The 112687-nt window shown below is 66.4% G+C and carries 114 protein-coding genes, 1 tRNA gene and 1 pseudogene (1 of these 116 running past the window's edge); 44 read left to right on the top strand and 72 right to left on the bottom strand.

The window, feature by feature from the left end; all coding sequences use genetic code 11:
- From AB0M74_RS19200 to infC, 4 genes are all read right to left on the bottom strand, one after another.
- On the bottom strand, nt 1–463 hold the 5' portion of the coding sequence (locus AB0M74_RS19200; RefSeq protein ID WP_366527595.1) for an RNA methyltransferase. The gene continues 335 nt to the left of window position 1, outside the view; only the first 463 of its 798 coding nucleotides appear in the window; its start codon is at nt 461–463; its stop codon lies off the left edge, out of view.
- Nucleotides 464–501: 38 nt separating this feature from the next.
- Nucleotides 502–882: a 50S ribosomal protein L20 gene (gene rplT / locus AB0M74_RS19195; protein ID WP_014983432.1), complete on the bottom strand. Its 381-nt coding sequence runs from the start codon at nt 880–882 to the stop codon at nt 502–504.
- 95 nt (nt 883–977) lie between these two features.
- Nucleotides 978–1172 carry a 50S ribosomal protein L35 gene (gene rpmI, locus AB0M74_RS19190; protein WP_328411703.1) on the bottom strand — a complete coding sequence of 65 codons (195 nt, stop codon included), beginning with the start codon at nt 1170–1172 and terminating at the stop codon, nt 978–980.
- Between the two features lie 59 nt (nt 1173–1231).
- Entirely contained in the window at nt 1232–1930 is a 699-nt protein-coding gene (infC, locus tag AB0M74_RS19185) for a translation initiation factor IF-3 (RefSeq protein WP_366527608.1), read from the bottom strand.
- A gap of 714 nt (nt 1931–2644) precedes the next feature.
- Between infC and AB0M74_RS19180 the strand changes: the two genes are divergently transcribed.
- The 5 genes from AB0M74_RS19180 to AB0M74_RS19160 all read left to right on the top strand — a co-directional run bounded on the left by AB0M74_RS19180 (nt 2645) and on the right by AB0M74_RS19160 (nt 6718).
- Nucleotides 2645–2986: a recombinase RecA gene (locus AB0M74_RS19180; RefSeq protein WP_328411700.1), complete on the top strand. Its 342-nt coding sequence runs from the start codon at nt 2645–2647 to the stop codon at nt 2984–2986.
- A 70-nt stretch (nt 2987–3056) separates the two neighbouring features.
- On the top strand, nt 3057–3677 hold the full coding sequence (locus AB0M74_RS19175; protein WP_366527594.1) for a TetR/AcrR family transcriptional regulator: 621 nt from the start codon (nt 3057–3059) through the stop codon (nt 3675–3677).
- Between the two features lie 59 nt (nt 3678–3736).
- Nucleotides 3737–5281 (top strand): FAD-dependent monooxygenase, encoded by a 1545-nt coding sequence (locus tag AB0M74_RS19170; RefSeq protein WP_366527593.1) that lies wholly within the window; start codon nt 3737–3739, stop codon nt 5279–5281.
- Nucleotides 5282–5766: 485 nt separating this feature from the next.
- On the top strand, nt 5767–5904 hold the full coding sequence (locus AB0M74_RS19165; protein ID WP_366527592.1) for a hypothetical protein: 138 nt from the start codon (nt 5767–5769) through the stop codon (nt 5902–5904).
- Between the two features lie 106 nt (nt 5905–6010).
- The gene (locus AB0M74_RS19160) at nt 6011–6718 is read left to right on the top strand and encodes an alpha/beta hydrolase (protein ID WP_366527591.1); all 708 of its coding nucleotides are present in this window, start codon (nt 6011–6013) and stop codon (nt 6716–6718) included.
- An 89-nt stretch (nt 6719–6807) separates the two neighbouring features.
- On the opposite strand, the gene uvrA is transcribed toward AB0M74_RS19160, so the two are convergent.
- Nucleotides 6808–9864, bottom strand: coding sequence for an excinuclease ABC subunit UvrA (gene uvrA, locus AB0M74_RS19155; RefSeq protein WP_366527590.1), 3057 nt, complete (start codon nt 9862–9864; stop codon nt 6808–6810).
- A 123-nt stretch (nt 9865–9987) separates the two neighbouring features.
- The gene (locus AB0M74_RS19150) at nt 9988–12105 is read right to left on the bottom strand and encodes a glycogen debranching N-terminal domain-containing protein (protein ID WP_366527589.1); all 2118 of its coding nucleotides are present in this window, start codon (nt 12103–12105) and stop codon (nt 9988–9990) included.
- Between the two features lie 240 nt (nt 12106–12345).
- Here AB0M74_RS19150 and AB0M74_RS19145 point away from each other — a divergent pair, with 240 nt between their 5' ends.
- Complete coding sequence (locus AB0M74_RS19145; protein ID WP_366527588.1) at nt 12346–12978, top strand: response regulator transcription factor; 633 nt, start codon at nt 12346–12348, stop codon at nt 12976–12978.
- 15 nt (nt 12979–12993) lie between these two features.
- Here AB0M74_RS19145 and AB0M74_RS19140 read toward each other — a convergent pair whose 3' ends face one another.
- A complete protein-coding gene (locus tag AB0M74_RS19140) occupies nt 12994–13860 on the bottom strand; it encodes a sigma 54 modulation/S30EA ribosomal C-terminal domain-containing protein (RefSeq protein WP_366527587.1) in 867 nt (288 codons plus the stop codon).
- Between the two features lie 172 nt (nt 13861–14032).
- Here AB0M74_RS19140 and AB0M74_RS19135 point away from each other — a divergent pair, with 172 nt between their 5' ends.
- Nucleotides 14033–15772, top strand: coding sequence for a GAF domain-containing sensor histidine kinase (locus AB0M74_RS19135; protein WP_366527586.1), 1740 nt, complete (start codon nt 14033–14035; stop codon nt 15770–15772).
- A 7-nt stretch (nt 15773–15779) separates the two neighbouring features.
- Here the strand turns inward: AB0M74_RS19135 and AB0M74_RS19130 are convergent, their stop codons facing one another.
- Complete coding sequence (locus AB0M74_RS19130) at nt 15780–16967, bottom strand: beta-ketoacyl synthase N-terminal-like domain-containing protein (protein ID WP_366527585.1); 1188 nt, start codon at nt 16965–16967, stop codon at nt 15780–15782.
- A 214-nt stretch (nt 16968–17181) separates the two neighbouring features.
- Here AB0M74_RS19130 and AB0M74_RS19125 point away from each other — a divergent pair, with 214 nt between their 5' ends.
- The 3 genes from AB0M74_RS19125 to AB0M74_RS19115 all read left to right on the top strand — a co-directional run bounded on the left by AB0M74_RS19125 (nt 17182) and on the right by AB0M74_RS19115 (nt 21273).
- Entirely contained in the window at nt 17182–18525 is a 1344-nt protein-coding gene (locus AB0M74_RS19125; RefSeq protein ID WP_366527584.1) for a diguanylate cyclase, read from the top strand.
- 10 nt (nt 18526–18535) lie between these two features.
- Nucleotides 18536–18883 (top strand): antibiotic biosynthesis monooxygenase, encoded by a 348-nt coding sequence (locus AB0M74_RS19120; protein WP_366527583.1) that lies wholly within the window; start codon nt 18536–18538, stop codon nt 18881–18883.
- An 86-nt stretch (nt 18884–18969) separates the two neighbouring features.
- A complete protein-coding gene (locus AB0M74_RS19115; protein ID WP_366527582.1) occupies nt 18970–21273 on the top strand; it encodes a 3'-5' exonuclease in 2304 nt (767 codons plus the stop codon).
- 108 nt (nt 21274–21381) lie between these two features.
- Here AB0M74_RS19115 and AB0M74_RS19110 read toward each other — a convergent pair whose 3' ends face one another.
- From AB0M74_RS19110 to AB0M74_RS19100, 3 genes are all read right to left on the bottom strand, one after another.
- On the bottom strand, nt 21382–21834 hold the full coding sequence (locus AB0M74_RS19110) for a universal stress protein (protein ID WP_366527581.1): 453 nt from the start codon (nt 21832–21834) through the stop codon (nt 21382–21384).
- Between the two features lie 280 nt (nt 21835–22114).
- Nucleotides 22115–22531, bottom strand: a complete 417-nt coding sequence (locus tag AB0M74_RS19105) for a DoxX family protein (protein WP_366527580.1) — start codon at nt 22529–22531, stop codon at nt 22115–22117.
- Nucleotides 22532–22590: 59 nt separating this feature from the next.
- Nucleotides 22591–23490: a helix-turn-helix domain-containing protein gene (locus tag AB0M74_RS19100; protein ID WP_366527579.1), complete on the bottom strand. Its 900-nt coding sequence runs from the start codon at nt 23488–23490 to the stop codon at nt 22591–22593.
- A 52-nt stretch (nt 23491–23542) separates the two neighbouring features.
- On the opposite strand from AB0M74_RS19100, the gene AB0M74_RS19095 reads away from it, so the two are divergent.
- A complete protein-coding gene (locus AB0M74_RS19095) occupies nt 23543–24013 on the top strand; it encodes a VOC family protein (RefSeq protein WP_366527578.1) in 471 nt (156 codons plus the stop codon).
- 41 nt (nt 24014–24054) lie between these two features.
- On the opposite strand, the gene uvrB is transcribed toward AB0M74_RS19095, so the two are convergent.
- Both uvrB and AB0M74_RS19085 read right to left on the bottom strand, forming a co-directional pair.
- Entirely contained in the window at nt 24055–26244 is a 2190-nt protein-coding gene (gene uvrB, locus AB0M74_RS19090) for an excinuclease ABC subunit UvrB (RefSeq protein ID WP_366527577.1), read from the bottom strand.
- A gap of 329 nt (nt 26245–26573) precedes the next feature.
- Nucleotides 26574–27161, bottom strand: a complete 588-nt coding sequence (locus AB0M74_RS19085; RefSeq protein ID WP_366527576.1) for a TetR/AcrR family transcriptional regulator — start codon at nt 27159–27161, stop codon at nt 26574–26576.
- 69 nt (nt 27162–27230) lie between these two features.
- Between AB0M74_RS19085 and AB0M74_RS19080 the strand changes: the two genes are divergently transcribed.
- From AB0M74_RS19080 to AB0M74_RS19055, 6 genes are all read left to right on the top strand, one after another.
- Nucleotides 27231–28082, top strand: coding sequence for a class I SAM-dependent methyltransferase (locus AB0M74_RS19080; RefSeq protein ID WP_366527575.1), 852 nt, complete (start codon nt 27231–27233; stop codon nt 28080–28082).
- A gap of 234 nt (nt 28083–28316) precedes the next feature.
- A complete protein-coding gene (locus AB0M74_RS19075) occupies nt 28317–28967 on the top strand; it encodes a DUF402 domain-containing protein (RefSeq protein WP_366527574.1) in 651 nt (216 codons plus the stop codon).
- A 56-nt stretch (nt 28968–29023) separates the two neighbouring features.
- The gene (locus AB0M74_RS19070; protein WP_366527573.1) at nt 29024–29548 is read left to right on the top strand and encodes a DUF402 domain-containing protein; all 525 of its coding nucleotides are present in this window, start codon (nt 29024–29026) and stop codon (nt 29546–29548) included.
- A 90-nt stretch (nt 29549–29638) separates the two neighbouring features.
- Nucleotides 29639–29977 (top strand): metalloregulator ArsR/SmtB family transcription factor, encoded by a 339-nt coding sequence (locus AB0M74_RS19065; RefSeq protein WP_366527572.1) that lies wholly within the window; start codon nt 29639–29641, stop codon nt 29975–29977.
- Nucleotides 29974–30489, top strand: a complete 516-nt coding sequence (locus tag AB0M74_RS19060) for a pyridoxamine 5'-phosphate oxidase family protein (protein ID WP_366527571.1) — start codon at nt 29974–29976, stop codon at nt 30487–30489. The genes AB0M74_RS19065 and AB0M74_RS19060 overlap by 4 nt, the downstream gene beginning before the upstream one ends.
- Nucleotides 30490–30523: 34 nt before the next feature.
- Complete coding sequence (locus AB0M74_RS19055) at nt 30524–30985, top strand: SRPBCC domain-containing protein (protein WP_366527570.1); 462 nt, start codon at nt 30524–30526, stop codon at nt 30983–30985.
- Between the two features lie 130 nt (nt 30986–31115).
- Here the strand turns inward: AB0M74_RS19055 and coaE are convergent, their stop codons facing one another.
- Complete coding sequence (gene coaE / locus AB0M74_RS19050; protein ID WP_366527569.1) at nt 31116–32324, bottom strand: dephospho-CoA kinase; 1209 nt, start codon at nt 32322–32324, stop codon at nt 31116–31118.
- A gap of 307 nt (nt 32325–32631) precedes the next feature.
- Here coaE and AB0M74_RS19045 point away from each other — a divergent pair, with 307 nt between their 5' ends.
- Nucleotides 32632–32844 carry a hypothetical protein gene (locus AB0M74_RS19045; RefSeq protein WP_366527610.1) on the top strand — a complete coding sequence of 71 codons (213 nt, stop codon included), beginning with the start codon at nt 32632–32634 and terminating at the stop codon, nt 32842–32844.
- A gap of 54 nt (nt 32845–32898) precedes the next feature.
- Here the strand turns inward: AB0M74_RS19045 and AB0M74_RS19040 are convergent, their stop codons facing one another.
- Entirely contained in the window at nt 32899–34437 is a 1539-nt protein-coding gene (locus AB0M74_RS19040; protein WP_366527568.1) for an alkaline phosphatase family protein, read from the bottom strand.
- Between the two features lie 276 nt (nt 34438–34713).
- Between AB0M74_RS19040 and AB0M74_RS19035 the strand changes: the two genes are divergently transcribed.
- The gene (locus tag AB0M74_RS19035; RefSeq protein WP_366527567.1) at nt 34714–37002 is read left to right on the top strand and encodes an MMPL family transporter; all 2289 of its coding nucleotides are present in this window, start codon (nt 34714–34716) and stop codon (nt 37000–37002) included.
- On the opposite strand, the gene AB0M74_RS19030 is transcribed toward AB0M74_RS19035, so the two are convergent.
- From AB0M74_RS19030 to AB0M74_RS19015, 4 genes are all read right to left on the bottom strand, one after another.
- Entirely contained in the window at nt 36948–37580 is a 633-nt protein-coding gene (locus AB0M74_RS19030; protein WP_366527566.1) for a helix-turn-helix domain-containing protein, read from the bottom strand. The two genes, AB0M74_RS19035 and AB0M74_RS19030, sit on opposite strands and share 55 nt — an antisense overlap.
- A 31-nt stretch (nt 37581–37611) precedes the next feature.
- Nucleotides 37612–39015: an SPFH domain-containing protein gene (locus AB0M74_RS19025; protein ID WP_366527565.1), complete on the bottom strand. Its 1404-nt coding sequence runs from the start codon at nt 39013–39015 to the stop codon at nt 37612–37614.
- A 243-nt stretch (nt 39016–39258) separates the two neighbouring features.
- Nucleotides 39259–40716 carry an MFS transporter gene (locus AB0M74_RS19020; RefSeq protein ID WP_366527564.1) on the bottom strand — a complete coding sequence of 486 codons (1458 nt, stop codon included), beginning with the start codon at nt 40714–40716 and terminating at the stop codon, nt 39259–39261.
- 3 nt (nt 40717–40719) lie between these two features.
- Nucleotides 40720–41664, bottom strand: coding sequence for an NAD(P)/FAD-dependent oxidoreductase (locus AB0M74_RS19015; RefSeq protein WP_366527563.1), 945 nt, complete (start codon nt 41662–41664; stop codon nt 40720–40722).
- 62 nt (nt 41665–41726) lie between these two features.
- On the opposite strand from AB0M74_RS19015, the gene AB0M74_RS19010 reads away from it, so the two are divergent.
- On the top strand, nt 41727–42185 hold the full coding sequence (locus tag AB0M74_RS19010; RefSeq protein ID WP_366527562.1) for a MerR family transcriptional regulator: 459 nt from the start codon (nt 41727–41729) through the stop codon (nt 42183–42185).
- A 63-nt stretch (nt 42186–42248) separates the two neighbouring features.
- Here AB0M74_RS19010 and AB0M74_RS19005 read toward each other — a convergent pair whose 3' ends face one another.
- On the bottom strand, nt 42249–42452 hold the full coding sequence (locus tag AB0M74_RS19005) for a cold-shock protein (protein WP_327114982.1): 204 nt from the start codon (nt 42450–42452) through the stop codon (nt 42249–42251).
- 294 nt (nt 42453–42746) lie between these two features.
- On the opposite strand from AB0M74_RS19005, the gene AB0M74_RS19000 reads away from it, so the two are divergent.
- The gene (locus tag AB0M74_RS19000) at nt 42747–43154 is read left to right on the top strand and encodes a hypothetical protein (protein ID WP_366527561.1); all 408 of its coding nucleotides are present in this window, start codon (nt 42747–42749) and stop codon (nt 43152–43154) included.
- Here the strand turns inward: AB0M74_RS19000 and AB0M74_RS18995 are convergent.
- Both AB0M74_RS18995 and rpsA read right to left on the bottom strand, forming a co-directional pair.
- The gene (locus AB0M74_RS18995) at nt 43141–44157 is read right to left on the bottom strand and encodes an AEC family transporter (protein ID WP_366527560.1); all 1017 of its coding nucleotides are present in this window, start codon (nt 44155–44157) and stop codon (nt 43141–43143) included. The genes AB0M74_RS19000 and AB0M74_RS18995 overlap by 14 nt on opposite strands.
- Nucleotides 44158–44347: 190 nt before the next feature.
- Nucleotides 44348–45817, bottom strand: a complete 1470-nt coding sequence (gene rpsA / locus AB0M74_RS18990) for a 30S ribosomal protein S1 (protein ID WP_366527559.1) — start codon at nt 45815–45817, stop codon at nt 44348–44350.
- A 281-nt stretch (nt 45818–46098) separates the two neighbouring features.
- On the opposite strand from rpsA, the gene AB0M74_RS18985 reads away from it, so the two are divergent.
- A complete protein-coding gene (locus AB0M74_RS18985; RefSeq protein ID WP_366527558.1) occupies nt 46099–46953 on the top strand; it encodes a class I SAM-dependent methyltransferase in 855 nt (284 codons plus the stop codon).
- A 67-nt stretch (nt 46954–47020) separates the two neighbouring features.
- On the opposite strand, the gene AB0M74_RS18980 is transcribed toward AB0M74_RS18985, so the two are convergent.
- A complete protein-coding gene (locus tag AB0M74_RS18980) occupies nt 47021–47194 on the bottom strand; it encodes a hypothetical protein (protein ID WP_366527557.1) in 174 nt (57 codons plus the stop codon).
- Between the two features lie 77 nt (nt 47195–47271).
- Here AB0M74_RS18980 and AB0M74_RS18975 point away from each other — a divergent pair, with 77 nt between their 5' ends.
- On the top strand, nt 47272–48276 hold the full coding sequence (locus tag AB0M74_RS18975; protein ID WP_366527556.1) for a helix-turn-helix transcriptional regulator: 1005 nt from the start codon (nt 47272–47274) through the stop codon (nt 48274–48276).
- 84 nt (nt 48277–48360) lie between these two features.
- On the opposite strand, the gene AB0M74_RS18970 is transcribed toward AB0M74_RS18975, so the two are convergent.
- Together AB0M74_RS18970 and AB0M74_RS18965 are read right to left on the bottom strand one after the other, a co-directional pair.
- Nucleotides 48361–48564, bottom strand: a complete 204-nt coding sequence (locus AB0M74_RS18970) for a cold-shock protein (protein WP_366527555.1) — start codon at nt 48562–48564, stop codon at nt 48361–48363.
- A gap of 18 nt (nt 48565–48582) precedes the next feature.
- Nucleotides 48583–48894, bottom strand: a complete 312-nt coding sequence (locus tag AB0M74_RS18965) for a hypothetical protein (RefSeq protein ID WP_366527609.1) — start codon at nt 48892–48894, stop codon at nt 48583–48585.
- A 5-nt stretch (nt 48895–48899) separates the two neighbouring features.
- Here AB0M74_RS18965 and AB0M74_RS18960 point away from each other — a divergent pair.
- Nucleotides 48900–49013: pseudogene (locus AB0M74_RS18960) on the top strand (alanine-phosphoribitol ligase); the annotation flags it as partial.
- Nucleotides 49014–49481: 468 nt separating this feature from the next.
- Here the strand turns inward: AB0M74_RS18960 and AB0M74_RS18955 are convergent.
- From AB0M74_RS18955 to AB0M74_RS18945, 3 genes are all read right to left on the bottom strand, one after another.
- Nucleotides 49482–49634, bottom strand: a complete 153-nt coding sequence (locus AB0M74_RS18955; RefSeq protein ID WP_366527554.1) for a toxin-antitoxin system HicB family antitoxin — start codon at nt 49632–49634, stop codon at nt 49482–49484.
- A 9-nt stretch (nt 49635–49643) separates the two neighbouring features.
- Nucleotides 49644–50528, bottom strand: coding sequence for an SPFH domain-containing protein (locus tag AB0M74_RS18950; protein WP_366527553.1), 885 nt, complete (start codon nt 50526–50528; stop codon nt 49644–49646).
- 65 nt (nt 50529–50593) lie between these two features.
- The gene (locus AB0M74_RS18945) at nt 50594–51967 is read right to left on the bottom strand and encodes an FAD-binding oxidoreductase (RefSeq protein WP_366527552.1); all 1374 of its coding nucleotides are present in this window, start codon (nt 51965–51967) and stop codon (nt 50594–50596) included.
- A 71-nt stretch (nt 51968–52038) separates the two neighbouring features.
- Here AB0M74_RS18945 and AB0M74_RS18940 point away from each other — a divergent pair, with 71 nt between their 5' ends.
- Nucleotides 52039–52941, top strand: coding sequence for a LysR family transcriptional regulator (locus AB0M74_RS18940; protein WP_366527551.1), 903 nt, complete (start codon nt 52039–52041; stop codon nt 52939–52941).
- 17 nt (nt 52942–52958) lie between these two features.
- Here AB0M74_RS18940 and AB0M74_RS18935 read toward each other — a convergent pair whose 3' ends face one another.
- The 5 genes from AB0M74_RS18935 to AB0M74_RS18915 form a co-directional block, all read right to left on the bottom strand.
- Nucleotides 52959–53765: an amino acid ABC transporter ATP-binding protein gene (locus tag AB0M74_RS18935; protein ID WP_366527550.1), complete on the bottom strand. Its 807-nt coding sequence runs from the start codon at nt 53763–53765 to the stop codon at nt 52959–52961.
- Nucleotides 53762–54724 (bottom strand): amino acid ABC transporter permease, encoded by a 963-nt coding sequence (locus AB0M74_RS18930; RefSeq protein WP_366527549.1) that lies wholly within the window; start codon nt 54722–54724, stop codon nt 53762–53764. The genes AB0M74_RS18935 and AB0M74_RS18930 overlap by 4 nt, the downstream gene beginning before the upstream one ends.
- Nucleotides 54725–54727: 3 nt before the next feature.
- Nucleotides 54728–55591, bottom strand: a complete 864-nt coding sequence (locus tag AB0M74_RS18925) for an ABC transporter substrate-binding protein (RefSeq protein ID WP_366527607.1) — start codon at nt 55589–55591, stop codon at nt 54728–54730.
- A 477-nt stretch (nt 55592–56068) separates the two neighbouring features.
- Nucleotides 56069–57658 (bottom strand): carboxylesterase family protein, encoded by a 1590-nt coding sequence (locus AB0M74_RS18920; protein WP_366527548.1) that lies wholly within the window; start codon nt 57656–57658, stop codon nt 56069–56071.
- A gap of 639 nt (nt 57659–58297) precedes the next feature.
- Nucleotides 58298–59395 carry an isocitrate/isopropylmalate family dehydrogenase gene (locus AB0M74_RS18915; protein WP_366527547.1) on the bottom strand — a complete coding sequence of 366 codons (1098 nt, stop codon included), beginning with the start codon at nt 59393–59395 and terminating at the stop codon, nt 58298–58300.
- A 77-nt stretch (nt 59396–59472) separates the two neighbouring features.
- On the opposite strand from AB0M74_RS18915, the gene AB0M74_RS18910 reads away from it, so the two are divergent.
- Together AB0M74_RS18910 and trxA are read left to right on the top strand one after the other, a co-directional pair.
- Nucleotides 59473–59994, top strand: coding sequence for a 2'-5' RNA ligase family protein (locus AB0M74_RS18910; RefSeq protein WP_366527546.1), 522 nt, complete (start codon nt 59473–59475; stop codon nt 59992–59994).
- Nucleotides 59995–60044: 50 nt separating this feature from the next.
- A complete protein-coding gene (gene trxA / locus AB0M74_RS18905; RefSeq protein WP_328411628.1) occupies nt 60045–60419 on the top strand; it encodes a thioredoxin in 375 nt (124 codons plus the stop codon).
- A gap of 91 nt (nt 60420–60510) precedes the next feature.
- Here the strand turns inward: trxA and AB0M74_RS18900 are convergent, their stop codons facing one another.
- Complete coding sequence (locus AB0M74_RS18900) at nt 60511–60945, bottom strand: alpha-isopropylmalate synthase regulatory domain-containing protein (RefSeq protein WP_366527545.1); 435 nt, start codon at nt 60943–60945, stop codon at nt 60511–60513.
- 408 nt (nt 60946–61353) lie between these two features.
- On the opposite strand from AB0M74_RS18900, the gene AB0M74_RS18895 reads away from it, so the two are divergent.
- Nucleotides 61354–61665 carry a DUF6191 domain-containing protein gene (locus AB0M74_RS18895; RefSeq protein ID WP_366527544.1) on the top strand — a complete coding sequence of 104 codons (312 nt, stop codon included), beginning with the start codon at nt 61354–61356 and terminating at the stop codon, nt 61663–61665.
- A 331-nt stretch (nt 61666–61996) separates the two neighbouring features.
- Here the strand turns inward: AB0M74_RS18895 and polA are convergent, their stop codons facing one another.
- A complete protein-coding gene (polA, locus tag AB0M74_RS18890) occupies nt 61997–64741 on the bottom strand; it encodes a DNA polymerase I (protein WP_366527543.1) in 2745 nt (914 codons plus the stop codon).
- A 122-nt stretch (nt 64742–64863) separates the two neighbouring features.
- Between polA and AB0M74_RS18885 the strand changes: the two genes are divergently transcribed.
- Both AB0M74_RS18885 and AB0M74_RS18880 read left to right on the top strand, forming a co-directional pair.
- Complete coding sequence (locus AB0M74_RS18885) at nt 64864–65331, top strand: nuclear transport factor 2 family protein (RefSeq protein WP_366527542.1); 468 nt, start codon at nt 64864–64866, stop codon at nt 65329–65331.
- A 64-nt stretch (nt 65332–65395) separates the two neighbouring features.
- Nucleotides 65396–65518: a hypothetical protein gene (locus AB0M74_RS18880; protein WP_366527541.1), complete on the top strand. Its 123-nt coding sequence runs from the start codon at nt 65396–65398 to the stop codon at nt 65516–65518.
- Nucleotides 65519–65597: 79 nt separating this feature from the next.
- On the opposite strand, the gene AB0M74_RS18875 is transcribed toward AB0M74_RS18880, so the two are convergent.
- The 6 genes from AB0M74_RS18875 to AB0M74_RS18850 all read right to left on the bottom strand — a co-directional run bounded on the left by AB0M74_RS18875 (nt 65598) and on the right by AB0M74_RS18850 (nt 71999).
- On the bottom strand, nt 65598–66359 hold the full coding sequence (locus tag AB0M74_RS18875) for an ABC transporter ATP-binding protein (RefSeq protein WP_366527540.1): 762 nt from the start codon (nt 66357–66359) through the stop codon (nt 65598–65600).
- Nucleotides 66360–66367: 8 nt separating this feature from the next.
- A complete protein-coding gene (locus tag AB0M74_RS18870; protein WP_366527539.1) occupies nt 66368–67387 on the bottom strand; it encodes an ABC transporter ATP-binding protein in 1020 nt (339 codons plus the stop codon).
- Nucleotides 67384–68814, bottom strand: coding sequence for a branched-chain amino acid ABC transporter permease (locus AB0M74_RS18865; RefSeq protein WP_366527538.1), 1431 nt, complete (start codon nt 68812–68814; stop codon nt 67384–67386). The genes AB0M74_RS18870 and AB0M74_RS18865 overlap by 4 nt, the downstream gene beginning before the upstream one ends.
- Nucleotides 68811–69848: a branched-chain amino acid ABC transporter permease gene (locus tag AB0M74_RS18860; RefSeq protein ID WP_366527537.1), complete on the bottom strand. Its 1038-nt coding sequence runs from the start codon at nt 69846–69848 to the stop codon at nt 68811–68813. The genes AB0M74_RS18865 and AB0M74_RS18860 overlap by 4 nt, the downstream gene beginning before the upstream one ends.
- Before the next feature lie 96 nt (nt 69849–69944).
- The gene (locus AB0M74_RS18855) at nt 69945–71141 is read right to left on the bottom strand and encodes a branched-chain amino acid ABC transporter substrate-binding protein (RefSeq protein WP_366527606.1); all 1197 of its coding nucleotides are present in this window, start codon (nt 71139–71141) and stop codon (nt 69945–69947) included.
- Nucleotides 71142–71381: 240 nt separating this feature from the next.
- Nucleotides 71382–71999, bottom strand: a complete 618-nt coding sequence (locus AB0M74_RS18850; protein ID WP_366527536.1) for an ANTAR domain-containing response regulator — start codon at nt 71997–71999, stop codon at nt 71382–71384.
- A gap of 222 nt (nt 72000–72221) precedes the next feature.
- Here AB0M74_RS18850 and AB0M74_RS18845 point away from each other — a divergent pair.
- From AB0M74_RS18845 to AB0M74_RS18830, 4 genes are all read left to right on the top strand, one after another.
- A tRNA-Leu gene (locus AB0M74_RS18845) sits at nt 72222–72305 on the top strand.
- A 147-nt stretch (nt 72306–72452) separates the two neighbouring features.
- Nucleotides 72453–72965 carry a phenylacetaldoxime dehydratase family protein gene (locus AB0M74_RS18840; protein ID WP_366527535.1) on the top strand — a complete coding sequence of 171 codons (513 nt, stop codon included), beginning with the start codon at nt 72453–72455 and terminating at the stop codon, nt 72963–72965.
- Nucleotides 72966–73240: 275 nt separating this feature from the next.
- Complete coding sequence (locus tag AB0M74_RS18835; RefSeq protein ID WP_366527534.1) at nt 73241–73861, top strand: low molecular weight phosphatase family protein; 621 nt, start codon at nt 73241–73243, stop codon at nt 73859–73861.
- Nucleotides 73862–73989: 128 nt separating this feature from the next.
- Nucleotides 73990–74400, top strand: coding sequence for a hypothetical protein (locus AB0M74_RS18830; protein ID WP_366527533.1), 411 nt, complete (start codon nt 73990–73992; stop codon nt 74398–74400).
- A 1-nt stretch (nt 74401) separates the two neighbouring features.
- Here AB0M74_RS18830 and AB0M74_RS18825 read toward each other — a convergent pair whose 3' ends face one another.
- The 12 genes from AB0M74_RS18825 to AB0M74_RS18770 form a co-directional block, all read right to left on the bottom strand.
- Nucleotides 74402–75310 (bottom strand): acyl-CoA thioesterase II, encoded by a 909-nt coding sequence (locus AB0M74_RS18825; protein ID WP_366527532.1) that lies wholly within the window; start codon nt 75308–75310, stop codon nt 74402–74404.
- Between the two features lies 1 nt (nt 75311).
- On the bottom strand, nt 75312–76730 hold the full coding sequence (pyk, locus tag AB0M74_RS18820; RefSeq protein WP_328411602.1) for a pyruvate kinase: 1419 nt from the start codon (nt 76728–76730) through the stop codon (nt 75312–75314).
- A gap of 102 nt (nt 76731–76832) precedes the next feature.
- The gene (locus AB0M74_RS18815; protein WP_366527531.1) at nt 76833–77501 is read right to left on the bottom strand and encodes an amino acid ABC transporter permease; all 669 of its coding nucleotides are present in this window, start codon (nt 77499–77501) and stop codon (nt 76833–76835) included.
- A 13-nt stretch (nt 77502–77514) separates the two neighbouring features.
- Entirely contained in the window at nt 77515–78240 is a 726-nt protein-coding gene (locus tag AB0M74_RS18810; protein WP_366527605.1) for an amino acid ABC transporter substrate-binding protein, read from the bottom strand.
- Nucleotides 78241–78783: 543 nt separating this feature from the next.
- Complete coding sequence (locus tag AB0M74_RS18805; RefSeq protein ID WP_366527530.1) at nt 78784–79329, bottom strand: NINE protein; 546 nt, start codon at nt 79327–79329, stop codon at nt 78784–78786.
- 213 nt (nt 79330–79542) lie between these two features.
- Entirely contained in the window at nt 79543–80841 is a 1299-nt protein-coding gene (gene lgt, locus AB0M74_RS18800; protein ID WP_366527529.1) for a prolipoprotein diacylglyceryl transferase, read from the bottom strand.
- A 21-nt stretch (nt 80842–80862) separates the two neighbouring features.
- Nucleotides 80863–81057 (bottom strand): hypothetical protein, encoded by a 195-nt coding sequence (locus AB0M74_RS18795; RefSeq protein WP_366527528.1) that lies wholly within the window; start codon nt 81055–81057, stop codon nt 80863–80865.
- Nucleotides 81058–81225: 168 nt separating this feature from the next.
- Entirely contained in the window at nt 81226–82026 is an 801-nt protein-coding gene (gene trpA / locus AB0M74_RS18790; protein ID WP_366527527.1) for a tryptophan synthase subunit alpha, read from the bottom strand.
- Entirely contained in the window at nt 82023–83297 is a 1275-nt protein-coding gene (trpB, locus tag AB0M74_RS18785) for a tryptophan synthase subunit beta (protein ID WP_366527526.1), read from the bottom strand. Before trpB ends, trpA begins: the two co-directional genes overlap by 4 nt.
- Nucleotides 83294–84112 carry an indole-3-glycerol phosphate synthase TrpC gene (trpC, locus tag AB0M74_RS18780; protein ID WP_328411591.1) on the bottom strand — a complete coding sequence of 273 codons (819 nt, stop codon included), beginning with the start codon at nt 84110–84112 and terminating at the stop codon, nt 83294–83296. Before trpC ends, trpB begins: the two co-directional genes overlap by 4 nt.
- A gap of 139 nt (nt 84113–84251) precedes the next feature.
- A complete protein-coding gene (locus tag AB0M74_RS18775) occupies nt 84252–84995 on the bottom strand; it encodes a TIGR02234 family membrane protein (RefSeq protein WP_366527525.1) in 744 nt (247 codons plus the stop codon).
- The gene (locus tag AB0M74_RS18770) at nt 84992–86551 is read right to left on the bottom strand and encodes an anthranilate synthase component I (protein WP_366527524.1); all 1560 of its coding nucleotides are present in this window, start codon (nt 86549–86551) and stop codon (nt 84992–84994) included. The genes AB0M74_RS18775 and AB0M74_RS18770 overlap by 4 nt, the downstream gene beginning before the upstream one ends.
- Nucleotides 86552–86573: 22 nt before the next feature.
- Between AB0M74_RS18770 and AB0M74_RS18765 the strand changes: the two genes are divergently transcribed.
- The 4 genes from AB0M74_RS18765 (at nt 86574) to AB0M74_RS18750 (ending at nt 88781) form a co-directional block, all read left to right on the top strand.
- On the top strand, nt 86574–86786 hold the full coding sequence (locus AB0M74_RS18765) for a hypothetical protein (protein WP_366527523.1): 213 nt from the start codon (nt 86574–86576) through the stop codon (nt 86784–86786).
- 177 nt (nt 86787–86963) lie between these two features.
- Nucleotides 86964–87425 carry a peroxiredoxin gene (locus AB0M74_RS18760; protein ID WP_366527522.1) on the top strand — a complete coding sequence of 154 codons (462 nt, stop codon included), beginning with the start codon at nt 86964–86966 and terminating at the stop codon, nt 87423–87425.
- A gap of 89 nt (nt 87426–87514) precedes the next feature.
- Nucleotides 87515–88126, top strand: coding sequence for a permease (locus AB0M74_RS18755; protein WP_366527521.1), 612 nt, complete (start codon nt 87515–87517; stop codon nt 88124–88126).
- Nucleotides 88127–88271: 145 nt separating this feature from the next.
- Nucleotides 88272–88781 (top strand): MarR family winged helix-turn-helix transcriptional regulator, encoded by a 510-nt coding sequence (locus AB0M74_RS18750; RefSeq protein WP_366527520.1) that lies wholly within the window; start codon nt 88272–88274, stop codon nt 88779–88781.
- Between the two features lie 63 nt (nt 88782–88844).
- Here AB0M74_RS18750 and hisI read toward each other — a convergent pair whose 3' ends face one another.
- From hisI to priA, 6 genes are all read right to left on the bottom strand, one after another.
- Nucleotides 88845–89192: a phosphoribosyl-AMP cyclohydrolase gene (gene hisI, locus AB0M74_RS18745; RefSeq protein ID WP_366527519.1), complete on the bottom strand. Its 348-nt coding sequence runs from the start codon at nt 89190–89192 to the stop codon at nt 88845–88847.
- A 134-nt stretch (nt 89193–89326) separates the two neighbouring features.
- Complete coding sequence (locus AB0M74_RS18740; protein WP_366527518.1) at nt 89327–89467, bottom strand: hypothetical protein; 141 nt, start codon at nt 89465–89467, stop codon at nt 89327–89329.
- A gap of 118 nt (nt 89468–89585) precedes the next feature.
- On the bottom strand, nt 89586–90941 hold the full coding sequence (locus AB0M74_RS18735; RefSeq protein WP_366527517.1) for a protein kinase: 1356 nt from the start codon (nt 90939–90941) through the stop codon (nt 89586–89588).
- Between the two features lie 80 nt (nt 90942–91021).
- Nucleotides 91022–91795, bottom strand: coding sequence for an imidazole glycerol phosphate synthase subunit HisF (gene hisF, locus AB0M74_RS18730; protein WP_366527516.1), 774 nt, complete (start codon nt 91793–91795; stop codon nt 91022–91024).
- 40 nt (nt 91796–91835) lie between these two features.
- The gene (locus tag AB0M74_RS18725) at nt 91836–92651 is read right to left on the bottom strand and encodes an inositol monophosphatase family protein (protein ID WP_366527515.1); all 816 of its coding nucleotides are present in this window, start codon (nt 92649–92651) and stop codon (nt 91836–91838) included.
- A 12-nt stretch (nt 92652–92663) separates the two neighbouring features.
- Nucleotides 92664–93395, bottom strand: coding sequence for a bifunctional 1-(5-phosphoribosyl)-5-((5-phosphoribosylamino)methylideneamino)imidazole-4-carboxamide isomerase/phosphoribosylanthranilate isomerase PriA (gene priA, locus AB0M74_RS18720; RefSeq protein ID WP_328411571.1), 732 nt, complete (start codon nt 93393–93395; stop codon nt 92664–92666).
- 215 nt (nt 93396–93610) lie between these two features.
- Here priA and AB0M74_RS18715 point away from each other — a divergent pair, with 215 nt between their 5' ends.
- Nucleotides 93611–94894, top strand: a complete 1284-nt coding sequence (locus tag AB0M74_RS18715) for a DUF2786 domain-containing protein (protein ID WP_366527514.1) — start codon at nt 93611–93613, stop codon at nt 94892–94894.
- 33 nt (nt 94895–94927) lie between these two features.
- Here the strand turns inward: AB0M74_RS18715 and AB0M74_RS18710 are convergent, their stop codons facing one another.
- Nucleotides 94928–95458 (bottom strand): MarR family transcriptional regulator, encoded by a 531-nt coding sequence (locus tag AB0M74_RS18710; RefSeq protein ID WP_366527513.1) that lies wholly within the window; start codon nt 95456–95458, stop codon nt 94928–94930.
- 159 nt (nt 95459–95617) lie between these two features.
- Between AB0M74_RS18710 and AB0M74_RS18705 the strand changes: the two genes are divergently transcribed.
- Entirely contained in the window at nt 95618–96073 is a 456-nt protein-coding gene (locus tag AB0M74_RS18705; protein ID WP_366527512.1) for a nuclear transport factor 2 family protein, read from the top strand.
- A gap of 205 nt (nt 96074–96278) precedes the next feature.
- On the top strand, nt 96279–96662 hold the full coding sequence (locus AB0M74_RS18700) for a hypothetical protein (protein ID WP_366527511.1): 384 nt from the start codon (nt 96279–96281) through the stop codon (nt 96660–96662).
- Between the two features lie 117 nt (nt 96663–96779).
- Here the strand turns inward: AB0M74_RS18700 and hisH are convergent, their stop codons facing one another.
- The 6 genes from hisH to AB0M74_RS18670 form a co-directional block, all read right to left on the bottom strand.
- Entirely contained in the window at nt 96780–97415 is a 636-nt protein-coding gene (hisH, locus tag AB0M74_RS18695; protein WP_366527510.1) for an imidazole glycerol phosphate synthase subunit HisH, read from the bottom strand.
- Entirely contained in the window at nt 97412–98044 is a 633-nt protein-coding gene (hisB, locus tag AB0M74_RS18690; protein WP_366527509.1) for an imidazoleglycerol-phosphate dehydratase HisB, read from the bottom strand. The genes hisH and hisB overlap by 4 nt, the downstream gene beginning before the upstream one ends.
- A gap of 27 nt (nt 98045–98071) precedes the next feature.
- Nucleotides 98072–99205 carry a histidinol-phosphate transaminase gene (locus AB0M74_RS18685; protein ID WP_366527508.1) on the bottom strand — a complete coding sequence of 378 codons (1134 nt, stop codon included), beginning with the start codon at nt 99203–99205 and terminating at the stop codon, nt 98072–98074.
- The gene (gene hisD / locus AB0M74_RS18680) at nt 99202–100539 is read right to left on the bottom strand and encodes a histidinol dehydrogenase (protein ID WP_366527507.1); all 1338 of its coding nucleotides are present in this window, start codon (nt 100537–100539) and stop codon (nt 99202–99204) included. The genes AB0M74_RS18685 and hisD overlap by 4 nt, the downstream gene beginning before the upstream one ends.
- A gap of 294 nt (nt 100540–100833) precedes the next feature.
- The gene (locus AB0M74_RS18675; RefSeq protein ID WP_366527506.1) at nt 100834–101121 is read right to left on the bottom strand and encodes a putative quinol monooxygenase; all 288 of its coding nucleotides are present in this window, start codon (nt 101119–101121) and stop codon (nt 100834–100836) included.
- A gap of 39 nt (nt 101122–101160) precedes the next feature.
- Complete coding sequence (locus tag AB0M74_RS18670; protein WP_366527505.1) at nt 101161–102201, bottom strand: aldo/keto reductase; 1041 nt, start codon at nt 102199–102201, stop codon at nt 101161–101163.
- Nucleotides 102202–102342: 141 nt separating this feature from the next.
- Between AB0M74_RS18670 and AB0M74_RS18665 the strand changes: the two genes are divergently transcribed.
- Nucleotides 102343–103197, top strand: coding sequence for a helix-turn-helix transcriptional regulator (locus AB0M74_RS18665; RefSeq protein WP_366527504.1), 855 nt, complete (start codon nt 102343–102345; stop codon nt 103195–103197).
- Between the two features lie 5 nt (nt 103198–103202).
- Here the strand turns inward: AB0M74_RS18665 and AB0M74_RS18660 are convergent, their stop codons facing one another.
- The 5 genes from AB0M74_RS18660 to AB0M74_RS18640 all read right to left on the bottom strand — a co-directional run bounded on the left by AB0M74_RS18660 (nt 103203) and on the right by AB0M74_RS18640 (nt 109962).
- Nucleotides 103203–104861, bottom strand: coding sequence for a serine/threonine-protein kinase (locus AB0M74_RS18660; RefSeq protein ID WP_366527503.1), 1659 nt, complete (start codon nt 104859–104861; stop codon nt 103203–103205).
- Between the two features lie 87 nt (nt 104862–104948).
- Nucleotides 104949–106703, bottom strand: a complete 1755-nt coding sequence (locus tag AB0M74_RS18655; RefSeq protein ID WP_366527502.1) for a penicillin-binding transpeptidase domain-containing protein — start codon at nt 106701–106703, stop codon at nt 104949–104951.
- Between the two features lie 72 nt (nt 106704–106775).
- Nucleotides 106776–107642 (bottom strand): arylamine N-acetyltransferase, encoded by an 867-nt coding sequence (locus AB0M74_RS18650; RefSeq protein ID WP_366527501.1) that lies wholly within the window; start codon nt 107640–107642, stop codon nt 106776–106778.
- 83 nt (nt 107643–107725) lie between these two features.
- The gene (locus tag AB0M74_RS18645; protein ID WP_366527500.1) at nt 107726–108727 is read right to left on the bottom strand and encodes a prolyl oligopeptidase family serine peptidase; all 1002 of its coding nucleotides are present in this window, start codon (nt 108725–108727) and stop codon (nt 107726–107728) included.
- Complete coding sequence (locus tag AB0M74_RS18640) at nt 108724–109962, bottom strand: MFS transporter (RefSeq protein WP_366527499.1); 1239 nt, start codon at nt 109960–109962, stop codon at nt 108724–108726. Before AB0M74_RS18640 ends, AB0M74_RS18645 begins: the two co-directional genes overlap by 4 nt.
- Nucleotides 109963–110066: 104 nt before the next feature.
- Between AB0M74_RS18640 and AB0M74_RS18635 the strand changes: the two genes are divergently transcribed.
- Nucleotides 110067–110417 carry an ArsR family transcriptional regulator gene (locus tag AB0M74_RS18635; protein ID WP_366527498.1) on the top strand — a complete coding sequence of 117 codons (351 nt, stop codon included), beginning with the start codon at nt 110067–110069 and terminating at the stop codon, nt 110415–110417.
- Nucleotides 110418–110491: 74 nt separating this feature from the next.
- Entirely contained in the window at nt 110492–111670 is a 1179-nt protein-coding gene (locus AB0M74_RS18630) for a winged helix DNA-binding domain-containing protein (RefSeq protein ID WP_366527497.1), read from the top strand.
- 63 nt (nt 111671–111733) lie between these two features.
- Here the strand turns inward: AB0M74_RS18630 and nadC are convergent, their stop codons facing one another.
- Nucleotides 111734–112594 (bottom strand): carboxylating nicotinate-nucleotide diphosphorylase, encoded by an 861-nt coding sequence (gene nadC, locus AB0M74_RS18625; protein ID WP_366527496.1) that lies wholly within the window; start codon nt 112592–112594, stop codon nt 111734–111736.
- Nucleotides 112595–112687 lie beyond the last annotated feature (93 nt).

The following is a 112687-nucleotide window of genomic DNA, read 5'->3' as shown; positions in this document are numbered from 1 at the left end:
TTCCGTTGTGCGGGTCGACGGTCTCCCCCGCCAGTACCACACCATCGGCGCCCACCGCGTCGACCACCCGAATCAGCGTGCCCGCGTTACCCGGTTCGGCGATCTCGACCGGCACGGCCAGCATCCGCGGACCCGCCTCCAGCACCTCGTCGAGCGGCACGTCGATCAGCTCGCATACCGCGACAAGCCCAGGGGCGGTGACGGTTTCACCGAGATGCTGCGCGGCCCGGTCACTCACCAGCGTGGTCCGCACCCCCAGGCCGACGGCCGAGGCCACCAGTTCGTGTTCGCGCACCGCGGCACCGTTCGAATAGAACAGCTCCCGCACCCGCCGCGTATCCAGCGCGGCCGCGACCGAATTCGCTCCCTCGGCGAGGAACAGTCCGCTCTTACGGCGGGCAACCGAACGATGGAGCTTGACAGCGGAAACGACCCGCGGATTGCGCTCGGAGAGCGCGTCCACGGGTCGTTCCGAATGCTGTGTCGTCACGCAGCGGCGAATCAGGCAGCCGGGGCGTTGACGTCCTGAGGGAGGGCGGCCTTGGCCACCGCGACCAGGCCGGCGAACGCCTCGGCGTCGGAGACAGCGAGCTCGGCGAGGATCTTGCGGTCGACCTCGACACCGGCAGCCTTCAGGCCCTGGATGAAGCGGTTGTAGGTGATGTCGTTGAGGCGCGCCGCGGCGTTGATGCGGGCGATCCACAGCTTGCGGAAGTCACCCTTGCGCGCCCGGCGGTCCCGGTAGGCGTAGGTGAGCGAGTGCAGCTGCTGTTCCTTGGCCTTGCGGTACAGGCGCGAGCGCTGTCCGCGGTAGCCCTTGGAGGCCTCGAGGATGGAACGACGCTTCTTCTGAGCGTTGACGGCCCTTTTGACGCGTGCCATGGGTCAGTCCTTTGTCGATCTAGGGGGCGTCTGCGTGCGCCCGGGTGTTGGTCGGTGGTCGGCGTCCGGAATCCGGATCGCGGATGCTGCTGGTCTCAGAGACCGAGCAGCCGCTTGACGCGGGGGACGTCAACGGACGCGACGGACTCCGTGCCATCCAGACGACGAGTCCGACGAGTGGACTTGTGCTCGAGCAGGTGGCGACGGTTGGCCTGCTGGCGCAGCAGCTTGCCGCGACCGCTCACCTTGAACCGCTTCGACGCGCCGCTGTGGCTCTTCATCTTCGGCATGGATTCCTCTATCTATGTCGTACCGGCGGTCCTGCGCGGACCGCCGGTGCTGATCGTTGTTACTGCGACTCGGCCGACTCGGCCGGTGCCGCGGGGGCCGCCGCCGCGGGGGCGACTTGCGTGTCTGCGGCGGGCGCAGCAGGGCGCGGGGCAGGCTGCGACCGGGCCGCCGACTCTTCCTGCGCCTTCACACGCGTCTTCGCACCCTTGTGGGGCGCGAGGACCATAGTCATATTGCGACCGTCCTGCTTCGCGGAAGTCTCGACGAAACCGAGCTCGGCGACGTCGGAGGCCAACCGCTGCAACAGTCGGAAGCCCAGCTCGGGGCGCGACTGCTCACGGCCACGGAACATGATCGTCACCTTGACCTTGGACCCGGCCTCGAGGAAGCGAACAACGTTGCGCTTCTTGGTCTCGTAGTCGTGGTCATCGATCTTGGGGCGGAGCTTCTGCTCCTTGATGACGGTCTGCACCTGGTTCTTCCGAGACTCGCGCGCCTTCTGCGCCGTCTCGTACTTGAACTTGCCGTAGTCCATGATCTTGCAGACCGGTGGACGAGCGTCCGGAGCCACCTCGACCAGATCAAGATCGGCCTCGAGGGCGACGCGTAGTGCATCTTCAACACGCACGATCCCAACCTGTTCACCGCCGGGTCCGATGAGTCGAACCTCGGGAACACGGATGCGATCGTTGATGCGGGTCTCAGTGCTGATGGGGCCTCCTAGGTCAAGCGATGTCGTCTGACAACCGCGTGCAATAAATGCAACCCCTTCTTCAACACAAAAGCCCCGGTGCGGTATTTCTCCGCAACGGGGCCCGAGTCGACCGGCCACCGACATCGCGCGCCAACGGCGCTCGCGTCGACCCCTGTGCTTCTCAGCTCCTGCGCGGCGAATCACTCTCCGCGCAAGCATCCTGCACAAGAAACCCGCCCCGGAAGGGCGGGTGACCGGACCGTGTGACCTGTACGATTGCTCGTCGGCAACGGTGGGAGTCGGGCTCCACTTATCAGCCCGAGGCAAGCCAAGGGCGGTCGTCGGCGAGAAGTCTAACATTCCCGCTCGCTATCGCCGAATCGTCCCGTTGATCGCGTGTCCGGGTCGGGTCGGGCCCCCGCGACACTCTCCCGCGATGGAAATCTCACACCTCGACCTGTTGTGCCGGCAGGCCGACCCGACCTGATCGCTTCGATCATGTCGCAGGGCGCACAGCGCCGGACAGGACCGAGGTCTTCCGACCCGGCGACGGCGCGGCCACGCTGTCGTGGCTGCGCGGCCTACACGCGGACCGGATAAGCGCACTGAACAGGCTCACCGAGGGCGACCCGGACCAGCCCTCCAGGTATCCATGGCCTGCCGACGCGGCGCCGACAATGGCACACCTGGCCGACTGGGTCAACGCCGACCTCGCGAAGAACGCCGCCGCGATCGGCCAGCTCCGACTGCCGCGGGCGGCCTCGCTAGCCTGATCCCATGACTGAACAGCCCGACACCACCGTCCGCGAACTGGCCGACATCCCGGCGGTCGAGGTGATCAGCCGCGCCGCGATGATGCTGATGAGTGCGGCGGCGGAGAAGCTCGGGCTCGGCGACGCAGACCCGGACACCAGTCCGCACCGTGATCTCGACGAGGCCCGACGCCTGATCACCGCCCTCGCCGGCCTGGTCACCTCCTCTGTCGAGTACTTCGGCCCGCACGCAGGCCCCTACCGCGACGGCCTGCAGTCTTTGCAGCGCGCCTTCCGGGAATCCTCCGCGCATCCCGACGAGCCGGGCAAGGGTCCCGGCGAGAAATACACCGGCCCGGTCTACTGATCCAGCACTTCAAAAATTTGCCCGACGGGAAATCTTGCCCGTCGGGCATTTTTATCGGTACGCTGATGCCATGCCGCAAGAACAGGTACTCGGCCTGCGGGAACGCAAGAAGCTCGACACCCGCAAAGCTTTGAGTGACGCCGCGCTCGAGCTGGCCATGGAGCGCGGTCTCGGGAACGTGACGCGCGACGACATCGCGGCGCGAGCGGGTGTGTCGGTGCGCACCTTCAACAACTACTTCACCGGCAAGTACGAAGCACTGGCCTATCGGCAGATCGAGCGGATCCAGCGCAGCCTGATCGCGCTGCGGAATCGTCCAGCGGGCGAACCGCTCTGGAGCGCGATCGGCGCGGCGGTGCTGGAGCCGTTGGAGGCCGACGGTGTCGGGGCCGCGGCGCCGACCACCGAACAACTATCGATGGTTCGTGAACTGCTCGATGCGCCGGAGACCCGAATCGCGGTGTCGAAAGGCGTATTCGACGACTGGGTCGAGGTAATCGCGGAACGCACCGGCACCGACCCCGAGCGTGACCTCTATCCGCGATTGGTCGCGGGCGTACTCGGCGGCGTCTACCAGGCCGCGACGGAGACATACATACACGCCGATCCGCCGCTGCTACTCACCACTCTCCTACGCCGCGGCATCGAACAGGTCGCCGCCGGACTACCCGAACCTGCTATCAGCGGCTGACCGCACCGCACAGCAAGAACCGCAGTACACGAAACCAGCCACAAAGAGGTGTATTCGTCATGCCCGAAATATCTGTCGACGTTGTCGTTTCCGGTGCCGGACCGAACGGGCTCATGCTCGCCTGCGAGCTCGCTTTGGCCGGTGTGCGCCCGATCGTGCTCGACAAACTCACCGAGCCGAGCGCCGAGCCGAAGGCCAACGGCCTTGTCGGCCAAGTGATTCGGCTACTCGATATGCGCGGCCTGTACCACGAGTTCGGCGGCGCGCCCGGTGCGCCGCAGCCGATTCCCGGATATGGATTCAGCGGGATACCGATGTCTTTCGCTGCGCTGCAAGACAATCCGATGTACGCAATGCTGCTCCCCCAGCCCAGACTGGTGCGGCTACTGGAAAAGCGGGCGCTGGGGCTCGGCGTGGACATCAGGTGGGGGCATGAACTGACCGAACTGACTCAACAGGACGGCCGTGTCACGGTCGGCGTGGCGGGCCCTGAGTGGCACTACGAGCTGACAACCTCATTCTTGATCGGGGCCGATGGCGGCAAGAGCTTTGTCCGCAAGCGCACCGGAATCGACTTCCCCGGAACAACATTCGCCACCACACTGACTCGGATGGCGCATGTGAGTCTGCCCGCGGAGCTGCGCTCGGCCGACGGCGGCCTCGAGGTTCCGGGATTCGGCCGACTGCCGGCCGGGCACAATCGCCTCGCGCGCGGTGGATTCATCTTCGCCGAGCTCGACCCCGGCAGGCCGCTCATCGCAACCATGGAGTTCGACGCCGAGCCGGTCCAGGAGAACATCCCGATGACGCTGGATGAGCTGCGTGCAAGCGCGCGCCGAGTCCTCGGTGTCGAGCTGCCGATCCAACCGCCCACCGGTGCCGGCCCGCACGCGCTTCGCAGGATGGACACTCAGAACACCCGCCAAGCCGAGCGCTACCGCGACGGCAATGTATTTCTGGTCGGTGATTCCGCCCATGTGCACTCCGCGATGGGCGGGCCCGGGCTCAATCTCGGACTGCAGGACGCGGCCAATCTCGGCTGGAAACTCGCCGGGCACATCAACGGCTGGGCCCCACCGCGTCTGCTCGACAGCTACCAGACCGAACGCTACCCGGTCGGCGAACGCGTCATGATGCAGTCGCTCGCCCAGACCACCTTGATGGCGCCCGGTCCCGAGATCACCGCGCTGCGCACGCTGCTCGGTGAACTGCTCGAATCGCCCGACAACGTCGCACACCTCGCGCATCTACTGGCCGGATCCGACGTTCGCTACGACGTGGGCGACAGCCATCATCTCGCCGGACGATTGGCCCCGGAACTGGTCATCGAAACCTCGCACGGCAGGCGGCGAGTCGCCGACCTACTGCACAAAGCCCGCCCGGTGCTGATCGACCTGACCACAGGCACCGAGTTCGCCGACGCCGCGCACGGCTGGGTCGACCGGGTCGACATCGTCACCGCAGCCGGTCCAGATGCCCCTGCGGCACTGTTGATCCGACCGGATGGCTACGTGGCCTGGGTCGCGAACGAGGCCGGACGCGGCAACGCGGATCGCCTGCATGACGCGCTGATTCGGTGGTTCGGTTCACCGCGACACCCCTGATAGAGCAACGTTGTTCGAGTAAGCACCGGCCACGATGCCCGCTCAGGTGGCCAGTCGATCGCCGCCGAGCGAAATCCTTGGGATACGTCCGCGACCGGAAGCCTGTTCGGGTGGGTCGAAGCTGCGATGAATCCTGAACTCGGGTCGTCGGGATCGATCAACTCACCCTCGATCTTCCCGTCGGGACGCCCAACTTGTTGCACCTCGAAGCCCGGTATTCACCAAGCGGCTGCGTCGGCTCCGAGAATCGATCGACCAGGTCGGGCAGTATGGTGCGGGTCTTCGCGGCATGGCGGCATGACTAGTTCTGATTCCAGGATTGTGGCGTGGGCGACGTCGCGGCGGCAGCGCGGCGACGAGGTAGCGGCGCTCACGCCCCTTGGGATGAATGCGCCTGATCCGGTCCGGCTGTCGGGCCCTCGAGTATCTGCAGGAGCTTCACCGCCGCCGTCGCCGGGCAGATGCGTAATGCGGACACGCCGACGATGTTCGACGAGCTCGCCCGCATCGATGCCGACTCCCTCGAACTGTCGCCCGGCCACTGGCCGATGTTCCCCGGGCCCGAGGAACTGGCCGATCTCATCCTTGCCCGCACGCAGCGCCGAGCGACCGACGTCACCTGATCAGACTGCGACGAGTGGCGAAATATCCTGTTCAGGTTGAAATCTCGCGCGGTCGGCGAGATCGGTGAATTGTCATCGACGACGTATGGCATGCGATGCTCGGTGGATGGCACGCATACTTCTGATTCCCGGATTCTGGCTCGGTGCGTGGGCATGGGACGAAGTCGCCGACGACCTTCGCAGTCGGGGAAACGAGGTGCTCGCGCTGACCCTGCCCGGGCTCGATCCAGCTGACGACGATCGGCTGCAGGCCACGCTGGAGATGCAGGCGCAGGCGATTCTCGATGCGGTCGCGCCGACGGAAACGGCGGTGCTGGTGAGCCATTCGGGCGGCGCCGCGCCCGCCTATCTCGCCACCGATATCGCGACCGAGCGGTTCAGCCGGGCGATCTATGTGGACACCGCGCCGCTGCCCAACGGATTCATCCTCAACTCAGCCCTCGATGACGCGGTCCGCGAACTCGCGTTGCCGGACTGGGATCAGATGCAGGCCGACGGTGCCAGCATCACGGGCCTGGATGACGCGATGCTGGCCAGATTCCGCGAGCGCGCGGTATCCGAGCCCGCGGGCGTCGCAGCTCGCCCCTTGCAATTAAGCGATTCCGCAGCCCGCCTTGCCATTCCGACGACAGTGATCTGTAACAGCATCACCGCCGACCTGGTCAAGCAACTCCGCGACGCCGCGCAGGAGCCGCTGTTCTCGGAACTGGCTCGCATCGATGCCGAATACATCGACCTCCCCACCGGCCACTGGCCGATGTGGTCGAAGCACAAGGAACTCGCCGACCTGATCGATACCGTCGCGAACCGCTGATCTACATATGTTCGCCACTGGTTGCGGTTCGAGGAAAGTGAAACGACGGCTCGTTGCCGGCGTTTCACTCTCCTCGGGACGCCGGATCCTCAGCGCAGTGCGGCGGCCTTGCGCGAGGCGCGTTTGGCGGCCGCGCTCGGGGCGGCGATCTTGGTTGTCGTGGCTTTGGTCGGCGTGGTTTTGGTCGGCGTGGTTTTGGTCGGCGCGGCCTTGCTCGACGCTTCCTTGGCCGCGGCGGCCTTGGTCGGGGTTTTCCGCGCGGCTTTCTTGGCCGGAGCCTTCGGCGCCGTGGCATCGGTCAGGACGTGCCGCAGGAACTGCCCGGTGTAGCTGTCGATAACGGCCGCAACATCTTCCGGAGTGCCTTCGGCCACCACAGTGCCGCCGCCGGAGCCACCTTCGGGGCCCATGTCGATCACCCAGTCCGAGGTCTTGATGACGTCCAGATTGTGTTCGATGACGATGACGGTGTTGCCCTTGTCGACCAGACCGTTGATGACGAGCAGCAGCTTGCGGATGTCTTCGAAGTGCAGGCCGGTGGTCGGCTCGTCGAGAATGTAGACGGTGCGACCGGTGGAACGCTTCTGCAACTCGGCGGCCAGCTTCACGCGCTGTGCCTCACCGCCGGACAGGGTGGGCGCGGACTGGCCGAGACGCACGTAGCCGAGGCCCACGTCCACCAGTGTCTTGAGGTAGCGGTGGATCGAGGTGATCGGCTCGAAGAATTCGGCGCCCTCCTCGATCGACATGTCCAGCACTTCGGCGATGGTCTTGCCTTTGTAATGAACCTCGAGGGTTTCGCGGTTGTAGCGCGCCCCATGGCACACCTCGCACGGCACATACACATCCGGCAGGAAGTTCATCTCGATCTTCAACGTGCCGTCGCCCGAGCACGCCTCGCAGCGACCGCCCTTCACGTTGAAGGAGAATCGACCCGGCTGGTAGCCACGTACCTTCGCCTCGGTGGTCGCCGCGAACAACGTCCTGATCTTGTCGAATACACCCGTGTAGGTGGCCGGGTTCGAGCGCGGCGTGCGGCCGATCGGTGACTGGTCCACCTGCACAAGTTTGTCCAGATCGTCGAGACCATTGATCCTGGTGTGCCTGCCCGGCACCTGTCGCGCACCGTTGAGCTTGTTCGCGAGCACGGTCGCCATGATGTCGTTGACCAGGGTGGACTTGCCGGAGCCGGACACGCCTGTCACCGAGGTGAGCACGCCGAGCGGGAAGCTGACGTCGATCCCACGCAGGTTGTGCTCGTTCGCACCGACCACGGTGAGCTGACGCTTCTTGCTGACCGGACGCCGCACCATCGGCACCTCGATCCGTTCCCTGCCCGAAAGGTAGGCGCCGGTCAGCGAATTCGGTTCGGTGAGCAGCTCCTGGTACGGACCGCTGTGCACCACCGTGCCACCGTGTTCGCCCGCCAGCGGGCCGATGTCGACGACCCAGTCCGAGGCCCTGATGGTGTCCTCGTCGTGCTCGACCACGATGAGGGTGTTGCCCAGATTACGTAGCCGCGTGAGGGTTTCGATGAGGCGACGATTGTCGCGCTGGTGCAGTCCGATCGAGGGCTCGTCGAGCACGTAGAGCACACCGACGAGGCCGGAACCGATCTGGGTCGCCAACCGAATGCGCTGCGCCTCACCGCCGGAAAGCGTGGCCGCCGCCCGCGACAGCGACAGGTACTGCAATCCGACATCGAGCAGGAACCCGAGCCGAGCCTGCACCTCCTTGAGCACCTGCCCGGCGATCGCGGTCTCCCGCTCACCGAGGGTCAGCGAATTCAGGAAGTCGGCGCAGTCGGCGATGGACAACTCGCTGACCTCCGCGATGGACTTCCGCTCGCCGCCCGCGGCGATGGTGACCGCGAGAATCTCCGGGCGCAGCCGGGCGCCGTTGCAGACCGGGCACGGCACATCGCGCATGTACCCGTCGTAGTGCTCCTTCATCTGCTCGGACTCGGTGCTCTCCATACGCCGCTGCAGGAACGGCATCACACCCTCGAAATCGGCGTAGTACGAACGCTTCCTGCCGTAGCGGTTGGTGTAGGAGACGTGCACCTGATCGGAGCTGCCCTCCAGCACCGCCTTGCGCGCCTTGAGCGGCAGGTCCTGCCACGGCGTGTCCATGGAGAAGCCGACGGATTCGGCCAGGCCCGACAGCAGCCTGTTGAAGTATTCGGCAGTCTGGCCGCGCGACCACGGCGCGATCGCACCGGCGGCCAGGCTCAGTTCCGGGTCGGGCACCACCAGATCCGGGTCGACCTCCTTGCGGATGCCGAGACCGGTGCAGTCCGGGCAGGCGCCGTAGGGCGAGTTGAACGAGAACGACCTCGGCTCCAGGTCCTCGATATCGAGCGGATGCCCGTTGGGGCAGGCCAGGCGCTCGGAGAAGCGTCGCTCGCGGTCGTGCGCGTGTTCGTCGCGATCGACGAAATCGAGCACCACGATGCCGTCGGCCAGGCGCAGCGCCGTCTCGATCGAATCGGTGAGCCGTTGCTTGGAATTCGGCTTGACCGAGAGCCGATCGACCACGACCTCGACGTCGTGCTTCTCCTGCTTCTTCAGTTTCGGCGGATCCGACAGCGGATGGACGACACCGTCGACCCGGACCCGGGAGTACCCCTGGGTGTTCAGCTGATCGAACAGGTCGACGAATTCGCCCTTGCGGGTGCGCACCACCGGCGCGAGGACCTGGAACTTGATGCCCTCTTCCATGGCGAGCACCTGGTCGACGATCTGCTGTGGCGACTGCTTGGCGATCAGCTCGCCGCACACCGGGCAGTGCGGCGTGCCCGCACGTGCGTAGAGCAGGCGCAGATAGTCGTAGACCTCGGTGATGGTGCCGACGGTCGAGCGTGGGTTGCGGTTGGTCGACTTCTGGTCGATGGACACCGCGGGTGAGAGACCCTCGATGAAGTCGACGTCCGGCTTGTCCATCTGCCCGAGGAACTGGCGTGCGTAGGCGGACAGCGACTCCACGTACCGGCGCTGGCCCTCGGCGAAGATCGTGTCGAAGGCCAGGCTCGATTTGCCCGAGCCCGACAGTCCGGTGAACACGATGAGGCTGTCGCGGGGCAGATCGAGGTCGACCCCCTTCAGGTTGTGCTCCCGCGCTCCGCGCACAGTGAGGCGTTCCGCCACCAGGTGTCCCTTCTCCGTGTTCAGACGTGTTCAGACGTGTTCAGACGTGCCCCCGCCGCCATGCTAGGCCCGCCCACCGACAAGTTTCGCCGAGCGCCGGACCGGGCTGGTTCCCCCCCCAGGTCAGCGCCCTGATCGAGGCCGCTCGCCGGACAGTCCGAGTAACTGCCAGCCATCCTTGTCGACGGTGACCGTCAGCACATCCGAGCCCACTCGCAGACCGTTGACCCGCAGTGGCAGATACCGGTCCGGCACCGCGGGCGCGATCGAGGCCGGGCCCGTTCCTGCCGAACCACCACTGCCCGGCTCCAGTCGCAACATACTGCGTAGGAACAGCAGCGGCGCCGCGGCCGCCCATGCCTGCGGCGAGCACGATGTCGGATAGGGCACCGGCGCCGCGAACTCGGTGCGATCGAAGCCGCAGAACAACTCGGGCAGCCGATGCCCGAACCGGCTCGACGCATCCAGCATCCCATCGATCACCCGGTTCGCCTGCTCGGTGTACCCGTAACGCATCAGCCCAGCGGCGCAGATGGCGTTGTCGTGCGGCCATACCGAGCCGTTGTGGTAACTGACCGGGTTGTAGGCGCCCATGGTCGTCGCGAGCGTCCGGATGCCCCACCCGGTGAACATTTCGGGCGCGAGCAGGCGGTCGGCGACCAGGCCCGCCTTGTCGTCATCGACGATCCCGGTCCACAGGCAGTGTCCGATATTGGAGGTCAACGCATCGATCGGCCGCTTGTCCCGATCGAGCCCGATGGCATACCAGCCGTGTTCCGGCAGCCAGAATGCCTTGTTGAAGGCGGCCTTCAAGCGGCCTGCCTTCGCGCGGAATCGCTCCGCGGTGGCATGGTCGCCCGCATCGAGCGCGAGCGCCGCCCGTGCCAGGTAGGCCGCGTAGACATAGCCCTGCACCTCGGCAAGCGCGATCGGCGCGGCGGGCAGGCTGCCGTCGATGAAATTCACGCCGTCCCAGGAGTCCTTCCAGCCCTGGTTGGCCAGCCCGTGTTCGCCGGACCGCTGGTACTCGACGAAACCGTCACCGTCGGCATCGCCGTAGTCCTCGATCCAGTCCAACGCCCGATCGGCGTGTGGCAGCAGCTCGTCGCGGGTCCCGGTATCGAGCCCCCAGCGATGCAGCTCGCCGAGCAGCATCACGAACAGCGGCGTGGCGTCGGCGGTGCCGTAGTAAACGGTGTCGCCGCCGAGCAGCAGGGTCGAAGCCCGCCCGAAGCGCACCTCGTGCGGAATCCGGCCGGGCTGTTCCTCGGTGGCCGAACGAATCTCGTTGCCCTGCAATCCCGCCAGACTCTGTAGCGTGCCGACGGCGAGCCGACGATCCAGCGGCAACACCATCCACGAGGTGAGCAGCGAGTCGCGGCCGAACAGCGCCATGAACCAGGGGGCACCCGCGGCGACCACCGCCCGCTGGGGATGGCCGGGATCGAAGATTCGCAAGGCCCCGAGATCGGTGACGGCGCGCTGCAACACCGCGTCGAGGGTTTCGTCGTTGGTGTGCACGGTGGGTGAATTCTCGTACCAGTCGCGCAAGCGCTGCGCTGGCTCGCTGAGCGAGACAGAACTGCCACACGCATACCGCGGCGGCACCGGATCCGCGCCGAGCGCGGGCCGGTACTGGATGCACGCCGTCCACTCGCCACGCCCGGGAAGGGCTACCTCCCAACGCAATTCGCGATCACACGCGGTAGCGCCCGCCGCGGCGACGGTGACACCCACCCGCAGATCGGCCCTGGTGATCTCGATGGCTCCGTCGACGGAGCTGCTGCTGGTGACAGCGCCGCCACCGGTCCTGCCGTCCTTCACCTCGAACAGGTGCGCGAAATCGGCGTCGACTTCCAGCGCCACTACGCAGCGGACGGGTTCGCCGGACAGATTGCGCACAGTCAGGTCATCGCGCATGCCGTCGCCGACATGACGCCCGACGATCACCAACGCCGTGCTGTCGGCGCGGCCGGGGTGCGGCGCCGTCCTGGCCAGTATGGTCGCGCTATAGGGGTCGGCGTACTGAACGGTCAGGGGCTGTGGCAGCACACCATCGATCGTGAGCCGCCATCGCGAAAGCACTCTGGTATCGCGGACGAACAATCCCTCTTGGCGATGCGGGCTTATGCCGCCACCGGATTCACTGATACAAAATGTCGAGCCCTCGACGAGGGTGACGCCTGCCTCGACCGCTCCGGGCTCACCCGGACCCGCACCTTCCCCCCAGGGGCTGCTCACACCTACACCCTACCGATGCTCGGCTCTGCGCGGCGGGCAGACAGCGGATCCAGTGTCCGCGCCCCGATCAGGGTCAGCTGCGCTGTCGGCCTGAATACTGCTGAAATCCAGTGTCGCCGAATCGTGCTCCGCTCTCCCCAACGCGCGTCCGGCGAGTTACCTTGAGCGGGTGGCACAACGGGGCGTACTAGCCCCACCGAGCAGGGGCGCGGGAAATCCCGCGGGCGAGGAGAAGACGGCGTGATCAAGGTGTTCCTCGTCGACGACCACGAGATCGTCCGCCGCGGTCTCATCGACCTGTTGGACAGCGACCCCGAACTCACGGTCATCGGTGAGGCGGGTGATGTCGCGCAGGCCATGAGCGGCATCCACGCGCTGCGGCCCGACGTCGCGGTGCTCGACGTGCGACTGCCCGACGGCAACGGCATCGAACTGTGCCGCGATCTGCTCGCCGATATCGAGGGCCTGCGCTGCCTGATCCTCACCTCTTACACCGACGAGCACGCCATGCTCGACGCGATTCTCGCCGGCGCGAGCGGATACGTCGTCAAGAACATCAAGGGCATGGAGTTGGCCGAGGCCATCAAGGAAGTCGGCGCGGGCCGCTCGCTGCTGGACAACCGCGCGGCCGCCGCGCTCAAAGCGCGCTTGCACAGCAGCACCGAGAACGACGGGCCGCTGGCCGGACTCACCGAACAAGAACGCAGACTGCTCGCGCTGCTCGGCGAAGGGTTGACCAATCGTCAGATCGCGGCGCGAATGTTCCTGGCGGAGAAGACCGTCAAGAATTACGTGTCCCGACTGTTGGCCAAGCTGGGCATGGAACGCCGCACTCAGGCCGCGGTGCTGGCCACCAAACTCCGCGACAACTAGGCGAAGACCTACCCGCTACTCGGTGCCCGCCGGAACCACGATCGTGAGATCGCCATCGTATCGGCGATAGAGCAGTCGGCCGCGACCGCTACCCGGATCGGTGAAGAACAAGAACGGCAATCCCCCGCGACACAACCGAGCCGCCGCCTCGTCCTCGCTCACCGCGGGCGTCGGTTCCGTATGCACGGTGAGCGGAAGCGAATTCACCGTCAAAGCCACCTCGGCCGCCGCCTGCGGCGCGGCCGTCTCGTGCTGTCGCGACAGCCGCACGCCCAGCGACTCCTCCCAGTGCACGATCGCGTCCTCACCGGTTTCCGAGTCGGTGAACAGGTAAGCGTCGTAGTCCATTGCGTCCAGCACCGCCGTCGCCTCGGCCGGTGTTCCGGTCAAAAGCGCGCAGAGCTTCCTGCGCACGATAGGGCGCGGCTCGGTGACCCTGGCCAGCGGTGGACGAGCCGGATCGGGAAAAGGGCGCGCCTGACTGGTGGCCAGCCTGGCGATCTGCCGGTCCAGCCGTTCGACGGCGAAGGTGACGGCGAATCCGCGCGGACCGGTGACCTGCACCCGCGTCGGCGTGTCGTGGAAGCGGATGTTCGCCTGCACCAGTGTCGGTTCGGTGCCATCGGGCGGCACCGTGACCCGCACCCGCGCCGCCGAATCGACGTGATGGCGGCGCAACACCCGACCGATCGCCCGCACGGCTCGTGTCACGTCCGCGGCAGGCACCGCACCACACGTCGTCACCGCGAGCTCCGGATCGGCCGCAGTCGCCCACAACTCGGTCGAACGCAACACCTCGGTCCTGCCGCGCAATGCCGACCTGCCGACCGATTTCGGCCCGCCCCTGAGCTCCGGCCGACCGACCAAATCGGTCTCGCCCACCAGTTTCGACGCTCTCACCAGCTCCGACGAATTCATAGGACACCCCTACTTTCTATTCCCGGTGCGCCCACCTCATCACCGTAAGGTCACGGTGAACAGAGCCGAAAGTCCTCGATCGGCCAACTAGACTGGCGACAGCGCTGTGACGCGCCCGCATGGACAGGAAGCCGAGATGACCGAAGAAAACGGCAGCGGCCCGTATTCGGTGCGCGACACGTTGTCGCAACTTCGGCTTCGGGAACTGATCTCCGAGGTCAGCGAACGCGTCGAGTCGATCATCGATTCACGCGACCGGATGGATGGTCTTGTCGAGGCGATGCTCGCGGTCACCTCCGGACTCGATCTCGACGAGACCCTACGGACCATCGTGCATACCGCGACCAGCCTCGTCGACGCCCGCTACGGTGCGCTCGCGGTGCGCGGCCACGATCAGCAGGTGACCCAGTTCATCGATGAGGGCATGGACGACGAAACCCGCGACCGGATCGGCAGGCTGCCCGCCGGACACGGTGTGCTCGGCGTCGTGTTCAACCAACCGAGACCGCTTCGCCTGGACAAATTGTCGAATCATCGTGCATCGGTGGGGTTTCCGCCGCACCACCCCCCGATGCACACCTTCCTCGGCGTCCCCGTGCGCATCCGCGACGAGATCTTCGGCAGCCTGTACCTCACCGAGAAAGCGGGCGGACACCCGTTCACCGAGGACGACGATGTGCTCGTCCAGGCCTTGGCCGCTGCGGCGGGCATCGCGGTGGACAACGCCAGGCTCTACGAATCCGCCCGCACTCGGCAGGCGTGGATCGAGGCGACCAGAGACATCGCCACCGAATTTCTGGCCGGCACCGAACCCGACCTGGTGCTCGCCCATGTGGTCGATCACGCCCGCACCCTCACCGGCTCACACCAGTCCTTCCTGGCCAGCGCCGCAGGGGCGGACAGCAGGCTCGGCGAGGTGACCGAGTTGTCGATCACGCAGTGGTCCGGGCCGAGCGCGGGCCATGACGGATGGACCGTGCACACCGAGGGCACCGCGCTCGGCGAAGCCTTCACCCGACGCACACCGCTGCGCTTCGACGATGCCGCGCAGGTCGATCTCGGCGCGCCGCTGCCGAATGTCGGACCTGTGCTGATCCTGCCGTTGTGCACGCCCGATGCCACCCTCGGCACGCTGGTCGCGGTGCGCCCAGCTGGCTCCGCGCCCTACCCGGACGAACTGGTCGAGCTGACCGCCGCGTTCACCGATCAGGCAGCGCTGGCCATGCAACTGGCCGACACCCAGCGCCGCATGCGCGATCTCGACATCCTCGCCGACCGCGACCGCATCGCGCGCGACCTGCACGACCACGTGATCCAGCGGCTCTTCGCGATCGGGCTCACCCTGCAGGGCGCGGTGCCACGGGCCGAGGCTCCCGGCGTGCGCGAGCGTCTGGCCAACGTGATCAACGATCTGCAGGAGGTCGTTCAGGAGATCCGCACCTCGATCTTCGACCTGCACAGCGGCGGCCAGAGCACCGGGCTGCAGCAGCGGATCGAGGCGGCGATCCGGCAGCAGACCGCCGACACCGAACTGCGGGCGACCATTCAGGTGAGCGGGCCGCTGTCGGTGCTGGAAGCCGAGCTCGCCGATCACGCCGAGGCGGTGGTGCGCGAAGCGGTCAGCAACGCGGTGCGGCACTCCGGCGGCGATCTGGTGGCGGTGGAAATCGGCGTGGCCGATGATCTGACCATCGTGGTGACCGACAACGGTTGGGGCATACCCAATCACGTGATCCGTAGTGGGTTGCGCAATCTGGAGCAGCGGGCCGAGAAGTCGGACGGACAGTTCACCATCGGGCCCGATATCCGCCGCACAGACGAACCGGACGATCGGCTACCGGGGACCCGCCTCAGCTGGTCGGTGCCATTGCCATGAGCCGGGCTCACACCGGCCCGAGCACCACCATCGAGTTGTTGCCGCCCATGCCGAGCGACAACTTCGCCGTGATACCACCCTCGAACTCCGTGGGGCCGTCGAGCAACCGCTCGTGAGCGGGCGCGACGATCGGTGCGGCGGGCACGACGCCCCGCTCGTATCCCAGCGCCGCCGCGGCCACCTCGACCGCGGCGGCGGCGCCTTGGCAGTGGCCCGCGAGTGGTTTCACCGCATAGACGTGCGGGCGGTCACCGAACAGGTGCGTGAGCAGATGCCGCTCGGCGACATCGCATTGTTCGGTCCCGGTGCCGTGCGCGTTGAAATACCGGATATCCGCGGGGGTGACATCGGCATCGGCCAACGCCCTCCGCGCGCAGTCGAAGATCTGATCGTGGCCGGGATCCACCGAAACCACGTGGTACGCATCGTTGGTCATACCGCCGCCCAACATCGCCACGTACGGGCGCCGCACCGAACGGCTCAGCACGAACGCCACCGATGCCTCACCCATGCTGAAGCCGCGGCTACCCGTCTGAAAGGGACGGCAGGCATCCAGCGGTTCGGCATCATCGACCGCGGCGCCGAGACGGACGAAGTGCTCGACCATGTCGGGTGTCGCGGACATATCGGTGGCGACGCAGATCACGTCGTCGGCGACGCCCGCATCCAGCCACAGCCTCGCAGTGATCAGCGCGACATTCGCCGAACTACACGCCGCCGAGATATTCATCGCCGGACCGTGGAAGCCGAATTCCTGCTGCAGTACCGAGATCGGAGTCGAGGGAAGTAGTCGCATGTAGTCACGCGAGCGGCGGTGACCGTGGTCGACGAGGTAGAAGTCACGCCAGTTGGTGACGTCACCGAGCACGATCGCGTGTAGCACGCCGACGGTGCGTCCCGGCCGCCAGCCGCGCGCTGTCGCATCGGCGATCGCCTCTCGCGCCGACTCGTGTATGGCGCGCCCGTAGCGACTGTTGCTCACCGAGTAATCGCCGCCGTCGGGCACCAACGACGCCCACGCGTGCTCGTCACGGTCGCGGCCGTAACCGGGTTGCAGGTTCGCTGCCGACTTTCCGCTGAGCAACCCCTCCCACAGGGTCTCGCGGCCCCAGCCGTACCCGCTGACCGCCCCGATTCCGGCGACCGTCATATGATCTTGATATTGCGCTTCGGTCTGCGCGGCTGAGCCAGGCATCGGTTCGCTCCTTCGCCGGTCCTGCGGGCCGACCAGCACGTCGGCTCGAGATATGCGCGGAGAATCGGGTTTGTAATGATCATCAGATAAGGCCCGATGAAGTGCCCGAACTGTGATCGAAGCAATAGCGTCGACGGTGTGATCTTGTACACCTCGAAGTCAGAATAATCCCATGTTCCAATGACCATGATTGGGTCGACGATCGGGGGTTCGAGTGGGTGAGGACAAGGCAGACGGCGCAAGGGCGGCCGAGCAACTGACGCAGCGCTACCAGTCCCTGGTCGAGCACACCCCCGACGGCATCTGTGTGCACGCGCGTGGCACCGTCGTCTACGTCAACCCGGCCATGGCGCGGATGCTTGCCGCCGACTGCATCGACGACGTGATCGGCAAGCCGCTCACCCAGTTCGTCCATCCGCATTCGGTACTCGGCATGATCGAGCGCATCAGCACGCTGACCGATTCCGGCGACGCCTCCGATCGCGCCGAATTGACACTCATACGTCTCGACGGCGGCACCGTCCCCGTCGAAACGGTCTCTGTACTCACCGCTTGGCACGACCATCTCGCCTACCAGGTGGTTGTACACGACCTGACCACGCAGCGCGCCGCAGAGGAGGCACAGCGGCGCGCCGAGCAATACTTCACCACCGTCGTCTCCCAACTGGAGGAGGGCGTGGTGGTGATCGACCGCAACGGCCGCATCGAATCGGCCAATCCGGCCGCCAGGCGGATCTTCGCCGCCGACGAACGCACCCGCGATCTCATCGGCGCGACGATCGACGAACTGCCACTGCTGCTGCTGGATGCCAACGCGCAGCCATTGCCCGCGACCCGCCACCCGATCGCGCGGACCCTCGCCACCGGCGAAACCATCACCGGCTACGTCTTCGGCGTCGACCGCCACGACGGACAGCGGCGCTGGTTGTCCGGAAGCAGCAGGCTGCTCAACCCCGGCGACCCGGCCTCCCCTGCCGTATCCTCCTTCGCCGACATCACCGATTTCCGCGCCAGCAGAAGGCAACTGGAGTACCAGGCCACCCACGACTCGCTGACCGGACTTGCCAACCGCTCGCTGATCCTTTCCCAGCTCGCAGGCGCGCTCGCGACCAGCGAGACACTGCCGGTGTCGACCGTGCTGTTCATCGACCTGGACGGATTCAAGGCGATCAACGACACTCTCGGCCACGCGATCGGCGACACTGTGCTGCAGATCGTGGCACAGCGGCTGCAGCGCGCGCTGCGCGGCGACGACCTGGTCGGCAGGCTCGGCGGCGACGAATTTCTCGTGCTGCTTTCCGGACCGGCGCGGCGGGTCGACATCGACACGCTGGTGGCTCGGCTGCGCTCGTCCATGGCCGAGCCGATCATCGCGCGTGGACACCGCATCGAGGTGAACGCCTCGATCGGCGCTACCGAGCTCACCCCGGGCGACCACCGCACACCGGAAGCGGTCCTGCACGACGCGGACCTGGCGATGTACCGCGCCAAGCCGGCCGGGCACCGGGACAGTGGCACCCCCCTTGGCCGCAGGCCGAACAACACCCACGCCTCGTGACGGTGATCGAATGATTCTCGAACACGCGCTGCTTTCCGTCCGTCCCGAACAGGCCGAAGACTTCGAGGCCGCCTTCGCCGAGGCGAAGCCGATCATCTCGGCCATGCCAGGGTTTCGGTCGCTGTCGCTGTCGCACGGTATCGAGACACCCGACACGTATCTGCTCCTGGTCGCATGGGAGAGCCTGGCCGACCACGTGGAAGGATTTCGCGGCTCCGCGGGGTATCAGCGCTGGCAGCAGCTGTTACACCACTTCTATGACCCGTTCCCGGTTGTGCAGCACTTCGCCCCGATAGTGGGCGACGCGACATCGGATACCCCACCTGCGGTTACGGCGAGCACACCGAACCAGCAGTAGACTCGACAACTCTGTTTTCTACAGAGTTCGCGTGCACTCGTCCGCTGCGGGTGCGCAGTTTCAGCGCGGTGACTAAGGAGTTCAGTTTGCCCGACCGTCTCACTCAGGATCGTGCCGCGCACGACGGCGCATCCGAGCGGAACCGCGAAATCGAACAAGAGCAGGCCTACCTGTCTGTGCTCTACGACCGACTCGACGGCATGCGCACCTATGCCAACAACCGCTTGCGCACGGTGCTGCTGGAAACCGGCGGCACCCCACAGGCACGCAGCGAGCGGGAATCGTTCAGCGCGCTCTACCACGAGGACCTCGCCAAGTACGACGCCGCCGAACACGGCCTGTGTTTCGGCCGGATCGACCTCGATGGCGATCAGGACGGCGAATACCGCTATATCGGCAGGCTCGGAATCCTCGACGAAAAAGACGACTACGAGACGCTGCTGTTGGATTGGCGCGCGCCGCTTGCCCGGCCGTTCTATTTGGCCACCACCGCGACGCCCGATGGGGTGACCCGCCGCCGTCACATCCGCTCACGCAATCGCACAGTCACCGCGGTCAACGACGAATACCTGGATCTGGCAGCGGCGCACCGGGCCGGCGTCACCGGCGCGGACGGCGGCGTCGGCAGTGAGAGCGCGCTGCTCGCGGCGCTCAATGCCGCGCGCACCGGCCACATGAACGACATCGTCGAGACCATCCAGCACGAGCAGGACGCGATCATCCGGTCCGAGCACAAGAGCGTGCTGGTAGTGCAGGGCGGTCCCGGCACCGGCAAGACCGCCGTGGCACTGCACCGGGCGGCCTTCCTGCTCTATACCTACCGGCAACAGCTGGCCAAGTCCGGTGTGCTGATCATCGGCCCGAACGCCACCTTCCTCGACTACATCGGGCAGGTACTGCCCTCGCTGGGCGAGACCGGCGTGCTGCTGTCCACCATCGGCGACCTGTATCCCGGGGTGAAAGCCACCCGGGAGGACTCGCTGCGGGCCGGTGAGATCAAGGGTTCGCTCGCCATCCTCGACGTGCTCAAGCAGGCGGTGCGCGATCGGCAGGAGATCCCCGCCGAGCCGATCCGCCTGACCTTCGACGGCTACCCGGTGGTCCTGGATCGCAAGATCACCACCCGCGCCCGTGGCCGGGCCCGCTCCTCGCGGCGCCCACACAACCTGGCCAGGCCGATCTTCGCGAGCTCGGTGCTGGACGCGCTGACCGATCAGCTGGCCCAGACCATGGGCGCCGACCTGTCCGGCGGCCAAAGTCTGCTCAGCCGAACCGATCTCGCCGAAATCCGTGACGAGATGCGCACCGATCCCTCGATTCAGGCGGCGATCGGCCGGCTCTGGCCGATCCTGTCGCCGCAGGACGTGCTCGCCGACCTGCTCGCCGACCCGAAGCGACTTGATCGCGTAGCCGGCAGCCTCGATCCTGCCGACCGTGCGGAGCTGGTGCGGTCGGACAATGGCGAATTCAGCGCAGCCGACGCACCGCTGCTCGACGAGCTCGCGGAGCTGCTCGGTGTCGACGACGCCGAGGAACGCGAACGCGCACGGCGCCGCTGGCGGGCCCAGCTGGCCGAGGCGCAGGACGCGCTCGACATCCTGACCGGTTCGGCGCCACAGGATCTGGAGGATGAGCTCGATCCCGAGATCCTGATGGCCTATGACCTGATCGACGCCGGTCAGCTCGCCGAACGCCAGAATGTGCGTGCCAGTCAGACCACCGCCGAGCGCGCCGCGGGCGACCGCACCTGGACCTACGGCCACGTGATCGTGGACGAGGCGCAGGAACTTTCGGAAATGGCGTGGCGAATGGTAATGCGCCGCATCCCGAATCGCTGGATCACCGTCGTCGGCGACGTGGCACAGACCGGTGACCCCGCGGGCGCTTCGTCGTGGCAGACGATGCTGGAACCCTATGTGGCCAAACGGTGGAAGCTGACCGAGCTCACGGTGAACTACCGGACCCCGGCCGAGATCATGGATGTCGCCGCCGGCGTGTTGAGCGCGATCGACCCCACCGCGGCCGCGCCGCGATCGGTGCGGGAGTCCGGGCAGCGACCGCGCGCCTACGCGGTCACCGCGAACCAATTGCGCAGCGAGGTGGAACGATTGGTGGCCACCGAGACCGGACCGGGCACCACCGCGGTCATCGCGCCGCACGACCTGGTCCCGGATTTCGCCGAGCTGGTAGGCGAATCGGTGCGCGTGCTGACCGTGCACGATGTGAAGGGCCTCGAGTTCGACGCGGTGTATCTCGTCGAACCCGCGCAGATTCTCGCGGAGTCCCCGCGTGGGCTCAACGATCTGTACGTCGCGCTGACCCGTGCGACCCAGCGCCTCGGCGTCATTCACACCGGGGAACTGCCGTCGGTGCTGCACGCACTGACCTAGGGCGTCCACGAGAAACCCCGTCATTGCGGCTGCGGCCGCAACGACGGGGTCAGGTCTCTCGATGGAACTACCGGCTGCGAGCGACGCTCGCGTGATGCGGGACTACCGTCAGCGCACGGTGTGCACGATCAGGACGTCGGAGCGCGACTTGCGGGCGACATCGGATGGCACCGAGCCGAGCAGGCGGCCCGCCAGGGTGTTCAGACCTCGGTTGCCGACGACGAGCAGATCGGCCTCGACCTCTTTGACGAGAGCGAGTAGCGATTCGACCGGCTCGCCGACGATGGAGCGCTCGACGATGTTCTTGGCGCCGACGGCGGCGGCCTTGTCCCTGGCGGTGCGCAGAATCTCGTTGGTCGGCGCGGAGCCGCGCACCTGGTATGCCTCGTCCTTGAGCACATCGGCCGCCGCCGCGACATCGCGATCGTCGGTCGGGTAGTACGCGCAGGCCACGACCAGCGTCGTGTCTCCGTCACCCGCCAGCGCGGCGGCCTTTTCGACGGCGACATACGACGAGTCCGAGCCATCGGTACCGACGACAATGGTCCGGTAGGCGGTCATCTCTCCTCCAACTATGGGGTGGTCGGGTGCCTACGTCCGGCACCACCATGAGTCGTGGCACCGGCGCGGCGACTGGGCTCGACCCTAGCGGCAAAACCGCCGGAAATAACAGAAATCGCAACACATCACACTCGGGGTGTTCAGGCATTCCGAACACCGGTTCGCTCAGCGAATGCCCCACAGCCTTACCGACCAGGGCAGATTCAATTTCTCGACCCGAGTTCTGTGATCGATCACAACCCGTTCGAACGTTCTTGTGCGCGTGGGAGATTCATCACAGTCATCCGAGATGGAATAGCGGCCCGGTGATGGTCAATCCGAGTTCGTCGACATGCGCGAAGAAAGCGAACAGCATCAGCGAGGCACCGGCGAGGGCGAGATCCTTGTTGAAGTGGATCATCTCGCCCTGTTTCGTCTCCGGGTCGGTCTCCGACCAAAACCGATGCATCAGGAACGCGGTCGGCAGCAGCACGATCACCAGCAGCAGCGCACCCAGATCCGCCCAAATCCCCAGCAGCACGCTGACCGCACCGAGCACCATCAGCACACCCGCGGCGAGCACACCCGCCTTCGGCGCAGGCACGCCGCGGCTCTGCGCGTAACCCGTCATCGCCTCGGTCTGCGTGAAATGCCCTACCGCCGAGCCGAAGAACAACACCACGAAAAGCACCCGCCCGATCAAAACCACGACGTCCATGTCCTGCTCCCTCGTTGGCGATACGTACACGAGGTCTTATTCGATTGTCGGCACTGCGGCTATTTCTTGATAGGAAGAACTTTCGAAGTGACCTCGTTGCGCGAGCGTATCGAATTCTTGGCATATTCCAGCGGAGCCATTCCGACCTCAGCGGCGAACTCACGAGAGAAATGCGCCTGATCGAAGTAACCGAGCTCCGCGGCGAGCGCGGCCAGGTCTTCGATGTGGCCGCGCGCGAGTAGATCGGCGCCGTCCTGCAGGCGATAGCGGCGCAGCACCCATTTCGGTCCGGCCCCGATGTATCTGCGAAACATCCGTTGCAGGGTGCGGATCGGCACGTCGAACCGCTCGGTGACCTGATCGACTCTGGTCAATTCCGGGTCGTGCTCCATCGCCTCGACGATGCACAGCACAAGTCGATAGGTCGGGTCGTCGTCGGTCTCACGGCCGGCGAAGAAGTCCTCGATGATGGTGCGGCGCTGCTGATCCGACGGCACCGAGAGCACGCGCTCGGTCAGCCCATCGGCCTCCGGCAGCACCTCGGCCAGTGGGACGGCCGCATCGCGGAACGAGCCGACGTCCAGCCCCGTGAAAGCACCGAAGCCGCCCGCGCGGAAGCGAACCCCGAACGTCTCTCCCACCTCGCTGAGCTCACGGATGTATCTGGTCGTGGAGACGCCGTTGACGAAACCGCCGGTGCGGGTTGCGGTCCGCTCGAAGGTGACATTCACACACGGGTACGACAGGACCTCGGCGTAGTACGGCGGACGGCCACGCAGATCCCAGCGGACCGACCAATACCACTCGACGAACCGGCCGATCTCGGGTCCGGCGGGTAGCCGGGCCAGCGATCGATGCCTGGCCTGCTCGTCCGGGTGCAGGATCCCCTTCACGTCGTCCGGGGCAGGGACACCGGCCGGTTCGGGCACCGCGGCCACCTGGTCAGGACCAATGGACATGGTGTCGCTTTCTTACAAGACCCTGGTCGCGCAATCGACGAGGGTTGTCGGCATGAGCGAAACAGTGAATCCCATCGCCGAGGGCTACCACTCGATCACCTGCTTTCTCGCGGTGTCCGACGGCAACAAAGCGATCGACTTCTACACAGCGGTCTTCGGCGCGGAAGTGGTCGGCCGCAGCGACCTGCCCGACGGCCAACCCGCGCACGCCGAACTGAAGATCGGCGACTCGACCCTGCAGGTGGGCATGCCCATCCCCGACAACAACGTGCTCGCCCCGAACGGCGACTGGGTGCACACCTCGGTTGTGCACTACTGCCCCGACGTCGACGCGGTCATCGAACGCGCCATCGCCAACGGCGCCCGCAGTGCTGAACAACCGCAGACCTTCGTCACCGGCGACCGGTTCGGTGTCGTGATCGATCCGTTCGGTCACCGTTGGGCAGTGATCACCAAGGTCGAAAACGTCTCCCGCGAGGAAGCCGAGCGCCGCGTCAACGAATGGATGGCGACGCAGTCCTGAGCCGATCGCGGCCGAGCTGCCGGACGCCGCCGGGCCCAGCCTCAACTCAACCCGGCGGCGTCCATGCCGCGCAGTTCCTTCTTGAGATCGGCGATTTCGTCGCGTAGCCGTCCGGCCAGCTCGAATTGCAGATCCCGTGCCGCACTCATCATTTGCGCGGTGAGTTCCTTCACCAGGTCCGCGAGCTCGGCGCGCGGCATCGACTTGACGTCGCGGCCCTCGTAGATGCCCGCGCTCACCGCACGACCCGGCTCACCCTGGGCCCTGCGGCCGCGACTGGCGTTACGACCGGAACCGCCGACGGCGACTTCGCTGTCGTCGGCCTCCTGGTACACCTGATCGAGGATGTCGGCGATCTTCTTGCGCAGCGGCTGCGGGTCGATGCCCATTTCTTCGTTGTAGGCAACCTGTTTGGCCCGACGCCGCTCGGTCTCGCTGATGGCGAACTGCATCGAGTCGGTGATCTTGTCTGCGTACATGTGCACCTCGCCCGACACATTGCGCGCCGCGCGGCCGATGGTCTGGATCAGCGCGGTCGTGCTGCGCAAGAAGCCTTCCTTGTCGGCGTCGAGGATCGCGACCAGCGACACCTCCGGCAGGTCGAGGCCCTCACGCAGCAGGTTGATGCCGACGAGCACGTCGTACTCGCCGAGCCGCAGCTGGCGCAACAGTTCCACGCGTCGCAACGTGTCGATCTCGGAGTGCAGATAGCGCACCCGGATGCCGAGGCCGAGCAGATAGTCGGTCAGGTCCTCGGACATCTTCTTGGTGAGGGTGGTGACCAGCACGCGTTCGTCGCGCTCGGTGCGCTGGCGGATTTCGTGGATCAGGTCGTCGATCTGGCCCTTCGTCGGCTTGACCACGACCTTCGGATCTACCAGCCCGGTCGGGCGGATCACCTGCTCGACGACCTCACCGCCGGCCTGCCCGAGCTCATAGGGCCCCGGCGTGGCCGACAGATACACCGTCTGCCCGATTCGATCGGCGAATTCCTCCCAGGTGAGCGGTCGGTTGTCGACCGCGGATGGCAGCCGGAAGCCGTATTCGACGAGGTTGCGCTTGCGCGACATATCGCCTTCGTACATGCCGCCGATCTGCGGAACGGTGTTGTGCGACTCGTCGATGACGAGCAGGAAGTCCTCGGGGAAATAGTCGATCAACGTGGCAGGCGCGCTGCCGGCCGCACGGCCATCGATGTGGCGCGAGTAGTTCTCGATTCCGGAGCAGAACCCGACCTGCCGAATCATCTCCAGGTCGTACTGGGTGCGCATGCGTAGCCGCTGCGCCTCGAGCAGCTTGCCCTGCCTTTCCAGCTCGGCGAGCCGCTGCTCCAGCTCCTTCTCGATATCGCCGACCGCGCGCTCCATACGCTCCGGACCCGCCACGTAGTGGGTGGCCGGAAAGATCCGCACCGTGTCGACCTGACGGACCACGTCGCCGGTCAGCGGGTGCAGGTAGTACAGCGCCTCGATCTCGTCACCGAAGAATTCGATGCGCACCGCCAGTTCCTCGTAGGAGGGAATGATCTCGACGGTGTCGCCGCGCACCCGGAACGAGCCACGGGTGAACGACATGTCGTTGCGGGTGTACTGCACGTCGACCAGCAGTCGCAGGAACGCGTCGCGATCGAGCTCGGTGCCCACCTCCAACTGCACCGACCGATCCAGGTACGACTGTGGTGTGCCGAGGCCGTAGATGCACGACACCGACGCGACCACCACCACGTCCCGGCGTGAGAGCAAGCTCGAGGTGGCCGAGTGCCGCAGCCGCTCGACGTCGTCGTTGATCGAGCTGTCCTTCTCGATGTAGGTGTCGGTCTGCGCGATGTACGCCTCGGGTTGGTAGTAGTCGTAGTACGAGACGAAGTACTCGACGGCATTGTTGGGCAACATCTCTCGCAGCTCGTTGGCCAGCTGAGCGGCGAGGGTCTTGTTCGGCGCCATCACCAGCGTCGGGCGCTGCAGCCGCTCGATCAGCCAGGCGGTGGTCGCCGACTTGCCGGTGCCGGTGGCGCCGAGCAGCACCACGTCGCGCTCACCCGCTGTGATCCGGCGCTCCAGTTCTTCGATCGCTGCGGGTTGGTCCCCGGCGGGCTTGTGCTCGCTGACCACCTCGAATCGGCCGTCGGCCCGCTCGATTTCGCCCACCGGCCTGAACTCGGAATGCGCGAGCGGCGTCCCACCGGCCCTGTCCTCGAAGCCTTCCGCTGGGATTTCGGTTGCGAATGCCATGCTCATCAGCCTAGGCCCAGCCACCGACAGATTCCCGGCGGCGGTATTTCAGCGGGACCTCAGCCCCTAGGACTCCGACGCCCTGGCCCTCTGCGCATGGCGGAATCGTATTCCGGCCTCTGCATGCGACCTCGGGCGATCGCTGATGCTGACCGGTTCCATTCCTCGTCGCCCCTCGATAGAGGTCTATCGCGCCGTCATCGATGGTGGAATCCGCTCCACTGCGCAATTCTCGGCGTGGCTGGAGTCGCACCCTCGCGACGGTCTCACATTCTGGAACCCTGCCGGGACCAACGCCGACGGGCAACCGGCACCGCTGGACATGGAGGTCAGCGGCATGCCGGGGCGAGGACCGTCGTCACCACCCTGTGGACAGCGGCGGTCTCCGGCGACGAGCCCTCCCTGCCCGCGAACAGCAGGTGCCCGGTTCCGATCACCATGAGGGCGAGGGTGTCGACATCGGCATCGGCCGCGATGCGGCCGATGTCGCGCTCGGCGGTCAGGTAGGAGGCGACCATGGCCGCAGCCTCCGTCAGCACCGGGACGCCGGGCGGCCGGACCTGCCGCAGCCTGGCACGCAACTCGTCGCGAAAGGTGACGAGGCTGATGATCGCCACCGCGACCGACTCGAACAGCGTCCTCAGCGCGCCGGTGACGTTCTCGGCGACGGTGCCGGTTCCCGCGGATTCGCGCAGCGCGACGGCCTGGTTGTCGATCCGGCCGATGCGGTCGAGCACGAGCTCGGCGAGGAAGCCGTCGAAGTCGGCGAAATGCCGGTGCAGGACACCCTTGGCGCAGCCTGCTTCGGTGGTGACCGCCCGGCTGGTCAGTGCGTTCGGCCCGGCACGGAGCAGGATGCGCTCTGCTGCGTCGAACAGCTGTTCGCGCACGTCACGCAGGGCAACACCGGTCGGCATATCGCGAATCCTTCCCTCGCCCAGCCCTTCTCGATTTACGAGTGGGCATGCGCCCACTATAGTGGGCGCATGCCCACCATACCGCCGGAGCAACCGCCCCTTCCCGAGCCCGACCCGCGCGAGGCGCATCGGGCCCGGCACATCGCCGAGTCGTTCGGCTCCGACGCCGAACGCTACGACCGAACCCGCCCGCGCTATCCAGACGCCCTGGTGGCGCGGATAGTGGCCGAGAGCCCCGGGTCCGATGTGCTCGATGTCGGCACCGGCACCGGCATCGCCGCCAGGCAGTTCCAGGCGCTCGGCAGCCGGGTCCTCGGAGTTGAACCCGATGCGCGGATGGCCGAGTTCGCGCGCCGCAGCGGCGTCGAGGTCGAGGTGTCGACGTTCGAAGCCTGGGATACCGCAGGCCGGACGTTCGACGCGGTCGTCGCCGGGCAGACCTGGCATTGGGTCGACCCGGTCGCCGGAGCGGCCAAAGCGGCGCAAGCGCTGCGCCCGGGCGGACGACTGGCCGTGTTCTGGTACATATTCCAACCACCGTCGGAGCTGGCTGCAGCCTTCGCCGAGGTCTACCGCAGAGTGCTACCCGGCTCCCCTTTCGACCGTGCGACGATGCCCGGCCTGGACACCTACTCCGCGTTCTTCACCAAGGCGACCAACGGGATACAACAGGCAGGCGCGTTCGCCGACACGGAGCAGTGGCGGTTCGACTGGGAGCAGCCCTGCACCCGCGACGAATGGCTGGAGCAGATGCCGACCTTCGGTGGTCACCGCCAATTCCCGCCCGACACGCTGGAAGCATTGCTGAACGACATCGGCGCAGCTATCGACGTGGCGGGGGGCGGCTTCACGATGCACTACACCGCGGTAGCGGTCACCGCGATGCGAACCGACACCGACCGGCCTTCGGCAACCGCGTAACACCGCAAACCCGCCCGGAGCGGTCGACGTCGCGCCATGACCCCCCGGCGCGACGGGGGCTTCCCACGCACCGCCACCGAAAAACATCGGTGCACAATTTGTTACTTGCCCGAAATGTCCATTGCCACAACGATATTCATCACATTTCTACAGAAAGCGCGCGACCCCGGACGGGTGTAGCCTGATTTGGTTATCGGTACAGGGTGTTATCGGTACAGGGTGAAGGAAGACGCCATGAGCGCTCTGATTCCATTGCTCGCCGCAGTGCCTGCAATGACCGGGATAGCCGGATACGTCGCCAGGGACATGCGCGGGGTCGCACCGGGTCAACTGACCGCCAGGCTCGCGACCGCAGCACCACCGGGGCCACCACTTGTGGCCGCGCCCGCCAAACCGAAAGTCGAGTATTTCAATCTCGCCGATCTGACCAATACCGACGCACGCGGCTTTGTCCGGTCGGTGGAACGCTTTCACGTCGAGCCGTGGGGCCTATATATGGCCAGGACGGTCAGCGGGCCGGAATTCCACTACGTCGAGTCGTGGCTGGTGCCGGAGTTGTCAATCCGCGCGACGATCACCCACCGCAGCCCAGCACATCACCGAGGGCAGGACTACTGCCTGGATATCGGCGAATTCACGAAGGTCGAACCGAAGCGCTGGAAAGCGATCGACCACTACCTCGACATCATGGTGCAGGGCGGGCGCAAGTCCGAATTGCGCGGCGTCGAAGACCTACTGGCCGCCCACGCAGCCGGTTTGATCGACACAGCGCAGGCACACCGAGCCTTCGAGCGGGCCACCACCGCGATGGACGGCCTCGCCGCGCACGACCACGATGTCGAACGCTGGCTGGCCTCGCACGGCATCGTGCTGAGCTGGATGTAGGGCGGGACACCGCCGCAGCACTCGACGCAGGCCCAGCGGCGGTAGATTCTGTGTGCATGACACAGGCACCATCAGTGGACGTGCATCGCCCGAAGGTGGAGTACTTCGACCTCGCGGCGCAGACCAACACGGATCCGAAGGGTTTCGTCCGCCCGGTCGAACAGTTCCGCGCGCAGCCATGGGGCCTGTACATGGCGCGCGTATCCGACCATCCACAGTTCCACTACATCGAGTCGTGGCTGTTACCCGAGCTGTCCATCCGCGTCACGGTCTTCCATTACTACCCCGAACACCAGCGCGATCAGGACTACTACGTCGATCTGGGTGAGTTCACCCAGGTCGGGCCGAACACCTGGAAGTCGGTGGACCACTACCTGGACATCGTGGTGCGCACCGGACGCGACACCGAGCTGCTCGACGTGGACGAGCTGCTGGCCGCCCATGCCGCGGGACTGATCGGCTTCGGCGAGACCCAGGCCGCGATCGAGTACGCGGCCGCGACAATCGAGGGCATCGCCGCCCACGGCCACTCCCTCGAGAGCTGGCTCGCCACCCTCGGCATCACACTCACCTGGCGGTAGCCCCTTTTTCTCGAGCACCTCTTGACAGCGGTCGACGCCGGGGCCACTATTTAACCTATCAGTTAATTATCTAGATGGTTTAATACCACCATGACGAACGACGACCTCAGCAGGACCTTCGCGGCACTCGCGGACCCGACAAGGCGCGCCATCCTGGCCCGCCTCGCCGACGGCGAAGCCAGCGTCACCGAGCTCGCCGAACCGTTTGCCATGAGCCTGCCCGCGATCTCGAAACACCTGAAGGTGCTCGAACGCGCGGGGCTCATCACCCGCGGCCAGCACGCGCAATGGCGCCCGTGCCGACTCGAGGCCGCGCCGCTCGGCGAGGCCACCGATTGGCTGCACCACTACCGGAAATTCTGGGACGGCCGCTTCGACCGCCTCGACGAACATCTGCACCGACTACAGAACAAGGACAGATCGAGATGACCGACAGCACGCACCTTGCGCAGGGCGATGTCCGCCTGCTCGAAAACCCGACCGCCAAGCGGCTGCTCGAGGCCGATATTCCGGCGCGGCTGGCCTTTACCGCCGCCGACGGCACCCCACGCGTGCTGCCGATCAACTTCTGGTGGAACGGCGCCGAGATCGTCATGGCAGGTTTCGCGCCGTCGAAGAAGGCAAAGGCACTGCGCGCCCACCCTGATGTCGCTCTCACGATCGACACGAATTCCGCACCCCCGGAAGTCCTGCTGATCCGCGGCCGTGCCGAGGTGCACGAAGTAGACGGCGTGGCACCGGAATACATCGCGGCGATGAGCAAAGGCGGTGCGGAGGCCGTCGCCGAGTACCTCGACTTCGTGGCCGGGATGGCGCCCACGATGGAGCGAATCGTGGTGCGACCCAATTGGGTCGGCGTCATGGACTTCGAAACCCGTTTCCCCGCAGGCGCACCCGCGTGGATGAGCGGACAGGCTCCGGACGCCGGACACGACTCCTGAACACACTGATCGACAACCCGAGAGGATTCCGCTGATGAGCGACCGCGAATTCACCATCGTCCGCGTCGTCGACGCACCCCGCGAGCTGGTCTTCCGGGCGTGGCTCGACCCCGATCAGCTCATCGAATGGGCTGGGCCACACGGCTTCACCACCCCTCGCGACAGCATCATCGTCGAACCGCGGATCGGCGGCCGCTACGACTCGGTGCTGGTCGCGGACTCCGACGGTGCGACCTATCCGAGCGCAGGCGTCTTCCGCGAGATCGTCGAGCCCGAGCGGCTGGTGTTCACCTGGGGTGATCCCACCCGCGACGGCACCGCCGCCAACGAATCGGTCGTGACGGTGATCTTCGCCGACACCGACGAAGGCAAGACGACCATGACTTTTCATCTGCTCGCCCCTGGACCGCTGAGCCCGGAGGACGGGGCGCGCGACGGCTGGGGCCAGTCCTTGGAACGGCTCGCGACCCTGCTGTCGCCAACACATCCGCGCTGACGCCGCTGGCGGCGAGGCCTGGACGCGACGCTGACGTGACATCACCTGCGGGCCGACACCGCACCACCGCAGACCACTGCGCTCGGTCCGGACCGGACATCGCATCCCTCGGCGCCGGGTCGCGTCCGATTTACCCGTCGCAGTCGCGCCAGGCGCGAACGCGCTCGTACGCGGCGTCGAACCATGGCTCCTTGACCTCGAGGTAAGCGAGTGTCGCTTCCGCACCCGTCAGCCCGGACGCCTTGGCTTCGCCCTCCCGTTTCATCTCGAGGTACTCGGCGCGGACCGCAGCATCGGACCGCAGCCAGTCACGTAGGTCGATCGCGAACCGCTGCCCCGGCGAACCGGCGACGCGGATATGGACATTGGCGAGCCGGCCGGGGTCGGCGTTGGCATGCAGCCGCTTGACCCACAAGCCTATGTCCGTCCCTCCCGGGTCCGTGCTCGTCGGTTTGGGATTGTCGTGCGTGACATGGGCCTTCACGGGGAACCCCGCCGCACCGAGCGCATCGCGCAACCCATCGGCCGTCGCCATGTCCGCGACCGTGATCTGCACATCGATCACATCCTTGGCGGGCAGGTCCGGCACGGCGGTCGAGCCGATGTGGTCGATCCGCGATGCCGCCGGACCGCAGGCCACCCACAACCGCGCGATGAGCCGCTGCGCCTGAACCGGCCACTGCGGGTTCGGTGCGACGATACGCACCTCCCGCCGCCGGGCGGGCGTGCCGGTGCGCAGGTTGCGCTCGAACGGCACCAGGCGCTCGTCCCACAGCCGGTGCACGATCGGAACGATGTCATCGGCGGCGCCGCTGTTGTCGAGCAGCACATCGGCCACCGCGCACCGCTGCTCGTCGGTGGCCTGCGCGGCAATTCGGGCCCGCGCATCGTCCTCGGATACACCACGGAATTCGACAAGTCGCCGAATTCGAATTTCCTCCGGGACGTCCACAATAAGAACAAGATTCATCAACGGCGCGAGACCATTTTCCACCAGTAACGGAATATCCTGCACAAGAATTGAATCCGGTGCAGCGGAGGAAATAAGTTCCGCAGTTCGCTTTCCGACAAGCGGATGTGTTATCGAATTCAGTGTCGCGCGCGCGTCGTCACTGCCGAATGCCTTGGCCGCGAGCGCGGGCCGGTCCAGGCTGCCGTCCGCGGCGAGGATGTCCGCACCGAAGGCCGCCACGAGCGCCGCCAGTCCTTCGGTACCCGGCGCGACCACCTCCCGTGCGAGCACGTCGGAGTCGATGATCACCGCGCCACGGTCGGCGAGTATCCGCGCCACCGTCGACTTACCCGCTCCCATGCCTCCGGTGAGGCCGATCCGTAACATTCGACCAGTCTCGCATCCGAGCCGGGTGGGCCGGTGTCCCCACCCGAGCGTCGTCGCGGCAGTCCCGGCGCCCAATCCATCCGAATACCCACTCGGGTCGACCATTCCACCACCCGCGCCGCCATTTGCCCGATCCGTGACTCCGCCGAGACCATCTCGCAACATTTCCGGCCGATTACCGTTCGAGGGCGACAACTTTCCGACACGCCGAGGCAATTGCTGGCGCAAAATACTCTGACTCGCCCTTTCGTTCGGCTAATCTTCGCCGTGGCGATCCAGGCCAGTACCAGCAAGCAAAGGAACATCATTGGGCACCAGAAACAACCAGACGGGTCGCCACCGCCTGGGCATGGCGGGTGGTATGCACTGCATCCAGATCCCCGCCGTCGCGGCCGCGCTCGCCGAGCACCGCCGCTCATGGTTCACCGCGTTGACCAACCCCGCTCGGCACAGCTTCGCTGCCATGCGAAAACGCTCTGCCGTGGCTGCCGCGTATTGGGTACCTGCGACCGCCAGCTGACCCTGACTTCCGATGCGGCCCAGCCCGAACCGGACTGGGCCGCTTTCGGCATGCTCAGACGATGCCACTAGGCCTGCGTCGACTACCCGGCTGTTGCTGCGGCATTTCATTGGGCGGCACCGGATACGGAATGCCGGCGGTCGCCGTGCCCAACGCCAGATTCGGGCCGCATTGCGCGAGCGCGGCGTCGACTTTCGGCTTCGGATCAGTCAAGATCGGTTTCGCCGCATTCGGTATCGATCCGAAATCGAACGTCGATGTCATATCGCCGGTGATGCCACGCCGCCATGGAGTCAGATTCGGCACCTCGACACCGAACCTGGTTTCCAGCAGCCGCAATTGGGAGGTGTGGTCGAAGGTCTCGGAGGCGACGAAGCCGCCGCGACTGTAGGGGGAGATCACCAGTCCAGGAACTCGATAGCCGAGTCCGATCGGGCCACTGATCCCGCTCGACGAGCTCACCCGATCCAACGGCACGGTCAGGAACTCCCCAGGTGTCCCCGGTGGCGGTGTCGGCGGACTGACGTGATCGAAGAACCCGCCGTTCTCGTCGTAGCTGATGATCAACGCGGTCTTCTCCCACACCTTCGGATTGGAAGTGAGGATGTCGAGCAGCTGCACGATGCCGAACGCGCCGAACGCTGCAGGCAGCGCGGGATGTTCGCAGTTGATCAGCGAAGGGATCACCCAGGACACGGCGGGCAGCATGTCGTTGGCGACATCGGCCTGGAAGTCGTTGGGGTACACCGGCGCAAGGCCGCGACGGGCCAGCTCGGAGTTCGGGTCGGCCGATTGGGTGAAGCAGCCGAGCATGCCGTCGAGGATCACCGAGGACAACGGGCCTACATCACGGTTGTTGTAAATCTTCCAGCTCACCCCGGCGTCGGACAGGTTCTCCGGATAGGTCCGCCAGCTGTACACGTGCTGCGGGATCAGGGTGGGAGTCTCGACCAGGGGACCACCCGCACGCCCGTCCGGATCGATGGTGGCGCTGATCCAGTACAACCGGTTCGGATCGGTCGGGCCGAGGACGGAGCAGTGGTAGTTGTCGCAGAGGGTGAACGCGTCGGCCAGCTCGTGATGGATCGGAATGTCTTCGCGCCGGTAGTAACCCATTGCCGCGGGCGCATTGGCCGGCCCGACACTGGCCACCGACATCGGCATCCACTGGTCGTTCTTGCCGTCGTTCCAGGCGCGGTGCATGCCGCCCCAGCTGTGGTCCGGGTCGTTGATGCACTCGCCATCGAGGCTCGCGCCACGGGTGGTGTCGAGCCGGAACGGGTTCACGAAGCCGTCAGGAGTCGGACCGATACCGGGCGTCCAGCCGTATTGCTGCCAGACCGGTGACGCCTCGCCGAATCCGCGGACACCCGATATGGTGCCGAAATAGTGGTCGAACGAACGGTTTTCCTGCATGAGCAACACGAAATGCTCGATGTCTCCGAGACCACCCGTGCCAGCAGGATCGGCGGCGTAGGCGCGCTCGATGATCGGGTTCGCCCACGAGGCCAGTGCGCCGACGGCGCCCGCCGCCGCGGCCTTCGCCAAGAACTGCCTGCGGTTGAGACCACTGAACGGACCCGCTGCACACATGGTTGGTACGGCCTTTCTGCCGAGCGCGATCGAGCAGGGTGCTGACTCCGCGCGCCGACCCTACCCTGAAATTGGTCAACCGTCCGACTAAGCGCGACGGCGGGTAACCGGCCGCAGCGTAACCAGATTCGGCCATCGAATCCGCAATCGCAGACGGCGTGGCGCGCCACGACGCAAGACCAATATCTGACAGTCACTTGCTTTCATGCCCGACCGGTTCGTAGTCTGGCCAGAAATATCTGAGAGTCACTCTCAGAAGTGACAGGTGGAGGGGCGATGACACAGCTGACCGTGCTCGAGGGGCACGATCCACCGGACCCCACCACACACCTCGGCATCGTCGGACGCTGGGGCGTCACGATGGCGCGGCACCGCCGCATCGTGCTCACCGCGTGGCTGCTACTGGTGATCGCCTGCGCGTCGGCCTACCCCGCTCTGCACGCAAGCCTCGGCTCGCCCGACTACTCGGTCCCCGGATCGGACTCGGTGACCGTCGATCGACTTGTCGCACAACACTTCGCGCGGTTCGGCACCGAACAGGACCTGATCGTCTTTCATTCGACGCAGCGCAGTGCGGACTCGACGGAATACCGAGCGGTCATTGATAGAGCAATGACCGCGGTCCGCGCCAGCTATGGCGTCGCCAGTGCGATCGGCCCGTACGAGGGCAACGCCGCCGCCCAGATCTCTCCCGACCGGCATACCGCCTTCGGCCTCGTAGGCATCGAGGGCGGCATGACCGAGCGGGTCCGGATCACGAAGGCACTGCAGTCCACCCTGGCCGAGCAGTCCGCCGCAGGCGTCGAGGTGATGATCACCGGATTCGCGCCGGCACAGGCAGATCTGACCGACATCGAAACGGCCGATCTACAACGCGCCGAAGGCATCGGCCTACCGGTGGCAGGCGTGGTGTTGGTGCTCGCCCTCGGCGCACTGGTGGCCGCGACCATACCCATCGCGGTGACCGCGGCGGGCATCGCAGTGGCCGTCGGGGCGCTGACCGGGCTTGCGACCTTCCTGAGCTTCGATTCGCTGGTGCTCTCGGTGGCGACCATGATCGCCACCGGCACCGCGATCGACTACGCGATGTTCATCGTCAGCCGGTTCAACGAGGAACTCACCCGGCGCGGTGTGCGCGATCGGCGCGCGATCGAGTCCATCACCCAAGCCGTCGGCACGGCCATGGACACGACCGGCCGGACCATCCTGGCCTCCGGGTTGATCGTGCTGATCTCGCTCTGCTCGCTCGCCGTCGTCGGTCTCCCGATGCTGAACGGAGTCGCCATCGGTGTGGTGACGGCGGTCATCGCCACACTGACCGCGGCCTTTACGCTGCTGCCCGCGCTGCTGGCGGTGTCGGGTCCGGCAATCAACCGCGGCGCGCTCCCCGCCCTACGCCGACCCGCCGCAGTCGGGGCCGTAACAGGCTCGACAGGATGGGCGCGGTGGGCGCGTCTGGTGATGGCACGGCCGGTATTGTTCGGCGCGGTCGGCGTCGTCATGCTCAGCCTCGCGGCCGCACCGATCGTCGGCATCCGCTACGGCGTGGACATGGGGCTCGGTTCGCTGGCCGACCGTCCGACGGGGCAAGCCACCGCACTGGTGAAACAGAACTTCGGTCCCGGTCTGCTCGCGCCCATCGAAGTCGTTGCCACCGGACCCGACGGTGTGCCGCTGACCGGCGAATCACGCACGGATGCAGAGGGATTCGTCACCGAGCTGTCACAGGTTCCCCGCATCGCACGGGTGGTGCCACAGCAGGCCGGAGGTGGGCTGCTCGCAGTAGTGGTCCCGGTGGTTTCCTTCGACTCGACCGATGCCGGCGAGCTGGTGACCGACATCCGTTCCCGCGCCGCAACAGTCGACGGGGTGGATATCAGGGTTGGCGGTACCGCTGCCTCGTTCGCCGATGTGTCACAACGGATCACCGCTCGTTTTCCGTGGGTGATCATCCTGGTGCTGACCGTTTCGCTGGCCTTCCTCGTCGTCGCCTTCCGCAGCATCGTGCTCGCCGTCAAGGCGATCCTGCTCAACCTGCTGGCCACCGGCGCCGCACTCGGTATCACGGTCGCGGTCTTCCAACACGGTGTCGGCGAGTCGGCGCTCGGATTCCGCAGCACCGGATTCCTGCAGGTGTACCTGCCGATGCTGGTATTCGCGGTGCTGTTCGGCCTATCGATGGACTACGAGGTATTCCTGATCCGACGGATGAAGGAAGCCTGGGATCGCACCCAGGACAACGCCGCCGCTGTCGCGGAAGGATTGCAGCGCACCGCACGGCCGATCACTGCCGCGGCCGCCATCATGGTCGCGGTGTTCGCGAGCTTTGTGACCGCGGATGTATTGGAACTCGAGCAGATCGGATTCGCGTTGGCCGTGGCCATCACCCTCGATGCCCTCGTGGTGCGACTGGTGCTGGTACCCGCGTTCATGCAACTGTTCGGTCGCTGGAACTGGTGGCTGCCGCGCAGCAGGCCCGGGCGGCCGCGACGCGGGCTCGGAACCGGCGACTACCGGAACATGACCTCGATCGCGTCGACGATCGAGCCGATCGCCTCGGTATAGACGTCTTTGAGTCGCCGAGTGAAACCGGTTGCCGCCCAATGGTCCAGGGCTGCGACACATCCCCAGACCCCGGTCGCGGCGGCCATCCCCACCGTCAGGTCCTCGGGGTCGCGGCCGCTGCGTTCGGCGAACAGCATGCGGAATTCGTCGGCCAGGTCCCGCATCTGCCGTGTCTGGCCGTCCCGGATCTCCGGAATCGTCACCACATACTGCAACCGCCTGCGAATCCGGCGCTCGGACTCCTCGGTGAGCAACGATTCGATCAACACCGGCACCAGCAGCCGGGTGACGGCGATCAGATCGGCGGGCGCGATCGTTTCGGCGCCACCCGCGGTTCTGATTACCTCGAGAATCCGCGGATCCGCCTCGTCGTAGAGGACGAGCATCTCCTTGGTGCCGAAGTACCGGTAGATCGAACTGGGTGACACGCTCGCCGCTGTCGCGACCCGGTCGACCGTCACGTTGCGGTACCCATGCTCGTCGAACAGATCCAGTGCGACCTGCTGGATTCGGCTCATCGCCTCGATCTTCCTGCGTTCCCACAGGCTCGAGGAAAACTCCACGGCGGACTCGGACATCAGTTGCGAGGATACCCGCGCCCGACCTCGATCACGGCTTCGGTGCGAATGCCTCCATCACGGCAGCCAGCTGGGCGATCACGCCGGACAACGCGGCCGAGTCGCCGCCGAGTTGGAACGATTTCAGTTCGGCAGGGGCGGGCAGCTTGGCGACGATCTCCGGCAGCGACTCCACCAGCTGTGCCTGGATCGCCGTGGTATTGCGCTCGTTGGCGGTAACCACCCCGATGTGGTCGCGCTCCAGGTCGAGCAGGGCGGCCTCGTGTGCCGCGCGGGTCCGGGCCGCTGCCTCGGCCAGCTCGCCGTCGCGTTCCAGCTGCCGCAACTCCTGGGTGCGGCGCAAGTTTTCGGTGCGTTCGGCGTGTTGTTCACGTTCCAGCCGTAGCGCGTGCAGTGCGGTCTCCTGCGCGAGATCGGCGACGGTGCGCTCGTCGTCGTGCTGCCGGGTGGTGCGGCGCAACTGTTCGGCGGTCTCCCTGTCGAACCGCGCCGCCTCATTGCGTGCGCGCAGTTCGGCCAGTTCCCGCTCGTTCTCGATACGCCGCTCCTCGGCGATCCGATTCGCCTCGGTCTCGCGCGCCGAAATCACTTCCTGGGTTGCCAGTTCCGCGAGGCGGGCGATCTGGCTCTGTTCGCTGCGGTAGGGCTTCTGCAGATTCTCCCAGAGCGTGGACGAGCTGACCACCGCTTCCTTGATCTGTACGGTGACGATGCCGAGGCCGAGCCCCCGGTCGCGGCCGTCCCCTGCCGCATCTCCGGATCCCTCGGCCACCGCTCGGAGCCTCGCGGTCAATTCCTCGATGATCGGCTGCTTGTCGCTGAGCACATCCCGCACCCCCATGGTGGACACCTTGTCCTTGATGGCGGCCTCGGCCTGTTCACGCAGCTGAATGTTGACCAACCGCATCGGATCCTCGCCGTCGGAGAAGTCGAGCTTGCGATAGGCGGTGGCGAAATCCTCGATGATCCACTGCACGTACCCCTGGACCAACACGCCCTGTAATTCGCTGCAGATGCAGTAGGCGTTGATCAGGATCGTCTGCATGGCACCGGGCACCACCAGATACGCGTCGGTCGCGGGATCGAAGCGGAAGGAGACGCCAAGCCCGATGTGCAGCGGCTCGCTCCGACCACGCCGGGTGTGCACGACAAAAGCGTTGGGCGGCACCAGAACCGTGCGCCACCGCCAGAATCCGGTGACCTTGACCTCCACCGGCCCCGGCCCGCCGCCCTGTGCAGCGGGCCCGACTCGATCGGCGCGCTTGGCCATGGCGCCGCGACGTATCGGCTGCGCCGGTCCACCGGGCGCGGCCGCCGGTGCGGGCGCAAACGCCTCCGCCGCCATCGGCTTGCGTGTGCGCAAGTCACCTTCGAGTGCGGCCTGCTGGGCAACGACCTGCTCGAGATAGTCGTTGCGGCCCGAATTGCTCCCCATGCCCGGCACCCTACCGCCGAACACGACCCTCGACAGCCCGAATTCGGTTACCCCCGAATCGATCCCGCGCACCGCCACCGGCACCGATCCCGCGTGGTCCACCGCACCGCCACAGGCATCGGTCCCGAGCGCTGCGGCCGGTCACGAGATCGAACCAATTATCAGCGACGAAGGGACGCGCCCCAGATCGGAGCCTCCCGACGGCAATCGGGAGGCTTCGGGCACGCCAGACGGCGGCGCAGACTACGGTGCCTGCCGGCTCGAGTCGGCTCGGTCTTCCCCGGTCGACCGGCGTTGCCGAGCGGGATCCGGAATCGCGAGTGTCAGCACGAGCAGCACCATGGTCAGCGGAAGAGCCCAGATCAAGGTATCCGGAATCGCATCGGCCGTAGCCGTTGCGGAGGCGGGTTTTCCGGCCAGTTCGTGGCCGAGGACACCACCGTAGACTGCGATGCCGAGCGACATGCCGAGACCGCGCAGAGCCAGCGCAGCGGACGTGACCGCGCCGAGTTCCGTTGCGGCGACAGCATTCTGCGCAACTGTCACCATCAGCTGCAAGATCATGCCGATGCCGCTGCCGAGCACGATCAGCCCCAGCGCCACGGCGAGATAGCTCGACTCCGCATCGAGCAGACCCAGCAATGCGAATCCGAGAACGATCACCGCCGCGCCGCCGATCAGGAAGGGCCGGTATCTGCCCGTCTTGCTCGCCAGACTGCCGGCGAGGAACGATGACACCATGAATGCGACGACATACGGATTCAGCGCCAGGCCTGCCTCGGTCGCGCTCATGCCGAAGGCGCTGCGCAAATAGGTCGGCAAGTAGACGATCGACGAGTACATCAGCACTCCGAGGACCAGTGTCGCGGGCAGGATGACGCCCGTGACCCGGTGGGTGAACAGTCCCAACGGGATCACCGGGTCATCGGTGCGGCGTTCCCGCCACACGAAGGCGCCGAGCATGATGACCACCGCGGCACCGAGGCCGAGAATCAGCCCGACACCTGCGGGGTTCGAACCGCTGGACCATTCACCGATCAGCAGAACTCCGATCACCGCGCCGACAAGCAGCACGGAGCCACCGACATCCAGCCGAACGGCGATGCCACCACGCGGCAGTCTCAGCGCAAACCCGACAAGTGCCATCGAGATCAGGCCGAGTGGCACATTGATATAGAAGATCCAGCGCCACCCCACGGCGTCGGTGATCGCCCCGCCGACGAGCGGACCGCTGACGGCGGCCACGGCGAAAATCGCGCCCACCGCGCCCTGCACCCGGCCGCGCAGGGCGACAGGGAACAGCTCGGCAAGGGCGATCGTCGGAATCGTGAACAGTGCGCCGGCACCGACCCCCTGCATGGTGCGCAACACCACGAGCTCGGTGAGCGTGCCCGCCATGCCACACAGCGCCGACGCGATGGTGAATATACCCACCGCGGTGAGGAACACCGGCCGCCTGCCGAATCGATCGCTGAGCCTGCCGTACAGCGCGCCCGTCGCCGTGGAGGCCAGCACATAACAGGTCACGATCCACCGCAGCGAACCGACATCGCCGAGGTCACCCGCAATATCCGGCAGCGCGATACTGACGATGGTCTGGTCGAGAACCGAGAGCAGCATGCCGAGCGCAAGCCCGGCGGCAGCGAGCGGGACATTGCTGGTGCGCGCAGCCGGTCCGGCCGCGGTCGTGGTGACGGACACGACTCACTTCTCCTGTGCGATAAAGGGGTTCGGCAGCTGAAAGTCGGCGCTGACCAGGTCTTGGTCGAGGACACTGCCCGCGACGGTTCCAGCTGCGGCAGCCGCGACGACCGCGGCCAACGGAACCGGGATCGTTGCTCGTCGGGCCATGTCGCCCGCGGCGTAGACGCCGGGCACGCTGGTCCGGTGAAACTCGTCGACCTGCACCGTGCCGTCCGGGAACGCGGCGCAACCGAGCAGCGCGGGTAGCGCGGACCGCTGGGTCCAGGTGCTTCTGACGAAGGCGACTTCGCGCCGCAGCGCCGGTCCGCCCTGGAAAGCGAGCGCATGGAGCTTGTCACCGGCAGCCTCGAACCCGGTGATGCGTTCGCGGCGGATCATGACACCGGCTGCCGACATGGCCTGCGCCGCGGACGGCGGAACATCCGCCGGTCCGTTCGTACACAGGATGACATCCGCGCTGAACCGGCTCAGATGCAGCGCGAGCCGGATGCGGTCGGATTCGCCACCGATCACGGCGATCGGCCGCTGACTGCTCTCGAAACCGTGGCAGTAGGGACAGTGGAACACCGCCCGCCCCCACAGCTCGGCGATACCCGCGATATCGGGCAGCTGGTCGACCAGGCCACTGGCCAGCAGCAGCCGCTTGGTCTCGGCCTTCGCGCCGTCCGCGAGCTGCACGATGAAGCTGTGATCACCTCGGGCGACCCCGGTGGCCGCACCGTCGCGAACCTCGACGGTGGGATACATCGCCAGCTGATCGCGGCCGATCGCTCGGAGCTCGGCAGGCGGCACGCCGTCGCGGGTGAAGAAATTGTGAACTGCGGCGGCGGGTGCGTTACGTGCGTGACCGGAGTCCAGCACCAGAACGCGTCGGTGGGCACGACCCAGGGTCAGTGCGGCCGAGAGTCCGGCCGGCCCGCCGCCGACGACGATTACCTCGAACATATGGTCCTCCTCGTGATGACATCGCCTTGACATCACGGACCACTCTGCATGTTAATGTGAACATGAAGTCAAGCCCCGACGGCGATATCCACTTCACCGATCCCACCCCTGGCACCGGTGAGTTCACGATCGGCGCGCTGGCGGCACGCTTCGGTCTTGCCACACACGTGCTGCGGCACTGGGAGTCGATGGGCTTACTGCAACCGGCCGGGCGGGTGAGCGGCCGACGACGCTACGTCCAGGATCATGTGGTCCGGGTCGCGATGATCGTGCGAGGCAAGGCAGCCGGGCTGAGCCTGGAGCAGTTGCGGAAGATGCTCGACGCACCGGACCGTGCCGCACGCCGAACCGTGCTGGCCAGACAATATGAGGAGCTCGGCGTCCGGATCGCCGAAGCGCAGGCCTCGCAGCGGATGATCGAGCATGCGATGGCATGCGAAGCAGAGGACTTCACGCAATGCCCGACATTTCGACAGCTGGTCGCGGCGGTAGCCGAGGGTAGCAACACCCCACCCGGGTAGTCACCCCGAAATACGCAAAAACCCCGCACCCAGAGGGTGCGGGGCTTTACCAAGCTGCGTCGATCAGATGGCGCGGACGTCCTGGGCCTGCGGGCCCTTCTGTCCTTGGCCGACCTCGAACTCCACGCGCTGTCCTTCTTCAAGGGACTTGAATCCCGAGCCGGAAACCGCGGAATAGTGAACGAAGACGTCAGGGCCGCCACCGTCTTGCGCGATAAAGCCGAAGCCCTTTTCGCTGTTGAACCACTTCACACTGCCTTGAGTCATTGCTTACTTCATTCTTTTCTGTAGATGAGCCAAGCGGATCACGTCGATAAGCCTGATCTCACTGGACAACCATGCCATGGATCCACGGCAAATGACCAAGAGTGTGAGCCAACCGACCCTCGGCACCGGGTACGACCGCATCGCAGCCGCCGCCGCGATGCGCCGATCAGGCGATTCCGCCACGCGGGGCGACCTCGGAGTTGGACCATAGATGCACGCGGTGCGGTGAGGGCCGCGTTCTCGTCCCGATGTGTTCAGCGATCCGTTTACGTCACACAGGAGGAACGAAGAATCATGATGACCACTCGGAATCATCGCGGCACTGTCCGTACCGCAACCGTCCTCGCATCGATGGGCGCCGCCCTGGTGCTGACCGCTGCCCCCGCGCTCGCCGCCACTACCGTCGACATCGCCGGTGCCACTCCGAACAACGTCGGCGTCGAATACAGCTGCGAGGCCGACGCCGGAGTGACGAGCATCAAGGTGATGGCGGGAGAACCCACCGCGGAGCGCCCCGCGGCCCTCGGCACCCAGAACGACGTCGCCTGTGACGGCACACAACACGCCGCCACCGTCTCCTTGGCAGGATCCTCCGGCGAGACGCCATTGGCGTCGGGTGCGGTCGTGCAGGTACGTGCGGCCTTGGTCGACCAGAACGACGTGGTGATATCCGGGCAGGCGAAGGTGCTCACGCTGCAGTGAAGCCCGTGATCAGCAGCCACAGCGGCAGCAAGATCAGTGCAATGACGGACGTCTTCGCGACGATCGCGGCCGCGAGGTCGACGTCGGTGTCGTAACGCTGCGCAAAGATGAAGAGGTTCTGTGGTGCGGGCATAGCGGCGATCACCACCAGGTAGGTCAGCCATGGGCCGGTGATACCGAAAAGGTACTCGGCGACGACGAATGCCAGCAGTGGGAGTGCGACACATTTGCAGGCAATCAGCACGTACTCGTCGCGCGCGGCTGGGCGCAGTCGCAAACCTGCCCCGCCCAGGTGCAGGCCGAGTGCGAACAAAGCCACCGGCGCGGCCGCATTGCCGCTGAAAGCCAGCGCATCACGGACCCACCCCGGCACCGGAACATCCGTCACATTGGCGGCGACGCCGAGGTAGCAGGCGATGACGATCGGCGTACCCAGCGCCGCACCAATGCCACGCACCACGGCGGTGCGCATCGGACGATCCGGGTCCTCGCGCGCCGCACCGTATTCCATGATGGCGATGACGACCACCGTCAGCACACAGACCTGGAGCAGGATCGTCGGAAAGACCGGCGCGGCATCATCGAACAGGAGCACGAAAACCGGTATGGCGAAGTATGTCGTGTTGACCTGGACGCCCGCCATGATCCGCAGAGCAGTGCCCCGCACATCGGCGCCCATCACCCGGCGCGCGGTAGCGCCAACCACCGCCATCCCGACAAACACCGTGGCCAGGTATGCGGCGATCGCCACGGGGTCGAACACCTGCCCCAGATCGCTCGCATACAGCGAACCGAACAGGTAGCACGGAATCGCGAAGAGAAAAGCGAAGTCGGAGAAGGCCTTCGAGCTCTCCGCTCCGATGAGCTTGCGCCGCGCGAATACCACGCCACCGCCGAACACCACAACGACCGGCGCCAATTTCGCCGCGGTGCCGGCAAGGCCGCTCAATCGGTCCCCGTTGTCGCGCCCGCCTGCGGTGATGCAGCCGCCGGAAACGGCCATACGGCGCCCGGCACTATCAGATCGAGATGTTGACCTGTCACCGAGAAGAGCCTAGAGACAGGCTGCGCAGACTGCGAGCGGGCCAGCGGGACCTTCGCACACTGACCTGGGAGCTTGTGCTGACCCACGGCACACGAACGGGAAGGCCCCGGTCCGCGAACGGACCGGGGCCTTCCTCGTAACGTGCCTATCAGGCGTTGCCGGAGAGCTTCTCCCGCAGAGCCGCCAGCTGCGCGTCGCTGGCCAGCGAACCACCGGCCGACTCGGGCGCGCTGGAGGAGGACGCCTGCGAACCGCTCTCGGAGGAGTAGTTCGACGAGCCGCCACCGTTCGCGGCCTCGGCCGCGGCGTCGGCCGCCATCTTCTCCATTTGCGCGGTGTGCATCTTGTGGCGACGCTCAGCCTCGGCGTAACGGCCTTCCCACTCTTCGCGCTGCTTGTCGAAACCTTCGATCCAGTCGTTGGTCTCGGAGTCGAAGCCCTCGGGGAAGATGTAGTTGCCCTGCTCGTCGTAGCTGTCGGCCATGCCGTACTTCGACGGATCGAACTCGGCGTGGTAGTCCTCGTTGGCCTGCTTGAGGCTCAGCGAGATCCGGCGACGCTCGAGGTCGATGTCGATGACCTTGACCATCGCGTCGTCGCCGACAGCGACAACCTGGTCCGGGACCTCCACGTGGCGCTCGGCCAGCTCGGAGATGTGCACCAGGCCCTCGATGCCCTCTTCGACGCGCACGAACGCACCGAACGGAACCAGCTTGGTGACCTTGCCCGGGACGATCTGGCCGATCGCGTGGGTGCGGGCGAACTGACGCCACGGGTCTTCCTGAGTCGCCTTGAGCGACAGCGAAACCCGCTCGCGATCCAGGTCGACGTCGAGCACCTCGACGGTGACCTCGTTGCCGACCTCGACAACCTCGGAGGGGTGGTCGATGTGCTTCCAGGAGAGCTCGGAGACGTGCACCAGGCCGTCGACGCCACCCAGGTCCACGAAGGCACCGAAGTTGACGATCGAGGAGACCACACCCTTGCGGACCTGGCCCTTCTGCAGCTGGTGCAGGAACTCGCTGCGGACCTCGGACTGGGTCTGCTCGAGCCACGCGCGGCGGGAAAGGACCACGTTGTTGCGGTTCTTGTCCAGCTCGATGATCTTGGCCTCGATCTCCTTGCCGACGTACGGCTGGAGGTCGCGGACCCGACGCATCTCGACGAGCGAAGCGGGCAGGAAGCCACGGAGACCGATGTCGAGGATCAGGCCGCCCTTGACGACCTCGATGACGGTGCCCTTGACGGCCTCGTCCTTCTCCTTGAGCTCCTCGATGGTGCCCCAAGCGCGCTCGTACTGAGCGCGCTTCTTCGACAGGATCAGGCGGCCTTCCTTGTCCTCCTTGGTGAGAACGAGAGCCTCGACCTCATCGCCCACGGAAACGACCTCATTAGGGTCGACATCGTGCTTGATGGAGAGCTCACGGGAAGGGATGACGCCTTCGGTTTTATAACCGATGTCGAGCAGGACCTCGTCGCGGTCGACCTTGACGATGGTTCCTTCGACGATGTCGCCGTCGTTGAAGTACTTGATCGTGGCGTCGATGGCGGCGAGGAAATCCTCGGCGGAGCCGATGTCGTTGACGGCTACCTGCGGCGAGGTGACGGTGGTGGGCATGTGTCGGTTTGCTCCGGACGGATTGTGGTCGGTTGCGGACATTGGAACTTTCGGTACGCTGCGAACTCACCGCGATGACGCGACGTGACGGACATAATGAACGTACCGCACGGCAAAGCTTGTGAAACTCAGCGCGGGTGCTCTGCTACCTCACCTGTTACTTCAGCCCCTTCTGAGGACATCGGTACGGCAGTACAGAAGGCACTCGCGCGTTCAGCGTACGCGACCTTGGTCCGGCCGGGCAAACCGGTCTCGACGCCACGCCGGACTACGCTGGCCGCGTGTCGGAAGATCGCCATGCGCAAGCAAACACACTGCTCGGAACGGCCGGGACCGCGCGCACCCGGATCGGCTCAGCAGCCAGCCAGCAGGCCAGCAGACGCTGGTGGGATGCCGATGCTACCCAGTATCACCAGACCCACGCCGATTTCCTCGGCGTCGATTCCCCCGACGGCGAGTTCGTGTGGTGTCCCGAGGGCTTGCACGAGGGGGACATGCATTTCCTCGGCGAGGTTGCCGGCAAGCGGATCCTGGAGATCGGCTGCGGTTCCGCGCCGTGCGCACGCTGGCTCGCCGGACAGGGCGCGCACCCGGTCGGCCTGGACCTATCGATGGGCATGCTCGAGCGCGGTCTTGCCGCCATGGCCCGCGGCGGACCCCAGGTTCCCCTCGTGCAGTCGGGTGCCGAAGCGTTGCCTTTCGCCGACAGCGCCTTCGACCTCGCCTGCTCGGCTTTCGGCGCGATCCCGTTCGTCGCCGACTCGGCGCAGGTGATGCGCGAGGTCGCCCGGGTGTTGCGCCCGGGCGGGCGCTGGGTGTTCTCGGTGAACCACCCGATGCGCTGGATCTTCCCCGACGATCCCGGCGAGGCCGGTCTGACCGCCTCGATCCCCTACTTCGACCGCACCCCCTACGTAGAGGTCGACGGCGAGGGCGAGGCCACCTATGTCGAGCACCATCGCACCATCGGCGACCGGGTCCGCGAGATCGTCGCCGCGGGCCTGATCCTCGAAGACATCATCGAACCCGACTGGCCGGAGTGGCTGGACCGCGAGTGGGGCCAGTGGAGCCCATTGCGTGGCGAATTATTTCCTGGCACAGCGATTTTCGTCACGAGCAAGCCGAAAGCCCGATAGCGCCCGCACGCCGACCGAGTGAATGGGGCCCATAGCCGGGTATATGCCGCGACGATGGGCGCTCGATTCATCCGGCCGCGGTCACGGCTCGGGCAGGCTGGTCGGCCACTTCCACCAGGTAGGTCTCGTGCGCGATCAGCAACGCTCGCGATTGCGGAGTCGCGGTGACCTTGCGGAGGTCGTCGCGGAACGCCGCCGCGGCGGCGACCGAATCGAAGTCCAGGTCGCGCAGCGGAAACATCCCTGATCCTGGGGATCTTCGCCCTACACTGAGCGCGCGCCGAGCGCGCGCGAACTACTCGATAGGGTCGAGCGCCGGTGTCACCGCGAGCTGACGCGAAGCGGCTGCGTGAGGTAGTGCTGGACGAGGTGCGCCGCACGATCGCCTTCGACGGACACGTCTTCGCCCTCACCGACCCGGTGACCCGGGTGGCCACCTCACCACTGGCCGACGTGCCGGGCCTGTCCTGGCCCCGGCTGCCCGAGCTGATCCGGCTGCGCTATCTGACCCGCGTCAACCGGTGGCCGGAGCTGCTGGACACCGAGGCGGGCGCCCGATCCCTGCTGCGCGCCACCGGGGGCGACCCGTCGCGGTCACTGCTGTGGAACAACGGCCAGCGCGCACTGGGTGTGGTCGACAGCGCCTCGTTGGCGCTCGGCGATCGGTACGGGTGCTGGGGATTCCTCGAGCTGCTTCGAATATCGTCGCCACCGTTCACGGTGACCGATCTGACGGCGTTGTCCGCGCTCGCGGGAACCATCACACTCGGGCTGCGCCGAGCACTCGGGCGCACCTTCGCAGCACCTGCCGACCAAGTGCCACGGGTGGGTCCCGCCGTGGTCATCCTCGACCCGGATCTCCAGGTCCGCATCCAGACCGAGGCAGCGGCGCTGGCATTGCTGCGGCTCAACCCACCGGATGAGCCGATGCCGCCGATACCGGCCTCGGTGTACAACGTCGGCGCCGCCCTCATCGCCGCGGAACACGATCTCCCGGTCGGCCCGGCGCGGTCGCGGATCAAGCTGGGTGGCAGCCGGTGGGTGACAGTGCAGGCCGATCGCATCGGTGGCGGCGATATCGCGGTGTCCATCGAGCCGAGTACACCCGAAGAGCGAATGGACCTATTTGCCCGCGCGCATGCGCTGTCGGCCCGGGAATCGGAGGTGCTCGCGCTGCTCGCGGCCGGGTTCGATTCCCGGCGGATGGCGGCCGAGCTAGTGCTGTCCGAGCACACCGTCAATGACCATGTGAAAGCGATCCTGGCCAAGTGCGCAGCGCCGACTCGACAGACCCTGCTGTCGCGGGTGCTCGGGATCACCTAGCCGATCACGCCCGGTCGATCACCCGAAAACCTGTGCGCCGTCGAGGATTCCAGACCCATCGGCGACGCACAGGCTTCAAGAACGTCAGATCGGCCGCACGTTTTCCGCCTGCGGACCCTTCTGGCCCTGGGTGATGTCGAACTCGACCCGCTGGTCGTCGTTCAGGCTGCGGAAGCCCGTGTCGGCGATCGCGCTGAAATGGACGAAGACGTCCGGCCCTCCGTCGTCCGGAGCAATGAAACCGAATCCCTTGTCCGCATTGAACCATTTGACAGTGCCCTGCATCATCACTCCCGCCGTTGGAATCTATGACCGAACGTCCTGATACTGCCTGGTCCACCCGCAGATTCCCAGCATTTGACGCCGTGCTGCGCCGTAGGAATTCAGCGCGAAGGCGCAATGGCGGGCTCCGACCGGCCGAATTCCGCCGGCAACGCGGCGCGCGGCGGCGATATGCGCCTCGAGATCGCCGCCGGAATTCAGCCAGATCTGGTATCCGGCGCAGAAGCAAGACATGCCGACCTCGGCCCAGAGCAGCGGTCGCACGTCCGCACCACCATCGACTTCTATCCGGCGCGCAAGATGCTCGGCGAAACGCAGGACCATCGGGCCGATCACCGCCGAAACTGGCCAACCTACAAACGGCCTATGAGCTGGCCGGGCGGCTCGGGCCCCGCGGGATCAAGGTCAATGCTTTCGATCCAGGCCTGATGCCGGGTACCGGACTGGCCAGGGACGCCGGGAAATCGGGCAGTTCCTCTGGCGCACGGCCGCACGCGCGGTGGTCGCCTTGCCCGGCGTGCATACCTGCCACCTCGGGCGCCGATCTCGCCTGGCCGGCGACCGATCCCGGTGACCGATGCGCCCGGTCGCTACTTCGTCGGACGCGCCGAGCGGGCGTCGTCCGGTGCGTCCTACGACCTCGATCTGCAGCACGCACTGCACTGACGACGCCATCGACTACTGGACGAGCTCACCGTAGCGGCAAGTTCCGAGCATCCTGACCGCAGCGGCGTCGGTACGTCCGACAAAGGCGAGCAGTCACCGATGTTTACCCACCACGCCGAGTCGCCTGTCGAGACTCGGTGTGGCCGTTGCGACGCGTACCGCAACGCGACAGCACGCCGAAAGGCCCCGCCACCGGAGCGTTCCAGCATTTCCACTGGAATCTCGGGGACGGGGCACGCGGCCGGAACTCGCCTCGGTCACTTCGGCTTTCGACCCGCCTGCTCCAACGCACGCCGCAGGGCGTATTCGATCTGCGCATTGATGCTGCGCAGATCATCGGCCGCCCATTGGGCGATGGCGTCGTGCACTGCCGGGTCGAGGCGGAGTAAGAGCTTCTTCCGTTCAGCCATCGCCGCGACTCAGGAGTAGATGGATCCGGTGTTGACCACGGGCTGGATGGCCCGGTCGCCACACAGGACAACCAAGAGATTCGACACCATAGTGGCCTTTCGTTCCTCGTCGAGTTCGACCGTGCCCTGTTCGGCCAGCTTCTCCAGCGCAAGACCGACCATGCCGACGGCGCCCTCGACAATGTGGGTACGCGCGGCGACCACCTGCGCGGCCTGCTGCCGGACCAGCATGGCCTGGGCGATCTCGGGGGCGTAGGCGAGGTGGGTGATCCGGGCCTCCAACACCTCGATGCCCGCCATTTCGGTGCGTTCCCGCAGTTCGACCGTCAGTTCCCCAGCAACCTCGGCACCGTCGCGCAGGCTGGTGCGATCCGCGTCGTGCGCGTCGTAGGGATGTGTGGTCGCCAGGTGCCGAACCGCCGCCTCGGACTGGGTTTCCACGTACTCCTCGTAGTCGTCGACAGCGAAAGCGGCCTTGAAGCTGTCGACCACCCGATAGACCACCACCGCGGCGATCTCGACCGGGTTGCCGTCGGCGTCGTTGACCTTCAGCTTCTGCGTCTCGAAATTGCGCACCCGCAACGAGATGCTGCGGCGATCGGTGAGCGGAACCACCGAGAAGAACCCGGGTTCACTCACCGAGCCGATGTAGCGACCGAAAAACTGCACCACCTTCGCCTCGTTCGGGTTCACCACGGTCAGACCGGTTGCGAGCAGGAGCAACACGACCACGATGACCGTCGCGACAATCGCACCGACCAACGCGGGCGCATTGTGGTTGCGCCCCGCGATCACGTAGCCGAGTACGGCACCCCCACCGAACAAGATCGTGAGCACCAACCAACCCAACAGCACCGAAAAGCCGTTCAGGCGGAATGCGTCCCGAAACTTCATAACATCCTCCGAAGTATCAAAGTGATATCACAATGCTAGCAGAGAAGGCCGGGAGCGCAATCGGTTCAGTGGGCCGCAGCGATGTTGCGGTTGAAGCGGAACATGTTGTGGGGGTCACTGTTTGCCTTCAGGGTGGCGAGGCGGGCGTAGGTGTCGGGGGTGTAACCGGTGCGGGTCTGGTCCTCGGTGGCGGCCGCGCCCGCGCCATAGAGGAAGTTGAGATTGTGGCCGAGGGTCCAGGGGGACAGTGCCGCGCGGACCGCCGCATGGTCGGCGGGAGCTGTTGCGGCACTGCCCGGTTCCGGCATGGTGATCACACGGACGATGAAGCCTGCGTCGCGATAGTCGATGGAGATTCCCGCGGCGCCGGGCCTACGCAGCGCTCCGCCGAGGTGACGAATGTCGACTACGGCCTCGATCGGTGCGTCAGGGCCGGTGACCGCGAGCAACGCCGACCGGGCTTCCGGACCGAGGTCGGAGAGTAGGGCGTTGGTCGCCGCGTAGGCGTGTGGGTGGTCGGGGTCGCCGTGGATAGCGTGCGACTCGGCGTAGGGCATCGCGCGCAAGTCGTCGCGCAAGCGGTCGCCGATCGCGCGAAGCGGTGCGACCAGCTTCTCTCCCTCTTCGGCGGGGCCATCGAAGGCAATCCGGAACGACGCCACATAGCGGCCACGCAGCGGCGCGGGGACCTGCGGAATATCCGGAAAGGTCAGCATGGTGACGGTCGAGGTCAGTTGCTCGGGGACCGTGTCGGTCCACTGCCGCCACACATCGAGCGCCCGCTCGACCAACGGCGTATCGAATACCAGCTGACCGCCGTACACCGTGGTCACCGGAACCAGCTCCACTTCCATGGCGGTCACCACGCCGAAGTTGCCGCCGCTGCCGAGCACCGCGCCGAACAACTCGTCGCCGGGAACCAGCCTGCGCATCCGTCCGTCGGCGGTGACCAACTCGATGACGCGCACATGATCGGCCGCGTAGCCGAATTCCCGGGCCAGTAGCCCGAGTCCACCGCCGAGGGTGTAGCCGACGACGCCGACCGATGGCGATGAACCGTTCAGCGGCGCGAGCCCGTGCCGCGCCGCCGCCTCGACCAGCGCGCCCGCCCGGACTCCCGCCGCGACCCTCGCGGTTGCCGCGACAGGGTCGATCCGAATGCCGGTCATGCGCCGGGTGCTGATCAGCACGCCACCCTCGGCGGCGACCGACAACCCGTGCCCGGTGGCCTGAACCGCCACTGGAAGTCCCTGGCGCGCCGCGTATTCCACCGCGCTGCGCACGTCCGCCGCGTGCACGGCCCCGACGATGAGCGCGGGTCGGTGGGAGTAGGCGGTCTGGAAGCCCGCGATCTCGTCCTCGTACCCGGCGTCGCCGGGATAGAAGACGGGGCCGGTGAAGGCGTCGGCATCAATGATCTCAGCTGCGATGTTTCCCATGGCTCACACGATGCCCGCGCCCAGATAAGAAGTACAACAGATAGTTATGCTTGCTTCTAGAATAACTAGTTATGGAACTGCGTCAGCTCCGCTACTTCGTCACCGTCGTCGAGGAAGCCAACTTCACCCGCGCCGCGGCCCGCCTGCACCTGGCCCAGCCCGGGCTCAGCGCCCAGATCCGGCAGCTCGAACGCGAGCTGGGTCAGCAGCTGCTCGATCGCAGCGGCCGTTCGGTGACCATGACAGCGGTGGGCGCGGCAGTGCTACCGCATGCGCGCGCCGCACTCGCCGCGACCGAGCGGATAACGCGGACCGTGGACGAATTCACCGGACTATTGCGTGGGCACGTCCGCATCGGCTGCATCTCGGGCACAGCCACCGAGGACTTCGATATCTCCTCGGCACTGGCCGACTTCCACGACGATCACCCACAGGTCGGCATCAGCCTGACCGAGGACACCTCCGAACGGATGCTGGCCGCGGTGCGGCACGGCGAGCTGGACATCGCCCTCGTCGGATTGACCGGAGCCGACCTCGATGCCGGTCTCGGTATCGACGTCGTGCTCGATACTCCGATCGTCGCGGCCGTCGCACTCGACGGACCGAATCGAACACACATCCCGCTCGGCGAGCTCCGCGACCACCCACTGATCTGTCTGCCACGCGGCACCGGTATTCGCGGCGTCTTCGACCGCGCCTGCGCCGCAGCGGGTTTCGAGCCGGATGTGGCATTCGAAGCCGCCGCGCCGCCGCTGTTGCTCCGCCTGGCCGCCCGCGGCCTCGGCATCGCGGTGGTACCCGCGCCGAACCCCGAGGAAGCGGCGGCATTCGGGGTACGGGTGCTACCGATCAGCGAGCCGCAGCTGCACGGTAAGCTCGCACTGGCTTGGCGGCGCGATCGGCCGGGCAGTCCTGCCGCTGAAGTCCTACTCGGTCAGCTCCGAATCAGTCTGGCGCGCACCAGGACTCCGTAGCCGGTACGCGGGCGGCGCTACAGCAGTCGCGACAGGAACGCCTGGGTGCGGGCTTCCTGCGGGTTGGCCAACACCTCACGCGGCCTGCCCGCTTCGACGACCACGCCGGCGTCCATGAACACCAATTGATCGGCAACCTCACGCGCGAAACCCATTTCGTGCGTGACGACCACCATCGTCATGCCCGATGACGCCAGCTCGCGCATCACGCCGAGCACCTCGCCGACCAGCTCCGGGTCCAAGGCCGAAGTCGGCTCGTCGAACAACATGAGCTTCGGATCCATGGCAAGCGCCCTGGCGATCGCGACACGCTGCTGCTGACCGCCCGACAGTTGTGCGGGATAGGCATTTGCCTTGTCCCCCATGCCGACTCGCTCGAGCAGCTCGTGCGCCCGAGCCACCGCAACGGATTTGCGCACCTTCTTCACCTGAGTCGGCGCTTCGATGATGTTCTCCAGCGCCGTGCGGTGCGGGAACAGATTGAAATGCTGGAACACCATGCCGATATCGCGGCGCTGCTTGGCCGCATCGCGCGGATGCAGCTCGTAGAGCTTGTCGCCCTTCTCCCGGTAGCCGACCAGGTCACCGTCCACATAGAGCCGGCCGGCGTTCACCTGCTCGAGGTGATTGATGCAGCGCAGGAACGTCGACTTCCCCGAACCCGAAGGGCCGATCAGGCACAGCACCTCGCCGCGCGCGACCTCCAGCGAAATCCCCTTGAGCACCTGTAGCGCGCCGAAGCTCTTGCACACCTGGTCCGCGACGATCATCGGCGGCCGGTCGGCCTTTTCGACGGCGGAATCCTTGTCGAGGTCGACGGTCATTTCGCCTTCACAATCTGTTGCGCATCGGCCAACTCCTGCAACTGCTTCGCGGTCAACTGCCGCGAGACACCACGCGAGTAGTAGCGCTCCAGGTAGAACTGGCCGACCATCAACACGCTGGTGATCGCGAGATACCACGTGGCAGTGACCAGCAGCAGCGGAATCGGCTGAAAGTTCACACCGTAGATATCACGCGCCCTGCCGAAGAGATCGGTGGTCAACGGCAGCGCGGTGACCAGCGACGTAGTCTTGAGCATGCCGATCAGCTCGTTACCGGTCGGCGGGATGATCACCCGCATCGACTGCGGCAACACCGTCCTGCGCATCGTCTGCGACCAGGACATACCGAGCGCGGTGGAGGCCTCACGCTGCCCCTCGCCGACGGAATTGATTCCGGCACGGACGATTTCGGCCATGTAGGCGGCCTCGTTGAGGCCGAGTCCGATCACGGCGAAGGTGAACGCCGCCTGCAAATCCTGCACATCCAGCTGCAACAGCTGCGGCCCGAACGGGATGCCGAGGGCAATCTGCTTGTACAGGGACGGGAACAGGCCCCAGAACACCAATTGCACGAAAACTGGTGTGCCGCGGAAGATCCAGAGATACACCCATGCCGTCGCTCGCAGCACCGGGTTGGGCGACAGGCGCATCACAGCGAGCACTGTGCCCAGCGAGACGGCAAGAGCCATCGCCAGGATGGTCAACTCCAGTGTGACCACCGCGCCGGAGACGATCCGGCTGTCGAACAAGTATTTTCCGTAGGTGTCCCACCGGTAGGCCGGATTGGTCTTGGCGCCGTATACGAACAGGCCGACCAGAATCAGAATGATCGCCGCGGCGATCCATCGCCCCGGACGGCGCAGTGGCACCGCCTTGATCGGATCGGGCTGCGACAAACCGGCCTGCCCACCAGGCCCGGCGTTGTCGCCGCCCGCCGACGGGGTGTCCTGTGTGGTCATCGATCAGCTCTCTGCGCCGTTGATGACCGACTTGGTGATCGCGCCTTCCTGTACGCCCCAGTTCTTGGTGATCTCGAGGTACTTGCCATTGTCGATCAGGTGCTGCACCGCGGCCTGTAGTGCCTTGCCGAGCGCCGAACCCTTCGGGATCGCCCAACCGTAGGGCGCGGAGTCGAAGACCGGACCGGCGGCCTCGATCTTGCCGTCGCTCTTCTTGATGCCGTAGGCGGTCACCGGGGAGTCCGCCGACATGGCGTCGACCTGGCCGAGCACCAGGGCCGTTGTGGCCGCACTCTGCTCATCGAAGGACTTCTTCTCGATGGCGGGCTTACCCTCGGCAACGCACTTCTCGCTGCGCTTGGGGATCTCGTCGGTGTCCTGGACCGTGGTGGCCTGGACCGCGACCTTCTTACCGCAGGCGTTGTCCGGGTCGACCGGCTTACCGGTCTGCTGCGCCCACTGGCTGCCTGCCTTGAAGTAGGTGGTGAAGTCGACGCTCTGCTCGCGTTCCTTCGAGTCGGTGATCGAAGACATGCCGACGTCGTAGGTGCCCGCCTGAATGGAGGGGATGATCTTCTCGAAGGACGACTCGAGGTATTCGGCCTTCACGCCGAGCGTAGCGGCGATCGCGTCCATCAGGTCGACATCGAAGCCGACGATCTTACCGCTCGGGTCCTTGTACTCGTTGGGCTGATACGGAATGTTCACGCCGACGACGAGCTTGCCGGACTGCTTGACCTTGTCGGGAAGTTGCGCGGCGATCGAGTCGACCTTGTCGACACCGGCCACCTTCGCCACCTCGGGGCTGCTGTCCTCCGAATTACTACAGCTCGACAGCACCAGCACGCCGCCGGTGACGACGCACATCGCCTGCAGGGCGCGCCTGCCAAAAACCGATCGAACAGACACAGCAGCCCTCCACATTTCGGATTCAACCCGGGTGTCACCACCCGTTGGCAATCTAAGCGACCGGAACGCTTCATGCTGGACAGTCACGAAAGAACGACACGAAGTCGTTGCGAACTCACCACTGCCCAGGCGCCGGCACGCCGCCGAGACACCCTACCCCCTCAGATCCTGACCAGCGGCTTTGAGGGGCAGTGACCGCCGTGTCCTCTGACACACTCCGGTCACCGATACCGCCCCGCTGCTCGACTCTGCCGGCCACGCGCGTCGACGGCCGACCCGCAACGACTACCGCTCAGCGCCGGGCGGAGCCCGGAACGGGCTGGTGAGCGTCCGAAATCATCGCATGGCGGCAGTGCCGATCCGAGCCCGGTCGACCTCGGGCGCAGTTGCCGATTTCCGCCGCATCGAGGGATTTGTCTGCACCGCTGGGCGGATTCAGTGGGGGCGTTCGGACCAGAATCCGCAGTTGTGCTCGGCGGCGAAGTCGTAGGACATGGTGCTGTCTGTCGCCCGCATGGTCAGTACCGGCCCGTCGGAGCTTTGCCCGGTCGGTTCGGGCCAGGCCGACCACAGGGGTGAGCCGGGTCCGTTCGGGTTGCCGGTGTGGGCGAAGGTGGTCCACCATCGCCGCATTTGTCGGGCGAAGGCATCGGACGGTCCGGTCCATGGGATCGGCAGGCTCATCAGACTGCTGAACAGATAGGGCAGTTCACCGGCGTGAAAGGCGCCGGGCAACAGGGGGTTGGCGTCGCCGAATGGGGCTTCGTCGAATTCGTACTGCCAGACCGGATGTCCGGTGTCGCGGGCGACGCGGGCGACGAACAGTGCGGGGCAGGCGAACAGGCTGTCGGTGATGACCGCGGATTGGGCGGCCGAGGGTGAGGGGTACCGGTCGAGTGGGTATTGGGCGAGTACTCGGTCGGCGTAGGCGCCGAATGATCGGCGGACGTAGCGCTCGTAGCTTGCGGCATCCGGGATGCGGCCGCGCGCATAGTCCGAGTCGACGATGAACAGTGCGCCTTCGTTGCTGTTGTTACCGACGATGAGGGGTATCTTTCGGTCAGCTGCTCGCTCGAGTGCGGTGTCGAGTGTTCGGGTGACGACGACGCCGTCGACGGTGGGTATCCAGGTCGGTAGTCCGTCGAATTGGGCGATCGGTGATTCCAGGAGTTTCGCGGCGGGTAGTGCGCGTAGGCATGCCAATTGTGTTGCGGGATCGCCGCATCCGACGCTGTCGGCGTACTGCTGTGAGCGCCTGAAAGAGTCGTCGCGGTTACGGGGCACCATGGGCGATCGGGCGCAGGATCCGCTTTGGATAATGGCTTTGTTGTAGAGGCCGTCGGAGGCGGGTGCGGCGAAGTGTGCGCAGATACTTCCGGCGCCGGCCGATTCACCGAAGATCGTGACGTTGGATGGGTCGCCACCGAAGGCGTGGGCGTTGTCGCGCACCCAGCGTAGGGCTTCTTGTTGATCCTGGATGCCAGCTGTTCCCGTCGCGCCACCGGGCTCGGCAGCCAACTCGGGTAGCGACATGAATCCGAATGGTCCGAGGCGGTAATTGGGGATGGCCACAATGACGTTGCCTTCGGCGACCATCCGGCTGGGCGCGTCGTACTGGCTGTTGGAGCCGTCGGTGTAGCCGCCGCCGTGGAAGAACACCATGACCGGCAGGTTTCTGTCACCGGCGCCGTCGGGCACGTATAGGTCGATACTCAGGCAGTCCTCGCTGGTGGGGCCAGTCGGAAACGGGTCGGGCAGGAGTCCGGTCTGCGGACACTGTGGCCCGTGGCCGTGAGCTTGCCGGATGCCGGGCCACGGCGGTGCGGGCCGTGGTGGGCTGAATCGCGCTTCGCCGCCGGTGGGTGCGGCATAGGGGACGCCCAGGTATTTGGTGATTCCGTCGGCGGCGAAGCCGGAGATCTCGCCGCCGGTCACGACTACATCGGGCGAGGTCGCCGCGACGGGCACCGAGGCACCCGCGAACGAGAGGCCGGTTCCTGCCATCACACAGATCGCGGATCGCATGATCAAGTGAATCATTGCTGCCCAATCTCTTCGATGTTGTCGCTGCGGTCGGCGGCGATGGAGCTTCCGACGGCGTCGGGACGTCGCGGTAACCGGCGTTGATCGGCTGGATGTCGAGCTGCACTGCGGTGTCGGAATCAGCAGATGAACTGGACTCGAAATACTGCAAAACTGCGGCGCTCATAGCTTCAGCCGCCTGGCCACCGCACACCCACGAGACTCCCCCCACTGTTGATCGACTCGTGGGTCGAGTGGTTCAGGCCGAGTGTGCGGCCTGGTTGATTATTTCAAACTCGGCCGGGGTGAGTTTGCCGAGTCGTTTCCGTCGGCGTTTCGGTGGCACGATCCAGCTGGAGATGTCACTTCGGATACCGCTGCTGACGGATCGGCTCTTGTTCTTTCTCTGATACGCGACTGCCATCGGCGATGACCTGGCGCAACGGACCGCGGGAGTACAGCAACACCTGGTCGAGTCGAACCACACGGCGACCCAAGGCCACCGAGGTGGCAACGCGAAGCGACTGCGGACGGTGACCTTGCCACTCATGAACTCGCTGATATTGCGAATTCGCCGCGATTCGCGGGTCGGTAACGGAAGATCAATCCGGTCCGTGCTGAAACCCGAGCGCAATACGCTGATTACCGGCGGTGGACCCTGGCGCAAACTTGCTCGGCGAATTCACTCGTCGACGCGAGACCACCCAGGTCAGCGGTCGCGATACCAGCCTCGAAGGTGGCCGCGACCGCGCGCTCGACGCGCTCCCCCGCGTTGCGCAATATTCGGTCGGCGTTGCGAGTCCCCAACCAGTTCAACAACATTGCCGCCGACAGCTGCAGCGCCACCGGATTCGCGCGATTACGTCCCGCCAACGTCGGTGCGGCGCCGTGCACCGCCTGCGCCATCGCACGGGACTGCGAGCAGTTCAGCGATGCCGCCATGCCGAGTGATCCACTCAGCTCTCCCGCCAGATCGGAGAGGATGTCACCGAAGAGGTTCTCGGTGACGAGCACATCGAAATCGCGGGGCGCGCGGACCAGATGAGCCGCGGTCGCGTCGACATGCTCGTCGATGACCTCGATACTCGGATAATCGCGGGCGACCTCGTAGCAGACATCGCGGAACAGCCCCATCGTCATCGGCAGCACATTGGCCTTGTGCACGATGGTCACCCGCTGACGACGCGTCGCGGCCAGCCGGAAGGCCTCTTGGGCGATCAGCTCACAAGCGCGGCGGGTGACGACGCCGACAGCCATCGCGACATCGGGTGTCGGCCGGAACTCTCCCGACCCGGCGAACATATTGCGGTCGGCGTAGAAGCCCTCGCTGTTTTCCCTGACAATCACCAGGTCGATGAACGGCGCGGCCGCGCGCACACCCGTGAATGCCCGTGCGGGCCGGATATTGGCGTACAGCCCGAACCGCTTGCGAATGGCGCCGCCGGGCGCGACCGCCCCACGATGCGCGGCCGGGTAGGACGCATTGTCGTGCGGTCCGAGGATCCACGCGTCGAGTCCCGCCAAACCGGTCAAGGTCGCCTCGGGCAGCGGCTCGCCGAACTCTTCGATCGCGCGATGACCCATCAGCAACGGAACCCACTCCACCGGATTCGCACCGGCGGCGGCCATGGCCTCGTCGACCACTGCCCGCGTCGCCCGCACGATCTCGGGGCCGATCCCGTCGCCGTCGATCAGACCGAGACGGAGTGTCGAACTGTCGCGTTGCGTCGCATCGTTCACCAGGTCATCCTCCCGCCGCCGATCGGCTGCGGCCGAATTGCCCCATGGACACGCCGGGGGCGCTATTTTTTGGGACCATGGTGCAGTCGGTCGAATTACTGTTGGACGACGCAGCCGATACGGAGATCCGGCGGCAGTGGCAGTTGCTCGCGGACGCGGGCATCCCCAGTGTCGCGGCGAAGACCGCCGAGACCACGCGCCCGCACATCACCATCGCGGTCGCCAAAGAGCTCTGGCCGCGCATCGACCACGTCCTCGAGCAGCAGAGTTTCCGACAATTCCCGGTCCGCCTCGGCGGGTTGCTGGTGTTCGGTTCGCGCCATCCGATCCTGGTCCGGGCGGTTGTTCCGTCCGAGCAACTGCTCGCAGTGCACCGCCGGATCTTCAGCATCGTGGCGCAGTGTCCCGGCGTTCCGTCGAACCTGCACCCCGACGAGTGGACGCCGCACGTGACACTGGCGCGCCGCGTGTCCCACCAGCAATTGGGCGAGGCCGTACACGTTGTCGCAAGAGACCGTGATTTCCCGGCGACCATCGTGGGTATCCGGCGTTGGGACGGTGACCAACGGCGTGAGTGGCCGGTGGCCCGTGGAAGATAAAGAGAACGCCGGACGTTACAGCTGGCAATAAAACGACACGAGAGGACGTCATGGCCACCCAGACGCTGACCCAGCAGAACTTCGACGAGGTAGTCACCGGAAGCGACGTGGTACTCGTCGACTTCTGGGCAGAGTGGTGCGGCCCGTGCAAGAGCTTCGCGCCGACCTTCGAGGCCTCCTCGACCAAGCACCCCGACGTCGTCCACGGAAAGGTCGACACCGAGGCGGAGCAGGGCCTGGCCGCCGCAGCCAACATCCGCTCCATCCCGACCATCATGGCGTTCCGCGAGGGCGTATTGGTGTTCGCACAGCCCGGTGCGCTCCCACCCGCCGCACTGGAGGATCTCGTTACCCAGGTGAAGGCCCTGGACATGGATGAGGTTCGCAAGCAGTTGGCCGAGCAGTCGGAGCAGACCGCGAAGTAAGGCAGACAGATTCCGAGCGTGGACCGTTCACCTTCGAAAGGTGAACGGTCCGTTGCGATTTCAGGGCTTGCGAACCGTCGGGCCTATCGGGTCAACGAGCAATTCGGTTGACGCAGGCGATCATAGCGCGAATCGTCGACTCGGCGCCGTCGTCGGCCATGGCCGCGCCCCAGCCGCGCCTGCCGTTCACCTCGCACTGCACGAAGGTGGCGGTGCCCGCCTCGGTGCGGCGCTGGTGGAACTGCAGGATCTCGACCGGATAGCCCGCGTCGTAGAGCGCGGAAGTCATCGCCGCCACCGGACTGCCGGTGGTGCTGAACGTCCGCAGCTGCTCGGCGAACTCCAGCGTCGCGACGCACTCCGCGCTCCCGTTACCGGCGAGCGACCAGTCGCTGAGCCGGACGGGTCCGGCGTGTTCGCAGTAGCGGTCGTAGAACTCCGCAGGCGTCAGGCCACCGCAGTCGGCCCGCAGGCCCTTGGGTGCGGCAGCGATGAACGTGCGTGTGTCGAGAGTAAGGATCGTCATTGCAATTCAGGTCTTCCCGAAGAGAATCGGCAGAGGGGACCAGCACTAACAATCAACAGCCCGCAGCGAGGGGGCCGGTCCGAATCAGACCCCGCTACGGCGGGTTACTACGAGAAGAAGTCGCCGGGCAGCCACCACCGCGGTAAGCGGAATTAGCGCGGCGCTGTCGCGGTCTGCGACATTCAGCACGGCGCTGTGGCGGTCGGCGGGATTCGGCACGCGGTACACGATAGGGGTATCTCGACGCAATCGCAACCTTGTCAGCACCTCGGTGTGCCTACTTGCGAGTATCAACTGCGCAGGTCACGGGATATGCGGCCCGGGTGGAGTTCGCAGCGCGGTAGCAGCCTATTTCACCGGGTTCGAGTATCACGGCGCAATGGTGCGGGGGCCGGTACCTTCGACGTCATGGGCCTGCTCGTTGCCATGACAATTCCCGGACTGGCGATACTGCTGATGGCGTTCGCCGCGGCCGAGGTGCTCTGGAGCCGCTTGACCGGCAGCCGCGTCCTCCCCTGGTTCGAGGACCGCACGGGCCGCCCGGTCGCGGCCGCCGGTTTCGAGGAAGTCACCGCCGTTTTCCAAGGCGCCAAGCGCCACGAGTTCGAGCAACGCCAGAGCGTGCTGATGCACAAAGAAGACAAGTCCGATGGCGCACCGCCGCGCGACGAGATTGATTTGTCAGCAGGCTCGGCTCGACTGGTCCGCCACCGCGAGTAGCACCCGGCGCCTCGGGTCCCGACGTAGGAGGTTCCCGGCCGATCTGGGGACAAGAGCGGTCGTGCTCGCGAAACCATTACGTCGGCGAAGACGTTTCGCCGATGATGGATACCGCCGATCGTGCCGCCTACTGTAGCCCCGCCATGCGAGGGAGATCGTCGACTTTCCAGCCGTACGAGCTGCTCGCCGACGGGCGCTGAAAAGCTGGGCAGCACAAGGTGTCTGCTGCCCAGCCCCTGGCCGCCGTCATGGAAACCACGCGCAGCTTTTGCGACCGAACGCACTGAGGGGTCCGGCTCAGCCACGCATATTCGACGGCGGCCTGCGCGCCTCAGTGCGCGGCGGCATCCCAGCTGCGACCGGTGCCCACCGAGACATCCAGCGGCACCGACAGTGTGATGGCCGCGGACATCTGTTCGCGGGCCAGCGTTTCCAGTGCCTCCCGCTCGCCGTCGGCGACCTCGAACACCAGCTCGTCGTGAATCTGCAGCAGCATCCTCGACCGCAGCCCCGCAGCCGTGATCGCCTTGTTCACGTTGATCATCGCGACCTTGATGATGTCGGCGGCGGTGCCCTGGATGGGAGCGTTCAACGCCATGCGTTCGGCGGCTTCGCGGCGCTGACGGTTGCTGGAGTCCAGGTCGGGCAGGTAGCGGCGGCGGCCGAAGAGGGTTTCGGTATAACCGACCTTGCGGGCCTGCTCGACGACCTCGTAGAGGTAGTCCCGGATGCCGCCGAAGCGGTCGAAGTAGACATCCATCTGTTCCTTCGCCTCTTGCGTGCTGATCTTCAGCTGCGCGGAGAGACCGTAGGAGCTCAGACCGTAGGCAAGGCCGTAGGACATCGCTTTGATGCGGCGGCGCATCTCGGGATTCACCTCCGACAGCGGGATGTCGAAGGCCTTGGACGCGACGAAGGTGTGCAGATCCTCACCGGAGTTGAAGGCCTCGATCAGGCCCGCGTCGGCGGAAAGGTGCGCCATGATGCGCATCTCGATCTGGCTGTAGTCGGCGGTCATCAGCTCGGCGTAGCCGGCGCCGACGACGAAGGTGTCGCGGATCTGGCGACCGGTGTCGGTGCGGATCGGGATGTTCTGCAGGTTCGGCTCGGTAGAGGAGAGCCTGCCGGTCGCGGCGATGGTCTGGTTGAACGTGGTGTGGATGCGACCGTCGTCGGCGACGGACTTGAGCAGACCGTCCACCGTGACCTTCAGGCGGGTGGCGTCGCGGTGCTCGAGCAGATGCTGCAGAAACGGGTGCTCGGTCTTCTCGAACAGCGATTCCAGCGCATCGGCGTCGGTGGTGTAACCGGTCTTGGTGCGCTTGGTCTTGGGCATATCGAGCTCGTCGAACAACACGACTTGCAGCTGCTTCGGCGAGCCCAGGTTGATCTGCTTGCCGATCACCTCGTAGGCCGCGTTGGCCGCATCGTTCACCTTGTCGGCGAACTGGCGCTGCAATGTCTCCAATTGGTCGACGTCGACGGCGATGCCCGCGTCCTCCAGACCGGCGAGTACCCCGAGCAGCGGCAGTTCCATCTCCGCCAGCAGCGGAACGGATTCGATCTGCTGAAGTTCGGTGTCCAACGCCGCGGCAAGGTCGACGACGGCCCTGGCCCGCAGCATTTCGGTCTGTGCGACCTCCGCATCGACGGTGTCCTCGTCGTCGAGCAGCGACAGCTGGGGCGTCTCGTCGATTTCGGCGCGCAGCTCGCGGTGCAGGTACCGCAGCGACAGGTCGTCGAGATTGAAGCTGCGCTGGCCGGGGCGTACCAGATAGGCCGCCAGTGCGGTATCGCTGGTCAGTCCGGCCAGGGTCCAGCCGCGGCCGCGCAGCGCGTGCATCGCGGACTTGGCCTCGTGCAGCGCTTTGGGCACGGCCGGGTCGGCCAGCCACGCGCCGAGCGCGGCGTCGTCCTCGGGGGTCAGCACCGTGACGTCGATATAGCCGCTCTCGCCGTCACCCCCCGCAATGGCGAGCGCACGTACGTCACCGTTGCCGGGAGTGCCCGATCCGACCACCGAAACACCATGCCGAACACCAGTTTTCGTATGCTCGGCGAGCCAGGCCGCGACCCCGCCCACTTCCAGAGCGCCACCACTGATCTCGAAGCCCGCCTCGGCTTCGGGCTCCGGCGGCGCCAGCGTCTCGAACAGCCGGTCGCGCAGCACCCGAAATTCCAGATCGTCGAACAACTGGTGGATCTTGTTGCGATCCCACGGCTGCTGGGCCAGCTGATCGGGGGTGTAGGGCAGCGGCACATCGCGCACCATTTCGGTGAGCTGCCGGTTGAGCACCACGCTGCTCAGATTGGCCCGCAGCGCATCGCCGACCTTGCCCTTCACCTCGTCCACCTTGTCGACGAGGGTGGCGAGGTCACCGTATTCGCGAATCCACTTGGCTGCGGTTTTCTCTCCCACACCGGGAATGCCGGGCAGATTGTCGCTCGGGTCGCCGCGCAGGGCCGCGTAATCCGGATACTGGGCCGGGGTGAGCTGATACTTGGCCATCACCTCGTCCGGAGTGAACCTGGTCAGATCGGACACGCCCTTACGCGGGTAGAGCACCGTGACGTTGTTGTCGACCAGCTGGATCGAGTCGCGGTCACCGGAGACGATCAGTACCCGGAAGCCCTCGGCGGCCGCCTGGGTGGTGAGCGTGGCGATCAGGTCGTCGGCCTCGAAACCATCGATCGCCATCACCGGAATGCCCATCGCGCCGAGCACATCCTTGGTCAGCTCGACCTGCCCGCGGAACTCGTCGGGCGTAGCACTGCGATTGGCCTTGTACTCCGGGTACGCCTCGGTGCGGAACGTCTTGCGTGACACGTCGAAGGCCGCGGCGATATGGGTCGGCTTCTCGTCGCGGAGCAAGTTGATGAGCATTGCGGTGAAGCCGTACACCGCGTTCGTGGTCTGCCCGGTGACCGTCTTGAAGTTCTCGGCGGGCAGCGCGAAGAACGCGCGATAGGCGATCGAATGCCCATCCAGCAACAGCAGAGTCGGCTGCGGACCGGCCGCATCGGAGCCGGCTGCAGAGACGGAACTCGAACGCTGATCAGTGGTCGCTGGGGTCACGGTGAAGAGTCTAGGGAGGCCCACCGACATCTCACAGCGGCGGCTCCCGGGCGCCGCGCGGCATCGAGTGTTACGTCCGTTTTCCGCCGGACCCGGCCGCGGCTCGCGCCCATTATTTTCCCGTGACCACAACAATGTCCGCCTTGCAGCGGTTCTTCGCAGCGGAAGCCGCGTACATCACCGAGGGCGGCGACTTCGCCGGTATGGCGGCCTGCCTCGCCCCCGATGTCGTGATGTATCAGGCCGCCAACCTGCCCTACGGCGGCGAATGGCACGGCCGCGACGGCATCCGGCGGTTCATGGACGCGATGAGCGAGACCTGGTCGTCACTGGAGTTCCTCGAGCAGCGGTTCGTGGTCGACGGAGATGCGGTGGTCATCTACAACGTCGGCAGGCTGCGAGCGCGCGCCACCGGCCGCGTGCTCGATACCTCGGTGATGCAGCTGATCGCCTTCCGCGACGGGCTCATCAGCGAGATCCGGCCCTTCTACTTGGACACCGCGGCTGTCGTGGCGGCGGTGTCCGACACCGGGACCGCGCTGTCCGGTACCGCGGTGGCCGCCTCGGGCAGCGACTGTCCCTGCCGGTGAGCACCCCGCAGAGGGGGTCGCCGGCTCCCCGCACCGGCAGACCCACCGAACCGAGCATGACATCGTGAAAGACCTCGATATCGAAGCAGTCCCCGAGCCGCTCGATGACCTCGCGCCGTCGAAACGATCGGCACCCGGCAGGGTGGCCGTCCTCGGCGCGGCACCGAGCACGGCGTCCCGATACTGATCGGCCATACCCGTCAGCTCATCATGACCATCCGTGGCCGCCGTCATACCCGAGGCGGCCACGGATGGCACGACGTCATCTATCCGACGCCCAGATAGGCCGACTTCACCGCGGGGTCGGTGAGCAGATCGCGACCGGAGCCGGACTTGGTCACCTCGCCGGTCTCCAGGATGTAGGCGCGATCACTGCGGGCCAGCGCCTGCTGAGCGTTCTGCTCGACCAGCAGCACCGTGGTGCCCTGCTGATTGATCTCCGAGATGATCCGGAAGATCTGCTGAATCACCATGGGCGCCAGCCCCATCGACGGTTCATCGAGCAGCAGCAGCCGCGGCCGTGCCATCAACGCGCGGCCGATCGCCAGCATCTGCTGCTCGCCGCCCGACAGCGTGCCGCCGACCTGCTTGCGCCGTTCTTCGAGCCGAGGAAACATGCCGAACACCCACTCCAGGGTGCTGTCGTACTCCGATTTCGGCTCGAACGGCCTGGCGTAGCAGCCCATGTCGAGGTTTTCCTGCACCGTCATACCGGGGAAGACGCCGCGGCCTTCCGGTGCCTGGATCAACCCGAGCTTGACCCGGTCGTGCGCCTTCATATGGGTGATGTCACGGCCCTCGAACACGATGCGGCCGCGGGTCAGCGGCAGCAGCCCGGAGAGGGCGCGCATCGTGGTGGTCTTGCCCGCGCCATTCGCGCCGAGCAGTGTCACCAGCTCGCCGTGCGCCACCTGCAGCGAAATCCCGTGCAGCGCTTCGATTCTGCCGTAGTTGACGACCATGTCCTTGACTTCGAGCAGCGGGCCCGATGCGTCGCCGGGGCCGGCGGATTGCCTGTGTGATGCCATCGTCGTCCCTACCCGTCCGTCCCGTGTGTGTCCTGCGCTGCCCCCGGTTCGGCGCCCCTGTCCGGCGCACCGACGCCGTCGTCGGGTACACCGAGATAGGCGTTGATCACATCGGGGTTCTCGCGGATGTCGGCGGGCAGCCCGTCGGCGATCTTGCGACCGAATTCCAGCACCACGATGCGGTCGGTCACGCCCATCACCAGCCGCATGTCGTGCTCGATCAGCAGGACGGTGAACCCGTCGTCGCGGATCTTGCGGATCAGATCCATCAGCGCGGACTTCTCGCTGGGATTGAATCCGGCGGCGGGCTCGTCGAGGCAGAGCAGTTTCGGCTCGGTGGCCAGCGCGCGGGCGATTTCCAGCCTGCGCTGGTCGCCATAGGACAGATTGCGCGCCTTCTCCACCGCACGCGGTGCGATGCCGACGAACTCGAGCAGCGCCATGCCGCGTTCGATGGCCTCGTGCTCCTCACGGCGATGCCGTGTCGTGCGGAAGATGGCGCCCGGCACCGAGGTTTTGTGCCTGGCGTCGGTGCCGACCACCACGTTCTCCAGCGCGGTCATCTCGGCGAAGAGACGAATATTCTGGAAGGTGCGTGCGATACCGAGGCGGGTGATGGCATTGCGCTTGGTCTTCGTCAGCGGCTTACCATCGAAATAGACCACGCCCGATGATGGCCGATACACACCGGTGATCGCGTTGAAGCAGGTGGTCTTGCCCGCGCCGTTGGGCCCGATCAGCCCGAGGATTTCGCCGCGGCGAATCTCGAAACTCACGTTGTCCAACGCGGTGAGGCCGCCGAACTTCACGGTCAATCCGTCGGTGCGCAGCAGCGCTTCACCCACCGGCGTCTCGATCTCACGGCTCGGCGCGACCACTTCCGCGACCGTCTCCGCATCGCCGAGTTCCGGCAGCACGGCCGTCAGATCGACGACGCCCGCGCTCGGCGTCGCTTCCGGTTCGGCGGCATAGCCGGCCGACATGTCCTCGTTGTCGAATAGCGCGTCACCCGCGCCCGGCCCGGTCATGCCTGTTCCCCGATCACTTCGTTGCCGAACGGTTTGCGCACGGCCCGATATACCTGCCGCCCGTAGGCAAGCAACTTCTGTCGCACCGGGAACAACCCCTGCGGCTTGAAAATCATCAACACGATGAGCGTGATCCCGAAGAACAGGTACTTGAAGTCGCCGAGCGACTGCGCGCCCTGCTCATGGAATTCCAGCACGTTCCCGAGGACGATCAACATCCCGATCACCACGACGATCGCGCCGGCGAGATAACCGCGACGCACCGGCCGCTCCCGATCCCGTGCCCACCGCTTCCACCCGACGATCAACGCGATGATGCCGACGATGGCCAGTCCGAGCAGCAGGTAACCGACAACGGTCTGTCCGACCAGCTGGACCGACAGCAGCCGGTTCGGCAGGTACACGATGATGAACGCGCCGACGATCACGCCGAGCTTATTGCCCTGACCGCCGATGACGACCGCGCAGAGGAACAGCATCGAGTTGATGATGTTGAACCCGCTCGGATTCACGAACTGCACCTGGCCCGCGTACAGCGCACCGGACAGCCCGCCGACAGCGGCGCCGATCATGAATGCCCACAGCTTGAACTTGAAGGTGGGCACCCCCATGATCTCGGCCGCGTCCTCGTCCTCTCGGATCGCGACCCAGGCCCTGCCGACCCGGCTGCGCTCCAGATTGCCGACGATCAGCAACACGATGATCACCAGAACCATGCCGACCCAGAACCACCAGATGCCGGAGTTGGCCCTTGCGAAGATGTTCGAGGCTTCGGAGTCACCGACGTTGCCCGCGGAGAACACACCGTTGGGCCGCTCCGCGGACTCACCGACACGTGGATAAGCGATGCCGGACAGCCCGAGACTGCCGTTGGTGAGGTCGCCGAGATTGTCGGCGAGCAACCGGACGATCTCACCGAAGCCGAGGGTCACGATCGCCAGATAGTCGCCGCGCAACCGCAGCGTCGGTGAACCGAGAATCAGACCGGACACCGCGGTGACAGCCGCCGCCAACGGCAGGCAGGCCAACCAGGCCCAGTCCTCACTCAGCCAGCCGCCATCGGTCTGGTTCCACGGACTGTTGGGACTGGTCAGCAGACCCACCGTGTACGCACCGACAGCATAGAAGCCGACGTACCCGAGATCGAGCAGACCCGCCTGTCCGACAACGACATTCAGGCCGATGGCAAGCAGCGCGTACATCGCGAACTGGGCCATCACGCCACCGAAGCTGGTACCGGGAGTATCCAGGAACGGCGGCGGGTACAGCGGCAGCAGCGCCAGCAGAATGAGGGCGGGCACGCCGACGCCCCACTGGGCGGGCCGCGACAACCCACCCCACCAGGTCCGCAAGGCATCCCCGACGCCATGCCCAGCCGTCTGTTCCGCCCCACTCTGCGGCGGCGGGCTCTTTACCGTGTCGGTCATGCGCGCGCCTTTCCGAGGCTCTCACCGAGAATGCCGGTCGGGCGAATCATGAGCACCAGAACCAGGACAACGAACGCGACCACGTCACGCCACTCGGTACCGAAGAGGATCTGGCCGTAGTTCTCCGCCAGCCCGAGCAGTAACCCGCCGAGCAGCGCGCCCCGCAGATTGCCGATACCACCCAGCACCGCGGCGCTGAACGCCTTGATGCCCAGGATGAAACCACCCGAATAGATGATCCCGTTAGGAATCTTCAGCGCGTACAGCAGTGCGGCCGCACCGGCGAGCACGCCGCCGATGAGGAAGGTCAGCATGATGATCCGCTCCCGCGAGACACCCATGAGCGTCGCGGTGTCGGGATCCTGTGCCACCGCCCGGATGCCGCGACCGAACTTCGTCCGGTTGATCAGCACCTCGGTGGCGATGGCGAGGATGACGGCGGCGACGATGATCACGATCGTCACATTGGTGACATCCGCGCCGCCGAAGCTGAACTGCTTGGTCGGCTCGACCAGCATGATCGGCTTCTGTGCGTTGGTGCCGCCCAGCTTCGGCCACACCTTCGGCACCACGAAGTGCATGACCTCCTGGATCACGAAGGAGGCGCCGATGGCGGTGATCAAAAAGATCAGCGGTTTGGCTCCGCGCTTGCGCAGCGGTCGATAGGCCACTCGCTCCAATCCGACTGCCGCGGCACCGGATACGGCCATGCCGAAGATCATCGCCAGCGCGAGATAGGTGATGGTGAGAACGATGCCTTGAGAGTAGACATCACCGCTCGGTGAAAACCCGAGCAGCATAAGCCCGACATACTGGCCGAACAGGCCGAGCATGAAGATTTCGGAATGGGCGAAATTGATCAGCCGCAGTACGCCGTAGACCAGGGTGTAGCCGACAGCGACGAGTGCGTATATCGCACCGTAGGACAATCCGTCGACGGTCAGTCGCCAGAAATCGTCGATCACTCCTTGATAGTTGAAGTCGATCGAACCGCCGGCTAGTTGTACAGCGCCGGCCAATACTGTTGAAGTCATTCGTAATTCGCCCTCATTCATTCGCCCTCACGAAACAGCAGCACGTACAGGGATTCGCGCGAACCCCCATACGTGCTGCGCGTTTCGTGGCGCGGGTTACTTGACCGTGTAGATCCAGATCAGTGCGTTGGACAGTTCCCCGTTGGGGTTCCACTTGTACTGGCGCGCCAGACCGGGCCCGTCATAGGACCGCACGTACTCGAGCAGTTCGGGACGAGTCACCTTGCCGCTATCGATGCCCTTGCTCAGGATCGTGGCCAGGTCGTAGGCCTCGACCGAGTAGACGCCGGGCGCCTGTCCGTTGAGCGCCTCGTAGTCCTTCGCGAACTTCTCCGGGGCCGGACCACACGGGCAGGTCAGCGTCGCGCCGTTGGCCGAGCTACCCGCCTGCGACAGGAACTGCGGATCGTTGACGCCGTCCGGGCCGATGAAGACGGCCTTGACGCCACCGGACTTCAGCTGCTGCGCCAGCGGTGCGCCCTCGGCGTAGTAACCCGAGTAGAAGACCGCGTCGGCGTTCGCGCCCGCGATCTTGGTGACGGTGGCGGAGAAGTCCTTGTCACCGGTCTTGATGCTGGCCGCGCAGCTCGGATCCGCTGCCGCGCCGAGCCCCTCGGTGATGCTCTTGGCCAGGCCGGTGCCGTAGTCGCTGTTGTCCTGGACGACGCAGACCTTCTTGTAGCCAGCGGTGCCGACCAGGTACTTGGCGACCGACGGACCCTGAACATCGTCGTTGGCCAGGCCGCGGAAGAAGGTGGTCCAGCCGTTCTGCGTGAGCGTGGCGTTGGTGGCCGAAGAGGTAACCGAGACCAGGCCTGCATCGCTGAGGATCTTGCCGGTCGCCTTGGTCTCACCGGAGAACGCGGGACCGACCAGGCCGATGATCGACTTGTCGTTGACGATCTGAGGGATGACCTGGGTGGCCTTCTGCGGATCGCCCTCGGTGTCGAACTGCTTGAGTTCGATCTTGCAGCCCGCGTTCGCCTTGTTGTGCTGATCGAGCGCCAGCTTCACGCCCTGGACAATGTTGATGCCGAGCGCCGCGTTGGGGCCGGTCAAGGCGCCTGCGAAGGCAATCGTGGTACCGGCAGGACAGGTCGCCTTGCCGTTGCCCGCCGGATCGGCGGCTTTGGCCGGGTCGGTCTTCGGGACCTGCTTACCGTCGATGTCCACCTGTGCCACCGGCTGGATGGACAGACTTCCCGCACCATTTGTGCCGGATGAACCCGATTCGTTGGTCGATTTGTCGCTGCAGCCCGTCAGCACGAGGGCAGCCGCGGCACCGACTACCAATACTCCTCGCGTCGAACGACTGCGCCATATCGAACTAAGCACGTCCCTCACCTCTACGTCCTGTACTCCCTCGGCTCGCCGAGGAGGCCGACCACGTCGGCCCGGTCAGAACATAGCGTTGCCACGTTAGTTCCGCATCACATTCGCGTCATGAGAACGACATTGTTTCGAATTCTTCTTCGTGAATGGGTTTCATCGAAGTAAATTTTCCGGCCGCGACCGGCCAAGGCCCTCATCGGGTCACTTCGGGGCCAGGTTCTCCAGCACCACCTCGGCTACCGCTTTCATGGTAGTCCGGCGGTCCATCGCGGTGCGCTGAATCCACTTGAATGCCTGCGGCTCCGACAGCCCCTGCGTCTGCATGAGGACGCCTTTGGCCCGCTCCACCAGTTTGCGGGTCTCCAGCCGATCGGAGAGATTGGCGACCTCGTTCTCCAATGCAGTGATCTCGTGGAAGCGACTCGCCGCCAATTCGATGGCGGGCACCAAATCGGATTTCGTGAACGGTTTCACCAGATACGCCATCGCGCCCGCGTCGCGTGCGCGTTCGACCAGATCGCGCTGACTGAACGCAGTCAGAATCACCACCGGCGCAACACGTTTCGACGCAATTTCGGCCGCGGCGTCGATACCGTCGCGGCGCGGCATCTTCACGTCCATGATGACCAGGTCCGGCCGATGCTCCACCGCGAGATCGACGGCCTGCTGACCGTCGCCCGCTTCGCCGACAACCTGGTAACCCTCTTCGGTCAGCATCTCCACCAGATCCATCCGGATGAGCGCCTCGTCCTCCGCGACGACGACCCGCTTCGCCCCGGCGTCCCGCTTCGTGGCGGCGCCCCCTGCTGTACTGCTCATAGGTAGACCCCTCTGGTTCCGATGCCTGTCCCGACACGCCGAAGGGTGGCCGTGGCCCATGTGCCGGTCCATCGGCCCACCGTTGCGCTGTCGAGTGATGTAGAGAGTACCTTTCACTTCGGCATAGAACCCATATACCCTGCGCAAACCCCCCGTCCGCGACACAGAGGGGAACCCATTCGCGTTCGACGCCACCTACCCGCTATGCTTTCCAACCGGTGCGCCGATTTGGCGGAACTGGCAGACGCGACGGTCTCAAAAACCGTTGTCCGAAAGGACGTGTGGGTTCGAGTCCCACAATCGGCACCGATGCGGCAGGCGGCCTGTGCTCACACGAGCACGGGCCGTTTGCCTTGCCCGCACCCGGCTCACACGGTCGAACCGGATGCCGACTCAGCGCGTATTTCGCGCGTAGGGTGTGCATCACACACCTCGGTTTCGGAGGTCCCCAGCATGCGAGTGAACAGAACGACAGTCGACCTGTCCGAGTATCCGGACCTGGTAGTCGTCTACCTCGGGATGCGGGTGCGCCGACCGCGCGGGATCCTGCGTCTGCTCGGGCTCGGGCCGAAACTCTATAAGTCACACAAGGATCAACCCGAGGGTCTCCTATCGCACGAGGACGTGGTCTGGGCGCTGTTTCCTCCGCACTGGGGGGCACGGCAGTACTGGCGCGATCTCGACAGCCTGGAGCGGTGGACACGCTCGGCGCCCCACCGCGATTGGTGGCAGAAGTTCCTGCGCGACTCCGGCGGCACCGGGTTCTGGCACGAGGCCTACTTCCTGCGTGGCGGGATGGATGCCATGTACGACGACATGGAATCCGCCACCGGGCTCGCGCGCTTCGCGCCCGTCGTCGCCTCGCGCGGCCGGAAGTTCTCCACCCGCGGCCGCGTGCACGACGAGGCAGCGAAGGTGGCGCCGGTGATCGACGAATCCGCATACTACGGAACCGAATCCGACTGACGGCCGCACCTGGCCGACGGACGCGGCTTCCCAACGCTGACGACATCGGTCGGCGACACCATGATTCAATTCATTCATATCGGGCAACAACGTGGATACGCCCACACCTCGATGACGGGCCGGCCACCGGTCGGCAACGCCCGTCGTGCGGCTCTCCGAATACGAGGGCCTACTTCGTGTACGCCGCGCAACGCACAGATGAATATGTGCTCGTGGCGGTGTGATTCGCGGCTTGACCGCTTCTGAATCGTTATCCGCCGTCCTACCGTATCCCCATGCACGTCCTGTTCGTCTGCAACGGCAATGTATGCCGGTCGGTGATCGCCGAGCGGCTTACCCGCGCCCTCGCTGTCGAACACCGCCTCGCCGGCCTCACCGCGGAGAGCGCGGGAACCCGCGCGCTGGTCGGCTTCCCCGTGGAACCGCTCGCGGCCCAGACCATCTCGGGCTTGGGCGCCGACCCCGACAACTTTCGCGCGCGCCGCCTCGAGCCGGGCATGATCGACCGCGCCGATCTGGTGCTCACGATGACCGAGCAGATCCGCGACCAGGCCACGTCGATGGGTTTCGGAGCGGGGCCGCGCACCTTCACCCTGTTGGAGGCACACCGGATCGCCAAAGTGACCGGCGCGCGCAGCATTGCCGATCTGCATCGCGCCCGCCACGACCTCGCACTGGTCGGCCGCGAGAACATCGCCGACCCGGTCGGCCTGTCCGAGGCCGCGTTCTGTGAGGTCGGCGACCGGATCGCCGAGGCGCTGATACCGCTGCTGCTCACACTGGCCCCACACGAGCAGCGCAAGCAAGTCGACACAGAACGTCCCGGTCTCGTGGTCGCACCAGGAACCGCGCCCGCACCGCTCGCGGCATTCCTGGCGGCGCATCGGATCCCGTGACACCGCGGCGCGGGGGACGCGTCCACGCGTATTCGGCCCTGGCTGTGTTCATCATGTGCATGGAGGGTTTAAACTCCCCGCGAACAACATTCCGCCGTTGCTGGTTCGACACACGACAGGAATCAGACATGCCGAAACGAATTTCGGATGTTTCGCTCCATGTTTATGTGACACCGGAAACCCTGGAGCGTGTCGTCGACTCGGTGCGCGCCGTGGTGGACGACCACCTCCAGGATCGCGACGTGTTCGCGTGGCGTTTCACGCTGCCTGTCGACTCCGACGCACCCGACCACATGCTGCTCGAAACCCAGTGGCGCGTCGACCATCCCGGCGTGGAGCAGGAAGGCCGCCGCACCTATGAGATCGCGCTGAGCCTGGTAGGGGCCGCGCGCGATCTCACGGCACCGAGCCTGGCCGCCCTGGAGCGCAGGCTTATGCTGGAAACCTCTTGCGGCCCTACCGAATTGGCGGTCCCACGAACCATCCGTGTGCAGCGTCGCGACAGCTTCGACTTCGAGACCGAGCGCGAGCCGCTCTAGCTCAGGTCCGCGATGGGAAGTGGCGGATCAGGCCTTCCTGCACCACGGTGGCGAGCAGTTCGCCGGTGCGCGAGAAGAATTTGCCCGTCGCCAGACCGCGGGAGCCCGCGGCGACGGGGGATTCCGTGGCGTACAGCGCCCACTCGTCGAAGCGGAACGGGCGGTGGAACCAGATCGAATGGTTGACCGTCGCCGCGATGATCCTGTCGAGGCCCCAGGAAAGCCCGTGTGTGGTGATGATCGAGTCGAGCACCGTGGTATCCGACGAATAGCCAAGCGTCGCAACATGAACCAGCGGATCGTCGGGCAGCCTGCCGTCGGCGCGCATCCACACCCGGTTGTGATTGAGTCGCTCGCCGGTGCCCTTCATGATCCAGGCCGGGTCGTTGGTGTAGCGCATGTCGATCGGGTGCGGGGCCTTGATGAACATCTCCAGCTTGTCCTCCAAGCCTTCGAAGCTCTCCTCTACCCGCGGCAGCGTTTCCGGATCCGGAACGACCGGCTGGGTGGCCGAGTGCTCGAGACCCTTGCCCCAATCCTGGAACGCGGCAAGCATGACGAACAGCTCCTGGCCATCCTGGCTCGCGGTCACCGTGCGGTTGGCAAACGAGCGCCCGTCGCGGTGGCGGTCGACGCGGTATTCGATCGGCTTCTTCACATCGCCACCGCGCACGAAGTGCGCGTTCACCGCGTGCACCGGACGGTCGCCGACCGTCCGGCCCGCCGCCATGATCGCCTGCGATACGAGCTGCCCGCCGAACGTGCGGCTCCAGACCTTCTCCGGATGCTGGCCGACGAAGACATCCTCGTCGACCTGCTCCAGATCGAGCAGTCCGAGCAACACCCGCAGATCCGAGCCCTCCGTCGACGCCGAACCGACGCCGACGACACCACTCAGGGAAGCAGTCACTCTAATGGTCCTCCTCACCGATACGGTGCACATGGATCAGGTTGGTCGACCCGACGGTACCGGGCGGGGAGCCCGCAACGATTACCACCAGATCACCCTTTTGATATCGCTCCATCGACAGCAGTGCTACATCGACCTGATGGATCATGGCGTCGGTGCTGTCCACCGTCGGCACGATAAAGGTCTCCGTGCCCCAGGTCAGCGACAGCTGGCTGCGCACCTCCGGCAGCGGGGTGAACGCCAGCAACGGCAGCGGGGTGTGCAGCCTGGCGAGCCGGCGCACCGTGTCACCGGACTGAGTGAACGCCACCAGGGCCTTGGCGTTGAGCCGCTCGCCGATATCGCGGGCCGCGTAGGAGATGACACCGCGCTTGGTGCGGGGCACATGGGTCAGTGGTGGCACCCGGGTCGATTCGGTCTCCACCGCGTGCACGATGCGCGCCATGGTGCGCACCGTTTCGATCGGGTACGCGCCGACCGAGGTCTCGCCCGACAGCATCACCGCGTCGGCACCGTCGAGCACCGCGTTCGCGACATCGGAGGCCTCGGCCCGGGTGGGACGCGAGTTCTCGATCATCGACTCCAGCATCTGGGTCGCCACGATGACGGGCTTCGCGTTCTCCCGTGCCATCTGGATGGCGCGCTTCTGCACGATCGGCACCTGCTCGAGCGGCAGTTCGACGCCGAGGTCACCGCGAGCGACCATGACCGCGTCGAAGGCGAGCACGATGGCCTCGAGGTTGTCGATGGCCTCCGGCTTCTCCAGCTTGCCGATCACCGGGACGCGGCGACCGACCCGGTCCATCACGTCGTGCACGAGTTCCACATCCGAGGGCGAACGCACGAACGACAGCGCGATGAAGTCCACGCCGAGCTTCAGTGCGAACTCGAGGTCCTCGATGTCCTTTTCCGACAGCGCGGGCACCGAGACATCCATGCCCGGCAGCGAAACACCCTTGTTGTTGCTGACCGGTCCGCCCTCGGTCACCCGGCAGACGACGTCGTTGCCCTCGACGCCGGTGACCGTCAGCCCGATCTTGCCGTCGTCCACCAGCAGCCGGTCTCCCGGTTTAGCGTCCTTGGCCAGTTCCCGGTAGGTGGTCGAGACACGGTCGTGGGTGCCGACGATGTCGTCGACGGTGATGCGGACCTCTTCGCCCGTCGCCCAGACCGTGCGATCCTCGATGAACCGGCCGAGCCGGATCTTGGGTCCCTGCAGGTCGGCGAGAATACCGACTGCCCGACCGAGGTGGTCGGAAGCGGCTCGCACCTTCTTATAGTTCTCGGCGTGGTCGGCGTGTTCGCCGTGGCTGAAATTCAACCGCGCCACGTCCATGCCGCTCTCGACGAGTTCTCGAATACGGTCCTCGGTGGCAGTGGCCGGGCCGAGAGTGCACACAATCTTCGTCCGTCGCATCACGAGTAGAGCCTAGTCCCGCCGGGTGTGGTGGTCTTGTCGTGGCCTCGGTGAAACCTTGGTGAAAAATTTGCACAGAAGTTGGGGGAACCTACGAACGAGCGGTCACCGCGCGACATGACGGCTCAATCGCGTTTCCAAACGGGTCTGCCCGAAACCGAGGACCAGGCAGATCACCCAGTAGTAGAGGGCCGCGACACCGTAGAGGGCGAAAAAATCGAAGGTCGGAGCAGCCGCGATCTGCGCGGTCCGCAGCAACTCGGTGACCAGGATGGTCGAGGCGAGCGAGGTGTCCTTCACCAGCGAGATCAACGTATTGGACAGCGGTGGCACCGCGATCCGTGATGCCTGCGGCAGGATGATCAGTCGCATCATCATCGGATACGACATGCCCAGCGCCTGTGAAGCCTCCCACTGCCCATCGGCCACGCTCAGAATCGCCGCGCGCACCACCTCCGCCGCGTAGCCGCCGACATTGAGACTGAAGGCGATCACCGCCGCCGGAAATGGGTCTAGCACGATGTGGAACTGCGGCAGCGCGTAGAAGACGATGAACAGCTGCACCAGCAGCGGCGTACCCCGGATGATCGAAATGTAGAACCGGGCGGCCGCCTGGACCGGCCACACCGGTGACATCCGTGCCAGCGCCACGAGCAGCGCGATGGCCAGACCGATGACGAAACTGATGGCCGTCAGCGGAATGGTTTTGGTGATCGTGGCTTGCAACATCGGCCACAGGTTGTGCCAGATGAGTTCCCGCGTCGCGGCATCCATGGCAGGGCCGCCGCTACTTGCTGACGTCGGTGCCGAAGTACTTCTCGGAGATCTGGGCAAGTGTGCCCTCGGCGCGGAGTTGATCGAGCGCCTTGTTCACCTCGGCGACCAGCGCGTCATCCTTGCGCGCCGCGAAAGCCTGGTGGCTGGTCTCACCGGTCTTGCCCGATACCTTCACACTGGTGTCGCTGGTCTTCTTGGTGTATTCGGCAACGGCGAGAGTGTCGTTGACGGTGGCGTCGACGCGACCGTTCTTCAGCAGCTGAATGGCCTGGACGAAACCTTCCACTGCTTCGACTTTCGCGCCCGCGCCGGTGGCGACCTTGCTCCAGTTGCTGGTGGCCGACTGGGCGCAGGTCTTGCCGTTCAGGTCGGCGAGAGTGGTGATGCCGTTGTTGTCGGAGCGCGTGACGATGACGCCCTCGGAGGTGGTGTACGGCTGCGACAGCGAGTACTTGGCCTTGCGCTCGTCGTTGACCGTCACCTGATTGGCGACCAGATCGAAGCGCTTGGACTCGAGGCCGGCGAAGATCGCGTCCCACGGCGTCTGCACGAACTCGACCTTCTTGCCGAGCTTGTCCGCGACAGCCTGGACCACTTCGATGTCGTACCCGGTGAGCTTGCCGTCGGAGCCCTGGTAGCTGAACGGGGAGTAGGTGCCCTCGGTGCCGACCTTGATCACGTTCGGGTCGTCGCTGCCGCATGCGGAGAGCCCGGTGGCGGCGACGATGGCGAGCATGGCGGCGGCGAACAACTTGCGACGCACGAGATCCCTCTCTTCGGTGCGTGGAGTGCCCACACACGACACACAGATCCGCGCCAGGGTACGCCGCGACCGAGTCGAATGAACAGCATTCGATCATGATGCGTCGAATATGGCACTCGGCGCTGTCGACCCGAGGGCGGACACAGCCGGATCTCGACCAAGCAGCCCGAGACACCCGCGACCGATGTCACCTGCCGGTTCGGCACCGGCCGATCCGGCCGCGGGTTACCCCTCGATGAGCAACAGCAACATCCTCGACAACGCGATCACTCACGGCAGTGCAGGTGTGACGCACCGCATCGAGGTCAGTAGCAAACCGCATCGACCGCGTGGCACGACACGGTGAAACCACATCCGCTGAAGAAATCCGAAAATAGATGGGACCGATCTTGGTATCGATGCGTCGATACCAAGTGGCAGAACAATTCTCGGAACGGATGGACACAGCGGCACCGGAAATCGGACGGCGCGCACACAATAGTGCCCGTAGTCAGTTGTTCCGGCTCGCCGACCGGTTCATTCCCGCAACGGGCGTCCGTTGGCGTCCGGCACTTTGCCTGTCAGAATCAGGATCCCGTCGATCACACCCCAGATCCAGCCAACGGTGAAGCAGGAGGCAACACCGACCACTGCCTGTGCGATGCCGAGCCCGTTGTGGCCGAGGTAGAAGCGGCCGACTCCGAAGCTGCCGAGAAAGATCTGCAGCAGGCCGGCGACCAGCTTCTGCTTGTCGGAGAGGGGCACACCGAACTGGTCACGCCCGTAGGGCGCTTCCGGATCGTGTGGGTTGTACCCCTGCGGCTGCGGGTACGGCGCGGATGGGTAGCCCCCCGGCTGCCCGTAGCCGCCCGGCTGCTGTGCGTACGGGTCGGCGGGCTGACCGTACTGCGGCTGGCCGTACGAATCGACCTGCGGATACTGCGGCTGGCTCGGGTACTGCGGCTGGCTCGGGTACTGCGGCTGGCTCGGATATTGCGGCTGGCTCGGGTCCGCCGGCTTGTTCAAGTCCGGCCCGGTACCGGGCGGGCCGTACTGTGGTCCTGAGCTGTAAGGGTCGGTCACTAAATGTCCTCCTCATTTGTGCGGGCACCCTATGCTGGCCCGGCCGTGCGATCTGCCGAGCGACTGCCGCGACGATCGCGAGACATTCTTGCCGGAACCGACATGATTTGTCGCCCTGTCGCTTCGGCTCGGCAGTCCGGCGACCGACGTCGCTCGTCTCGGTACATATCGCGCACGGTGCCCGCGATGTTGCCGTGCACGCAGAATTGGCGGCTACTTCCGCTCGGCGGCAGTGTCCTTCTGCTCCGGAACAGTGCCGGTCGTCGGCTTTGCGAGGGATTCCGCCTCGGCGGACTCGGTGGACTTCTCGGAGCTGGTGGACGCCGCGGACGGGGTGTCCTTCGCTGCGGCGGTTGCCTTCTCGGGCTCGTCAGTTGGCTCGGACTTGTCCAGCTCGACGGCATTGTCCGAATCGTCGGCGGTGATCGCCTCGGCATCCGTGTCACCGTCGGTGGCTTCCGCCGATCCCGTGTCCTTGCCGGTCACCGCGTCCCGCTGCTGCGCCACGTCCTCGTCTGTCGACGCGGCGTCGGAGGTCTCGGCGGTCGCCTGCTGCGCGGCGGCGGCGCGCAGAGCGGCGATCTGCCATGGCCACGGACGCGATCCGGTGCTGGGTTGCAGCTGATCGGCGGTCTCGCGGCCCTTCGTCGCGAAGACGAAATAGGCGACGGCGGCCAGGAATACCAGGGCGGAGGTGAACGAATTGATTCGGATCCCCGCGAGCTTGGTGGCCTCGTCGTCGCGCATCAGCTCGACGAAGAAGCGGCCGACGCAGTAGCCGGCGACGTACAACGCGAACAGCCTGCCGTGGCCGATTCGGTAGCGTTTGTCGATCTGTACCAGCAGCACCACGATCAGCAGGTTCCACAGCAATTCGTAAAGGAACGTGGGGTGCACGATCTTGTCGACGACACCGGTGGAGACACCGTTCATCGGGTCGAGCCTGCCGTCGTCGTCGAAGCGCAGGTAGATCTCCAGGCCCCAGGGCAGGTCGGTCTCGCGCCCGTACAGTTCCTGGTTGAAGTAGTTGCCGACGCGGCCGATGGCCTGCGCGAGCAGGATCGGGGGCGCGACCGCATCGCCCAAGGCGGGCAAGGGGATTCGGTACACCCGGCAGCCGATCCACGCACCGACGCCGCCGAGGAACACCGCACCCCAGATGCCGAGGCCACCCTGATAGATCTTCAGCGCGTCGATCGGATGGCCGTCGGCACCGAAATACTTCTGCCAGTCGGTGGCCACGTGATAGAGCCTGCCGCCGACGAGACCGAAGGGCACCGCGAACATCGCGACATCCAGGATCGCGCCGGGCTGCCCGCCACGTTCGCGCCAGCGCCGCTCGCCCCACCAGATGGCAACGACGATGCCGAGGATGATGCATAGGGCGTAGGCCCGGAGCGGAAACGGCCCGATCTGCCACACACCCTGTGCCGGACTGGGAATGTAGGCGAGCACATCAGCCGTGACGCCACCATTGCTCAGGACGCTGTCTGCGAGGACTCGTAAGGTCACGGGGCCAACCGTAGCGGAGCGTTATGTGCGACGTTGCCACCACCACACCGCGGCGCCGACACCGAGGCTCAGCAACCCGGCCCCGACGGCAGCCAGAGCTTCGACAACGATCGGCTCGGCCCGGGTCAGCCCCGCGACACACGGTGCGAAAACAAAGAATACGAGCAGGCTCACCACCACCGGTCGCGGCAGCGGCGACCGCTTCGGTGCGGTCATGCTTGTTCATACGGTGGCGCGGGTCCGGCGGTTCAGCGCTGGTGTCCGATCGGACACCAGACACTGCTCTGCGGCATCGAACTGTCGGTGCGGCACCGAAGCTTGCCTGCAGCAGGGCTCACTCATAGCTGAGTGGCAGCGGCCGGTCGAACGGTTCGCCGCACTGTGTCAGGACGCGACGGTTGCGGACCGGACGCCCTCGGCCAGTTCCTCGGTCAGCGCGCGCACCGCGTCCAGCCCCTCGGCGGCGGCGCTCACCAGCGCCGAGCCGACTATGACACCGTCTGCATACGAAGCGATTTCGGCCGCTTGCGCGCCCGAGCGCACACCGAGACCGACGCCGATCGGGATATCGGAATGGGCCCGAATCCGCGCACACAGCGCGGGCGCCGCGGAAGACACCACATCGCGAGCGCCGGTGACGCCCATGGTCGATGCCGCGTAGATGAACCCTCGGCTCGCTTCCAGCGTTTTCACCAGGCGTTCCTCGGTGGAGGACGGCGCGACCAGGAAGATCCGATCCAGGTCGTGCGCGGCCGAGGCGACGAACCAGTCGTCGGCCTCGTCCGGGATCAGGTTCGGGGTGATGATGCCTGCCCCGCCCGCCGCGGCCAGATCGCGCGCGAACCTGTCGACCCCGTACTTCAGCACCGGGTTCCAGTAGCTCATCACGACGGCCTTGCCGCCCGCCGCGGTGATCGCCTCGACCACCGAGAACACCTCGTGCACCCGGACCCCGCCGCGCAGCGCCTGCTCCGCGGCTGCCTGGATGGTCGGCCCGTCCATCACCGGGTCGGAGTACGCGACGCCGACTTCGACTATGTCGCAACCGGATTCGACCATCGCACGCACCACGTCGATGGAGCCTGCGAGGTCCGGATAACCGGCGGGCAGGTAGCCGACCAGCGCGGCGCGGTTCTCGGCGCGGCAGGCGGCGAAAGTGTTGGCGAGGCGGGACTGCTGACTCATTCGACGCTCTCCTTGTCGACGTCGGGTTCGTCGAAGAGCCCGAACCAGGTCGCCGCCGTGTCCATGTCCTTGTCGCCACGGCCCGACAGGTTCACCAGGATGATCGCGCCCTTGCCCAGTTCCTTGCCGAGTTGCAGCGCGCCGGCCACCGCGTGCGCGGACTCGATCGCCGGGATGATGCCCTCGGAGCGGCTGAGCAGCAGCAGCGCGTCCATCGCCTCGGTATCGGTGACCGGCCGGTACTCGGCGCGCCCGATGTCCTTGAGGTAGGCGTGTTCGGGGCCGACGCCCGGATAGTCCAAACCCGCCGAGATGGAGTGCGATTCGATGGTCTGGCCATCATCGTCCTGCAGCAGGTACGAGTAGGCGCCCTGGAAGGCGCCGGGTGTGCCGCCGGTGAAAGTGGCCGCGTGCCTCCCGGTTTCGACGCCGTCACCGGCCGCCTCGAAGCCGACCAGCCGGACGCCCGCATCGTCGAGGAAGGGGTGGAAGATGCCTATCGCGTTGGAGCCGCCGCCGACGCAAGCCACGACCGCGTCCGGGAGCCGTCCGGTCGAGGACAGCACCTGGGCGCGGGCTTCCAGGCCGACAACGCGCTGGAAGTCACGCACCATCAGAGGGAACGGATGCGGGCCCGCTGCGGTGCCGAAGCAGTAGTACGTGTCGTCCGCGTTGGACACCCAGTCGCGCAGCGCCTCGTTGATGGCGTCCTTGAGGGTTTGCGATCCGGTGGTCACCGACACCACCTCGGAGCCGAGCAGCCGCATGCGGGCGACGTTCAGCGCCTGCCGTGCAGTGTCGACCGCGCCCATGTAGATGATGCATTCGAGACCGAGCAGCGCGCATGCCGTGGCCGTGGCGACGCCGTGCTGGCCCGCGCCGGTTTCCGCGATGACCCGTGTCTTGCCCATTCGCTTGGCGAGCAGTGCTTGACCGAGCACATTGTTGATCTTGTGCGAGCCGGTGTGGTTCAGGTCTTCACGCTTGAGCAGAATGCGGGCACCACCGGCATGCTCGGCAAGCCGGGTGCACTCGAAGACCGGCGAAGGCCGGCCGGTGTAGTCGCGCTGTAGCCGGTCGAGCTCGTCCAGGAACGAGGGGTCGAGCCTGCACTTCTCGTACTCGGCGGTGACCTCCTCGATCACTGCCATCAGCGCCTCGGGGACATGCCTGCCGCCGTACACGCCGAAGTGTCCACCGGCGTCGGGCTCATGTGTGCTCTTGTGCGCGACGCCTGCGCTGGCCTGCGGCAATGCTGTCACCGCTGTCACCGGCCCCGCCGCGCGGGCTTCGGGCAGGACGGGTGGGTGCCCGCGGTCACCAACTCGGAGACGGCGGCGCGGGGATCGCCACTGGTCACCAGGCCCTCGCCGACCAGCACGGCATCCGCACCCGCACCCGCGTAGGCCAGCAGGTCGCCGGTGCCACGGATGCCGGACTCGGCGATCCGGATGACCTCGGTGGGCAGGCCGGGCGCGATACGTGCGAACACGTCCCGATCGACCTCGAGCGTCTTGAGGTTGCGGGCGTTCACGCCGATTACCGAGGCGCCCGCCTCGAGTGCGCGGTCGGCCTCTTCTTCGGTGTGCACCTCGACGAGCGCAGTCATGCCGAGCGATTCGGTGCGATCTATGAGCGAGGACAGCACGTCCTGCTCGAGGGCCGCCACGATCAGCAGGATGACGTCGGCACCGTGCGCGCGGGCCTCATGGATCTGGTACGGCCCGACGACGAAATCTTTGCGCAGGATCGGGATGGTCACCGTGGCGCGGACGGCGTCGAGATCGTCGAGCGAGCCGTGGAAGCGGCGACCTTCGGTCAGCACGCTGATGATGCGCGCACCGCCGTCTTCATACGCCTTGGCCAGGCTGGCCGGGTCCGGAATGTCCGCGAGTTCCCCTTTGGACGGGCTGGCCCGCTTGACCTCGGCGATGACGCCGATGCCGTCCTCGAGGAGTGCGGCGCGGGCGTCCAGCGGCGACGGCGCCGCCGCTGCCGCGGCCTTGATTGCCTGGAAGTCCAGGAGGGCTTCCCGAGCGGCGACATCCGCGCGGACCCCGTCGAGAATCGAGTCGAGTACCGTCATCTGGCTCGAATCCTTTCTGGGGAGACGCAACTTGCTGCCTGAGAATCCCCCCAGGCGCTGTCTCACCGATGCTGACAAAGAATAAATGGCTGCTTGCTGCGCTCTCGCGCCGGGGTTTGTCGGGACCTGCCCAGACACTTCACTCGGCATGTTTGCCCTGATCATCTCGTGGCGGCCCGGCTTCCTCCGTCGGGTCGGTGCCCGCGTCGAGCGCGTCCCATAGCACGCGCTCGGAAAGCTGTCCCGAGGCCGAATTCGCCCCGGCGGCAGCGTCTTCCGCCCGTCGCTGCGTCACCTGCTCGGTAGCCGCGGCCCGCCGGAACACCGGGTTGTCATATTTGCCGGACAGTTGCGCGGCCTCCTGCGGCATCCTGGCGAGCAGTACGCCGGCCGTAAAAGCCGCCAGCGCACCGAGCAGCGCGAGCACCGCGGGTAAGGGCGCCGTGACCACCTCGGTGACTGTTGCCCGGCCGGGTAGTTCGGCCAGGGTGGCGGCGCGGGCCGCCGTCGCGCCGGACTTGGTCAGCAGGGCGAAGGCCGGTACGGCGGTCACCGCGGCGACCAGGCCGATCAGTACGCCGAATATCCGACGCAGCCAGCCACGAGTAGCGAGCACGGCCGCGATCGCGGCGAGCAGCACCAGCGCCAGCGGGGTCAGCGCGCCGAACCAGACACCGCCGTTGAGATGGTCGGTGCGCGGCTCGGTGAGCCCGTCCGTGGACGACACCGTCACCCAGGTCAGCCGCGACGAACCCCAGAGCGCGGCCGCCGCGATCGCCAGCAACATGATCGCGCCGATAGGGTGCTTGCGCCGAGGCGCGGCCGTATCGACCACGCTCGCCTCGGCATCGGTCCCCTGGTCGTTCCGCTCCGCTGCACTCATCCCGCGCTGCCGTTCTCGCTTCCCGGCTCGGTGCCGTATGCCCGAACTGTCTTGGCGGCCGCGATCGCCTTGAGCACCGCCATCGCCTTGTTCCGGGATTCGACGTCCTCATAGTCGGGATCGGAGTCCGCGACCACGCCCGCACCCGCCTGGACGTAAGCGGTGCCGTCCTTGAGCAGCGCGGTGCGAATGGCTATGGCGGTATCCGCGTCGCCCGCGAAATCCAGATAGCCGACGACACCGCCGTACACTCCGCGCCGGGTCGGCTCGAGTTCTTCGATGAGTTCCATCGCGCGCACCTTCGGCGCGCCCGACAGCGTCCCCGCCGGGAAACAGGCCCGCACCGCGTCCAGCGCGATCTTGCCGGGCGCGAGTCTGCCGTGCACCGTCGACACCAGGTGCATGACGTGGCTGTAGCGCTCGATGTGCCGGTACTCGGTGACCCGCACGGTGCCGGGCTGACAAACCCGGCCGAGATCATTGCGGCCGAGATCGACGAGCATGAGGTGCTCGGCGTTCTCCTTCTCGTCGGCGAGCAGCCCCTTCTCCAGCAGCAGGTCGTCCTCCTCGGTGGCACCGCGCCAGCGGGTACCCGCGATCGGATGTGTGGTCGCCACACCGTCTTTCACGGTCACCAGAGCTTCCGGGCTGGAACCGACGATGGAGAACGCGGTGCCGCCCGCGCCGTCGGGGATGTGCATCAGGTACATGTACGGACTCGGGTTCGAGGCGCGCAGCATGCGGTACAGGTCGATCGGGGCGCCGTCGTAGTCCATTTCGAAGCGCTGCGACAGCACCACCTGGAAAGCCTCGCCCGCCTCGATCTCCTTGACCAGACGGCGCACTCCGGCGCCGAACTCCTCGGAGGTGCGCTTGCGCCGATAGTGCGGCTCGGGCTGGTCGAAGACCGACACGGTGGACTCCGACGGCGCGGCGAGCGCGTGGGTCATCCGATCCAGCCGCGCGACCGCGTCGTCATAGGCCTCATCGACTCGCTCGGCGGTGCCGTTCCAGTTGACCGCGTTGGCGATGAGGGTGATCGCGCCCTCGTGGTGGTCGAACGCCGCCAGATCGGTGGCGAGCAGCAGCACCATCTCCGGCAATTCCAGATCGTCGAGGGCGAGGCTGGGCAGCCGTTCGATCCTGCGCACCGCGTCGTAGCCGAGGTAACCCACCATGCCCCCGGTCAGTGGCGGCAGGCCGGGCAGCCGCTCGGTCTCGAGCAGTTGCAGTGTCTCGCGCAGCGCCATCAGCGGATCGCCACCCGATGGCGCGTCGACGGGGATGTTGCCGAGCCAGGCGGCCACGCCGTCGACGACGGTCAGCGCCGAGGGACTGCCCGCGCCGATGAACGACCAGCGCGACCAGGAGCGTCCGTTCTCCGCGGATTCGAACAGGAAGGTGCCTGCCCGATCGCCGGCCAGCTTGCGATAGGCCGACAGCGGAGTTTCGGAGTCCGCCAGCACTTTCCGGATCACCGGAACCACCCGATGTTCCGCGGCAAGCTGATGGAACTGTTCGCGGGTCGTGGTGGTGGGAGTGGACGCGCCAGGCATTGCTCCATCATCCCAGGCCGCTGTGGCAGCGACTCAGCCGCCCTGCGCAGGCCCGACCGGTCGTAAACAAGCCGTCCGGTTCGCACGCGAATCCCGGGCTGCGGGCGGCGTCCCTACCCTTGCGACGTTCCATGTCGCACGCGTTATCCACTTCCAGGCGCTCCTGCGCGCGCACGGCATTGTCGATGACATGCCGACCGAGAACCCCGAGGTCGCCGCACTCATCGGCAGATAGCGACCGAATCTATCGGCACCGTCATCCCAGGTTTCTCCCGCCGATCCAGCGAAAGCCGGAATACAACTCGTACACCCCACCGCGCGCAGGGCGACATGAGACGAAAGCACGGGGTGGCGGGATCCGGGCAGGCATCATGGCATCCGCACCGACGCATCGCCCGGTACTGTCGCCGATATGCAGATAGGCCAGCTCGCACCGCAGTTCGAGCTTCCAGATCAGTCCGGCACCCGACGTTCGCTCGACGCCTTGCTCGCGGACGGTCCCGTGGTGCTGTTCTTCTATCCCGCCGCCAACACCCCGGTCTGCACGGCCGAGGCCTGCCACTTTCGCGATCTTGCCGGCGAATTCGCCACAGTGGGCGCCTCGCCGGTCGGCATCAGTGCCGACGGCGTCGATACCCAGGCAGGGTTCGCGACCAAGCAGAATCTCGGCTACCCCCTGCTCTCGGATGTCGAGGGCATGGTGGCCGCGCAGTTCGGCGTCAAGCGGGGCCTGCTCGGCAAGCTCGCGCCGGTGAAGCGGCACACCTTCGTCATCGACCCTGATCGCACCGTCCGCAAGATCATCACCGGCGAGTTCCGAGCCACTGTGCATGCCGACGAGGCGCTGAAGTTCCTGCGCGAGCGCGTCCGGTAAGCGCCGACACCGATATACTCGAGACGGCGTCTCGAAAACGCCGAGTCGATGATCACCTCACCGCAGATGGCCCGGCCTACGCTGAATTCATGACTTCGAGCGAGGTTCGGCCGGACGGGCAGAAATCCACGCTGGCCACGTGGCGCACGAGGATTCTCGGCGGCCTGGCGGTCATCGCCGTACTGGTCGTCGCCTACTTCATCCTTGCCGCCTTCATCCCACGGTGGTGGGCACAGCGCATCGCGGAATTGGTGAGCGGCAGCTTCGGCAAGGGCATCGGCTGGGGGCTCGTCTACGGCGGATTGTTGACCGCCATACCGCTTTTCCTGATGTTGCTTGCGGCACTCGTGTGGCGTCGTCGCGCAGGCAAGGTGATCGCGGGTGCGGCGGGCGGGCTCGCGGTGATCGCCGCGATCCCGAATCTCATGACGCTGAGCATCGTGCTCGGCGACAACAGCGCCGCCCACGCCGGGCAGCGGATTCTCGATGTCGATGCGCCCGCCTTCCGAGGCGCGTCACTGGTCGGCGCCATCGTCGCACTGGCTGTCTTCCTGCTCGTGGTGCTCGTCGTCGTCCGGCGCGGATGGCGGCGCAAGCATTCCGCTGAGCCGGTGACGTCGGCTCGGCCGCCCCGGTCCGCCACGCCGGGGCCACCGAAGTTCACTCAGGGCAGCGCACCGACACGCCCCGATGGCATGTGAGTGACCTCACGTCACGCAGCAAACTTCATGACGGTCGAGCGAAGTCGTGGCAAACTCAGTGTCGCGGGTGACTGTGAATATGACTTTCAATAAATCGCTAGGCTCACTAACAAAACACGTCACTTGGCTCGAAAGAAGGCAACCAGTGACGAAGTGGCTCGATCCCGTCGAACAGCGAGCTTGGCGTGCGATCGTGGCGCTGATGACTCGGCTACCAGGCGCTTTGGACACCCAGCTGCAGCGCGAGTCCGGGATCACGCACTTCGAATATTGGGTACTCACCCTGCTGTCCGAAGAACCCGGCCACCGGTTGCAGATGAGTGATCTGGCCCACAAGGCAAATGCATCGCTATCGCGACTGTCGCATGTTGTGTCGAAGATGGAGCGGATGGGCTGGGCCGAGCGCTCAGCGACCGCCGGGCGACGCGGTGTGCATGCCGTTCTGACGGACGCCGGCTATTCGAAGGTGGTCGAGGCAGCTCCCGGCTATCAGGATGCCGTGCGCCGGATGGTGTTCGATGGCCTCGATCCGCATCAGACAGCGCAGCTGGCCGACCTCAGCGAAGTGCTGTCGACCCAGCTGGCCGATGCATTGAGTCACGGTGACGCTGCGCCGCCCACCGAGAACGGGACCGAGCAGCCGCCGACGCCCTAGTACCGGCGCCTGCCGACCTGCCGAGCGCGGACAGTTCGTACTGCCTTCCCGACGTGTGGTGACTCAGGCCTTGTCGGCGAGCAACACGTCGGAGTCGAAACAGGTGTGCGTGCCGGTGTGACAGGCCGCGCCCTCCTGGGCGACGACCAGCAAAATGGTGTCACCGTCGCAGTCGAGGCGGACCTCGTGCACGTACTGGGTGTGGCCGGAGGTCTCACCTTTGACCCAGTACTGCTGACGTGAGCGCGAATAGTAGGTCGCCTTGCGCGTTTCCAGTGTCCTGGCCAGGGCTTCGTCGTCCATCCAGGCGACCATCAGCACGTCGCCGCTGCCGCGCTCCTGCGCGACCACGGACACGAGGCCCGCGTCGTTGCGCTTGAGCCGGGCGGCGATGGCGGGGTCGAGAGTCATGCCACCGTTATACAGGGGCCGGGCCCATTGTTCGGCACACGCCTGCGCTGCGCCGGGCTTTGCCGCCTCTGTCCGGCTGAGACGGGCAGATTGCGACGCAGCGACACCAGTCCGTGCGTCGTTCAGTGCGGCGGTCAGGGTTGTCCGCTAGGTTCACCGCGCGCCCGATAGCGCGCACGGCCCGCGTCGGTGATTTCCGTGCAGACGCCGCGCCGATCATCGGACACGTCGCGGTACACGAGCGCGGCGTCGAGCCTGCCGACCAGGCGTGTCATCGAGGCCTGGTTGCGGCCGCCGCCGCTGCTGCGAGCACCGGGGGCCTGAAACGCCGATCCGTTCGCACTCAGAATGTTTCGCGTAGACCCGGCCGGCCGATTCGGGCCGGGGCAAGTCTCAGACAAGGAGGGCAATGACAACTATGACGACGATCAGCACCACGATACCGAGGACGACCAATGCCGTTCCCCCGGAACCGGAGCTGGGCGGTGTCTGGAGACCATACGGCGGCGGGCTCGCCGAGAAGCCAGCGGGTTGCCCTGTGGCAGTGGGATATCCGGGCGCGGCCTGAGACTGCGGACCTGGGTGGTGCGGATTCAGGGGAAGCTGTGGGCTCGGGTGGGGCGGTGAACCCCGATAGGGCTGCGAGCCCGGAGAAGACTGCGGGCTCACGTGTGGCTGCACGCTCGGGTACGGCTGCGAGCCCTGGTAGGGCTGCGAATTCAGGTGCGGTTGTGAGCCCTGGGAGCCCTGCTGGCTCGGGTAAGGCTGCGCATTCCGGTAGGGCTGCGAGCCTGGAGAAGACTGCGGGCTCGGGTAGGGCTGCGGATTCAGGGGCGCATGCTGCTGCGCGGGTGAGTGCATCGGCGCAGCGGTCGCGACCGGGCCGGCCTGGCCTGTCACGGGCATCGCGTGGGGGGCCGACATGTGCAGTGCTCGGTACACCGCCTCGGCGAACTCGGTGCAGGAGCCGTAGCGGTCGGCGGGGCGCTTGCCGAGGGCCCGGATCAGCACCTCGTCCAATGCCGCTGGGAGGTCGGCGCGCCGTGCGGTGACGCGAGGCGGCGGGACTTGGAGATGGCCCTGGATCACCGCGGGCGGGCTCGGCGCTTCGAACGGCGCCGCGCCGGTCAGCAGCCAGTGCAGCGTGCAGGCCAGCGCGTACTGGTCCGCGCGGCCGTCCATCGCAGCACCGGTCAGCTGCTCGGGCGCGGCGTAAGCCAACGTGGCGGTGAAGGTGCCGGTCAAGGTCAGATGGCCGGCGTCGTCGCGCAACCGGGCGATGCCGAAGTCGGTGAGAAATACCCGCTCCTGACCGCCGGTCGCGCGGGCGAGCAGAATATTGGCCGGCTTCACATCACGGTGCAGGACTCCGCTGCCGTGCGCGAAATCCAATGCCTTTGCGGTTTCGGCAACGATCTGAGCCGCCCGCGTCGGCGGCAGTTTGCGCCGATCGACCGTCGAGGCGTCGATGCCGTCGACGTACTGCATGGAGATCCACAGCTGCTCGTCCTCGACACCGCGATCGAACACCGTGACGATATTCGGATGGTCCAGCTGGGCAACCAGATCCGCCTCGCGTTCGAACCGGGCCTTGATCTCATTGTCGCTGAACAACTCCAGGTTGAGCAGCTTCAAGGCCATCGAGCGCGGCAACCGCGGATGCCTGGCCAGATACACCGACCCCATGCCGCCCTGGCCCAGCAGGCGTTCGATGCGGTATCCAGCGAACAGCTCACCTTCACCCAGCACGCCGTTCCTCCGATCGCAGACCTTCGAGCGAGCAGCAAGACCCTAGCTCGAGGCATTGCCCATAGCCAGGTCGGCACAACCTACCTGACGACGATGCCCTCGGTCCGCATAGCGTGTTTGACCTGTGGGATGGTGAGATCACCGAAGTGGAACACGCTGGCGGCCAACACCGCATCGGCGCCGGCGTGCACGGCCGGGGCGAAGTGCTCGATCGCGCCCGCTCCCCCGCTGGCGATCACCGGCACCGACACCGCGGCGCGCACCGCCCGGATCATGGGCAGGTCGAAGCCCGCTTTGGTACCGTCGGCGTCCATCGAGTTGAGCAGGATCTCCCCGACGCCGAGTTCGGCGCCGCGCACGGCCCATTCGACAGCGTCGATGCCCGTGCCGCGCTTGCCGCCGTGTGTGGTGACCTCCCAGCCCGACGGGGTGTCGGGTTGGCCCTGCGCAACGGTGCGGGCGTCCACCGACAGCACGATGCACTGGGAACCGAACCGCTCCGACATTTCGCGCAGCACCTCCGGCCTGGCGATGGCGGCGGTGTTGACCGAGACCTTGTCCGCGCCCGCGCGCAACAGCCGGTCGACATCCTCGACGGTACGCACCCCACCGCCGACGGTGAGTGGGATGAAGATCTGCTCGGCGGTGCGGGTCACCACATCGATCATGGTGCCGCGGTCGCTCGTGGAGGCGGAGACATCGAGGAAGGTCAGCTCGTCGGCGCCCTGGAGGTCGTAGGCGGCGGCCAGTTCGACCGGATCGCCCGCATCACGCAGGTTTTCGAACTTGACGCCCTTGACCACCCGGCCCGCATCGACATCGAGACACGGAATCACGCGTACGGCCAACGTCATCGGCTTATCCTTCCTCGGAAACTGCGAGTACTGCTGCGGCTCATGCTTCGTCGGCGACCGAGCAGATCATGTCCAGGAGTTCTTCATGGACCCCCGGCGCGGCGGCGAGCACCGAACCCGAGGTAATGGTCCACGGCTCGCCTGCCAGATCGGTCACCACGCCCCCCGCGGCGCGCACCAGCGCCACGCCCGCGGCGTTGTCCCAGGGGTGGTGCCCGAACACGATCGCCCCACCCAGCACACCGGACGCGGTGAAGGCCAAATCGATACCGGTCGAGCCGTGCATCCGTACCCGCGAGGACAACCTGCTCAGCGGGCCGAGCAGATCGAATCGGAAGCGACCGGGGATGCGACCGTTGGAATCCACGTTGAACGCGCCGAATCCGATCATCGCCTCCGCCAGTTTGGCTTGCGGCAAGGGCGGCAACGGCTTTCCGTCGAGCAAGACCGGACCACCGGACATGGCGGCGTACCGCCGGTCGAGAACCGGCAGCCAGGTCAGCCCGAGCAGCGGTTCACCGTCGTGCACCAGCGCGAGCAGCATGCCCGACAGCGGATGCCCGGAGGAGTAATTGAAGGTACCGTCGATCGGATCGAGCACCCAGGCGGTGCCCGAGGTCAGCTGCGGGCCGCCGAATTCTTCACCGTGCACCTCGATTCCGGTCTGCTGCTCGAGTCGCGCCGAGATGGTGCGCTCCAACTCCAGATCGAGTTCGGTGGCGAAGTCGTTGCGGCCCTTGGCAACCGCGCTCGGCGCGCCGACACCCTCGACGAAGCGCGCACTGGCGGCATCGAGAATCTCGCTCGCGAGAGCCAGCAGGGACGAAAGTTCGGAATTCGAGCGGGCGGCAGCCATCGGGTCGCAGGCTCAGCGCACCGCGGCCAGCGCTTCGGGCAGCGTGAAGCGGCCCGCGTACAGCGCCTTGCCGACGATCGACCCCTCCACGCCCTCGGGCACCAGCTCGGAGATCGCGATCAGGTCTTCGATGGTTGACACGCCGCCCGAGGCAATGACCGGTGCGTCGGTCGCGGCGCAGACCTCGCGCAGCAGGTCCAGGTTGGGGCCGGTGAGCGTGCCGTCTTTGGTCACATCGGTGACGACATAGCGGGTGCAGCCGTCGCGTTCCAGGCGCTCGAGCACCTCCCACAGGTCGCCGCCGTCGCTGACCCAGCCGCGGCCGCGCAGCCGGTGCTCGCCGTCGATGATGCGCACGTCGAGTCCGACGGCGATGCGCTCGCCGTACTTGGCGAGTGCCCGGGCGCACCACTGCGGGTCCTCCAGCGCGGCGGTCCCGAGGTTCACGCGAGCGCAGCCGGTGCCGAGTGCGGCCTCGAGCGATTCGTCGTCACGAATGCCGCCGGACAGCTCCACCTGCACATCGAGCTCGCCGACCACCTTGGCGAGCAGTTCCCGGTTGGAGCCGCGACCGAAGGCCGCATCGAGATCGACCAGATGCACCCACTCCGCACCGGCTTCCTGCCACGCCAGTGCCGCATCGCGGGGCGAGCCGTAGTTGGTTTCGCTGCCCGCCTCCCCCTGCACGAGGCGCACGGCCTCACCATTGGCGACATCGACAGCAGGTAGCAGCACAAGACTCACGCCAGCAGCTTAGTTGCATGCTCCGCGCCCCCCACCTCCGGCCTGCGGATATGCGCCCTGATCACCGATTGGAACAACCTCCCCGAGCTGGCTGCCCAGGTGTCGGATGGTCTTCGATCGGCCGGCGCGTGCATTATGGCAGCGCTGGTCACCCGCGCCGGCAGCGGCGGCGCGCGACCCCGAGACAGCCGGTCGTCGAGAAGGGAGCGGCGATCATGGGCAAACAGAATCGGCGACGCCGAACCGGGCGGGCGGCCCGTACCGACAATCCGGCGCTGGACGCCGGCGTAGTTTCCTCGGATCCAGAGCGGATCGCCGAGGCGATCACGGCGGCGGCCGTGGCATCGACGCAAGGTAATACCGTTGCGGTGCAGCGCTTCATCGAACAGCTTGTCGGTTCCGGTCCGCTGACGAACGAGCTGGCGGACGGCGTACGACTGGCTGGTCAGCGCATCGTTGATCGGGTCTTTCGGTACGGCTGGCTGCCGAGGGACGTTCATCAGGCAGCCCGTCGACGCGTCGACGAGTTCGCGGTCGGCTACCTCACCGACGTGATGGCCGCCCATCTCGCGCCATTCGCGCCCGAACTGGTGGATGCGACCTGGCGCACCCAGCTCGACGAGCTGGCGGCCGACACGTGGTGGGCGCAGACGCAACCGCACCTCCGCCAGTGGGCGACCCGTCAACTGCTGACCGACACCGAAGCGCTGACGACTGTCGTGGCGGCACTTGCGCTGCTGGTCCAGCTGCCGAAGGTGGAGCTGATTCGACCGTTGCCCGGCGCGGCGAATGTGCATCCGGCCGCGCACCACGGCGTCGACGCGAAGGTGCTCGGCCGCGTCCGCGGGCTGCTCGCGAAGGCGGAGTCGACCTCGTTCCCCGAGGAGGCCGAGACCTTGTCGGCCAAGGCTCAGCAGCTGATGACCAAGCATGCCCTCGACCGCGTGCTCGTCGAGGCGGACACCTCTGTGCCCGATCTGCCCGGTGCCCGCAGGATCTGGCTGGACACTCCCTATGTGGAGGCCAAGGCTCTACTCGTCGAGGTGGTCACCCGGGCCAACCGCTGCCGCGCGATCTTCGTCGCGGCGTGGGAGTTCATGACCGTGGTAGGCGACGACAGCGATCTGGACGCCGTCGAACTGCTGACGACGTCACTGCTCGTGCAAGCGACCAGGGCGATGATCGCCACCGGTAACCAGACCACCCGCAGCGACGAGTCGCGGTCGCGTGCCTTCCGCAAGGCGTTCCTCACCGCGTACGCCACCCGGATCGGTGAACGCCTCGCGGCGACGAACGAGAGCGCGATCGCCGAATCCGCCGATGCCGCACGGCTGTTGCCGGTGCTCGCGCGCCGTCAGCGCACCGTGGACGAGGCTTTCGACGCTCTCTTCCCCGCGGTGCGCAGCCGCGGCATCACGATCCGCAGTGCCGAGGGCTGGGAAGCGGGGCTCGAGGCTGCCGACCGGGCCCGGTTCCACGGTCACTCGGTGAAGCGCTGAGCGGGCAGGTCTGGGTCGTCGGCGAACTTCCCTCTACCCGGAGCGTTTCAGTAGCGCCACCGTCCGGCCTCGTCTCCATGCTGCCCCGACAAACCTGCGCGACCGAAGGCGCCGCACACAACATCGTCTCGTGAGCTCGCACCCGCCCCTGGGGAACTCGCATCGCAGCACACTGGAAACGCCGACGCCGAGATCGGCAGGGAAGGCGCCGTCGAGTCCCTGATCCAGCTGCTCGATGTGACGAGTGCCCGCATTGGTGAGAGTGACGATATTCCGGCGGCGGTCGGCGGAATCGGGGCTGCGCTCGACGAATCCACGCTCGGCGAGGTCGTTGAGGGCGGCGACGATGTCGCTGCGATCGATGCGGGTGCGGCTGCCCAGATCAGCCTGACTGGCCGGGCCCAATTCCCGCAGCACGACGAGCAGGGCGTAGTGGTGGCGATGCGACCCTGTGGTTTCCCAGGCCCGCTCGGCCGCCCGGTCGGCCACGATGGCCACCTGATCGACCAGCTTCGTCGGGCGGGCGCGCGGCCTGCACGGTGCACCTTCGTGCGCGATGTCCATCAGGCCAATCCAGCAATGTTTGTTGGTTGCACCCACGATTGATATGTTGGCACAACCAACATTGGATCAACCAACATTTAGGTCGAGAGGTTCCCCCATGAACAAGATCCGTATCGCATTGGCCGTGGCCGCCCTTTCGCTTGCCGCGCTCGCTGCCGCATGTACGACGATAAGCCGACGCGGCATGAACTGCGAGACCTGGTGGACCGCAACCAGATCACCGTCCTGGTCGACCAGCTGGGCCGTGCCCTGGACGAGGGGCGCTTCGACGACTTCCACACCATCTACACCGCCGAGGCCACCGCGAAGACTCCCGGCGGCAAGGCCGAAGGCCGGGACGCGCTGATCGCACAAGCCAGCCGAAACCACTCCGATGACAGGCGGATTCAGCACTTCATCAGCAATGTGATGATCGATATCAAGGGCTCCACCGCCAACGTCCGAGCCAATCTCATCGCCACCTTCGCCCCCGCACCCACCGATGCGAAGACCCCACCGCAGCCGCAGTACATCCTCGGCGAGATCTATAGTTTCGACGCGCTCCGCACCGGCGAAGGCTGGCGGCTGTCACGGGTGGAGACCACGCCCCTGTGGTCTATCGGCATCCGCCCATAGCCACCCCGGGCAGAGCCGGCTGCCACGGGTTCCTGGTGACAACCCCGACCTCGCGATGACGGAAGCGCCCAATACTGAGACGATCGTGGCACCGTTACCGGGTGCGGCGTCGGCGGCTGCCTTTACCACGATCCCCCTCACCCCCATCGATTCGATTCATCACTTGGCGCGCCAGGTGGGATATACGCGCAGAAGCAGTCTCCCAATGACTCTTGCGCCACCGGAGCCGGGAGAAACCCTCGAGACGTGGAAACCAAGACAGGTACGAAAGTTGTTGAACCGCGATGGAACAGCCCACCTGGAGGGAGCCAGAACACGGCGCGAAATAATGGACAACGGCGGACCTGATATCGACAGCGGGTACGCCGACAACAAGGTGGTTCAGTCCGCGCAGCGCGTATTCAACAATGTCACCGAGGGATCGACAACCTGGAACGATGCAGTTCAGGAGCTGGGCGACATCTACGGCGCTCAACCCAACGCGGTTCTCGGAGGCGACATGCGAGGGTATTACGACAAATTGGCGAACGGCGCGTGGAGTTCATTCCACAAGGGCAGATGGCACGGCCCCCCGAGCGGCGGATCGTGAGCCGTGACTCGGCGTTCGGAGTGCTCGGCGAATTCGCTGTCGGTGTTCGCCGCTGCATCCCAGGTTCCGAACCTACCGTTCGGCAATAACAGCCACCCAACTCGCCTCCGGCCCTGTCTACAGCGAGCCCACCCAGTTGCGCAGTAGCTGTGCGCCCGCGTCGCCGGACTTCTCGGGGTGGAACTGGGTCGCCGCGAGTGGTCCGTTTTCGACGGCCGCCAGGAACGGCACACCGTGCTCGGCCCAGGTGAGCTTGGGCGAGGCGAAATGTTCGCTCGGTGGGAGGTCCCAGGTTTGGGCGGCATAGGAGTGGACGAAGTAGAAGCGGGTGTCGGCGTCCATGCCCGCGAAGAGGGTGCTGTCGTGTGGCGCGGCGACGGTGTTCCAGCCCATGTGCGGCAGCACCGGGGCTGAGAGGCGTTCGACGACGCCGGGCCATTCGGCGCAGCCCTCGGTTTCGACACCGAATTCGACGCCACGCTCGAACAGGATCTGCATGCCGACGCAGATGCCGAGCACCGGGCGACCGCCGGCGAGGCGCTGGCCGATGATGCGCTCACCGCGCACCTTGCGCAGCCCCGCCATACAGGCGGCGTAGGCGCCGACACCGGGAACGACCAGACCGTCCGCGGCGAGCGCGGCCTCCGGGTCCGCGGTGACCTCGACCTGCGCGCCCGCACGCACCAGGGCGCGTTCGGCGGAGTGCAGGTTGCCCGAGCCGTAGTCGAGCAGGACAACGGATCTCTTGGTCACAGCGTCCCCTTCGTCGACGGCACGCCGCTCACCCGCGGGTCCAGTTCGACGGCGGCGCGCAAAGCCCGTGCCACCGCCTTGAATTCGGCCTCGGTGATGTGATGCTGGTCGCGGCCGTAGAGCACCCGCACATGCAGCGCGATACGGGCGTTGAGGGCAATCGACTCGAACACGTGCCGGTTGAGCACAGTGGAATACGGCGCACCCGCGGTGCCGCGACTCGACACCGGCGAGCCGGGAATCACGGCGTGCAGAAGGTGATCCGGTTCCCCGGTGTGCACACAGTACGGCCGACCCGACACATCGACCGCCGCGTGTGCGAGCGTCTCGTCCATCGGGATGAACGCGTCACCGAAGCGCCGGATGCCGGATTTGTCGCCCAGCGCTTTACCGAGTGCCTGGCCTAACACGATCGCGGTGTCCTCGACCGTGTGGTGCGCCTCGATCTCGATGTCACCTTCGGCACGCACGGTCAGGTCGAAGCTGGCGTGTGCACCGAGCGCGGTCAGCATGTGGTCGTAAAACGGGACCCCGGTGGAGATCTCGGTTTTGCCGGTTCCGTCCAGATCCAGCTCGACGACGATGCTGGATTCCTTGGTGATCCGCTCCACCCGCGCTGTCCTACTCATGCTCACTTCCATTCGCTTCGGGGCTGTTCATCGGGGCGTCAGGTCGGTGCCGACCACTGTGGCGCTGACACGCAACAGTTCGTCGTTCTCCGCGGCCAGACCAATCGTGGTGCGCAGATAGCCGGGGATGCCGACATCGCGGATCAGCACGCCCTCGTCCAAGTAGCGCTGCCAGGTCTTCGCGGCGTCGGTGAACCGGCCGAACAGCAAGAAGTTGGCGTCACTGGGGATCACGTCGAAACCGAGGTCGCGCAGAGCTGCCGCGACTCGGTCGCGCTGGGCAGCCAATTCGGCGACGCTGGCCAGAGTTTCGTCGGCATGCCGCAGTGCGGCGCGCGCGGCGGCCTGGGTCACCACCGACAGGTGGTAGGGCAGCCGGACGAGCAGCATCGCGTCGATCACCGCGGGCGCGGCAATCAGGTAACCGAGCCTGCCGCCCGCGAAAGCGAACGCCTTGCTCATCGTCCTGGTCACCACGAGCTTGGTGGGATACCGGTCGATCAGGCCGATCGCGCTGGGCGCGGCAGAGAACTCGCCGTACGCCTCGTCGACCACCACGATGCCGGGCGCCGCGTCGAGGATCCGTGCCAGATCGTCCTGCGCAATGCTGTGGCCGGTCGGGTTGTTCGGGCTGGTCACGAACACCACGTTCGGTGAGCGTTCGACGATGGTGGTCAGCGCGTAATCGATGTCGAGAGCGAAATCCGCGCTGCGCTCGGCCTCGATCCATTCGGTGTCGATGCCCTCGGAGATGATCGGGTGCATCGAGTACGACGGCACGAAACCCAGTGCGCTGCGGCCCGGCCCGCCGAAAGCCTGCAGCAGCTGCTGCAGGATCTCATTGGAGCCGTTGGCCGCCCAGACGTTGGCCGTGTCCACCGCGACACCGGTCTGGCCGCGGAGGTACGCGGCCAGATCCGACCGCAATGCCACCGCGTCCCGGTCCGGGTAGCGGTGCAGATCGGCGGCCGCGGCGCGAATGGATTCGGCGACGTCATCGATGAGCGCCCGGCTCGGCGGGTGCGGGTTCTCATTGGTGTTCAGCTGCACGGGCACCGTCAACTGCGGTGCGCCGTAAGGCTTCTTGCCGCGCAGGTTCTCACGCAGCGGCAGGTCCTCCAGGCTTACTCGGGAGCCGGGCAGGGTGATGTCCGGTGTCATGCCAGCGCCTCGAATCGCGCCTGCACGGCCTGACCGTGTGCGGGCAGATCCTCGGCATTGGCCAGCGCGACCACATGACCGGCCACATCTTTCAACGCGGCCTCGGTGTATTCGACGACGTGGATGCCGCGCAGGAAGGTCTGCACGCTCAAACCCGAAGAGTGCCTGGCACATCCGGCCGTCGGCAGCACATGGTTGGAGCCCGCGCAGTAATCGCCGAGACTGACCGGCGCGTACGCGCCGACGAAAATCGCGCCGGCACTGCGCACGCGTGCCGCCACGGCGGCAGCATCGACGGTCTGGATCTCGAGGTGTTCGGCCGCATAAGCATTCACCACACGCAGGCCCTGCTCGATATCGTCGACGAGCACGGTGCCGGACTGCTTGCCCCGCAACGCTTCCGCGACGCGGTGCGCGTGCTTGACCACCGTCATCTGCGTGCTGAGCGCGGCATCGACGGCATCGGCCAGCTGGACGCTGTCGGTGACCAGGACGCTGGCCGCCAGCACATCGTGCTCGGCCTGGCTGATGAGGTCGGCGGCCACATGCACCGGATCGGCGGCGGCGTCGGCCAGGATCGCGATCTCGGTCGGGCCCGCCTCGGCATCGATCCCGACCAGGCCGCGGCACAACCGCTTGGCCGCGGTGACGTAGATATTGCCGGGGCCGGTGATCAGGTCGACCGGCTCCAACTCGGCGCCATCGGTGTCGGTGCCGCCGTAGGACAGCAGTGCGACGGCCTGTGCGCCGCCGACAGCCCAGACTTCCTCGACACCGAGCAGCTTCGCGGCCGCCAGGATCGTCGGGTGCGGCAGTCCACCGAACTGTGCCTGCGGCGGCGAGGCGACGACAAGGGAATCGACCCCCGCCGCCTGCGCGGGCACCACGTTCATCACGACGCTGGACGGGTAAACAGCATTGCCGCCCGGCACGTACAGGCCGACCCGCTCGACCGGCACCCAACGCTCGGTCACGGTGCCGCCCGGCACGACCTCGGTGGTGGTGTCGGTGCGGCGCTGGTCCGCGTGCACCGTGCGGGTCCGTTCGATGGCGACCTCGAGCGCGGCCCGCACGGCCGGATCGAGGTTGTCGAGCGCGGCGTCGAGCTCGGCGGCGGGCACCCGGACGCCGGGCGGGATCACGCCGTCGAACTTCTCGCTGAATTCCAGCGCCGCCGAGACACCGCGGTCACGGATGGCCTCGACCACCGGTCGCACCTGAGGCAATACCGAGTCGACGTCGACCCCTCCGCGCGGCAGCGCAGTGCGCAGCTCGGCAGCGGAGGGAGTGCGACCGCGCAGATCAACGCGGGCGAGCTCGATGCGGCTTGTCATCTCGGTGTGCAGTCCTGTCTGTGCTGGTCATGCTTGGAGTTCGGCTACCAGCCTATCGGGCGGTCGCCACCGGTTAACCGGCGCATAGAGACAGATCACGCCACAGCGCCCGCCCCGATCACGTTATCCGGCGATCACCGAGGTCGCCGCCGCCGATCAACGGCCCTCGATAGAACGCCGGGCCGGACCCGGACCTGCCTCGGGCAGGCGATGGGATCGTTTGCACTCGCGACCGGGAAGACACGACAGCCCCGCACCGGATCGGGAGAACCGGTGCGGGGCCGCGGGGGTCGATCAGGCGGTGACGAGGCGCTTGATCACCATCGGCTCGGCGAGGATTTCGGCGAGCACGTCGCGCACGTGAAAGAAATGCGGGGTGGTGAAGTGCTCGTCGAGGGCATCGGGGCCGGTCCATTCCTCGACGAGAACCATCCGGGCGGCATCGTTGGGGTCGGTGTAGGGCTGGTAACCGAGGCAGCCGGGTTCGGCGAGTGACGGCTCGATCATTGCTTCGAGGGCGGTGCGCAGACGGTCCTCTTGTCCGGCTGCGGCGCGGAATTCGGCGACAACGTGCAGGTTCATCGGGATTCTCTTTCGGTGTAGAGCGGTGGGCGGTGTTCGTCAGGCCAGTGCGGGGCCGGTTCCCGCACCGGTGGTGGTGATCGCGGTGGCGATGTCCTGGAGGTCGGTGGGGGTCAGCGTCAGCTCACGCGCGCCGATCCAGCCGTCGATCTGCGCGACGTTGCGCGCCCCGACGATCGCGCCGGTCACGCCCGGCCATGCGGTCGCCCAGGCGAGAGCCACCTCGGCCACGCCTACGCCGTGCCGTGCGGCTATCGGGCGCAGCGCCGCGACGAGGGCGAGGTTCGCGGTGAGACCGGTGGTGAAGTCCGGATGCGACGAACGCCAATCGTCAGCGCCGAGGGTACGGGCCCGCTCCGCGTCGAACGCGCCGGTGAGCAGCCCCGATTGCAGCGGCGAGTACACGATCACGCCGGTGCCGTGCTGCTGTGCCCAGGCGATGTCCGGTGCCGCCGAACGATTGATCGCCGAGAACGGCGGCTGGATCGCATCGACATGGGCAATGCTTTCGGCGACCTCGAGCTGTGCCGCGTCGTGGTTGGACAGCCCGATCGCGCGCACCTTGCCTTCCTTCTTCAGGTCGGCCATCACCTGCCAGTACTCCGCCAACGGTGTCGCCGCGCCCCCGGCCGCGCCCTCGGCGCCGTAGACGAATACCGCGCCGGTGTCGGGCCAGTGCACCTGATAGAGGTCGATGTGGTCGACGCGCAGCCTGCGCAGCGAAGCCTCCAGCTCCTGACGCACCGTGTCGGGCCGCATGATCCGGCGTGGCGGGCCGGTGCGATCGTCGCCTTCCGACCAGATCAGGCCGGTTTTGGTGAACAGGTACGGCCGTTCGGCCTCGGGGATACCCGCGAGCGCGGTGCCGACCAGGTCCTCGGCATGGCCGAGTCCGTAGGCGGGTGCGGTGTCGATCCAATTGAGACCCGCGCCGATCGCATGCCGGATCGCGGCGATCGAGTCGGCATCATCGGTAGTGCCCCACGAGTACTGCCAGCCTGCGCCTGCGATCACCCAGGTGCCGAAGCCGAGCGGAGTGAGGTTCATGCCCGTATCGCCGAAGGGGCGCGTGGTGTTCATGGTGTCTGTCTCCAGTCCGTGCCGGAACCGTTCCGGCGGTGACAACAACTTTCGGCGAGCGACGCGGCAGTAAACAGCGCCGCTCGAGCCTGGGCACACCGCGACCACCCTCGCGGGCGATCGCACCGTAATACTGGAATCGTGAGTCTGGATCGACGCGCCGAACTCGGCGAATTCCTGCGTTCGCGGCGGGCGCGCCTGCGTCCCGAGGAGGTCGGGCTGCCCGGCTACGGCAGCCGCCGTCGGGTGCCCGGCCTGCGCCGCGAAGAACTGGCAATGCTGGCCGGCGTGAGTGTCGATCACTATGTGCGCCTGGAACAGGGCCGCACACTGCACTTTTCGGAATCGGTACTGGACGCGGTGGCCCAGGCGTTGCGGCTGAACCCGGTCGAACGCGACCATCTGTACCGGCTGGCGCGGCCGTGGTCGGGCGACGAACCACCCGGCGAGCAGCAGGTGCGTCCGGGTCTGCGCAGACTGCTCGACGCCGCGGGCGAGGTGCCCGCGTATGTGGTCGGCCGCGGCACCAACGTGCTGGCCTGGAATCCGATTGCCGCGGCACTCATCACCGATTTCGGCGCGCTACCGCCCCGCGAACGCAACCTGGCCCGACTGGTCTTCCTCGACGAGGGTATGCGCGAACTCTACGAGGATTGGCCCGCCAAGGCTGCCGACGTCGTTGCCTACCTGCGGCTGGACGCGGCCCGCAATCCTGGCGACGAGGGCATCACCACCCTCGTCGCGGAGCTCAGCGGCATCCCGGAGTTCCGCGAACAGTGGGACAAGTACGAGCTCGAGGATAAAACCCACGGCCGCTACGCCTATCTGCACCCGGTGGTCGGGAGGCTGGATCTCGGTTTCGAAACGCTACGTCTGCCCGACGACCCGGACCAGGCCCTGGTCATGCACACCACCGAGCCGGAATCGGCCAGCGCGACAGCGTTGCAGCTGCTGGCGACATGGCGAGAGAACACCGCACATTCCCGCCTGCGGTGATCCGGTCAGCCTGCTGCCTTGGTGTCGCTGTCAATGAGTGGGGCCCCGCTGCCGGCGTTGATCAACCGCAGCGTCACCGACCTGTTCTGACCCGCATAGGTCACGCTGGCCACATTGATTTCCACCGAACCGTCGGGGTTGGTGCCGGTACCACCATCGGCCGCATCAACAGTGTTGAAGCCCGTGACCCGATTCTGCGTCCAGTAATCCTGGAAGGCCGACTGACTGCCGTAGACCCGCTGGGCAGCGGGAGTCAACTGTTTCCATGCAGCCGCGAACCTCAGATAGGTGAGGTTGTTGTAGAAGTCCACCACTTGATCGATGGATTGCCGCGAGTCTGCCGGGCCGACGCTCTTCGTCTGCCCCGGCGTGCCGGCAGCGGTCGTGGAACTGGCGCCCGAGGACACCGAGGACGACGGCGGGCTCGCCTGCCCGGACGGTGTGCCGCCACCGCCCTGGCTCAGTGCACCGAACAGCAGCGCGACCACCGTCACCAACCCACCCACCGACGCGCCGATCAGCACTGCCTTGCGCACACCGCTCGACTTGCGCGGCACCGGACGCGGCTGCGTTGTCGTGCGCGGATGCGCGGCGGTGCGCGGATGCGCGGCCGTGTTGGGCTGTCTGGTGTTTCGCGGCGGCGGCGTCGGACGCGGTTGCCGTTCGGTGGGTGGATACTGCGTCGAGGCGTTGACCGACGGGCGCAGAGCGCGGGTGGCCGATTCGGGCTCACCGACCTTGCGTCTGCCGAAAGCCTCACTGGCAGGGATGAATCCGGCGGGTACCGGCGTGGAACCGGAGTCCGCGAGCGCGGCGAGATGGTCGTGCGCGGCCCGCATGGTCGGCCGGTCTTCGGGTTCCGGACTCAGGAGCTGCAGCAGGAAATCGGTGGCCGGGCCAGCGTGGCGCGGCTCGCTCACCTGGCCGTTGGCGGCCGCGTACAGCACCGCGAGCGGGTTGGCGCTCGAGCCGTAGGGCGGCTCACCCTCCAGCGCGTGGAAAAGAGTTGCGCCCAAGGCGAATACGTCCGAGGCCGGGGTGGGATCGGCACCGCGGGCGCACTCCGGGGCGAGATAGGCGGCGGTGCCGCAGATCAGGCCGGTCTCGGTGAGCGTGACGTCACCGGTGGCACGCGAGATGCCGAAATCTGTGATCTTCACCGTGCCGTGGTCGTCGAGCAGGATGTTGCCCGGCTTGACGTCGCGGTGCACGATCCCCGCCTGATGCGCCGCGATCAACGCCGAGGCCACCTGCTCGCCCATCCGCGAGACCTGCGGCAGCGCCAGCATGCCCTGCGCGGAGATCACCGCGGCCAGGCTGCGCGAATTCATGTACTCCATCACCAGACAGGGGTCGCCCTCGTGTTCGGTGATGTCGAACACCACGATGGCGTTCGGATGCTGGAATCGGGCCGCATTGCGCGCCTCACGGATCGCTCGCTGTCGCATGACGTCGCGATCTGCCGGAGGCAGGCTGGGCTGGATGTGGATCTGTTTGACCGCTACCGAGCGCTGCAGCCGTTCGTCCATGGCACGCCAGACGACACCTGTGCCGCCGCTACCAATCCGCTCGACCAGGCGGTAGTGTTCCGCGATCAATTGACCGGTATCGATGGCGCCTACTCCGAACCTTCTCGAAATCGTGACATACCGCGTATTGACCACCCACGCGTTTCGGGGACGAGTGTAGCGGGCCGCAATCCAGGGCACGCGACAGCAGTGACATATCCGCCGCCCAGACCGCGGCAATGACTATCGCCGAGCCCGCAGCATACGTCCGGCAGCCGCCACCGCGGGGCCCGAACTCCCCGCGTCACTGACGAATACGGCGAACGCCAGGTCTGCGTCGATACCGACGAACCAACCGTGGGCGTGCTTGTCGTCGAGGTACTCCGCGGTGCCGGTCTTGCCGAGCAGGCCGGGGATGTCACGCAGCGCGGTGGCGGTACCACCGGTGATGGTCTCGCGCATCATGGATTTCACCTGGTCATCGACGGTCGGCGGCAGCAGTTCCGCGGTCTTGTCCGCGACGCCGGGCCGCCCGGCCACCAGGACGGGTGCGGGCGCCGAACCGCGGGCGAGCGCGGCCGCGACCAACGCCATCCCGAACGGCGAGGCTGTCACCTGGCCCTGTCCGATACCGGATTCGACGCGTTGCGCGGGGGTTTCGGCGGCCGGCACCTTACCGGTGACGGTGGTCAATCCCGGTGTGACGTAGTCGACACCCAGACCGAGCTGTGCGGCCGCTTTCGTCAACGCGTCGGTCGGCAACTTCACCGCTAACTCACCCATGGTGGTGTTGCAGGAGCGCGCGAAGGCGGTGTGCAGCGGCACCTGACCGAGGTCGAAGTTGTCGTCGTTCGGGATCCGGCGGCCCTCGATATTCGCGACGCCAGGACACGGCAGCACAGTGTCCGGCGTGACCGATCCCGCCAGCAACGCGGCCGAAACCGTGACGGTCTTGAAGGTCGACCCCGGCGGGTACAGACCGGTGAGCGCGATCGGGCCCTGTGCGTCGGCGGCGGCATTCTGGGCGACCGCGAGCACATTGCCGGTGGACGGTTGCAGCGCCACGATCGCGGCGGGCTGCGCGATCGGCGTGAGCGCCTCCTCGGCGGCATGCTGCAGGTCGAGATTCAGCGTGGTCGTGATGTCGGCGGTCGGCTGCGGATCCCGCCCGGCGAGGCGCTTGCTGCCGTCGGGAATCCGGACACCCACCGCCCAACCCGTTGCCGCGTCGACTTGCTCCTGCCAAAGCTCGGCCAGGCCCGCCAACGTCGGCGACGCCAGCGACTTGTCGTTGGTCAGCAGCCGGGTCTGCGGGGCGAGGGTGACGCCGCGAGCCGTCTCGAGCGCGGCCTGGATCGGCGCGATGTCGACAGCGCGCAGGGTGATCGCGGTGATCGGCTTGCCTTGGGCCGCGGCGAGATCCGCCTGCAGTGATTGCTCGGTGAGGCCCGGGGCCAACGGACCGACGATGGCGGCGATCGCGGCGGTGTCCGCGCCGGGACTCACGTTCACCAGCGTCACCACCTGCTGGGTCAGCAGTTCGCCGCCGGACGCGTCGAGGATGCGGGCGGGCCGGGGGTACACCGGGTCGTAGGTCGGCGAACCGATGTCGAGCCCGGGCGCGACGGCGGTCGGATCCCACTCGACCTTCCAGCCATCGCCGGTGTCGTGCGCGGCGCCGGTTGTGGTGGTGTAGGTCCACACGTTCTTGCCGTCCGGTCCGAACTTCCAGGTGGCGGCAAGGGTGAAGGAGTTCTTGTCCACCGAGCGGACCTCGAAGGTCACGTCTTTGCCGAGACCGTCGTAGAGCCCGTTCAGCCTGTGCGCGGCCTCGGTCGGATCGTCGGTCAAGGCCGCGGCGGCGGCGATATCGTCACGGTTCAGCGCGTCGGCGAATTGCCCTGCGACGGTGTCAGGCTGGTCCGGACCGGAACTGCAACCGGTCAACACCAAGGCGGGCGCGGCGAACAGGATGAGGACCTTCCGGTGGGTGCGCACCCGGCCGACTGTATCGGGCGACGGCGGCGCATCGGGGTAGCCACGTGGCATCGAGGCGCCGCCGACCGCTGGTCAGCCCGCGAGCCACGGCCCGTCGGCCAACGCCGCTGCGTCGGCGTCGGCGAGGTCGATGTCGAAGACTTCCGACAGGATCTTGGGCAGTTCGCCGGGTGTCAGCTCCCGCACCTCGCCCGAGCCGTCCGGGCGTTCTACCGTCCAGGTGGTGCCGTCCAGGATGTGATGGACCTCCGGGAGGAACCGTTGCACGAACGGCCGCATGGTGAAAGGCGAACGCGCCGAGGTCGACACGAAGTGATTGCCCACCGCGAAATCTATCCGGTACTGCGGATTCAGGGTGAAGGTGTAGCGGGTGACCCAGCCGTCACGGCCGAACTGGTGCAGCACCCACAGGTCGCTGTCGAGCTCGCCGCTGGTGCGCTCCAACCGGAATCGCCACTCGCCGATGGCGAACTCACCACGACTTTCGGTCAGCTCGTAGGGCTGAAGCGGGCCGGAACCGAATCCGACATCGCAGAGCCACGCCCGGTCGTCGTCGCTGGTCGTCACGCGCAGCAGCGCATGGGTGGCAGGCCGTAGGCCGATGTCGACGCCCATGGTCACGCGGCCGCTGAGACCGGTGACGCCGAACCCGAGCCGCTCCAGCACGGCCGCGAACAGCCCGACGTTCTCGTAGCAGTAGCCGCCGCGGCGTTGCCGGATCATCTTGTTCTGCAACGACTCCAGATCCAGCGGAATGTCACGGCCGAGGATGATCTCCAGATTCTCGAAGGGGATCGTGGTGGTGTGCGCGTGCACCAGCGCCCGCAAGGTCGCGAGAGTCGGACTGCGGTCACCATCGAATCCGAGGCGTGCCAGATACGCGTCCAGGTCCAGCTCCTCGCCGCTCCAGCGATAGGCGGGATCGTCGGGCTTGCTCATCACACCTCTTCCTCTTGTCCGACTCATCGAGGCAACCACACAGCTGCCGGAACTGTTCCGCCGCGGTGCCGCAATCGCGTGACTCAGGCGGCGCACTTCGCATTCGGCGGTGCCGCGGGGACAGTGACAAGCCCGTGCGCGACATCAACGACGTAGTCGCGGTCCGGGCCGTCGGTCGGCTCGGTGCCGGTGAGCAGGCGTTCGACCACACAGCCGCCTTCGAAGAACGCCGGGCCGACACTGTGGTCACCGGGCACCACGACGCCGTCGAGGTCTCGCCCAGTGACAATGGTGTACATCGAGGTCGGCTTGCCCGCGGCGCGCAGGCCTGCCCGCATCTCCAGGCTGGTCGCGTAGGGAACCACGTCGTCGGCGATGCCGTGCACCAGGAACGCGCGCTCGATATCCATCCGGCCTGCCAGCAGCACGGGCGAGCGTTCGAGATAGGCCTGCGGACAGGTGGTCGGCGGGCAGCCGCCCGCATCGCGTTCGATCTGCGCGGGCAACTTCGGGTCGACTCCCGCCGAGGCGAGCCACATCGTGAAATCGTCTGCCGGGCCGTAATTGTCGACCCAGTAGTCGAACAGCCCAGGCGGCCCGTTGGCCGCGGCGAGGCCGCTCATGATCCCGCCCTGACTCCAACCCCACAGCACGGTGCGGGCAATCGAGGGATGCTCGTCGCGGTACCACTGGGTTGCCGCGACGATGTCGTGCCAGCCTGCCCACAGGTTCCATTCGCCGGGCTTCCATACGCTGGTCGCGCTGCGCAGATCCATCGACACGATCGGGGTCGCAGTGCGCTGCGCGATCGAGGTCAGATAGCCCGCGTAGTCGGTTGCCGCACCACCGTGTCCGTGCACGGCGTTCACCAGGTCCCGCGGCGCGAGATCGCCCGGCGCGCACCGGTACGGCTCGTAGACCAGCCCGGTCGCATCCTCACTGTCCACGGTCAGCGTGATCGGCCGCACCGCGACTCGCACCGGGCATTCCGGCTCCGCCGAAACCGACGGTGCGACAGAAATGGTCGCCGCGAGCACGCTCAGCACCGCACACCACACCGCGAGCAGTCCGTATCCGCGCGTCATCCTCGCATGATGCCATGCCGCGATCCGCGTCCGGCGGCGCGAACACCGACAAGAAGTCCACCCGCGACGGCGGCGGTGAACACGACCATGGCAAAAGTGGCGGTGGCACCGGTCAAACCGATTGCGTCGCTGAGGAACCCTGCCGCGAGCGGCAGTACCGCCGCGGGCACATAGCCGCCGACATTCTGGGCGGCGTTCGCCTCGGCCAGCCGCGCGGCGGGCACGGCGGCACTGATCGCCGTCAGTCCGGCGAATTGCCCCATTCCCTGCCCGAGACCGGCCAGCACGGCGGCCCCGCCGAACAACACGATGGACGCGGTGGACACCGACACCGCCAGCGCGATCATGCTCGCCGCGGTCGCGACGGCACTGCCGACCATGATGGCGCGAATCGGCAACCGCCGCACCGCGAACTGGATGCCGGTCGCGCCGAGGAACATGACGAAGGCCAGCCCGCCCGCGACAACCCGGTTGGTGGTACCGAGCAGGTCCGACAGTAACGACGGGCCCAGCGACAGCACGAAGGAGGTGGCGGTGATCCCGGGCGCGAAGACAGCGATCCCGAGCAATACCGCCGCCTGTCCGCCCGGCGCCACCGCAGGGATCCGGATCCACGACCCGCGCCCGCCCGCGCCCTTCGACAAGCGCAAGCGTGCGACCACCAGCGATGCCGAGACCAGCAGCGCGAACTCGACGGCGAAAATGGTGACGGTCGGGCCTGGCAAGGTCTCCGAAAACACCCCGGCCAGCAACGGCCCGAACCCGGCGCCGAGCACCATCGCCGCGGACGCCGCCAGTGCGGCAAGCCGTTTGCGCTCTGGGCCGCCGACATCGGTGACCGCCGCCATCCCGGCGGAGACGGCGGCACCCACCCCGATCCCGGTCAGCAGCCGAGCGAGTGCGAGCACGAGTACCGAAGTCGCCGTGGCGAAGAGCACGCACGCGAGCATCGCGAGCGCGAGCGCAGGCAGCAGCACCGGCTTGCGTCCGAGGCGATCGGACATCACACCGGCCACCAGCAGTGCGCCGAGCAGACCGGCGATGTAGCAGGCGAAGATCGCGGTCAAAGTGCCCGAGGAGAAGCCGAGTGAGCGCTGCCAGACGACATACAGCGGGGTCGGCGCGTTCGACAGAACGAATACCGCGAACACCGGCCAGGCCGCCAACCAGATCATCGCGCTGTGTGCCCGGTTTTTGCCGGCCGCCCCTTGCGGCCGAGTCACGACTGCCGTCATGCGATCTCCTAGTTCGATTCCTCTAGTACTGGTACGACAATATTCGAACTTAGCATCTAGTACGATAGAACTCGTACAAGGCGTCCACGAACCGAGGAGACCCGATGCCGTCGGCCACCCGCGCACCCGACACCACCGTCGCGCCCCTGCCCGAGCCCGCCCGCGCCGATCTCCGCCTCGAAGACGTGCTCGGCGTACTGAGCGACCCGCTGCGACTACACATCGTGCAGAAGCTGCTACTCGAGTCGCCCGACACCGATCGCTCCTGCGGCTGGTTCGGCATCGATCGACCGAAATCCACACTCACCCACCACTTTCGAGTACTGCGCGAGGCAGGCGTCACGCGCCAGCAGCAATACGGGCTCGAACGGCGCAGCCGCGTGCGCATCGAGGATCTCGACGCGCGCTTCCCCGGCCTGCTCGCTCTCGTGCGCGCCTGGCGACCGGCGGACTGAAACCGCCGAGCTTCGGGCTCTGACGCACGCGTCCGACGTCGTCGAAGATCGGCCACGGCGGTTAAGATTCGCCTATGCGTTCGATTGATGCGGCACAGCGGCGGGCACGGCTCGCGGTACGACACCGACTTGCCACTGCTGCCCGCACCGATGCGGTCACCGATATCGCACGGTCGCTCGTCGTTCTGCACGCGACCGATCCCGCGACGGTGTTCCTATCGGTCGGCGCACGCAGCCATACCCTCACTCCGGCGCACGTCGAGCGGGCGCTGTACGACGACCGCACCCTGCTGCGATTGCTCGCGATGCGGCGGACCATGTTCGTCGCGCCGGTGGAGCTGTTGCCGGTCCTACAGGCTTCGTGCGCGGACGCGCTCGCCGACAAGCAGCGCCGCACCTATGGCAAGTTTCTCGAGGTAGCCGGTGTGGTCGACGGCAATGTTCGCGAATGGCTCGCGGATGTCGAAGACGAGACCCACAAGGCGCTGCTCGCCCGCGGAGCGGCCACCGGCGCCCAACTGAGCAAGGATGTGCCTCGGTTGCGCACGCAGGTGGATCCGGCACCGGGGAAGGCCTATTCGAAGCCGACCAGCATCACCACCTGGGTGCTCGTGATCCTCGGTGTCGAAGGCCGCATCGTGCGCGGTCGCCCGAACGGCAGCTGGACAAGCAGCCAATACAGCTGGACCCCGGCGGAATCATGGCTGCCCGACGGTGTCGCGAGGATGCCCGCGGACCTCGCGCGCGCCGAACTGGTCCGAAAATGGTTGTCGGCCTTCGGTCCCGCCCCCGTCGCCGACATCAAATGGTGGACCGGGTGGTCCCTCGGCGACGTCCGCAAGGCCCTCGCCCTCCTCGATACCGTCGAGGTCGACCTGGATGGTGCCACCGGCATCCTGCTCGCCGACGACCTCGAGCCCGTCCCCACGCCCGACCCCTGGGTCTCGCTGCTGCCCGCTCTCGACCCCACCCCGATGGGCTGGCAGTCGCGCGACTGGTATCTGGGCCCGCACGCGCCGGCCCTGTTCGACCGCAATGGCAATATCGGCCCCACCATCTGGTGCGACGGCCGCATCGTCGGCGGCTGGGCACAGCGCAAGGACGGCGAGATCGCCTACCGCCTCCTGGAAGACGTCGGCTCCGACGTCGCGGCCATGATCGACGCCGAAGTCGCCCGCACCACCGACTGGTTCGGCGAGGTCCGCGCCATCCCCCGTTTCCGCACCCCACTCGAGCGTGAACTCACGGCTTGAGCCGGCTCGCATCGGCGATGCGATGCGAGCCGCGATCGAGCGGCTCGGCCACCGACGGTCCGCCTACATATCCAAGCCGAGGTCGAGCACTCGCACCGAGTGAGTGAGTGCTCCCACCGCGAGGTAGTCGACGCCGGTGCGGGCGTAGTCGGCGGCGTCGTCGAGGGTCAGGCCGCCGGAGGACTCGAGTCGGGTTTGCGGGGCCTTGGCGTCGCGCCGCTGGACGGCGGCCTGGGTCTGCCAAAGCGGGAAGTTGTCCAGTAGGACGAGTTCCACGTTTTCGGCCAGCACCGCGTCCAGTTGTTCGAGGCTGTCGACCTCGACTTCGCAGGCGATGTCCGGGGCCATGGCGCGGACCGCACGCAGCGCATCGACCACCGAACCGGCGGCGACCACGTGGTTGTCCTTGATCAGCGCGGCGTCGCCGAGACCCATCCGGTGGTTCACTCCCCCACCTACCCGCACCGCGTACTTTTGCAGAGCGCGCAAGCCTGGCAATGTCTTTCGGCTGTCACGGATCCGGCATTGCGTGCCTGCGACTTCGTCCACCCACGCGGCGGTGGCCGTCGCGATGCCCGACAGGTGGCAGACCAGATTCAGCATGGTGCGCTCGGCGGTGAGCAGGCCGCGCGTCGGTGCGACCAATCCGAGCACCGATTGTCCCGATGTCACCCGAGTACCATCGGCAACCCGGTCGGTGACCTCGTAGTTCCCTGCCCCGATCACCTCGTCGAGGACGAGCAACCCGACATCGAGCCCGGCGACCGTTCCCGGCTGCCGCGATACCACCGACGCCTTCACTGCCGCATCCGCGGGAACGGTTGCCGCAGTAGTGATGTCGGGTCCGTACCGCAGATCCTCGTCCAATGCCTTTCGAATGAGCGCGAGCACCTCGCTCCGTTCGAGTCCACTCTCCGAACTCATCACTGCACTCCTACTCTCCACGCCCGCAGCGGGCAGTACTCACGGCCCCGAGCCGAGGTGAGACGCGCACCATCGCGGGCGCTGCCCGCGATG

The organism is Nocardia sp. NPDC051463 (assembly GCF_040681975.1).
Classification (GTDB): domain Bacteria; phylum Actinomycetota; class Actinomycetes; order Mycobacteriales; family Mycobacteriaceae; genus Nocardia.
The sequence above is the reverse complement of the archived record's forward strand: the minus strand, read 5'-3'. Positions and strand labels throughout refer to the sequence as shown.

Coding starts and splice junctions, on each gene's coding strand:
- rplT (WP_014983432.1), bottom strand. CDS start 882: ATGGCACGCGTCAAAAGGGCCGTCAACGCTCAGAAGAAGCGTCGTTCC.
- rpmI (WP_328411703.1), bottom strand. CDS start 1,172: ATGCCGAAGATGAAGAGCCACAGCGGCGCGTCGAAGCGGTTCAAGGTG.
- AB0M74_RS19180 (WP_328411700.1), top strand. CDS start 2,645: ATGACTGAACAGCCCGACACCACCGTCCGCGAACTGGCCGACATCCCG.
- AB0M74_RS19175 (WP_366527594.1), top strand. CDS start 3,057: ATGCCGCAAGAACAGGTACTCGGCCTGCGGGAACGCAAGAAGCTCGAC.
- AB0M74_RS19170 (WP_366527593.1), top strand. CDS start 3,737: ATGCCCGAAATATCTGTCGACGTTGTCGTTTCCGGTGCCGGACCGAAC.
- AB0M74_RS19165 (WP_366527592.1), top strand. CDS start 5,767: ATGTTCGACGAGCTCGCCCGCATCGATGCCGACTCCCTCGAACTGTCG.
- AB0M74_RS19160 (WP_366527591.1), top strand. CDS start 6,011: ATGGCACGCATACTTCTGATTCCCGGATTCTGGCTCGGTGCGTGGGCA.
- AB0M74_RS19135 (WP_366527586.1), top strand. CDS start 14,033: ATGACCGAAGAAAACGGCAGCGGCCCGTATTCGGTGCGCGACACGTTG.
- AB0M74_RS19130 (WP_366527585.1), bottom strand. CDS start 16,967: ATGCCTGGCTCAGCCGCGCAGACCGAAGCGCAATATCAAGATCATATG.
- AB0M74_RS19120 (WP_366527583.1), top strand. CDS start 18,536: ATGATTCTCGAACACGCGCTGCTTTCCGTCCGTCCCGAACAGGCCGAA.
- AB0M74_RS19110 (WP_366527581.1), bottom strand. CDS start 21,834: ATGACCGCCTACCGGACCATTGTCGTCGGTACCGATGGCTCGGACTCG.
- AB0M74_RS19105 (WP_366527580.1), bottom strand. CDS start 22,531: ATGGACGTCGTGGTTTTGATCGGGCGGGTGCTTTTCGTGGTGTTGTTC.
- AB0M74_RS19100 (WP_366527579.1), bottom strand. CDS start 23,490: ATGTCCATTGGTCCTGACCAGGTGGCCGCGGTGCCCGAACCGGCCGGT.
- AB0M74_RS19095 (WP_366527578.1), top strand. CDS start 23,543: ATGAGCGAAACAGTGAATCCCATCGCCGAGGGCTACCACTCGATCACC.
- uvrB (WP_366527577.1), bottom strand. CDS start 26,244: ATGGCATTCGCAACCGAAATCCCAGCGGAAGGCTTCGAGGACAGGGCC.
- AB0M74_RS19085 (WP_366527576.1), bottom strand. CDS start 27,161: ATGCCGACCGGTGTTGCCCTGCGTGACGTGCGCGAACAGCTGTTCGAC.
- AB0M74_RS19080 (WP_366527575.1), top strand. CDS start 27,231: ATGCCCACCATACCGCCGGAGCAACCGCCCCTTCCCGAGCCCGACCCG.
- AB0M74_RS19075 (WP_366527574.1), top strand. CDS start 28,317: ATGAGCGCTCTGATTCCATTGCTCGCCGCAGTGCCTGCAATGACCGGG.
- AB0M74_RS19070 (WP_366527573.1), top strand. CDS start 29,024: ATGACACAGGCACCATCAGTGGACGTGCATCGCCCGAAGGTGGAGTAC.
- AB0M74_RS19065 (WP_366527572.1), top strand. CDS start 29,639: ATGACGAACGACGACCTCAGCAGGACCTTCGCGGCACTCGCGGACCCG.
- AB0M74_RS19060 (WP_366527571.1), top strand. CDS start 29,974: ATGACCGACAGCACGCACCTTGCGCAGGGCGATGTCCGCCTGCTCGAA.
- AB0M74_RS19055 (WP_366527570.1), top strand. CDS start 30,524: ATGAGCGACCGCGAATTCACCATCGTCCGCGTCGTCGACGCACCCCGC.
- coaE (WP_366527569.1), bottom strand. CDS start 32,324: ATGTTACGGATCGGCCTCACCGGAGGCATGGGAGCGGGTAAGTCGACG.
- AB0M74_RS19040 (WP_366527568.1), bottom strand. CDS start 34,437: ATGTGTGCAGCGGGTCCGTTCAGTGGTCTCAACCGCAGGCAGTTCTTG.
- AB0M74_RS19035 (WP_366527567.1), top strand. CDS start 34,714: ATGACACAGCTGACCGTGCTCGAGGGGCACGATCCACCGGACCCCACC.
- AB0M74_RS19030 (WP_366527566.1), bottom strand. CDS start 37,580: ATGTCCGAGTCCGCCGTGGAGTTTTCCTCGAGCCTGTGGGAACGCAGG.
- AB0M74_RS19025 (WP_366527565.1), bottom strand. CDS start 39,015: ATGGGGAGCAATTCGGGCCGCAACGACTATCTCGAGCAGGTCGTTGCC.
- AB0M74_RS19015 (WP_366527563.1), bottom strand. CDS start 41,664: ATGTTCGAGGTAATCGTCGTCGGCGGCGGGCCGGCCGGACTCTCGGCC.
- AB0M74_RS19010 (WP_366527562.1), top strand. CDS start 41,727: ATGAAGTCAAGCCCCGACGGCGATATCCACTTCACCGATCCCACCCCT.
- AB0M74_RS19005 (WP_327114982.1), bottom strand. CDS start 42,452: ATGACTCAAGGCAGTGTGAAGTGGTTCAACAGCGAAAAGGGCTTCGGC.
- AB0M74_RS19000 (WP_366527561.1), top strand. CDS start 42,747: ATGATGACCACTCGGAATCATCGCGGCACTGTCCGTACCGCAACCGTC.
- AB0M74_RS18995 (WP_366527560.1), bottom strand. CDS start 44,157: ATGGCCGTTTCCGGCGGCTGCATCACCGCAGGCGGGCGCGACAACGGG.
- rpsA (WP_366527559.1), bottom strand. CDS start 45,817: ATGCCCACCACCGTCACCTCGCCGCAGGTAGCCGTCAACGACATCGGC.
- AB0M74_RS18980 (WP_366527557.1), bottom strand. CDS start 47,194: ATGTTTCCGCTGCGCGACCTGGACTTCGATTCGGTCGCCGCCGCGGCG.
- AB0M74_RS18970 (WP_366527555.1), bottom strand. CDS start 48,564: ATGATGCAGGGCACTGTCAAATGGTTCAATGCGGACAAGGGATTCGGT.
- AB0M74_RS18955 (WP_366527554.1), bottom strand. CDS start 49,634: ATGGCTGAACGGAAGAAGCTCTTACTCCGCCTCGACCCGGCAGTGCAC.
- AB0M74_RS18950 (WP_366527553.1), bottom strand. CDS start 50,528: ATGAAGTTTCGGGACGCATTCCGCCTGAACGGCTTTTCGGTGCTGTTG.
- AB0M74_RS18945 (WP_366527552.1), bottom strand. CDS start 51,967: ATGGGAAACATCGCAGCTGAGATCATTGATGCCGACGCCTTCACCGGC.
- AB0M74_RS18940 (WP_366527551.1), top strand. CDS start 52,039: ATGGAACTGCGTCAGCTCCGCTACTTCGTCACCGTCGTCGAGGAAGCC.
- AB0M74_RS18935 (WP_366527550.1), bottom strand. CDS start 53,765: ATGACCGTCGACCTCGACAAGGATTCCGCCGTCGAAAAGGCCGACCGG.
- AB0M74_RS18930 (WP_366527549.1), bottom strand. CDS start 54,724: ATGACCACACAGGACACCCCGTCGGCGGGCGGCGACAACGCCGGGCCT.
- AB0M74_RS18925 (WP_366527607.1), bottom strand. CDS start 55,591: ATGTGCGTCGTCACCGGCGGCGTGCTGGTGCTGTCGAGCTGTAGTAAT.
- AB0M74_RS18920 (WP_366527548.1), bottom strand. CDS start 57,658: ATGCGATCCGCGATCTGTGTGATGGCAGGAACCGGCCTCTCGTTCGCG.
- AB0M74_RS18910 (WP_366527546.1), top strand. CDS start 59,473: ATGGTGCAGTCGGTCGAATTACTGTTGGACGACGCAGCCGATACGGAG.
- trxA (WP_328411628.1), top strand. CDS start 60,045: ATGGCCACCCAGACGCTGACCCAGCAGAACTTCGACGAGGTAGTCACC.
- AB0M74_RS18900 (WP_366527545.1), bottom strand. CDS start 60,945: ATGACGATCCTTACTCTCGACACACGCACGTTCATCGCTGCCGCACCC.
- AB0M74_RS18895 (WP_366527544.1), top strand. CDS start 61,354: ATGGGCCTGCTCGTTGCCATGACAATTCCCGGACTGGCGATACTGCTG.
- AB0M74_RS18875 (WP_366527540.1), bottom strand. CDS start 66,359: ATGGCATCACACAGGCAATCCGCCGGCCCCGGCGACGCATCGGGCCCG.
- AB0M74_RS18870 (WP_366527539.1), bottom strand. CDS start 67,387: ATGACCGGGCCGGGCGCGGGTGACGCGCTATTCGACAACGAGGACATG.
- AB0M74_RS18865 (WP_366527538.1), bottom strand. CDS start 68,814: ATGACCGACACGGTAAAGAGCCCGCCGCCGCAGAGTGGGGCGGAACAG.
- AB0M74_RS18860 (WP_366527537.1), bottom strand. CDS start 69,848: ATGACTTCAACAGTATTGGCCGGCGCTGTACAACTAGCCGGCGGTTCG.
- AB0M74_RS18850 (WP_366527536.1), bottom strand. CDS start 71,999: ATGAGCAGTACAGCAGGGGGCGCCGCCACGAAGCGGGACGCCGGGGCG.
- AB0M74_RS18840 (WP_366527535.1), top strand. CDS start 72,453: ATGCGAGTGAACAGAACGACAGTCGACCTGTCCGAGTATCCGGACCTG.
- AB0M74_RS18835 (WP_366527534.1), top strand. CDS start 73,241: ATGCACGTCCTGTTCGTCTGCAACGGCAATGTATGCCGGTCGGTGATC.
- AB0M74_RS18830 (WP_366527533.1), top strand. CDS start 73,990: ATGCCGAAACGAATTTCGGATGTTTCGCTCCATGTTTATGTGACACCG.
- AB0M74_RS18815 (WP_366527531.1), bottom strand. CDS start 77,501: ATGGATGCCGCGACGCGGGAACTCATCTGGCACAACCTGTGGCCGATG.
- AB0M74_RS18810 (WP_366527605.1), bottom strand. CDS start 78,240: ATGCTCGCCATCGTCGCCGCCACCGGGCTCTCCGCATGCGGCAGCGAC.
- AB0M74_RS18795 (WP_366527528.1), bottom strand. CDS start 81,057: ATGACCGCACCGAAGCGGTCGCCGCTGCCGCGACCGGTGGTGGTGAGC.
- trpA (WP_366527527.1), bottom strand. CDS start 82,026: ATGAGTCAGCAGTCCCGCCTCGCCAACACTTTCGCCGCCTGCCGCGCC.
- trpC (WP_328411591.1), bottom strand. CDS start 84,112: ATGACGGTACTCGACTCGATTCTCGACGGGGTCCGCGCGGATGTCGCC.
- AB0M74_RS18775 (WP_366527525.1), bottom strand. CDS start 84,995: ATGAGTGCAGCGGAGCGGAACGACCAGGGGACCGATGCCGAGGCGAGC.
- AB0M74_RS18770 (WP_366527524.1), bottom strand. CDS start 86,551: ATGCCTGGCGCGTCCACTCCCACCACCACGACCCGCGAACAGTTCCAT.
- AB0M74_RS18760 (WP_366527522.1), top strand. CDS start 86,964: ATGCAGATAGGCCAGCTCGCACCGCAGTTCGAGCTTCCAGATCAGTCC.
- AB0M74_RS18755 (WP_366527521.1), top strand. CDS start 87,515: ATGACTTCGAGCGAGGTTCGGCCGGACGGGCAGAAATCCACGCTGGCC.
- hisI (WP_366527519.1), bottom strand. CDS start 89,192: ATGACTCTCGACCCCGCCATCGCCGCCCGGCTCAAGCGCAACGACGCG.
- AB0M74_RS18740 (WP_366527518.1), bottom strand. CDS start 89,467: ATGACACGCCTGGTCGGCAGGCTCGACGCCGCGCTCGTGTACCGCGAC.
- hisF (WP_366527516.1), bottom strand. CDS start 91,795: ATGACGTTGGCCGTACGCGTGATTCCGTGTCTCGATGTCGATGCGGGC.
- AB0M74_RS18725 (WP_366527515.1), bottom strand. CDS start 92,651: ATGGCTGCCGCCCGCTCGAATTCCGAACTTTCGTCCCTGCTGGCTCTC.
- AB0M74_RS18715 (WP_366527514.1), top strand. CDS start 93,611: ATGGGCAAACAGAATCGGCGACGCCGAACCGGGCGGGCGGCCCGTACC.
- AB0M74_RS18710 (WP_366527513.1), bottom strand. CDS start 95,458: ATGGACATCGCGCACGAAGGTGCACCGTGCAGGCCGCGCGCCCGCCCG.
- AB0M74_RS18705 (WP_366527512.1), top strand. CDS start 95,618: ATGTACGACGATAAGCCGACGCGGCATGAACTGCGAGACCTGGTGGAC.
- AB0M74_RS18700 (WP_366527511.1), top strand. CDS start 96,279: ATGACTCTTGCGCCACCGGAGCCGGGAGAAACCCTCGAGACGTGGAAA.
- hisB (WP_366527509.1), bottom strand. CDS start 98,044: ATGAGTAGGACAGCGCGGGTGGAGCGGATCACCAAGGAATCCAGCATC.
- AB0M74_RS18685 (WP_366527508.1), bottom strand. CDS start 99,205: ATGACACCGGACATCACCCTGCCCGGCTCCCGAGTAAGCCTGGAGGAC.
- hisD (WP_366527507.1), bottom strand. CDS start 100,539: ATGACAAGCCGCATCGAGCTCGCCCGCGTTGATCTGCGCGGTCGCACT.
- AB0M74_RS18675 (WP_366527506.1), bottom strand. CDS start 101,121: ATGAACCTGCACGTTGTCGCCGAATTCCGCGCCGCAGCCGGACAAGAG.
- AB0M74_RS18670 (WP_366527505.1), bottom strand. CDS start 102,201: ATGAACACCACGCGCCCCTTCGGCGATACGGGCATGAACCTCACTCCG.
- AB0M74_RS18650 (WP_366527501.1), bottom strand. CDS start 107,642: ATGAGCAAGCCCGACGATCCCGCCTATCGCTGGAGCGGCGAGGAGCTG.
- AB0M74_RS18645 (WP_366527500.1), bottom strand. CDS start 108,727: ATGACGCGCGGATACGGACTGCTCGCGGTGTGGTGTGCGGTGCTGAGC.
- AB0M74_RS18640 (WP_366527499.1), bottom strand. CDS start 109,962: ATGACGGCAGTCGTGACTCGGCCGCAAGGGGCGGCCGGCAAAAACCGG.
- AB0M74_RS18635 (WP_366527498.1), top strand. CDS start 110,067: ATGCCGTCGGCCACCCGCGCACCCGACACCACCGTCGCGCCCCTGCCC.
- AB0M74_RS18630 (WP_366527497.1), top strand. CDS start 110,492: ATGCGTTCGATTGATGCGGCACAGCGGCGGGCACGGCTCGCGGTACGA.
- nadC (WP_366527496.1), bottom strand. CDS start 112,594: ATGAGTTCGGAGAGTGGACTCGAACGGAGCGAGGTGCTCGCGCTCATT.